Below are 115,343 nucleotides of genomic sequence, written 5' to 3' on the forward strand. Positions count from 1 at the left end.
AGATGAACACCGATTCCGGAAAAATCGGCAAAGTGTTCACCATGGGCCGGAATGCGTGTTCACGTTGGATCGGATTGGGTGTTCACGATGCGCCGGAATAGCTGTTCGACTTCGGCCGGAATATGCACCTTGCTGATTCAGGGGCTTTTTTGACTTTGTGATAGGTTGATTTAGCCATTTGAAGAATTGACTGAACCTGATCGTTTGTACAACCCCAGCGTTCAAGGATGCGTATTGCCACGACCAGTCCAGTGCCTATAGCTTTAGGAGATGGTGCTTTATGTGCACTTGATATCATGGGTTTGTACCTAGAGATATTTGCTGATCATGTCCTATAGTGGACAAATAGTTGCCACTTGTCTACAAATAGACTTTTATCATGCCTATACATTTGGCTTTTTTAGGGAAAAAAGTCGAATTACTGTGGTAGAAAATGGCAATATCGCTTTGCAATCTTCTAGCGATTCCAGTTCCGGTGCTGTTTTGGGCTTCTGGACCGGCTTGTCACGGGACGGAGAACACTTTACGCGGGTTGCCAACGATAGTTTTTTAACACTGCGTTTCAGATGACACGGAGCTTTGAACACCCTCATACGAATTCACAGACTGAAATGATTTTGGCGTTTTAAACTGATCGCTGTATATCGGTTTCACACTGTTTTTTACGAATACACTCATAGCGACGCCAAGGTCGCGGTGCCCCTCTTTGGAGAATTTGCACCAATAACGCCAGCAAGAAAATAGCGAAGCCAAGCACCGAAAGTGTCAAAAAGATTCCTGCATCTCCATCCTCAAACCAAAGAAAACTTAGATAAGAAGCTATAGCAAAGACAACAACTAACCATAGGGTTTGTTGTAATAGCTCGTCTGTGAAGTGAACTTTAATCCCAATGCTAATCCTGCAATTTGGGCACTTTCCAGCGCTGGTGTACCTCCTCACCTTCACTCTTCTGAACAGTTTGATAACAACCCTGCTCCACAGTAATCGCCACCTTAAATTTACTTCACAATTTGGGCAGTGATAGTTCATTTCTTATCCTAATGTAGTGGGGTCCTTGCCGGTGTGTTTTTGTTGACAAACCTTACCAAACTGGTTTGTAGATATATTTCTTTGCCACGTACAACCATGGTATTACTAAAGCATCTAAAACTACACCCAGACCGTTTGCAAACGCCAGGTCTTTTGCTGCACCCTCAAGCAGACCTTGCTGCCACAAGGGTAAGCCTACGCCCAGTAGCCAAACCAGCTTGTATAAAAGCTGCAACAAAAGAAGTGGCAACATTTTTAATGGGTATAAAAACCCCACTAATGCCAGTAAAGACAATGCAGCCCAAAAGCTTACAGCTACCCCGTAGAATGGCTCCCATGTCTCCGTCGGGATTATGATCTCTTGCCAGGCACTTGGCGCCAAACCGATAAATGTAAGAAGAAACACGATTCGCATTCCATAAAGCCTTACCCTTCCTACTTCATTTTCCATATCTACCTCGAACGTGGTCTTTCAACTAAGTATCCTTCACTTTGGGCAGAGGAGCGCAATCGATTTCCCGTCTAAATAGTTTTTTAGGTATTTCCCAAACCCATAGAAGTGGCTATTTAAGGCGTTCCAATTGACCTTTGCGCTTTACAATATTTTTGTAATCCCACTGTATATTGCGAGACTCGACCAGCCACTTTTTTAGTAGCCTGATGTCAACTTGCTCGACCGATGTATATCTTGCTTCTGCAGCCTTAAAGCTTCCTTCTTTTTTTAGACCATTGGTCTTAAACGATTGACCACTCCAAAATAGCAAGCGGACACAATTTTTCAGCTTACTGTACCCGACTATGGGATTACCTTCTAAAAACCAAACTGGGTGAGCGTGCCAAACTTTATTATCTGCCTCGGGTAGTCCACGTTCTATTTCCTCAGCCAGCAGCTCACAGACTTCCCGATCAGATTCGGCTTGCTTTTCATTGTATTTCTTTGAATCAGGGTGCACGTTTCTACCTCCGGTATCAAGAGTCAGGGTTGGGTGGTACCCGGCACCAAGTTGTCTGATTTTGACGAAATCGGACACGGGTGTTGTTCAGTCTGCCGCAGCAAAATGCGCCATATGGTCTGCGTGTGCTTTCACGAAGGTCGGGCGGGTTGTGGCGCGTGCAACGTATTCACGACAGTTTTGATATTCCGCTAACCCGTCGAACCGATTGACCAGGCGCAGTACATCCGCCATGAGAATGTCGGCAATAGAAAAGGACCCGGCCAGCCATTCACGTCCAGCCAACACTTGCTCCATGTGCTGGAGCCGGGCCTTGAGGAATGCATCCAGGCCCTTCCGTCCCGGCGTGTTTTCAGTGTCACCGGAGAACATGAAAATAGACCAGGGCAGGCTCGCCATCTCGACGGAATTGAGCGCCGCGAATAACCATTTGATAACCTCGTTGCGACCTCGGGGATCGGACGGTAGTAGCGCGTCACCGCGCTCGCCCAAATAAAGCAGGATCGCGCCGCTCTCGAAGATGGAGATATCGCCATCGGTGAGCCATGGCACTTGGCCAAAGGGTTGATGTGAGAAATGCTCTGCGCCCCGATTTCCAAATGGTGTTTTCTCGACACGATAGGGTAACCCGGCCTCTTCAAGGGCCCAGCGCACACGTATATCCCGTACATAGCCCCGCGGTATTTCGGGGACCCAATCGAAGGTCGTGAGAGTCAGATCGCTCATTGAGTGCCTCCTTTTACTAATGACATTATTTAGGTGTTGTTATGGTACAGCGATATAAAAAGGGTTGCCGGTTTAACAACCCTTGCGTCCCGGTGCTAATACTCAAGCGGGCGCATTATCCTAGCGGATAAGCTGGATAAACAGCCCATTGAGGTCCCGCATATGATATGGGGAGAGCCGGCTGGATACCAGCCTTTACCTCATTAGAGGTTGCTCTGCACACCATTTATCAACCGAAATATAGTAGGTTGTAAATTGCCTGAATATGGCAACTTTCCTGTCACTATGACGGCGGCAAAAAAGCACCCTTGCCGCCCGTACTGTATGTTATAAATACCTTCTTACTTTTCAAAAAAATTAAGACCGAACTTAAATATCAGTTGCATCTTTTAACCGGGGTATTCTGAGGATAGCTCTCGTTATTTCTTTAGCTCTGGTATGAATGATAGCTGAGTGAAGTAAACTGTCACGGGAATTCTATTTGAGTTATTATGCGCCACGCGGCAAGAAGACGAGAAACAGGAAGGTACTATGAGTGCGCTTGTATATTATGTAGCTGCCAGCTTAGATGGCTTTATTGCCCACGAAGATGGTTCGTTCGACGGCTTTCAATGGGACGACGAAGTAGTATCAGATTTCTTGGCTGATGTTGAAAATTTTGGAACCGTTTTAATGGGAAGGAAAACTTACGAAGTTGGGTTGAAAGAAGGAAAAACCAGCCCCTATCCGACAATGCGCCAAATACTATTCTCCCGGACAATGGAGAGCAGTCCGGATGAAGCTGTCGAGTTAGTGCAAGGGGATATCGCGCACTTTGTCAGAGAACTAAAAGCGGAAGCAAGTCACCCAATATGGCTCTGCGGCGGCGCAGATATAGCGACTACACTCCTGCAAGCAGGCTTGATTGACAGTGTTGTAGTCAAACTCAATCCTGTGTTGTTCGGTTCAGGCGTTCCGCTAGTCTCAGTAATTAGTGAGCAAGTAGGGCTCAACCTCAAAAAGGCTAAGCAATACAAGTGTGGAATTGTTTTCCTTACGTACAGTACAAATACAGAAAATGAAGCATAACAAGGTATCCCTGTACGCAGCATTTCTCCATTCCGGAAGTCCCTGGCTGCTTCTGCTACCTGAGTTGCGCCTTAAAGGTGAGAATTTATGAAATTAGAACTTAAAGTAATTGTAGCAACTACTATTTTTCTTGTGTCCAGTAATGCACTGTCTGTAAACGGATGGTCGGGACCACATAAAGTTCAAATGATCGATACTTTAGATGTTGCTCAAGGATACAAGTCCTATATTACTCTTGAGGGCTTTGTTAACCCAGGCTGCAATGAAAACAGAATTTTATTGCAATCTTCTGATCCGGATCACTACAAAGAAATGAGCGCCTTAATACTTGCAGCGTTCCATGCCGGCACAAAGGTTGATATTTATCTTAGCTCTAGTTGTGGAGGACAAAGAGTTCGTGCGACGAGACAAGCACAACATACCAATTTAGCATCGCACCAGCACGTTGGCGCTGGACCTCCTTTCTGGCGCTTTGCGCTTACACTACGGCTGCAAATGGCGGCGCTGCATTGACACTAGGAGATAGTTTTGAAAAGACAAATAGTTTTTACGTTATTAATGCTTACCGTATGGAGTTCAGTAAATGCTGCTCAGTGGTCTGGCGAGGTAAAAATCCTTTCAATTTATCCTTCATCAGATCACAATGTGGTGCCATAACGAAAGTGGTCAAAGCGACGCAAAAAACGCACGCTTACTGCCAGTTTCGGGTTTTAGAGGGAGTGCTTAAGAAGCGATTACTCCTTTTAATGATGCTGATGCCCGCTTTTAAATGTCTTGCTCAACCAGATGAGTGGATATGCAGAATCGATTTTGAAAGCCAATGCACTGTATCCAAGGGGTGTGATGCGCTTGGATCTAAAGACGACGGAAATACAAAGCCAGTCGTCGCAGAGTTCGATGCTACCGGCAAATTTTCGTTGTGCATGTACTCAGGATGTTATGAAGGAGAAGGTACCGTACATACGACAGAGCCATTTCTCTCTATTTCAAAAATTAAAGCGAAATGGACGGGAACAGGCGAACACGATACAAATGTTTTTATTGTACTCGATAGGGAAGAAAAGCTTGGTATGTTTAAGGCGGCTAGCTTTATTCAGCCCATAATTTGTGGAGAAATAGCTAATGAGTAACAAATTAATAATTCCAGCCAGCAGGACCTCCGTTCCGGACTTTCAGTCCTCCACCACAGTAGCTGTTAACTGAGTGAGCATCGTGCAATGATGGAGCCTGTCTATAGAGTTGAGGACAAAGGAGCTAACCCCGTTGAGGGATATATCGCATATGACTTTCCCAAGCTCCTATGGAATCTAGGGATGATCACTTCAGCAGTGGTTTTTGCTCCCTTGACCTTCAGCGCAGCCTCTTTTGTTCTTTTCTTGGTCCTAACCTATGTTTTACTACTCATAGGTCATAGTGCGGGCATGCATCGTATGATGATTCACCGGACTTATGAGTGCCACCCGATTGTAGAAAAACTCTTAATCTATATAGGTGTTCTGGTTGGAATGTCAGGCCCTTACGGGATTATAAAGATTCATGACTTAAGGGACTGGGCACAGAGAAACGAAAAATGCCATGACTTCTTCTCCCACAAACGTAGCTACTTTGTGGATATCTGGTGGCAACTTACATCCAAGTTCATGTTTAGGTATCCACCCAGCGTAAATATCGAGGCTAAATATAGCACCGATCACTTTTACCAATGGCTTGAGTCTACTTGGAGATTTCATCAAGTAGGCCTTGCTGCTGTCCTCTATTTTTTTGGCGGTTGGGCATTTGTAGTATGGGGTGTTTTTGTGCGGGTGTCTGTGAGCATTGTTGGCCATTGGTCTGTTACTTATTTTTGTCATAATCCTGGTCCTGGAATTTGGCGCGTTAAAAATACTGCGGTTCAGGCGTCAAACATTCCAGGTCTTGGCGTGATTACCTATGGTGAATGCTGGCATAATAATCATCACGCGTTTCCGGAGTCTGCACGAATCGGTATTGAGCCTGGGCAATGCGATCCCGCATGGCGTTTCATTGAGTGTTTGTCTTTTTTCGGTTTGGCGAAAAATATAGGCAAACCACGGGATTTAGAGTTAAGAGATGACCTGCAGAAAATCAGTTAACAAAGCCAGCCAGAAGGGCAAAAAAGCTGCCACTTCGCTCTGGTTTTTCGACCCTGCTGGCGGCACTGTGCTTTTAGGGAGATTTTAATTTGAAATTTTTAGCTCTTTTGCGTGGCATTAACGTAGGAGGTAAAAATATTATCTCGAAAGAGGAGTTATATCAGTTATTTACAGATCTAGGCTTTGAAAATGTTCGAACATATATCCAAAGCGGCAATATTCTTTTCCGAAGTGGAAAGAAAAGCTCAAAGGAATTAGCAAAAAATATTGAAAAGGCGTTGTCAACACGTTTTTCCTATACTGCGCGCGCAGTGGTTCTGTCTTATGAGCAATACAAATCTGCCGTAGAGTCAGCACCGGAAAACTGGGGCAGCGATAACCAATATAAACACAACGCGCTATTTTTGCTCGGCGATGTCACGCCGAAGAAATTATCTACTGGACTACCTTCACAGAAGCCAGGGATAGAGACCATCGCGCTTGGTAAAAATGTAATCTTTTGGTCTGTGTCAAAAAAGAGCCTCACTAAAACATCGTATATGAAGTTGGCCAAGTTGCAGGTTTATCAAGAAGTAACAATTAGAAATCACAATACAGTCTTTAAATTGTTGCAGTTGTTTGATGAAGTATAGAAAAAGCATAATGAGTTGCTTAAGTTCGTTGCGAGCCTTCAGCTCTCCTCGGGGGCTGCCTGCACCACGTTTCCGCTACCCCAAACCACGACTTCAAACAAACCAAAAAGCAGGGAAATGGGAATGAAGAGAATTTTATATTTTTGTTTATTGAGTATTTTATGTGCTCGCAGTGTTGCGGATACCATTATCACCTTGATACCAGAGTTGTCGCTAAACTCCGACGGCAAAGCCATTATTGTAAATGCTGAGCCGTACTGTAGCGATGCAACCTATATTTATATTGATACGACTACAGATACCGGTAAAACTATGTATTCAATGGCCTTGTCTGCCTACGCCGCCAATAAGGAAATCCATTTTCAAACAGGGTGTACTTGCGGCACAAGCTGTTCGAGCAATCCACAAGTACAGGTATTCAAAATGTGCTCCAAATTGACAGGTTCTCTATGTCGTTAATAAATTTCCTGGCGAGGCCTCGATCATCGTACCGACCTTACCGCTTTTTACGGGCCAGCCGAACCACCGGTCCGGCTGCAGTTTAGCGTTGCGTTATGCGCCAGCCAATCCTGCGCAGTAAGCGATTGACACTGCAACCGGCGAAGTCAAACGATGTTATCCCACTTCAAGCGCTATGGTCCCAGCCGGAAGTGCGGCGTTTTTTGTTCGACGACAGGGATGTATCGTTTGAGTTGGCAGAATCCGTACTCGGCTCCGCCCTTGCGTGTGCGCCATCAGGGTACGGGCTATGGCTGGTTTACCTCGAGAACCAGCCTGAAATACTCGGCTGCGTTGGCTTGATGCCTGCAACGACAGCTGCCGAGTATGAGTCCGGACTTGCGGGGCTGCTGGAGCCAGTAGTTGCGCTTGCAGCGGTGCACTGGCACAAAGGCTATGCTCAGGAGGCTCTCTCCGAAGTTTTGACTTACGCCTTCGACAGATTGCAGCAGCCTTGCTTATGCGCTGTAAACGATGTCCCCAATGTGGCTTCTGAGCGTATGCTTAAGAAACTTGGGTTCGATATCCTTAGCGAAGTTCAGGGCCCTAAATACCGCCTCCGGACTTATCAGCTGCCACATAGTAGCTGGATGGTTTTGAACCACGCATAAATAACGAGGCGCTCATTCAAAAGCTACCCGTTGTCTTAACTCGAGGCTGACTCAGATTTTTTAGTTACCTTACGAGTAGGCGCTAAACCCTACGCCTTGCTGATTTGGGGTACAATTCTTAAGGTTGACACCTAAAAGACGTTTATTTGATAACCCCCAAAGTCTCATCCAAAGACTGCGACAACTTCGCTATCAGTTCATCAATCTGCTCGCGGGTGATAATCAACGGCGGACACATAGCCAGGCTGGTACCGGCCACCGGCCGTACCAGCAAACCGTTTTCCTGGCACTGCAGCGCCGCCCGGTTGATCACATCGGGGCCGTCAAACGGTTTTGCGGATGCTTTGTCGGCCACCAGCTCCACCGCCCCGATCAAACCCTTGCCGCGCACCTCTCCAACCAGCGGATGCTCGGCCAGCTCGGCCAACCGGTTTTGCAAATAAGCGCCGGTGGTCGCGGCGTGTTCAAACAGTTTGTCGCGTTGGTAAATTTCCAGTACCTTTCCAGCTACGGCGCAGGCAACCGGATGTCCGGAGTAAGTATAGCCGTGCCCGAAAACACCGACCTTTGTACTTTGCTCCACCATAGCCTCGTACATATCGCCCCGAATCAAAGCCGCACTGATCGGGTAATAGGCCGACGATAACTGCTTGGCAAAACTCATCATATCGGGCCGCTCGATATGCATACTGTTGCAACCGAAGTCGCTGCCGGTGCGGCCGAAGCCGGTAATGACTTCATCCGCCCAAAACAGAATATCGTATTTGTCGAGAATGGCCCGCACCTTCTCGTAGTAACCCGGCGGCGGCACGATCACGCCGCTGGCACCGGTAATTGGTTCGGCGATAAACGCCGCAATCGTAGCGGGGCCTTCGCGCAGGATAAGCTGCTCCAGGTTGTGAGTGATGCGATCGACAAAAGCGGTTTCGCTTTCACCCTCCAGGCGACCGCGATAGTAGTGCGGGTGATCGGTGCGCAAAATGCCCAGCGCCTCCACCGGCGGATCGAAAAAACTGATATTGACCGGCAGGCTGGTAAGGGAGCCCGCGGCGACGGTAACACCGTGGTAGGCCCGTTCGCGGGTGATGATTTTGCGTTTTTCCGGTTTGCCGATGGCGTTGAAATAATAGCGCAACAGCTTGATTTGGGTATCGTTGGCGTCGGAGCCGGAGTTGCCGAAGAAAACCCTGGCGTTGTCCATAGGTACCATCTGCGCCAGGGTGTCGGACAATTGCATGCCGGCCTCGTGGGTCTTGCCGCCAAACATATGACAGAACGACAGTTTCCGTGTCTGTGTCGCTATGGTTTCAATCAGCTCCTCATTGCCGTAGCCGAGGGAGGTACACCACAGGCCCGCCAGTCCCTCGAGATACTGTTTGCCGCTTTTGTCGTAAACGTAAGCCCCTTCGCCGCGGTCGATGACCAGCTGCTCGGTGGCTTTCAGGTTGGTGATGGGGTAGATAATGGAGGACATAATTGAGCTGCCGGTGGTTGGGCCAATATCAGGATTCTAATCTGTCTCGCAGGTCGAGCTTGTGCAGGCCGCGCCTGTCTGCATCATACTAGAGATTGTTTTTATCACCGCAACCGATATATTTACGCCATAATGGTGATAAAAACTAACCATTTGTGGAGACCTGATCCATGTTACTACCCCGGCGGCAACTCCCTCTGAATGCCCTGCGGGCCTTTGAGACCGCGGCCCGGCACAGCAATCTGCGCAGCGCTGCCCGGGAACTGGGCGTTACCCACGGCGCCGTCAGCCGTCAGGTACGGCAATTGGAGGGGCGGCTGGGGGTGACACTGTTCGAACGCAGCCACAACCGCTTGTCGCTGACGTCGGCGGGTCAGCGGTTGATGCAAACCGTGGGCGAGGCGTTTGACCAGATAGCCAGAAGCACCTTGTACCTGGACCCGGACTCCATGGCCGGCAGTCTGGTGATCGGCTCCACCCCCAGTATCACCCTGGGCTGGCTGCTGCGGGTAATCGGTGAGTTTCACGGCAAATACCCCGAGGTACAACTGGAGCTGCGCAATATCACCCCCGAGGAAAAAAACCTGCCGGCCGCGCTGGATGTCGCCATTTGCTACGGCTTGCCGGAGGCGGGTCCACGGGCGGTATCGGTGCTATTCACCGAGCAGTACTTCCCGGTCTGTAGTCCCGCCCTGATTAGCAGCGGTGAACCGCTGCGGCGGCCTCAGGACTTATTGAAGTATCCACTGCTGGACGATCAGCACAATCACTGGACCCGCTGGTTTGAACATCTGGGGGCGAGCACCCCGAATCCGGTCAAGCGCCTGTTCGTGCAGGAGAGCTACCAGGTGATCAGCGCTGTGCGAGAGGGCTACGGCGTCGGCCTGGTGGATCGCATCGAGGTGGCCCGCGACCTGCGCCAGGGCAACCTGGTTGCCCTGTTCGAGGATCGGGTAGCTGCCCCGCACAGCCATTACCTGGTGCACGACCCGGAGCCGCAGTTGACCCTGCGGGCACGGGTGTTTGTGGAGTTTCTGCACCAGTCGCTGCAGGTATTACTCGCCTAGGGACGATAGTCTGTAACATCTGCGCAGCTCAAGCGTATATGAAAGTAATATGAGCTTGATATTCCGACAGCTGGTCAATCGCCACCAGGACCAGGTCTTTTCGCTGGCGCTGTATATCCTCGGCGACCGTGTAGAGGCCGAAGACGTGGTGCAGGAGACCTATATAAAACTCTGGGAAAACCTCGATCGGGTAGACAGTGACAAGGCAAGGTTCTGGTCTACGAGATTGGCGATAACGCCAACAGCGCCTTAAAAGTGGTGGATCGGGTGACGGAGACCCTGCGCGGTGATCAATGGCAGCCGACTGTCAGTGTTAACGAAGCCAGAGAAAAAGTGCGGATTTTTGTTAAGCAGACTGACGGTTTAGTGGACGGTTTGGTGGTTATGGTGGTGGGTGAGGCCGACAAACACCACGGCGACACTGGTAACGAAGCTGTGTTTGTTAACATTGTGGGTGAAATCGATCCTGCAGAGCTGGGTAGGATCACCAAGAAGCTCAATATAGATGTGGATGTGTGACAGGTAGCAGCGGCTAAAAATCGGTTTTTCGAGAAGACCGGCGGCCTTTGCGATATCGAAGGCCGCCGGTTGTGTTTTGCCCGGGAATCAGTGCACCCAGTGAAAGCGCCGCGCTTTGGCTTCCAGTGCTTTTTGCGTGGCTGCCGGCATGGCGTTGATATCCAGGCGATGGAAAAACAGCGGCTCGATCCTGCGGTTGCCGCTGGCTACTTCGTTCATGTTGGTGACATCGTAGAGGCGCCCGTTGATCATCGTGTGGCTGATCATCTCACTCTGGCGCAGATCGTCCAGCGGGTTGCCGGAAATGATGGCGATATCCGCCAGTTTCCCCACTTCCAGAGAGCCGATATCGCGATCCATACCCAGGGCCTTGGCGCCGTCGGCGGTGGCGCCGCGCAGCGCTTCCCAGGGTGTAAAGCCGCCCTGTTGCATCATCCACATTTCCCAATGGGCCGCCAGGCCCTCGCGCTGGCCGTGGGCGCCGATCAACACCCGCACGCCGGCATCGCGCAGGGTTTTTGCGTACTTCGCCACTTCGATATGGTTGTAGTGATCGTCCGGCGCCTTCTCCCGCCGAATCGAGGCCGGTTCGATAATATAGCGCGGCGCGTAACGCATCAGGCGTTCGTTTTCCCAGACATTGGTGCGGTCATACCAGAAACGCTCGCCGCTGAGGCCGCCGTAAGCGACGACGAACGTGGGATTGTAGGCGGTGTCGGTCTGGCTCCACATCTGGGTCATATCTTTGTAACCCCGCGCCACATTCAGCGAGTGCTCAAGGGTGGTGTGGCCGTCAAACATCATGGTCATGTTTTGATAGAGTTTGCCGCCGCCCTCCGGCACCACCATCAGCCCCAGTTCACGGCCGGCTTTAATAACCTGCTGGCGCTGGTCGCGGCGCGGCTGGTTGTAGCTCTTTACTGATACCGCGCCCATGTCTTTCAAGCGCTGCAGGTGAAATTTTGCATCTTCATAGCTGTCGATAATAGCGGTGTAAGTAGGGAACTTTGCGCCGTAGAGAATGGTGCCGGTGGAGAAAATACGCGGTCCCAGTATTTTACCGGCGCGCTGCATTTCCCCGGCCGCGAAGACCTCGGCGCTGTCATTGGAGGGATCGTGAATGGTGGTGACACCGAAGGCCAGGCTCGACAGGTTGATCCAGTTCTGGCGGGGAATAATCTGCTCGTTGCCCTGGGAGCCGTGGGCGTGGGCATCGATCAATCCGGGAACCAGCGTTTTGCCGCTGACATCGACAATCTCCACAGTATCGGGAATCTCGACATCACCGCGTTTGCCGACACCGGCGATACGATTGCCCCGCACCAGGACCACACCGTTCTCTATGACTTCCTGCATGTTGTCCGCATTGCGCATGGTGACGACGCGGCCCCCCACCAGGGCGATCACCGATTCGGGTTTGTCGGCGCTTTCGACAAACGCCAGATCGATACCCTCTGACACTGGCTCCGGCAATTCTTTCGGCGCCCCCTCCAAAAACGCGAAGGCGTCCTTTAGATCCCGGGTGAACAATCGCGATGCGTGAGACCAGTGCAGCTTATCGCTGTTGCCCGACCAGTGCAGGTACTGGCCGGCGCGGCTGGACACCCGGGTTACCGGCACCCAATCGGATTTGTGGCTGATATCTTCCTGCTTGCCGGTAAACGTGAACGGCGCTACATAGGCGTTGTACTGATAAGTAAAAGCAACCCATTTGCCGTCCGGTGACAATTTGAATTCGGTGACTTTATCGCCCTTGAGGAGTTTGCGCTCATCCTCGCCGCTCAGGTTGACGCTGATCAGTTCCCGTTTGGTGTTAAACGATTCGGGGACAAAGCCAGTGTAGTAAATACGGTCGTTTTCTTTACCGAAATGCGGATTGACGCCGGACTTCAGTACCCGCTCCATCGAACCGCCACCGGCGTTGGCCAGATAGATACCCGGCTCCATGGACCACTCGGGCGACGTCAGGTAGCCGCCGGTAATGCGGCGAAATACCACTTGGCGACCATCGGGTGAGAAGCGCGGCTCGATAAAGTGACCGGGCTCCGTGGTGATGGCTTTACCGTTGCCGCCGCGGGCGTTTACCACCCGTACTGAGCCCAAGGTTGTATCGTTCCAGGTGGTGTAGACGATTTTCCTGCCGTCGCGGGAAAAGCTGGGGTAGAACTCGTCGTGTTCGTTTTGGCTGGTCAGGCGTTTGACTTTGCCGGAGCGGGTATCGCGCAGGTACAGTTTTCCCAGCGCCTGGTACACGATGCGATCGCCGGCAGGGGAGAGGCTGGCCCAGCGAATCATTTTGACGGGAAATTTATCGGCGCCGACGTCTACCGGAAAGCGCACCGCCTGTTGGACCTGTTTTTGCAGTTTAGCGCGAAAGGGAATCGGCGTGAGGTTTTTGCGCTGTACATCCAAGCGGTGAAACTTGCCGGCGGTCCAAAAGACGATGGCTTTGCCGTCGGGGGTCCAGTCAAAGCGCGTATAGTTGCCCTCCGAGCCGAAGGTCTCCTGGTTGTCTCTTTCCATTTCGGTATACAGGCGGCGATCCACGCCCGATTTCAGGTCTTTGACATAGAGCACGGTCTTGGTGTCTTCGCGCTTGAGATAAGCCATGGATCGACCGTCGGGGGAGGGAGTCGGCATGATCGCGCCGCCGCTGCCGCCGATATAGACTTCTTCCTCGCCGGCCACCAGGTCGTGGCGAATAATGTTAAAGATTTCCCGGGTGGCGTTTTTGTTGTATTGCCAGACTCTGCCTGGGGTCACATCCTTGGCGTAATAGAGGTAGCGACCGTCGGGCGAAAAGGCCGGATCGGTAATGTTCTTCTGGGTGAATTCGCCGTGCTCGCGGGCCTTGACCTCGATACCGCTGCCGCCGGCTACATGGTACATCCAGATCTCGCCGGCGGGGATCGAACGGGACGACATAAACCCTTTGGTTACCGCAATATACTGGCCGTCCGGACTCCAGGCCGGGGTGTGAATCAGGGCGGTTTTTGCTTTGGATATCTGGCGCGGATTGCGGCCGTCGGCGTCCATGATCCACAAATTCATGGCGCCGTCGCGGTCGCTCAAAAACGCCAGTTTGCGGCCGTCGGGGCTGAACACCGGCTGCATATGCCAGGCGAAGTCGCTGACCAGCGGCGTGGCCGTGCCGCCCTCGATGGGCAGGGTGAAGATATCGCCGAGCATGTCGAACACCAGGGTTTTGCCGTCGGGGCTGATATCGAGATTCGACCAGGTGCTCTCATCGGTGTCGATGGTGATCGACCGCATCTCCCCCCCGGGTTCGGCGACCGACCAGCGGGGCTTCTGGTCCGCGTTCTCCTCTTTGGGCGTTTCAGCGTTGATGGCAGTAGGGGACAGGCTTATCACCGCGGCGAGGGCGGTGGCAACCAGGGTATTGTTCATCGGCATTACCTCGGGAAAATCGTCGGGGCAGACAGGCGCGCGCGGCCGCCTCCGTGGCTGGTGTTTGGACTAATGATGAGAACTAACAAACAGGACGATTGAAACCGCGCTCACCTTATTTTTTAAAGGCAGGCTCGGGTTCTGTGGCTTTGTGGGCCGGTTCCATTGCCGCCATTTGTCCCTCGATCCACGCTTTTACCGTTTCGGTGATCTCGCGACTGCTGCGGCCGCTGGTGGGGATGGGATCGCCAATGACGACGGTCACCGTGCCGGGATACTTGCGAATACCGAGTTTCGGCCAGCACTCGCCGGCATTATGGGCCACCGGAATCACCGGGACACCGGCGGCGCAGGCAATATCGGCGCCACTGCGGGCGTAGTTACCGGTTTGGCCCGGCGGGATGCGGGTACCCTCGGGAAATACCAGGACGTTGTTACCCTCGGCCAGGCGCTGCTGGCACAGGGCTTTGACCTTTTTCAGCGCTTGGATCGGGCTGCCGCGGTCAATCGGCACCGGCCGCAGCACGGCCAGACCCCAGCCGAAAAACGGGATGCGCAGCAGCTCGCGTTTTAAGATGGTGCTCACCGGCCCGAAGTAGTATTGCAGAAACATGGTTTCCCAGGTGCTCTGGTGCTTGGACAGCACCACATAGGGCCCGGTGTGCCAGTGATTGCCGATAATCCGGTAGCGTATCCCGCAGCAGGCGCTGGCCCACCACACCACAAACCGGTTCCAGATCATTACGATAGCGTAGCGCCGCCGGTAGGGCAGCGGCCAGATCAGCACGCTGATAATGCCGGCAATGGCGCCGGTGGCCAGCCACAGGGTGACAAACAGGTAAGAGCGCAGTAGTTGCATAATCGTCGCCGGCTAGCCCTTGGCGGGTGCCAGGAGTGATATGTCTGCAACTTCCAGGAAGAGCTGCCGCAACTGCTCCAGCAGTGCCAGGCGATTGTCCCGCAGTTGCGGGTCCTCCGCCATCACCATCACCTGATCGAAGAACCGGTCCACCGGATCGCGCAGATCGGCCAGGCTTTCCAACGCCTCGGTATAGCGGCCGTTGGCGAACAGCGGCGCTACGATGTCACCCTTTTGTGCCAGCGCCGCGGCGAGGGCCTGCTCCGCGTCTTCCTGTAACAGGTTGCTCTGCAGCCGGCGGCTGCCGCCGGCGCCCTGTTTGGTGAGGATATTAGAGACCCGTTTGTTGGCGGCGGCCAGGGCCTCGGCCTCGGGTAACTGGCGAAAGCGATCGACCGCCCGCACCCGGTTGTCGATATCCAGGGGCACAGTCAGGCGTTTTGCGCTAACCGCCAGGAAGACCTCGGCGGGAATCTGCGCTTCTTCATACCAGGCGCGAAAGCGCTCCAGCATATAGTCCAGGGCGGTGCTGGTGGTGCTATCCGGGTCCTCGATATTGTCGCCGTAGCCGAGGGCGGCCTGGTGCAGCAATTGCGCCAGGTCCAGGTTCAGTTGTTTTTCCACCAGCAGTCGCAGTACCGCCAGGCTGGCGCGACGCAGGCCGAATGGGTCTTTGGAGCCGGTGGGTTTCTGACCGATGCCGAAAATACCCGCTAAAGTGTCGATGCGATCGGCCAGGGCCAGCACTGTGCCGGTTGTGGTGGCCGGCAGCCCGTCGCCGGCGAACTTGGGCAGGTACTGCTCTTTAAGGGCCAGGGCCACGGCTTCAGGCTCGCCGTCGTTGAGGGCGTAGTAGTAACCGGCCACTCCCTGCATTTTATCGAACTCGCCTACCATGTCGGTGACCAGATCGGCTTTGCACAGTTGCGCCGCGCGTCGCGCCAGGGCGACATCAGCGTCGATCTGCTCGGCTATGGCGGCGGCCAGGGTCTCGATTCTCTCGGTTTTGTCGTACAGGGAACCGAGGCGGGCCTGGAAAACGATGGGTTGCAGGCGTTCGCGTCGTTGTTCCAGGGTGGTTTTCTTATCGGTATCGAAAAAGAAGGCGGCATCGGCCAGGCGCGGTCGAATCACCCTTTCATTGCCGTCGATCACTTGGGCGGGGTCGCGACTTTCGATATTGGCTACCGCGATAAAGTAGGGCAGTAGTTGATCTTCGGCATCCACCAGGTGAAAGTATTTTTGGTGTTCTTTCATGGATGCGATCAGCGCCTCGGGTGGCACCTCCAGAAAACGCTGTTCGAATTGCCCGGTCAGTGCCTGGGGCCACTCTACCAGTGCCGTTACCTCATCCAGCAGCGCTGCGTCTATAACCGCCGTGCCGCCCACCTGTGTCGCTGCGGCCTCCACCTGCTGGCGAATCAAGGCCTGCCGCTCGGTAAAGTCTACCAGTACCCGCCCCGGTGAGCGCAATTGTTCGACGTAATCATCGGGTTTGGCAATAGTCAGGGCCTGATCGCAGTGGAAACGATGGCCGCGGCTGTCGCGACCGGCCTTTAGTCCCAGCGCCTCAGCGTTTACTACTTGATCACCCATCAGCATCAGCAGCCAGTGGACCGGGCGCACGAATTCGGTGCGGTGGGCACCCCAGCGCATGCGCTTGGCAATGGGCAGGGCGGCCAGGGCTGCCTCGACGATGGGGCCCACCAGTGCCATTGCCGCCTCGCCGCCGGCGCTGGCTCGGTGCACAAGTTTGTCCGCTTTGCCGTCGTTTTCCACCACCAGATTCGCTGCATCGATACCGTTTTTGCGGGCGAATGCCTCCGCCGCTTTGGTGACCTTGCCGTCCGTATCGAATGCCACCTTGGCCGGTGGCCCCCAGACCAACACCTCCTTTTGCGGGGTTTGCTGCGCCAGTCTTTCCACCCTCACCGCCAGGCGTCTCGGGGTGGCGTAGCTGTGGGCGCGGGTGTAGGTCAGCCCGGCGTCGGCGAGGCCGGTTTCGATGCCCCTGGTAAAGGCACCGGCCAGGGTTTTGAGTGTCTTGGGAGGTAGTTCCTCGGTGCCGATTTCCACCAGGAAGTCGTTGCTTGTGACTACATTATTATTATCCACGGCTCACTTGTCTCCCTCTGCGGCTGTCAACTCTTGGCGCAGTGCTTCGCTGGCCAGGGGAAAGCCGAGTTTTTGGCGCGCATCGTAATAAGCCTGCGCCACGTCGCGGGCCAGCTTGCGCACGCGCAGGATAAAGCGCTGGCGTTCGGTAACCGAAATGGCGTGGCGGGCATCCAACAGATTGAATGCGTGGGATGCCTTCATCACCATTTCGTAGGCGGGCAGCGGCAGGCTGCTTTTAATCAGGCGCTCGCTTTCACTTTCACAGACATCGAAGGTGCGGAATAGAAAATCCACGTCCGCCTGCTCAAAGTTATAGTGGGACATCTCCACCTCGTTTTGGTGGAATACGTCGCCGTAGGTGACTTTTTCGCCGTTGGGGCCGAGGGTCCAGGTCAGGTCAAAAATGGAGTCCACGCCCTGGAGATACATGGCTATACGTTCCAGCCCGTAGGTGATCTCGCCCGTCACCGGGTAGCACTCCAGGCCGCCGACCTGTTGAAAGTAGGTGAACTGGGTGACTTCCATGCCGTTAAGCCATACCTCCCAGCCGAGACCCCAGGCGCCCAGGGTGGGGGATTCCCAGTTGTCTTCCACGAAGCGGATATCGTGGATGCTTGGGTCCACTCCCAGTTGGCGCAGTGAATCGAGATACAGGGTCTGGATGGCGTCCGGGGAGGGTTTTAACACGACTTGGAACTGATAGTAGTGTTGCAGGCGATTGGGGTTCTCGCCGTAGCGGCCGTCAGTGGGGCGGCGGCAGGGTTGTACATAGGCGCTGTTCCAGGTTTCCGGGCCGATGGCGCGCAGAAATGTGGCCGGGTGGAAGGTGCCGGCGCCCACTTCCATATCCAGTGGCTGCAGAATGACACAGCCGTGCTGTGCCCAGTACTGCTGCAGGGCCAGGATCAGGCCCTGGAAAGTCCCCGCGTCGGGTTGAATGGTTTGTGACACCCTGTTAGTCGCCTCCGGCGTGGTTGGAGCCCGCCTGCATGGCCCGGCCTGTGAACAAAGGGCGCAATTATAGCGCCTGGCCCAGGTCAGCACCACAATCCTGGGCAGGGTTGCGGAGGTGGCCTTGGTGGCCTGAAATGGACGTTTAGTTGCCGGATAAATTCCGTTAAGCTGCGAGTCCTTTCGGTACTGTTTCAGTGTTATTGTTCCGGCTCAGTACAATTGTCCCGGTGTTACCAGGTACAAGCGGCGTTTTATGACAACTATCAAGGGTGTGTTGGCAAAATTCCTGTTGTGGCTGACGGCTTTACTGCCCCTGGCGGTGAATCGGGCGCTGGGATCGCTGCTCGGCCGCGTCAATTATCGGCTGAATACCCAAATGCGGAAAGTGACCGAGGAGAACCTGCGCCTGTGCTTTCCTGATCTCGATGATTCGGCGCGGCGCGAACTTGCCTGCCGCAGCTTGATTGAGACGGGTAAGACCCTTACGGAGGCCGGCGCCATTTGGCACAGGCGTTACGATTGGTTGCAGCGGCGTGTCTTGTCGGTGACGGGGGCCCGGTTTTTGCGTGATGCCATTGCGCTGCAGCGGGGGGTTATAGTGCTGGTACCGCACCTGGGCAATTGGGAAGTGGTGGGGCTGCACCTGTCGGAGTATACCGCGGTGACGTCGCTTTATCAGCCGCCGAAGTTACCGCTGTTGGAAGCTGTGATTCGTCGCGGTCGGCAGCAGTGTGGTGCCACCTTGGTGCCTACTAATCGCAGTGGTGTCAGTGCAGTTTTAAAGGTGTTGCGCCGTGGTGGTGTTACGGCGATTCTGCCGGATCAGGTGCCGGATAGATCCAGTGGTGGGGAGTTTGCCGAGTTTTTTGGTGTGCCGGCGTTGACCATGACGTTGGTCAACAATCTGCTTGGGCGGATTGGGTGTCGGGTGCTTATGGCCTATGCCAAGCGTGTGCCTGGTGGTTTTGACATAGTTTTTCAGCCGGCTCATGAGGATATTTACAGCAGTGATGATTGCATTGCGTTGACAGGTTTGAACCGCAGTGTGGAGCAGTGTGTGAGGGAGATTCCCAGCCAGTATCAATGGGAGTACAAACGCTTCAAAAAACGCCCGCCCAACGAACCCCGGCTCTATCGATTTAAAAACTAATAATTGAGACACCCATATTTAATAGTCGCAAGACATTCATCTTACGATCATGGGTTGGCCAAAATAACAATTGAGACACCCATCTTAAGATCATGGACTGGCCTAACAGTTGAGGAGACAATCAAAGGACAATCAAGACACCCGCCTTACGACTATGGATTAGCAGCTGAAAAGGAACAGAGCGATAATCAGCAAGTTAAAGTGAGAGAGGCACTAAAATCACAAATATGTGGGCGAGCTTTAGGGGGCGTGCGGAGAGTTTGGCCTAGTTACGACTTCTTATTAACATACCGCTAATGCTACTGTAGCGATATTCACAGTGGAAAGTGGCATGTTGGATTAACTGAACAGCAATTGACAGGCCCTCACTCCGGGGGTACGTTGATATCCCAGTTGGTCGGTCGCTTTTTTTAGAGCGTAGATACTGCCGACCAGCCCCTTTAAGCGGCTCTCAAATCGGGTTGCCAGGTAAAGCCAGTGGGTAGGAGCGATATCGAGTCTCGCGAGTATTGGAGGAAAAGTATCAGAGATAAAACCCTTTTTGTCCGCCCGAATACTATGGCCAGTCCAGTCAACAAGAGCCAGATAGTCCGCTAGCTGGTAAGGCAAGCCTTTGGACTTCGGTTCCCGAAAATTTCCCCCAAATGGCAGTAGAGTGCTAGGCTGAGTTGACTGTTGACCTGTTTTTACAGCATCTATTCGAAGCTTGACCGATGTGTGTTTAGACGTCTCGGGTGTTGTTGCTGTTTTTGCCCGGATGGGATTTAGATCTACATAGACCATACAAGCGGTGAGTGCCTTTTCATCTAGCAAGGCCTGTGCGGTGAAACGGGACTCCCAAAACCTTCCGGTGCAGTTGTCCTCTTTGTTTGCTGCTCGGGCTATGGCTTCATTGAGCGTGCGCATAAACCAACTGATATTGCTCAAACGCTGTCGCCAGAGCCCAAGCCGGTGTTCCACGGCCTCCATCTCGAGATCAGACAGCGGTTCCTTATCGAGATACTTTCGGGTTAGCAAAGTTCCCCGATAGAGTTGATGCCAACGCTCACAGACCTCTCGATTGCTCCATTGCGATGCCGCAGCTGTGTCGACATGCAAGACGAGATGATAGTGGTTGGACATGATCGCATAGGCACAAATGTCAATGGCAAAGACTTGGCCGAGGAGCAGTAAGCGCTCTTCAATCCAGCCTCTTCGGTGTTCATAGGATTGCCCGGTGTGTGAGTCTTGGCCACAAAGAAAGGCGCGTCTGACGCAGCGAGAGGTGCAGTGATAGTAAGGAGTGATATCGAGCGATATGATCTGCTTCCTTGGTTTTGGCATGTTGATCGTCCGTAATCAATTAACTGTGCTTTTATACAGTTAATAGGTGTGGCTGTCAATACTTATCGTGGGTGTCTTGTTTAGAATACCTATGGTGGGTGTCTTGTTTAAAATGCCTAAGATAGAAAGTAATTCAAAAAGTCAATTATGGATGCTGAAGATTGGAAAGGTAAGTGCCTGGATTGGGAGTTATCGTGGGTGTCCAGGTTAGAAAGATGGGTGTCTACATTAGAGGATCATGGGTGTCTGAATTGGAGGTGGAGAGAGGTTATCATGGGTGTCTGGATTGGACTTTCATGGGTGTCTGGATTGGAGGGTCTCTGGACTAGAGGTTTTAGCTGCTGGGCCGGCTAGGGCCGCCAGAAAGCAGGAGTGAACAACACCAGCAGCGTAAACACCTCCAGTCGGCCCAACAGCATGGCGAAGCACAACACCCACTTGGCCGTGGCGTTAAGGTCTCCGTAGTGAGCCGCTACCTGACCCAGGCCGGGACCGAGATTGTTGATGCAGGCGCCGACGGCAGAGAACGCGGTAACAAAATCCAGCCCAGTGGCCAACAACATCAAAAACATCACCATAAATGCAATGACATAGACCGAAAAAAATCCCCACACCGCCTCCACCACGCGATCAGAAACAGACTTGCGACCAATCTTGATGGGTATTACCGCATTCGGGTGAATCAATCGGTGAATTTCCCGCAACCCCTGCTTACAAATCAACAACACCCGAATCACCTTCATACCGCCCCCCGTGGAGCCGGCACAACCACCCATAAAAGCAAACAAAAACAACATAAAAGGCAGGAATGTAGGCCAAGCACTGAAGTCAGCCGTGCCAAACCCGGTAGTGGTCAGCAAAGATATCAACTCGAAACTGCCCTGCAGTGCACTTTGGCCAATAGAGTAGGTGCCGGTGAGCGCCAGGTAAACGCTGGTAACTGCAGCACCCAACAAGATGCAGGATGCATAAAAACGAAACTCCGGATCGACAAGGTAATGCCGGATACTGCGGTCCTGCCAACCAAAAAAATGCAGCCCGAAGTTCACCCCGGAAAGCACCATAAACACCATGCAAACCAGCATGATAGTGGCACTGTCAAAGTGCCCGATACTGGCGTCATAGGTGGAAAAACCGCCAATGGCAACGGTGGAAAACGCATGACAGATAGCATCGAATAAACTCATGCCCGCCAGCCAGTAAGCACTTCCACAAGCCAGGGTGAGCCCGAGATAAATAAAGAACAACGCCTTCGCCGTCTCGGTAATACGTGGCGTCAACTTGGTATCCTTAATCGGTCCCGGCGTCTCCGCCCGATACAGTTGCATGCCGCCAATACCGAGCATCGGCAGTATCGCCACCGCAATAACGATAATACCAATCCCTCCCAACCACTGTAGCTGCTGGCGATAATAGAGAATGGCCTTGGGCAGCGAATCCAGACCGGTAATCACCGTGGCGCCGGTGGTGGTGAGACCGGAAAGTGATTCAAAGGCGGCATTGACAAAGGATAAACCAGGGCTGTGAGAAAACATAAACGGCAACGAACCGAACAGCCCCAACACCGACCAGAACAGCGCCGTAATCAAAAAGCCGTCCCGGGTGCGCAGATCCTGCCTGCTGTTGTAAACCGGCAGCCACAACACCAGCCCGGTGGCAAAGGTAATGGCAAACGAGGTCAGAAAGGCGATATGAGTCTGATCCGCAAACCACAGCGATACCAGCATCGGCGGTATCAGCGTCAGGCTGAACAGCATCAGCAGAATGCCCAACACGCGAAAGATGACGGAAAAATGCATGTGCGCCCGTTAAAAAAAAGTAAAGCCGACCTGGAACAGCCGCTCGATATCGCGGGTGTGCTTTTTGTTGATCAGAAACACAATCACATGATCGCCGGTCTCCACCACCACGTCGTCATGGGCGATGATCACGTCGCTGCCCTGGGGGGTCTCACGCACGATCGCGCCAATATTGGCGCCGTCCGGCAGGTCGATCTCCTCGATCGTTTTGCCCACCACCTTGGAGGAGCGCTGATCGCCGTGGGCGATCACTTCGATGGCCTCGGCCGCACCGCGGCGCAGTGAGTGCACGTTGACCATATCACCACGCCTGACGTGAGTCAGCAGGCTGCCGATAGTGGTCTGCTGCGGCGATATCGCGATGTCGATCTCCCCTCCCTGCACCAAATCCACATAAGCGGGATTGTTGATCAGCGTCATGACCTTGCGCGCACCGAGGCGCTTGGCCAGCATAGAGGACATCACGTTTGCTTCGTCGTCGTTGGTGAGCGCCAGAAACACATCGGTGTCCTCGATGTTTTCCTCCAGCAACAGGTCCTGGTCCGAGGCGCTGCCATGCAATACCACACAGCGCTCAAGTTGCTCCGACAGGTATTTGCAGCGCTCGCCGCTGTACTCCATCAACTTGACCGAGTAGCGCGACTCCAGCTCCCGTGTCAGACGCAGACCGATATTGCCGCCACCGGCGATAATGATGCGTTTGTAAGGTCGCTCGAGGCGGCGCAGTTCACTCATCACCGCGCGAATATCGGATTTCGCCGCAATAAAAAACACCTCGTCGTCGACTTCGATAACCGTCGAGCCCTCCGGGGTGATAGCGCGGTCGCGCCGGTAAATGGCGGCCACGCGCGTGTCCACTGAAGGCATATGCTGGCGCAGAAAGCGCAATTCCTGACCCACCAGCGGTCCGCCGTAGTAGGCTTTTACCGCGACCAGCTGCACCTTGCCCTCGGCGAAATCCAGCACCTGCAGTGCGCCGGGATGCTCTATCAGGCGAAAGATGTAACCGGACACCAACTTTTCCGGACTGATCAATACATCGATGGGAATCGACTCGTCCCGAAACAGCCGCGGCTCCGACAGGTAGGCGGTCGAGCGTATCCTGGCGATCTTGGTCGGCGTGCTGAACAGACTGTGGGCAATCTGGCAGGCGACCATATTGATCTCGTCGTTATTGGTGACCGCGATCAACATATCGGCGTCTTCGATACCGGCCTGAATCAGTACTCCCGGGTGCGAGCCCTCCCCCGCAACCACGCCGATATCGATACGGTCGCGCAGCTCGCGCAGGCGCTTCTCCTTACTGTCGACGACAGTAATATCGTTGGCTTCACTGGCGAGGTTTTCCGCCAGGGTTCCCCCCACCTGGCCGGCGCCTAAAATGATAATCTTCATGGTCGTAGCGGACCTTAACGCATCTGGTTATTGTTGTAGACCAGTTTTTTCGGCCGCGCCGGCTTTTTGCAGCCGCGCGTAGTAGAACCCGTCGTGGCCCGCAGCTCGAGGCAGCAACTGGCGACCGAACGGCTGGGCCAGACCCCAGGGTGCATCGATAACGTGGTGACGGGCGCAGCTACAAGCGGATAAAAACTGTTCAATCACCTCGGTATTTTCCGCCGGCATGATCGAACAGGTTGCATAAACCAGCATCCCCCCGGGTGCCAGCAGCGGCCACAGTGCCTGCAGCAGCCGCAGTTGCAATTGCGCAAGCTTAGCAATATCGGCGCTGTTGCGCAGTAATTTGATATCCGGGTGCCTGCGGATAACCCCGGTGGCAGAGCAGGGCGCGTCCAACAGGATGCGATCGAACGGCGGTCCTTGCCACCATTGTTGTGGTTGGGTAGCGTCGCCGCAGATCAGTTCGGCCTGCAACTGCAGGCGTTCGAGATTGTCGCTTACGCGCTGCAGGCGCCGGGCTTCCAGGTCCACACCTACCAGGTGTTCGAGTGCCGGTTCCCGCTCCAGGATATGGCCGGTTTTGCCGCCCGGCGCACAGCAGGCATCCAGTACCCGCTGGCCGGGTTGCAGCAGCAGTAGGCCGGCCGCCAGTTGCGCCGCCTCGTCCTGCACGCTGACCTGCCCGGCCTGAAAGCCCGGCAGTTCATTGACATCTAAGGCCCGTGCCAGGGTTACGCCGCTGTCGCTAAACGGTGTGGGGGTGCAGGCGATGTCTGCATCGCGCAGTTGCTGCTGCAGTTGCGACACAGTAACTCGACGGGTGTTGGCGCGCAGGGTAAACGGCGGATGGTCGTTGTTGGCGGTAAAGATCGCAGCCGCCTGCTGTGGCCAGGCCGCATCGATGGCGTCGATCATCCAGGCGGGGTGAGCCAGGCGGTATTCGGGGTCGTCTGCCAGAGCGGCCATCAAGGCATCGCGTTCGCGCTGAAAACGGCGCAACACCCCGTTGACCAATTTGCTGGCCCAGTCCTTCTTGAGTTGTCGGGTAGCGTTGACACTGGCGCTGATGGCGGCGTGATCCGGGACCCGTGTGTAAATCAACTGGTACAGGCCAATAATCAGGGCGGCCTTGATATCGCTGTCTTTTGCTTTCAGCGGCCGCACCAGGAGCTGCGCCAACAGGCGCTGGAGCTGCGGGTACCAGCGGGCACTGCCGTAGCACAGCTCCTGCACCAGGCCCGCGTTCCTGGTTTCCACCTGATTCACGGCGACCGGCAACACGCTGGCGAGGGAGCGCCCCTGGCGGATGACTTTGGCCAGAGCGCTGGCGGCAGCGGCGCGCGGCTCCATCGGTCAGATTAGCTGCTTGCCGGGAGCGAACAAGTCGGCGTAACCGTTGAGCACCTGAGCTGCGGCAAGCGCTTTTTTACCCGGCAGTTGCAGCCGGGTGAGGCGCAGCGCCTGTTCGCCGCAGGCGACCAGAATGCCCTCTTCGCCAGCGCTCAAGATGGTGCCGGGCAGCGCCTGGTGTGCCGCCTCTACCGGCTGAGCGGCGTGGATACGCAGGCGTTCGGCACCTATCTGCGTATGGCAAATCGGGAACGGGTAAAACGCGCGAATACGCCGATCCAGCTCGTAGGCGGGACGCCGCCAGTCGAGCGCCGCCTCCTCTTTGGTGATCTTGTTGGCGTAACAGGCGAGGCGCTCATCCTGGGCTTCACCGCTGACAGCGCCGCGGCTCAGCAGCGCCAGGGTCTCCATCAATGCCGGTGTGCCCAGCGTAATCAGCCGGTCGTGAAGACTGGCGGCAGTGTCGTCCTCATTGATCGGGCAGGCGGCTTTTAAGAGCATATTGCCGGTATCCAGCCCCGCGTCCATTTGCATGATGGTAATGCCGGTTTCGCTGTCGCCGGCTTCCAGGGCCCGCTGGATTGGCGCCGCGCCGCGCCAGCGCGGCAACAGTGAGGCGTGCACATTGATGCAACCGAGGCGGGGCGTCTCCAGCACCGCCGGCGGCAGCAACAGGCCGTAGGCCACCACTACCAGGATATCGGCCGCCAGCGCCCGCAGCTCCTGCTGGGCGGCGGCTGTTTTGAGCGTGGCGGGTTGGTAGACCGGTAGCTGCTCGGCCTCGGCCAGTTGTTTGACCGGGCCGATGCGCAGCTTTTTGCCGCGTCCGGCGGGGCGATCCGGCCGGGTATAGACCGCCAGCACCTGGTGGTGGCTGGCGACAATGGCCCGCAGGTGGCAGGCGGCAAACTCCGGTGTGCCGGCGAAGACAATACGTAGGGATTGGGTCATCAGGTCGGTTCAGGCCCGCAGTCGCTGTTGCTTTTCCAGCTTTTTGCGAATGCGCTGGCGCTTGATCTGCGACAGGTAGTCGACAAACAGCTTGCCATCCAGATGGTCCTTTTCATGCTGAATACACACCGCCAGCAAGCCGTCGGGTTCGAGCGTAAAAGATTCACCGTTGCGGTCGAGGGCGGTAATGCGGACATGCTGCGGGCGCTCTACTGTCTCGTAGTATCCCGGCACCGACAGGCAACCTTCATCGTACTCGTGCAACTGCTGGTCCAGTACCTCTATTTCCGGATTGATAAATACCAGCGGTTGATTCTTATCCTCGGAGATATCGATAACCACAATTTGCTGGTGTACATTCACCTGGGTTGCCGCCAGGCCGATACCCGGTGCGGCATACATGGTTTCGAACATATCGTCGATCAATGTCCGCACTTTGTCGTCTACCTCAACCACTTTTTTGGCCTTGGTGCGCAGGCGCGGATCGGGAAATTCAAGAATATCTAATATAGCCATGACTAGGGTAAACCGGGCCTTTGTGACAAACTTCTAGTAAAAAGGTAACAACCGCTGCTAACATTATGATCGCACAGCAATTAAGAGGCTGATGCAGGGGTCTCCCCGTAGCCTCTTTGTACGCCCTGCAAACGGAACCAGCACAGGTTCTCCGGGCTATTATAACGGTTATAAGCCCGCGGGCCGAATACAACAGGACCGGTTTCTATGAAAAAAACACTAATAGGCCTGCTCACAGTCGCATTTTTGGCGGTCTCCGCCTGGGCCCAGGAGGCGCGCTTAAAGCCCGACCACCCGGATCGCTACACGGTCGTAAAGGGCGATACGCTGTGGGATATATCGGACAAGTTTTTGCAAAACCCTTGGATGTGGCCGGAAATCTGGCACGTCAATCCCCAAATATCCAACCCGCACCTGATCTACCCCGGCGATACTATCGCCCTGATCTATATCGACGGCAGGCCTTTACTGACAGTGGAGCGGGGTCCCAAACAGTTCAAAATGAGCCCGGGCGACACCAAATTGTCGCCCTCGATTCACGTCCTGCCCCTGGGAGACGCGATTCCCGCCATTCCCCTGGATGAGATCGATAACTTTCTCTCCCGCAGCCGTATTCTCGATGCCGGTCAGTTGGAGGCCGCACCCCACGTGATTGCCGCCGAGGGCGGCCGGCTGGTGGTGGGGGCCGGTGACTTTCTCTATGCCCGTGGCGAGTTTGCCGACGATGTGCCGGTCTACGGAGTCTACCGCCAGGGGGACGTCTATGTGGACCCCGAAACCGAGGAGGTGCTCGGTTATCAGGCGATGGATATCGGCACCGCCAAATACCGCACCCTGGAGGAGGATATTGCCACCCTGACCGTTACCCGCACTACGCAGGAGATTCGTATCCGGGATCGGTTGTTGCCGCATGAAGAGCGCTCCATCGAGTCCACTTTTTTCCCATCGCCGCCGGAGTCAGATATCGAGGGTGTGATTATGGCGGTGGAGGGCGGCGTCAGCCAGGTGGGTAAGCTCGATGTGGTGATATTGAACCGCGGTGACCGCGAGGGCCTGAAGGTGGGTAACGTGCTGGCGGTCTACAAACATGGCGTTCGCGTCAGGGATCGGGTGCGTGGTGATACCGTAACCCTTCCCGATGAACGGGCTGGGCTGCTGATGGTCTTTCGCACTTTCGATAAGATGAGCTTCGGGTTGATTCTGGAGTCCGATCAACCGCTGTCGGTCAGCGATAAAGTGCGCAAACCCTAGCATGGCGACAGGCTGCGATAACAGCGCAGGCAACAGTGGCTATCGCCCGAATCTACTCAGGCACGCCTGCAATCCGGGCGAAACAGTATCAAGGCGCAGTGAAGCATTGTTGACAGGTTCAAGGCCTGTTAACAGTGCTCGAGTGGTAGCTGCTGGGCTGGCTTTGCCTCCCATCGGTGTTGATCGCCCAAGTTGGCGCCCTTTGCGTCGGGGGGTCGCTTCATTAAGTTTGGTGTCTTTTCAGGTGTAACGGAGTCCGCGCAACCAGTGCCAGCAGGCCCTGGCAGAGCCCCGTAACAGGCAATGGAATTGCTGAGCCTTGACAGCCAACTGGCACCCGGCGCGATAATGGGCTGCTGGTAAAGGATTGTTTTTACATTTATTCAGGGACGAATAGTATGGATATTGTCACTCGGGCCGCGCTTACCCTGCTGCGGCTGCCTCAGGTCGGTAGCGCCCGCTACTGGCAATTAGTTGAACGATTCGGTTCGCCGGTTGCGGTCTTGGAGGCACCGAGCGCCGCGCTGGAGCCTTTGGTCGGCGCAGCGGCGCTGGCGCAGTTGGCGGCTTATAAGCGCTGCGCCGCCAGCAGTGAGCTGGGGGCCCGGGTGGATCGGGACCTGGCCAAAATCGGCCGCTTGGACGCAACCGTGCTCACTGCCCATTCTACCCAATACCCGCCGTTGCTACGGGAAATTCACCGACCGCCACCGGTTCTCTACGTCAAGGGTGATGTGGGCTGCCTGGCGTTGCCGCAGCTTGCCGTGGTTGGCAGTCGCAGCCCTTCACCCGGCGGCGTGGACAATGCTCGGGAGTTTGCCCGCTACCTGGCCGCCTCAGGTTTTGCCATTACCAGCGGCCTCGCGCTGGGGGTGGATGCCGCGGCCCATGCCGGCGCGCTGGCGGCGGCCGGCACCACCCTGGCTGTGCTCGGCACCGGTATCGATCTCGTCTACCCGCGCCGCCACCGAACCCTGGCCGAGTCGATCATCGATCACGGCGGCGCCCTGGTCAGTGAGTTTCCCCCGGGAACACCGCCTGATGCCGCCAATTTCCCCCGCCGCAACCGCATTATCAGCGGACTCAGCCTGGGCGTGCTGGTAGTCGAGGCGACGGTCAAGAGTGGATCGCTGATCACTGCTCGGCTCGGATTGCAGCAAAATCGGGAGGTCTTCGCGATCCCCGGCTCGATACACAACCCGGCCAGCCGCGGTTGCCATGCCTTGATCCGCGATGGCGCCACCCTGGTGGAGCAGGCCACCGATATTGTAGAACACCTGCGCGGCCTGCTGGCCTTTCAGCAGCAACAGGTGCCCCCATCTGTAACTGCTTCCATGGTTGAGGAGCCCACTGCACAAGCGCACACAGTGCTCCGCGCAATGGGCTTTGACCCGGTTACCGTGGACGACCTGGCAGCCCGTACGGGAATGTCTGCGAGCGAAGTAACCGCGAACTTACTGTCTCTGGAGTTGGAAGGCTATATTGAGCAGACTGTGCTGGGCTACCAGCGCTCCAGATAGCGGGGGTCAAGTAAAGCGCTGACCTGAAACAGGCCCTCTTCGTTTTTTATGCTATTGATAGTGACGCCCGGATTGGCAGTGCCATTCGTCACGCCCGTATCTTTGACAGAAAATCAAAGGTCACCAGAGGGCCGCTTGGTGCGCGGTTTCGCTTGAGTACAATGCCGACATGAGATAAGTTTTCCCGGATTCTTATGCCATCGATAATCCGGCCGGCCCGTAAGCCTGAGGAACAAACCCCAGGTACAAACCGGGTCGCCGTGTCGGTGGGTTTCATGCCAATTTGTCAATACCGGCTGTGTTTCTACCTGTATGGAAAAACCTCAGAACCCTGCGGTGGATTGGTCGCGCCACCCGAGAATACTCAGGACCGCCGTTGTGCTGCGCAGCGGCGGCGTTGTTGCCTATCCTACCGAGGCGGTGTGGGGGCTCGGTTGTGCGCCGGCCCAGGAGGCGGCGGTACGGCGCCTCCTGGCGTTAAAACAGCGCAGTCCCGACAAGGGATTGATCCTGGTGGCCGCGGATATCGGGCAACTGGAGCCCTATTTGGAGGGACTGTCCACCGGGCAGCGCCAAACCCTGGCCGATACCTGGCCGGGTCCGGTCACCTGGCTGGTCCCCGCCAACGGCCGTGCCGGTAGCTGGATTACCGGCCAGTTCGATACCCTGGCCGTGAGGGTCACCAATCATCCCCTGGTGCAGGGTCTGTGCCGGGCGTTCGATGGCCCGCTGGTCTCCACCTCCGCGAATCCCCAGGGCAGACCCCCGGCCCGGACCGCGCTGGCGGTGCGTCGCTATTTCGGCCAGCAGCTCGATTACATCACCCCGGGGCAGGTCGGTGGGCGAGCCAATCCCTCGGAAATACGTCATCTGGTTTCCGGACAGATCGCCCGACCGGGCTGAGCCGCTGGTGGGCGTGCCGGGGCCGGTTTAGAATAGCCTCCTTAAAATTTTCAGTGCAGAGATCGAGTATGGGTGCGCCGGAGCCGGATAAAGCGGCAGTAAAACACTATTTGCTGCAATTGCAGGACGATATTTGCCAGGGTTTGGCAGCTGAAGACGGCGACGGCCGGTTTGTCGAGGACACCTGGAAGCGGGAGGCCGGCGGCGGTGGGCGCTCGCGGGTGATGGTCGAGGGCGCGGTCATCGAAAAAGGCGGCGTTAACTTTTCCCATGTATTCGGCGAGCAGATGCCGGACTCCGCCACCGCTCATCGCCCGGAGCTGGCGGGCCGCGGCTTTGAGGCCATGGGCGTGTCGCTGGTGATTCATCCTCACAATCCCTATGTGCCCACCAGTCACGCCAATGTGCGGTTTTTTATCGCCGAGAAGGCCGGCGAAGCACCGGTCTGGTGGTTTGGCGGCGGCTACGATCTGACGCCCTACTACGGTAATCGCGACGATTGCGTGGCCTGGCACAGGACTGCGCAACAGGCCTGCGAGCCCTTCGGTGAGTCGATTTATCCGCGCTTCAAGCAATGGTGTGACAACTACTTCTTCCTCAAGCATCGCGGCGAGGCACGGGGCGTGGGTGGACTTTTCTTCGATGACTTCAACGCTCTGGGCTTTAGCCGGTGTTTTGACTTGATGCGCGCTGTGGGCGACAGTTATCTAAAGGCCTATCGGCCCATTATGGCGCGCCGTAAAGACACGCCGTTCGGCGAGCGGGAGCGCCGGTTTCAGCTCTACCGGCGCGGTCGCTATGTGGAATTCAATCTGGTTTATGATCGGGGCACGCTGTTTGGATTGCAAACCGGCGGCCGCACCGAGTCTATCCTGATGTCGCTGCCGCCACTGGTGCGCTGGGAGTACGACTGGCAGCCGCAGCCGGGCAGCCCCGAAGCCGAGTTAACACAGACGTTCCTGCCGCCGCAGGAATGGGTGTAGCGCCGTGGCCGATAAAAGCGATCAGTACGCAGTGTTCGGCAACCCGATCGCCCACTCCAAGTCGCCGCAAATCCACCAGTGGTTTGCCCGCCAAACCCGGCAGTCGATCACCTATACCAGACAGCGGGTCGAAGAGGGGCAGTTTGAGAGCGCGGCAGCCCGGTTTTTTTGCGACGGCGGCCGCGGGCTGAACATTACGGCGCCGCTCAAACTCAATGCCTTTACCTATGCCGACCGGGTAACCGAACGGGCCGAGCGCGCCGGTGCGGTTAATACACTGGCCTTGCAGGACGATGGCAGCGTACTGGGGGACAACACCGATGGTGTCGGTATGGTGACGGATATCACCGCCAACCTGGGTTGGGATGTCAGCGCTAAGCGCGTGCTGATTCTCGGCGCCGGCGGTGCCGTGCGCGGCGTGTTGCAGCCGGTGCTGGAACAGGGGCCTGAGCAGCTATTGATCGCCAACCGAACGGTTGCCAAGGCATTGCAACTGTCCCGCAGCTTTCGCGATCTGGGGCGGGTGCAAGTGTGCGGTTTCGAGGATTTGGCGGACCGTCAGTTCGATTTGGTTATCAACGGCACCGCAGCCAGCCTGGCCGGCGATCTGCCACCGCTGCCCGATGATCTTTTGGCAGCAGATGCCCACTGTTACGACATGATGTACGGCGCCGCGCCGACCGTTTTTTTGCGCTGGGCCAGGGCGCGCGGTGCTGTTGGAATCGCTGACGGTTTGGGCATGCTGGTGGGGCAGGCGGCGGAGTCGTTCTATCTATGGCGCGGTGTCAGGCCCGACACTGCGCCAGTAATCCAGTTACTGCGGCAGGAGTTGACCGGCTGAGGGTGTCCTTAGTTTGCGGTAAGCTGGGCGGTGATCCAGGCAAGCAGGTCCTCGTAAACTTGTTGCCGATTGGTTTCATTGAAAATCTCATGGCGCGCCTGCGGATAGAGCTTTAGTGTCACCTGCTGCAGGCCGGCTTTGTTGAGGGTATTTTTTAGCAGCGTCAGGCGTCCGCCTGCACTCACCGGGTCCCGCTCACCGCCGATGATGAAAACCGGCAACTGCGCGGGAATTTTTTTCAGGTTTTGCACCCGCGTGATCTCGATCAGTCCCGCCATCAGATCGACCCACAATTGGTTGGTGCTCAACTGGCCGCAGAGGGGATCATTGATATATTTGTCAACTTGTTGCGGGTCCCGTGACAACCAGTCGAAGTTGGTGCGGTTGGGTTTAAAGGCTTTATTGAAAGCGCCGAATGACAAGAGGTTGATCAATTTGCTGCGCCCGTCGATGCCCTGGCGCCAGGATTCTAACCGGGCGATCAACCGCAGCAGCCTGAACAGCGCGGGGGTGCCGAAGTTGGAGCCCGATAAAATACAGCCGGCCAGTCCGTTGTTGTCGCCGCGTATCAGGTAGGCCTGGCTGACGTAGCTGCCCATACTGTGACCAAGCAGAAACACCGCTTGCGAAGGGAACACCTGTCCGATGTGGCGTTGCACCCGGCCGACATCGTCAACGACTTTTTGCCAGCCGCCGGTGTTGGCAAACAGGCCGATGGTGCCGGTGCCGGCGGTTCTGCCGTGCCCCCGTTGGTCGTGGGCGACCACGGTGTAGCCGTGTGTATTTAGAAACTCGGCCAGCGCACCGTAGCGGCGGCTATGCTCGGAAAGCCCGTGGACGATATGCACCACGGCCTTTGACTGGTCGTGCGGCCGCCAAGTACGCAAGAAGAGTTTGATATTGTCTTCCGAGTCAAGGTAGGTGTCTGTGTAGCTCACTGTTTACACGCTCCGTACGGGATCGATATATAGTGCGTGTACCCTTGGCGGAAAGCAAACGCTAACGCCACCGGCGGCGGTGTCCCGGGGGATGCCTGTGCGAGTCGGTTTTGGTCCCGGCAGGTGCCGGCGCCGCATACTTGCGCGGGCAGGTGTATCCACCGCAAGTCTTCCGGAAACTTTGCCGGCGGCGCGCCGATGCAGAGGTCTTCGGGCCGGGTTTACAGGGTGTGTCTAACTTGTGTTTCTGAAAACCTTCCGGTGGGGCGGTAAACTCACATGGCCTTTCTGCCATGAGTGCCGGACCTGACACTGCCTCGCTTTATGGGGCAGACACCTTTTGATCTTTTGACAAGTATCGGCGAGGCACAGTGTTTTAACCTACCCAACAAGATGTGACCCTGTTGCCGGGCTGTTTGCTCAACTTCCATGGTAGTCCTCGCGCATTGAAACAGGGGAGTTCAAAACATTATGTTTAACTGAATTTTTCCGCGGCATGAGTTGTGAAGCATCAGTGGGCCGCCAGTTGCGACGGCAGGCTGAAGGTAAACGCGGTGCCGCGGTCGGGCGCGCTTTTTACTTGGATCGGCGTGTGATGGAGGTCGAGAATGCGCTTGACGATGGCCAGACCGAGACCGGTGCCGGTGTCCTTGGCACCGAGTCGACTTCCGCGGTAAAAGCGATCGAAAATTTTCGGGATATCGTGGGAGGTGATACCGCAGCCCGAATCGGTAATATGCACGCTAACCTGTTGGTCGTCTTCCTCCAGGAGTACTTTAACCCAGCCGCCCCTGGGGGTGTAGCGCAGGGCGTTCTCGATCAGGTTTTCCAGCACCCGCTGTATCATGGCTATATCGGCGTAGACGCAAAATTCCCCGCTGGGTGGCAATACGCTGAGGCGTATATTGCGACGGGATGCCTGATAGGTGAAGTCCTGGGCCAGGTCCTGCAGCAGTTCCAGTAGGTGAAACTGCTCGATCTTCGGCTGCAGGGAGTTGCTGTCGAGGCGCGACAATTCAAACAGCTCGGCAATCAGTTTGCGCAGGCGCTTGCCGTGTCGCAGCGCTTTTTTGAGATAGGTCAGTTTTTCACTGTCGTTGAGGCTATCGTGTTTGATAATGACCGTTTCGAGATATCCCTGCACGGATACCAGAGGCGTGCGCAGGTCGTGGGAGATATTGGTGATTAACTCGCGGCGGTTGCGGTCCAGTTCCTTGAGCGCGGTGTACTGGTGATTGATGCGGGTGGCCATGGCCTTGAACGCCAGCATCAGGGCATTTATCTCGTCACTGTGTCGGGCATTGCTCAGCGGCGGGTTGAAAGGTTCGGAGAAATCTCCGCGCTGAAACACTTCCACGTAGCGGGTGAGGCGGCGCAGGCGGCGGGTCAGCAGGTGAAAAATGGCAATGCCGGCTAAAAACCCAAACACCACGGCGACGACTATGGCGGTGGAACTGATCGTCAGTACGTAGCTGTCCTGAACCGAAACTGACAGATTGTCGTAGAACTTGCCGCCCAAAATGGTGTAGAGATAACCTTGTAGCTGACCTTGCTCGACGATCGGGGCGGCGGAGAAAACTTTCTGCTTGTCGGGGTTGCGCGGGTCCTGTCCCAACAGCGGCAGGTCGGCGCTGCCGCTGATAAACGCCACAATCGGTGCGAGCTGGACCGTGTCCACCTGCACTGACGCCTCCGGCAGGGCGTGTCCCAATACTTTGCCCGTGGGGTCCAGCAGATAGATTTCGGTGGTGGGGTTGATCACCATGGCGTAGTGGGCCAGGTCTTTGAGTGCTGCCAGGTTGGGTTGGCCGTTTTGCATCAGCGGTTGGTCGGCGGCGATATGTTCGGCGATGTCCAGGTTGAGTCTTTGGGTCAGTTCTTGATGGTACATATCGGTGGCGTAGCGCCCGATACTGAATGCCGTCAAGCCGATGATGCAAAACAGCACGAACAGCACGGCGGACAGTTTGGCCAGCAGTGTGTGGGCCCAGTGCAGGTCGCCGGTGGCGGCGCTCGGTGTTCCCATCGTCATGAGGTCGTCACCATTTTGTAACCCACGCCCCAAACAGTGACGATATAGCCCGGGTGGATCTTTGAGCGCAGGCGGTTGATGTGGGAATTGACGGTGTGTTCGTAACCTTCATGGCCGTAGCCCCAGACCGTATCGAGCAGTTCCGAGCGGCGGAACACTTTGTTGGGGTGCTTGGCGAAATGCAGCAGCAGATCGAATTCCTTGGCGGTGAGCTCCACCGTTTCGCCCGCCTGGCTGACATTGCGGCTGCTGGTATCGATGCTGAGGTCGGCGATTTTGATAACGTCTTTGGCACGGCCGGCCCGGTGCAGATTGCCGAATGCCGAAGCGCGTCGCATTAGGGCCTTTACCCGGGCTATCAGTTCGACCACGCTGAATGGCTTTGACATATAGTCGTCTGCACCTATCTCCAGGCCCAACACCCGGTCCAGTTCGGTGGTTTTGGCGGTCAGCATCAGGATCGGCAGATACTGGTTTTCCGTGCGCAGGCGGCGGCAGATTTCCAAACCGTCGATGCCGGGCAGGCGGATATCCAGCACCAACAGGTCCCAGGGTTCCGCCATGGCGCGCGCCAGGCCCGCCTCGCCATCGCTCTCGTGAACGATTTCCGAGTAAACGTCTCCCAGGTGCAGGCACAGCAGTTCGGCGATATCGGCTTCGTCTTCAATGACCAGAATACGGGCTTCGGTATGGGGCTGGTTCATAATCTGGCGTCGGTGGTTTGGATCAATAAAATCAATGGAGTCACTGCAGGGCTAAAAGTTCGATGTTGTGTGGGCGGTGGCAAGGCGACTGTCGTGCGTGTCCCGATAGTGTCCTTCCAGTCATGAGTGTCCTGTTACGGCCCTTTTTAGAGATACTTCCTGTGGGTGTCTTGGTTGCGATCTCCAGCTATGGCTGTCCTGTTTATGGTTCTGTTTATGGTTTCTTAATGTGGGTGTCCTGATAGCCCCCTCTAAGGTGCCTGTCCTACTAGGCTCTACTAGGCTCTTTCCGGGCTTGCCACGGGTATTTACCATGACTGTCCTGTTAACGAGTCCTGTGGGTATTTACCATGACTGTCCTGTTAACTACGCCATGACTGTCCTGTTAACTGCTCATGTGGGTGTCCTGGCTAAGTGCCTCTAATGTGGGTGTCCTGACTACACCTCTGATGTGGTTACTAATGTGGGTGTCCTGACTACACTGACTACATCCCAACTCTGACTAAGCCTCTTGACTACGCCGCCCTCATTGCATCACCAGCATGGCCGAAAATGCGAGAGCTTATTGTTTACTGTCGGGGCTTGGGAGTTATCACGAAAGTATCACGGGGAGGTAAAATTATTCTCAACTGGCCGGCACTTCGGGTTTAGGCGAGCAGACTTTGCTCATAAGAGGCAATGATTTCCCGGGCGCTGTCGAAAGTGTTTTCCGACACTAAAACCGCCAGGGTGCCGGCCATCGGCAGCTCACCCAGGCCGCCCTGCAAGTATTCACCCTGGATTACACATTCGATACCCTGTTGAGCCAGCATGCCGCGAATCAGGTGGGCCTCGATAGTGTTTTGGGGGTGGTAGACCGGCTTCATTGGACGGGCGTCTCGCTGGCTGTCGGGCTTTGTTTTGATAAACAAAGTAGTGCTTAGGCCGTGGGTATGTCAAATGCTGCGGTTACCGCCACCAACTTCTATGCCGGCGGTGGCGCTCAAAAGGCGTTTTAACATGCCGCTTTATCGATAAAGCTGATCCGCGCCATAGCTCAGCTCCAGACTTTTGCGCTCGCTCGCTTTGAGCCCTTTTACCACCAGTCCATAGGAGCGATCAATCATACGTTCCACTTCGCCGGCGGGAATCTCGCGACCCAGAATGACGGTGTTCCAGTGGCGTTTATTCATATGGTACCCCGGTATGACCGAGGCGAAGATATCTCTAAGCGCCAGGGCCTCTTCGGGATCACATTTCAAGTTCATGCGCGCGTGACCGTCTTGTTCCGCCAGGGTTGCAAACATTTTGTTTTTTACCTTGTAGACGGCGGCCTGCGGGCCAAATGGATAGTCCTCCACGGCCTCGGGCTTACCGAGCAGATAGGTTCTCGCGATTTGGTAATCCATAGTTACGCTCGTCCCCGTTAACGGTCAGTTTGTACCGGCTTTAGTCGGTATTCTCCACTTCCTGTTTTTCCCGCAGATACTCATCATAAGTCTGCTGGTGTCGCGCTAGGCAATCCTGGATTTGCGACTCGGGTAAAAGCTGACATTCGCGACGCTGCCCCGCCTGCAGGCTCTCGTATACCTGGCGATTACTGCAGGCCCACAGACACAGCAATGTAAGGGTGAGGCAAAAGAACTTACTAACTTTCATCGATATCCTCCCGGTAACCCAGAATATCCCCGGGCTGGCAGTTTAGAGTGGCACATATTTTATCCAGCGTAGCAAAACGCACCCCTTTTACCTTGCCGGATTTTAGCAGGGACAGGTTCTGCTCCGTAATGCCTATGGCCTGGGCCAGTTGTTTTGACTTGACTTTGCGCCGCGCCAGCATCACGTCCAGGTTAACGACAATAGTCACGTGAGCCCCCTTTACCGTTGAAGGCCATGGGCAGGCTGGACAAACTGATGGCTTTCAGACCCGGAGTCCGCCGCTCACTCCGCCATCCTGAGCCACTGAGACACGCCGGCAACACCCCAGATACACCGCCGCCCACTCTTCTGCACTTCGAGGTCAGGCGCACCAGTGCTCGAATAAAAGCGCTGATTAACAAATCATGCATTGCATTTTTTTCATGTCAGTGGTTATATTGCAGCAATAAATTACTGTAAAACGATAATAATCCTAAAAGAATGAGTAGTTAAACGCAAGAGAAATACTAGAGAAATGCAAGAGAAACACGACCGGAGAAACAAGCGGACACGTCGACGGGAACGCTGGTCGACAGCCAGTCTTAGCAGCAACCAAGCAGGAGGAAGTTATGAAAACACCAATGACCCATGTAGCCAGATGCGTCGGTATTACCTTAATACTGGCCGGGGCAGGTCCGGCTGGTGCCTTTACCACCCAGGAATTTCTCGCATTATGTGGTGATGCCAAGGAAACCTGCGCCAGCCGCCCCGCGGTGCAATTCTATCTGGGGGGCGCTCTGGATGCCCTGGCAGTGGTGAATGACGCAGCCAAAGAGCAAGATCAGCCCATTTACTGCGTGCCCGAACAGGCGTTGTTCGATATGGGTAAGATCGTGGCCCATGTGGTCAGCGTCAGCCGGCGTTTTGAAAATAAAAATGCCATGACCGGCGTCATCGACTATCTGCGCACCTATGGCGGGTGCCGGCCGGCCCAACGCCCGCAAGGGTGAGTCCTGAAAGGGACGATAATTATGGGTTGCGCAGGTACTCGTCTTTCAACTTCACGTAATTGGCGGCGGAATAGGTGAAAAACTCTCGCTCCCGCGCCGTCAGCGACCTGATTATTTTAGCGGGGCTGCCCATATAAAGGTGCCCGCTTTGCAGTCGCTTGCCCGGTGGCACCAGGGTGCCCGCCCCCAGAACCACATCGTCTTCCACAATGGCGCCGTCCATGACGATGGTGCCTATGCCCACCAGCACCCGACTGCCGATGGCGCACCCGTGCAGAGTGGCCGAGTGGCCAACGGTGACGTCATCGCCGATTTCCAGGGGCCAGCCGTCGGGGTTGAAGGGCCCGGCGTGGGTAATATGTAATACCGAAGTGTCCTGGATGCTGGTGCGGCAACCGATGCGGATGCGATGCATATCGCCGCGCACCACGGCATAGGGCCACACTGAAGAGTCCTGTCCGATTTCCACATCGCCGATCACTAAAGCGGTGGTATCTACAAAGACGCCGTCGGCGAGTTTGGGGGTATGATTTTTATGGGAGCGAATCGAGGAATGGATAGTCATGATAACCGTAAAATGATGGAAAAGCTGGGCGCAGGGTAGCACAAAAATCTGTATCGGTAGAGTCGACCATACCGGCGTGCAGGCAGTGCCTGGGGCTAAAGAGCAGTGATTTTTTTTGCGGTGCGAATAACATCCGGGTCGAATACCACACCGAGTCCCGGCTCTTTAGGAATATCCACATAGCCTTTTTTTGGTTGCAACGACGTACTGGCCGATGTGATCGGTACCTGATCTTTGTTGCCTTTGAATTCTTGATAAGGACCGATATTGGGTACGCAGGAAGCGAACTGTAACATGTACAGAAAGCCTAGCGCTTTACCGGAAATGTGCGGTGTGCAATCGATACCCGCCGAGGCCGCCATACGCCACTTTGATCGAACGGATCAAGCCGTCGAAGAACAGCAAGTCAGGTTGCACAACGGAGAGGACGTCGTGATCCATCAACCACATAAACCGGCGCATACTCGTCTCCACTTCACCGCCGGCTATGGGAATTTGTAAGTGATCGGCAACCACCTGGCGCACCGCTGAGGCCGGCACCGGCGAGTGCGACGACAGAGCCTTAATAAACGTCCGCCTCCCGGGTATACGCTTTCTCCTTGGGCAGTTCGGTGTCAGTCGGGGCGGCGCTCTTATAAACGCTCAACTTTCGGACACTCTCTAAAAAGAGCCCGTTACACCAATCTGCACCGTGCGGCCAAAGTCCTCCACTTGCTCGAACCAGGGTTGGGCCAACCCGGGGAAGAAGCGTATACGTTCCTCTTCGTTGATATTGATGATATCGGTGTAGACGGTGAAATTGTCGTTGATATTGTAACGGATGCCGAGATCCATATAGGTCGCCTCTCTCAGGCTGGTATCCAACTCCGGTGTGCTGGCACCGGCGACGCGGAAAAATACGTCATCCTGGTAAGAGGCTGACATCCTGACTGACATATTGTCGTTTTCCCAGCCGACACTCAGATTGCCCACGTTGTCGGCCTGGCCCACCAATGGCAGCTTGCGGCCCGGACGCAGGTCGCCGTAGTCTGCTTCGCTGTCGACAGTGGTCCAGGCGCCGGAGACAAAAAAGCCGTTGGAGAAGGTCTGCGAATACGAAAGCTCGAGGCCTGATATTTCCGCGTCGCCGGCATTGAGCGATACGTCGGTGGCCGCGTTAAAGCCACCGTCTATCGTGTTATTTTCGTTAAATTCGAAACCGGCAATCCTGACATCCTCACCGAACAAATCCGTCTTCACAAAAAAGTCGTCTATCTCCTTGCGGAAGTAGCCGGCCTGGAGCACGGTATCCTCATTGGGATACCAGGTAAGGTAAATATCCAATTGATTGGAGCGGGCCGGGTCCAGCTCAGCGTTACCCGGGGCCGACAGGGTGCGGCTAAAGGTACCGTCGCCGACGTCTGGCTCTGAGTCCAGTTCGTTTTCATCGGTGGAAATATTGCCGCCGGGCGCCACATCGTCGAAGTCCGGTCGCTGTACGGCTGAGGTCAACGCAAAACGCATGATTAGCTGATCGCTCGGTTCCCAGCGCAGCATCAATCGGGGTAACACATCGGTGTAGTCGGTCTTGCGGCCATCGACGGCGACTTCGAGACTGGTATCCACCAGGTCGGGGACACCGCTCATATCTTGGGCGTCAATCAACTCGTTAAACAGGCCCGCGCCGCTATCGAAGTCGGTCTGCTCGACACGCAGACCGCCGACAAAACGCAAAGTGTCGGAGAAGTTATAGGTTCCCTGTAAATAGAGCGCGTTGACATCTTCCGACATATCAAAGTTGTTGGTCAGGCTCTCGTTGGCCAGCGCGGTTTGCTCCAAAAAAGTGCGGTTGCGTTCAAACAGGCTGTTTAGTTGGTTGATATTGGGCATGAAGCCCAGCCCGGCCGGGCTGCCGCTGAAGTCGCCAATATTTACCAGGTCCACGCCAAGGTCGGCCAAGTCGCCCAGGTTATCGCCGATAATACCCGAGTTCTCTACCTCATCGACGATATTTTCTTCTATATTGGTGCGCGTGCGATCGCGAAATGTTGTCTTCAATCCGAACTTAAGGGCATTGCCGTCAGCAAATTCCCGTTCGAGGTTAAACTGGAATGACAGAATCTCATCTTCATTGACATCCTTGGTGACAGTGAAGGCCTGTAGCGAATAATCACCCGGGTCGAATGGGTCGTCTTCTCCCGCCACCGGGGTTACCTCGGTAATGCGGCCACCACTGGTGCCGCCTTGATAACCGACAATAATGTCGCGGGCACGCCACCTTGGTCGAAACGCGAATTTGTCGTCGCCATCGCGGGTTTTGGACAAACCGGCGCGGTAGTCGACAGTCCAGTTGTCGATACGGTTGACACCCCCGATAGAAAAGACCTCTGTGGTTTCGGTGTTGGAGGTGAAACGAATATCCTTTCTGATATCCGCATCGTCGAGTGTGCCGGTAAAGCGCCCGACTGCCAGCACCTCATCGGTGTCGGTGAGAAGACCCTCATCACCGATGCGGCCGCCGAGATCGTAGCGGTTGCGCCAGCGCACGGTTTCCTGTTCCGTTTCCGCATCGGTTATGCGCAGGTAATACTCGCTGTTGTCATTGGGGCGAAAGTCCAGGTTAAAGGTTACTGCCTGGCGCTCGCGCAGATTGGTGCGAAACACGTCCTCCAATCGGTCCGGTATCAGAAACACCGCATCGCCCGGCTCTGGCACCACGACATTGCCCGCGTCATCGAGTGCAGCGCCGGTAAAGACGTCCTCCGGAGAGGTGTTGAACTGGGTGCGACCGATGTCGCGGTCCTGGGTGGTGGCGGAGACTGCCAGCCCCAATTCGCCGCCGCCGATCTCGAAAATGTCCGTATAAGTGGCGGTGCCCTTAATATTGTTTTCTTTCAAAATAGATTGCTCGGAGGCCTCCAGCCGAAAGCGGAACGAGCGGCCACCGCGATCGAAAGCAGACAGCGTTTTCAGGCTGATGGTTGCGCCGACTGCGTCTCCCTCCATCTCCGGTGTTGGGGTCTTGGTGACTTCCAGCGATTCGAGGATGTCGGAGGAGATGGTGTCGAGGCGCACGCTGCGGCTGGTGCCGCCGGCGTCGGTATCGCCGCCCTCGCCGCCGCCGACTTTGACGCCATCGATCTCGACGTTGGTAAACTCTGCGCGCAGGCCTCTCACTGTGGCAAATCGTCCTTCGCCGGCGTCGCGTTCGATATTGACACCCGGCAGGCGCTGTAGCGATTCGGCGATGTTCTGATCGGGAAATTGACCGATAGCATCGGAGGCGACGACGGTTTTCAGTTCATCGGCGATCCGTTCTTTATTCCGTGCTGACATCAAGCCGGCGCGGTTGCCGATGATCATGACTTCCTCGAGTTCGAGCCAGTCGGCCTGCAAAGTGATATCGCGGACCACCTGCTCATCGCCCATTATAGTGACGGAGAGTTGCTTGGGAGCCGCGCCGAAATAGTCGATGGTCAGTGTGTAGGTTCCGCTTGGCACGTTGTTGAAGCGGTAGCGGCCATCGCTGGCGGACGTGGCTTTGCGGCCCAACTCCTCCAGTTGCACTATGGCGCCTTCGAACGGCAGGTTATCGTCTTCGGTGGTGACACGGCCGACCAGAGTACCTGTGGTGTCGGTTTGGGCAAGCGCCGGCAACTGCCACAACAGCAAGATTACCAAGAAAGGAAGTACGGCGTATTTATCTCTCCAAACGGCAAAAGTTTTCATCGCTTTTTTACCCCTGAGTTGGGTTTTTTATGGTATTTCTGTTAATGCCTCCAACATTGCCTCCAATGGCCTGGCAATCCACTTCATTCTATTCTATATGACCAAATATGTTGAGCTACATGACCAATATAACGGCAAGGTTTAGGCTTGTCAAAGCCTTCAAGGGGTGATCTCAGAGAGTGAAAGAGGCGACTGCCGAGCTTTAACGAACAATTTAAATATATGATAAATATGGATAATCTATGCTTTCAGTACAACTGGTGTTCATAGGGAGGGTTTGGATGCTGCCCTTGCCTATGTGTTGGGGTCAGAAAATCCATTGCTAAAGATAGAAAAAAGTGCGCCATTGGTAAGGTGGCTTCAGCCTTACCAATTAGTGCTACAGTTTGTCCGTTTTAGTTTCTAGGTTGTGGTAGCCCGGTCACTGGTTTGTAGCCGACCGGCAAACCCTGATATCACCCTTATCATCTGACATCCAACCCCCTATCTGGACACCCACGTTTGCCGCTCTATCCCCCGTTGCCAGAGCATTCATCAACCCCCTTATCTGGACACCCACGTTATCCGGACACCCATATTATCGGCACTGTTATCTGGACACCCATACATATCTTCTATGGTGCTCCGCTCCTTACTTGGCCTCTTATAATTTTTGACCCTTTGATGAGGCCACTATTTAGACAGCCATGATTTTCCCTATTTAGACAGCCATGATTTTCCACCCGGCCATTCTGCTACTTGGACACCCACAGATATCAGCCTACCTAACAGGACAGCCATAACTCCTCACCCAGCCAGAGTCGGCTGCCCGGATGGCAATACCCGGACACCTATGTATCATTACGTGAACATCCACTATTCCTTGACTAGACATCTAAATAGCCAGAAGTCTTCGTACCTAACCGGATAGCCGCTAATAACCAGACACCCATTTAAGAGATCATTGTTAACCATGAGTAACCCGTTGTTGGAATTCCATACACTGCCACCTTTTCGCCGTATAGAACCCACCCATGTCGTCCCGGCTATCGAGAAGCTGATAGCAGACAATCTTGAGGAGCTCGAGACGCTGTTAAGTAACCCGGACCAGCCGAACTGGGAGAACCTGGTGGCGCCGCTGGAGGCGGCGGACGATCGATTGAACCGGAACTGGTCCCCCGTCAGCCACATAAATGCCGTGGTGAATAGCGAAGCACTGCGAAAGGCCTACAACCACTGTGTCGTAGTTCTGACCGACTATCACACCAAGCTGGGGCAGCACCAGGGTTTGTACGATGCCTACCGGCAACTTGCCGCCGGCGAGGACTACCCCCACTTGAATAACGCCCAGCGCAAAACGATCGACAACGCCCTGCGTGACTTTAAACTCGCCGGCGTAGCTCTGCCGGCGTCCAAAAAGCAGCGCTTCAGCACTATCAAGAGCCGACTATCAGCACTCTCCAGTCAATTTGCCGACAATGTGTTGGACGCCACCCAGGCCTGGTACAAACAGGTTGTCGAAGTCGATCAGCTGGCCGGCTTGCCCGAGACGGCGCTGGCCGCCGCCCGTCAGGCGGCTGCCGGCAAGTCGCTGCCGGGCTATGTGATCACACTGGAGATGCCCGCTTACATCGCGGTTATGACCCACGCAGACAACCGTGAACTGCGCCGCGAAGTGTACACCGCTTACGTAACCCGTGCCTCCGATCTCGGTGTAACTGCCGACGGCGAATCGACTCCACAGTGGGACAATGCCCCACTGATCGCCGAAACCCTCTCATTGCGGCACGAGTTGGCACAGCTGCTGGGCTTTGGCAACTATGCCGAGTACTCGCTGGCGAAAAAAATGGCTCAGTCTCCCGCTCAGGTGGTGGGTTTTTTAGAAAAACTGGCTGAAAAATCCCATGCTTATGCAGTGGCTGAGCATCAGGAACTAGAGGCTTTTGCACTGGCGCGCGACGGCATCGAGCAGCTCGAGGCATGGGATGTGACCTACTACGGGGAAAAGCTGAGACAGGAAAAATACGCCGTTTCACAAGAGGAACTGCGACCTTATTTTCCAGCGGAGAAAGTCATTGAAGGCATGTTTACGGTGGTGCAAAGGCTGTTCGCCATAGATATTGAAAAACAAACCGAAGTCGATGTGTGGCATCCCGATGTACGTTTCTACCGGGTGGCCCGCGCCGGCGAGACTCTGGCTTATTTTTATCTCGACTTATTTGCCCGCGAAAACAAGCGCGGCGGCGCCTGGATGGACGAGTGCCGGGTTCGCCGCCAGACTGTCGCCGGATTGCAATTGCCGGTGGCATACCTCACCTGTAACTTTACGCCGCCGCTGGAAGACGTTCCCTCGCTGTTGACCCACAATGAAGTGACCACGCTGTTTCACGAATTTGGCCACGGCCTGCATCATATGTTGACACAAGTCGACTGCGCGCCGGTCAGCGGCATCAATGGCGTGGCTTGGGATGCGGTGGAGCTGCCGAGCCAGTTTCTCGAGAATTGGTGCTGGGAAAAGTCTGTGGTTCCACTAATCTCCGGCCATCACCAAACCGGTGAACACCTGCCGCAACACCTGCTGGAAAAAATGCTGGCGGCAAAGAATTTCCAGGCCGGTATGATAATGGTACGCCAGTTGGAGTTTGCGCTGTTTGATTTTCGTCTGCATCTCGATTACGACCCCGGCGCTCCCGGCGAGCCGCAAACTATTCTGGATGAGGTGCGCCGCCAGGTGGCCGTGGTGAAGGCGCCGCCGTTCAACCGCTTCCAAAACAGCTTCAGCCATGTATTTGCCGGGGGTTATGCCGCCGGTTACTACAGCTATAAATGGGCAGAAGTGCTCTCCAGCGATGCGTTTTCGCTGTTTGAGCAGCAAGGGGTATTTGATCGAGCGACGGGGGAGCGCTTTCTGCACGAGATTTTGGCGTGCGGCGGCGCTGAAGATGCCATGCAGCTGTTTATTAACTTTCGCGGCCGTGAACCGCAGTTGGATGCGCTGTTGCGTCACAGCGGCATGACCTGACAGCCGCTATGGGTAAATATACAGGATCGCCAATGGCACTGTTGTGCCATTGGCGCCTAGCGGCTTGGTGCTTGTCCCAGATAAAAACGTCGCGCCTGTCCCATGTAAAAATCTCGCGCCATCGATCAGTGGATGTTTTGCGATTGATATCATGTGAAGCCGCAGTTTTTACAGAAAACGTAATTAACTTGTTCACAACTATGCGATAAAAATTGCCGCTTGAGCGCCGATTTTTGATGGCGTTTATAGTGCTGTATTATGCATCCATGAAGATCATAGCTGCTCTACAGAGAACCTAATCATTGTGCTCGCAGCTGTGCGATTATAGTAGCCGTCTGAGCACCGATTTTTTGATGGAGTTTACAATGTTGTGTTACGCCTTCGTGAAGGTCACAATTGCTTTACAGAAAACCTAATCATTGTGCTCGCAGCTGTGCGATTATAGTAGCCGCCTGAGCACCGATTTTTTGATGGCGTTTACAATGTTGTGTTACGCCCTCGTGAAGGTCACAATTGCTTTACAGAAAACCTAATCATTGTGCTCGCAGCTGTGCGATTATAGTAGCCGCCTGAGCACCGATTTTTTGATGGCGTTTACAATGTTGTGTTACGCCTTCGTGAAGGTCACAGTTGCTTTACAGAAAACTTAATCATTTTTCTCGCAGTTGTGTGATTAAAATAGCCGCCTGAGCACCGATTTTTGATGGTGTATATAATGTTGTATTGTGCACCTGTGAAGGCCGCAGTTGCTGTACAGAAAACTTAAGGGTTTTGTTCGCAGCTATGCGATTAAAATAGTTGCCTGAACGCCGAGCTCTTTGATAATTTCCACAATGTTGTACTATACATCGGTGCAGGCACTTTAAATCCTCCAATCAAATCTGGCGTAAATCGTCGTTACTCTGACATCAACTGACCTCGCCCGGTATCCCCTGCGCCCAAGGGTAATATTTCACAACAACGGTATGATATTTATTACAGCACCTGGCGTCGCCAACGCGTAATTTGTGGGTATGAGTTCCTAAATCGCGAATCGCGGGAACAGTGCCGATTCCCGACAGGTTACCCGACCTCTTCGGGCGCAATGGAGCAGGACGGCACGAGGTCTGAGCAGGGTGTATGCCAATGGAAGTGCCGCGAATCTACCTCCTGGGAAACCTGGAGTTGCGCCGGGGGCAGCGGCGTCTGCCGGACCCGCCCAGCGAGTCCGCTAAATGGCTCCTGGCGGCTGTACTGTTGGCGCAGGGTGGGTTTCTGCACCGTTATCGACTGAGTGCGGAGTTCTGGCCGCAGTTATCGGCGGCCGCCGCGCGGTCGGCGTTTGATCGGGAGTACTGGCGGCTGCGGGAGTACTGCCGTTCTATCGGTCTCAACCCCGATGATTTCTTTTGCAGTGACAGCAACCTGATCGGCCTGGGTGTTAAGGCTCGCCACTGGCTCGATGTGGGCCAGCTCAGGCAGGCCCTGGCAGATACCGCTACCGTGGCTGCGGAGTTGGCCGGCGACGACCTGGTAGCCGCGGCCGCCGCTGCGGTGGCGCTGTATCGCGGTGACCTGTTGCAGCGCTGCTGCGACCCCTGGTGTGTTGCGCAACGCCAGTCACTGCAGATGGGCTTGTTGCACCTGCTGGAATTTTTGATGCGTGCGGCAATGGCCCGGGGTCAGTGGCGCACCGCGCTCGCCCGCGGGCGCCAGGTATTGGCCCGGGATGCCCGGCGTTCCTATATCTATGCTGAACTGGCGCAATGCCAGGCTGCCCTCGACTCGCGGCCGACTCTGGTCGCGGGGCATGCAGCTTAAGGCGGTCCCACCCGCCATCAACGTTTCACCCCTCCTGTTGTTCTTACCGCCGCTGACAGCGGCGGCTTTTTTTTGTCGGCAAAAAAGCATGATCGGGCTATAATTTTCAGTCATTCTGACTAAATTGGATGGCGGGCATGCTCTATCCCAGCCCTGCAGCCGCAGGATGACGTCAGTGGTGAATGTGGCAATGAATGGTGAGAGGTTATGACTTTCAGTAAGCAACCCCGGTTCCTGGCCGGGGCCGTCTGCCCCCGTTGTGCTGCGCAAGACAAACTCCAGGTTTATAACCAGGATGGGCGGGATATGCGCGAATGCGTCGCCTGCGGTTTTAAGGAGCAGATGAATTTTCAACCGGCAGTGCGGGAGCTGGGTACCCGGGTGAACCAGACCGAGGCGAGTATCGAGGCTGAAACCCAGGTGTTGACGTTTTCCCCGGCGGATCAAAAAAAGGATTGATTACCTGCCTTGCTGGGCCCGCCGGCTGTGAAATAGCATCTAGTGACTCAACCTTTGTTGCTTTTGGCCACTAAAGCTGAGGTTGATTGACAAGTCCTTTGCCAGGCAGGGCCAGCGCGCCAACTCTTCCGACCAACCCCGGGATTGGTGAATGTCCACGTAGGCGCGAAATGCCTTGTCTTCAAATACTTTTTCTTTATTCATCAACACTTCGACCGAGTATTGAACGACGTGATCCAGTTCGTTGGCAAAAGGCTCGCCGATCAAATAGTGGACAATGATATTGGAACGAGTCATGTCCATGGGTGCCAGCGGAATCCCACAGCGGCCGATAAAACGGTCGTTGACCTCCTCCATCAGCCGGTGCGCGAGATAAGCTTCATCGAGCATGGCGCCGAGTTCGGTATGTTCGGCGATCAGGTTTGGCGGCTGTATGAAAAAGTCCGCGGCGATATCCAACAGCGTTTGTGCATAGGCATAGATACCGGCTTCTCTGGTCAAATCAGTAATGGCTTCGATGAAGACGGGAACATGCTCGATGTAACTCTCCACGAATTGCACCAGCGCCTCGACCGCATCCTGTTTCGGCAGTTCGATCGCGTTGTGCATTGACGCCACGGCATGACGCAGCGACTTTGCCAGCCGGCCACTGGTTTTTTCCTGCTGGCGCGCGAGCGCTATGGCGTTGCGGATAGTGGTGAGTTGATCGCGCATGGTGTTGGCTGGTGGTTGACCCCACTTTTCAAAGTAAACCATAACCCGGGAAAAACAAAGGCGGGTGTAATAACGTCTTTTTATATTATTGACTATTTCTATACATAGTGGGCGATTCTATATACACGGGCTAAACCGGGCGGAGAAATAATTGTAAATGTTTGTTAAAAGCTGTCCGGGATCAAGGCGCCGGCGTGGCGGAGATGGAAAACCACGAGCGTGTGCGGGTGAGGTAGACGAACAATACCCCCATCGTCAAGCCGCGCGCGCCGTTAAAACACAAAAACGCCAGCCACAACCCGTGGTTGGCCCACGCCTGGCTGAGCCACCACACCGGGATGAACACCGCCAAGCAGGCAAACAGCATACTGTTTTGCATAGCGCCGGTCTGGCCGGCACCGATAAATATGCCGTCGAGCATATAGCTCCAGACGCTGACTAGCGGCAACAGAAGCAACCAGGTGTAGTAACGGTTCAGGGTCTGAATGATGCTGTCGATATCGCTGAACAGGCGGATGAGCGGATGTTCAAAAACATAAAACACGCCGGTAAAGCCCAGGGCAATAATCAATGACCAGAGGGTCGCTGACTTGCATACGCCCATAAATACCGCGAGGTTTTTCTCGCCGGTAGCCTTGCCCACCAGCGCCTCGGCGGCGTGGGCAAAACCGTCCAACCCGTGAGAAACCAGCAGCAGCAACTGCATCATAATGGCGTTGGCCGCCAGAAACTGGTTGCCCATGCGCGCGCCTTGCGCCGTAAAAAATGCAAACGTAAACAACAGGCAGGCAGTGCGCACGAACAACTGCCGGTTGACCCGCAGCAGGTCCCAATAGGAGGCCGGCACCACTAAATCGCGCAGGTCCACCGGTGCCGACAGCTTCACAAGATGCCGCCGGGCACACCACAGTGCCAGCCCCAGACCGCAGTAATCGGCGATGGCGGTGGCCGCGGCGGCACCGTCGCTCTGCCAGCCGAAGCCCATGATGAAAATGAAGTCGAGCACGATATTGATGCTGTTGGTGGCCACCACGACCAGCAGCGGCACCTTGGTATTCTGGCGGCCGATAAACCAACCCATAAGGGCGAAATTTGCCAGTGCCGCCGGCGCGCTGAACAGGCGAATCTGGCAGTAGCTGCGGGCCAGCTCGGCAGCCCCGGCAGCGGGGTCGATCCAGCCAACGGCGAGGGGAATGACAAGGGGTTGCAATGCGATCAACATCACGCCGAGACTCAGGGCCATGACCAGGCTGACCAGCAGCAGCCGTACACAGGCGCGGTCGTCGCCGCGCCCGACCGCCTGTGCCACCAGACTGGTGGTGCCCATGCGCAGGAAACCAAAACCCCACAACAAAAACGTTATAATGGCGGAACCGGCGGCTACCGCAGCCAGAAATACAGCGCTGTCTAGGTGGCCGAGGATTGCAGTGTCTACAATGCCTAGTAGTGGCACCGAGATATTGCTCAGAATCATCGGCCAGGCCAGTGCCAAAACCGCCCGGTTGGGGAGTGTGTTTTTCATGGCGTCGAGACGTCGAATCCGTATTGGAAAATGCCGTTAAAACGGCGACTAAAACACCTATTAAAACAAAGGCTTAACCCAAGAGGTATGCAGCGGTGGCAGTAACAAATTCATTGACTTTTGCAGTTCATTGTGGCCAGCTATGCTCCGTTATGCTTGCGACAATTTGCCGCGGTTTGTTGGTTATAACGCCTGTAAGACAATGTTTTGCCGGTATCCCGCTTAAATTTTGAGCAGGTCGCACTGGTTATATCCAGTGTGAGCGGTATTCTTGTGCTGGAAATTTGTCTGTCAGCTTCGCACAAAGCCCGCGAAAAGTATAAAAACACAGGTGTAACCTGTCTCTGGCGCGCCCGGCATGGGCGGCGGTCGTAGAGTGTCAGGTCGCAGAGTCAGTAGAAAGTCAGTAGAAAGTCAGTTAGAGAATCAGTAGAGAGTCACTAGAAGGTCAATCGACGATCAATCGAGAGAGAACCGAGAACCAACTGAAAGTCAACCGAGAGTCAATCGGAAGGTCTCGAAGCAGATTTCCCGAGAGTAAAAAAACATAATTAGCACATGGAGACGATAGGCGATGTTGAATAGAGCAAAACGGCTGTTCGCCTTACTGCTTGGCCCCGCTGTACTGATTTCGATAAGTGGTCAGTCGCTGGCGGAAGAAGTAGAGCGTTGGGGGCTCAATATGCCCCGCGGGGTGACGCCGGTGAGTCGCGAAGTCTACGATCTGCATATGCTGATCTTCTGGATTTGCGTGGTTATCGGCATCCTGGTGTTTGGGGTCATGTTTTATTCCATGATAGTGCACCGCAAATCCAGGGGTGTAAAACCGGCTAATTTTCACGAAAGTACCAAGTTGGAGATTCTCTGGACTGCCGTACCTTTCCTGATTCTGATGGGCATGGCCTGGCCCGCCACCAATACCCTGATCAAAATATATGATACCTCCGAGTCAGAGGTGGATATCCTGATTACCGGCTACCAGTGGAAATGGAAATACGAATACGTCAATCAGGATGTCAGCTTTTTCAGCAACCTCAGTACACCGGTCGAGCAGATTCGCAACCTGGCACCGAAGGACGAGGAATACCTGCTCGAGGTGGATGAGCCGGTGGTGATTCCGATTAACAAGAAAGTGCGTTTCCTGATTACCGCCAACGACGTTATCCACGCCTGGTGGGTGCCGGACCTGGCGGTAAAAAAAGACGCCATTCCGGGCTATATCAACGAAACCTGGACCTATGTGGAGGAGCCCGGGGTTTACCGCGGCCAGTGTGCCGAGTTATGTGGCAAGGACCACGGCTTTATGCCGATCGTGGTCGAAGCGCTGCCCGAGGCTGAATATGAGCAGTGGCTGGCCGGCAAGCGCCAGGAGGCGGCCAAACTGCGCGAGCTGACCAATCAGACCTTCAGCTTCGATGAACTCTACGAGAAGGGCGAGCAGGTCTACCTGGCGGCGTGTGCCGCCTGCCACCAGGCCAACGGCCAGGGCGTGCCGCCGACCTTCCCGGCCATCGCCGGCAGCGCTTACGCCACCGGCCCGATTGCCAACCATCTCAGCATAATCGTCAACGGCAGCCCCACCAACCCGGCCATGCGCGCTTTTGACGGCGAGCTGAGCGAGGTGGATATCGCCGCGGTGGTGACCTATCAGCGCAATGCGTTCAATAACAATATGGGGGACAGCGTTCAGCCCATTGATATTCTAAAATTCAAGCAAGGTCAGTAGAGGAGGTAGGCAATGGCACACGGTCCCGCAACAGGCTTAAGCCGGTGGATGTTTACCACCAATCACAAAGACATAGGAACCATGTACCTGTGGTTCAGTTTCGCCATGTTCCTGCTTGGCGGCGTATTTGCCCTGGTAATACGCGCCGAACTGTTTGAGCCCGGCCTGCAGATTGTCGAGCCGAATTTCTTTAACCAGATGACCACCATGCACGGCCTGATCATGGTGTTCGGGGCGGTGATGCCCGCGTTTGTCGGGCTCGCCAACTGGATGATCCCGATGATGATCGGCGCGCCGGATATGGCGTTGCCCCGCATGAATAACTGGAGCTTCTGGATTCTACCCTTCGCTTTCGCGATGCTCACCGCCACACTGTTTATGGAAGGCGGCGCCCCTAACTTCGGCTGGACGTTTTATGCGCCACTGTCCACCACTTACGCGCCGCCGAGCGTCACCTTCTTTATCTTTGCCGTCCATATCATGGGCGCCAGTTCCATTATGGGGTCGATCAATATCATCGCCACCATTTTGAATATGCGCGCACCGGGCATGACGCTGATGAAGATGCCGCTGTTCGTGTGGACCTGGTTGATTACCGCCTACCTGCTGATCGCCGTGATGCCGGTGCTGGCCGGGGTGGTCACCATGATGCTGATGGATATCCACTTTGGCACCAGCTTCTTCGATGCCGCCGGCGGCGGTGACCCGGTGCTGTTTCAGCATATATTCTGGTTCTTCGGGCACCCCGAAGTCTACATCATGATTCTGCCGGCGTTTGGTGTGGTCAGTGCCATTATCCCCACCTTCGCCCGCAAACCGCTGTTCGGTTACGCCTCGATGGTCTACGCCACCGCCTCCATCGCCTTTCTCAGCTTTATTGTCTGGGCCCACCATATGTTCACCGTGGGTATGCCACTGGCCGGTGAATTGTTCTTTATGTACGCGACCATGTTGATTGCGGTGCCCACCGGGGTGAAGGTGTTCAATTGGGTGACCACCATGTTCAAGGGTGCGATGACCTTTGAAACGCCGATGTTGTTTTCCATCGCCTTCGTAATCCTGTTTACTATAGGCGGTTTCTCCGGCCTGATGCTGGCCATCGCGCCGGCGGATTTCCAGTATCACGACACCTACTTTGTGGTGGCGCATTTCCACTATGTGCTGGTGCCCGGTGCGATCTTCTCCATTACCGCCGCGGTGTACTACTGGCTGCCGAAGTGGTGCGGCAATATGTACAACGAAACCATGGGCAAGACGCATTTCTGGTTGGCGTTCCTGGGCCTTAACCTGACGTTCTTCCCCATGCACTTTGTCGGCCTGGCGGGCATGCCGCGGCGAATTCCGGACTACTCCCTGCAGTTTGCCGATTTCAATATGATCGCCAGTTGCGGCGCCTTCCTGTTTGGCGCCGCGCAGATACTGTTTTTGTTTAACGTAATCGCCACTATCCGCGGCGGCAAAAAAGCGACCGCCGAAGTGTGGGAAAATCCGGAAGGCCTGGAGTGGACGGTTGCCTCTCCGGCCCCTTATCACACGTTCAGCGTGCCGCCGGACGTGAAATAAATCGAGGCATTGATCGTGAAAAACCTCTTGCCGATCGACCCCACCACCCGTGTCAGTTTAAAACTGGCCGGCGTAGTGGTGGGTATGTTTGCTTTTGCCGTGTGGGTAATGCCGCCCCTGTACGACCTGTTTTGCGAAGTGACCGGCCTCAACGGTAAGACCGGCGGCCAGTACGAGGCGGTGGAAGTCAAAGTGGATACCAGCCGCACGGTCACTGTGCAGTTTGTCGTCACTAAAAATGAGAGCATGCCCTGGGAATTTAAACCCAAAGTCGGCAGCATCAAAGTACACCCCGGTGAAGAAGTGGAAATGAGTTATATGGCCCGCAATCTCACCGGCACCGGTATGGTGGCCCAGGCGATCCCGAGTGTGGTGCCTTTTAAAGCGGCGCAGTATTTCCACAAAACCGAATGTTTTTGTTTTAATCAACAACCGTTGCAGGGCGGCGACAGCGCCGATCTACCCCTGCGGTTTATTGTCGATCAGGATGTGCCGAAGCAGGTGCATACGATCACCCTGTCCTACACGCTGTTCGATGTGACCGAGCAGAAGCGGGACCTTTTGGCCGGCCTGGCCGGCGCTGCTGCCGGGCCCTGAGCGGTGGTGGTGAGGTTTGGCGGTTGCGAGTGGTATCAATGCTTTACAGCCAAGGCTTCGTAGCTGAGGTTTCATAGTTAACGTCGTATAAACAACGTGTATAAATAAAAAGTCTGCAATGATAATTAAGAATTAGACGGGGAATGAAAGATGGCAAGTGAAGGCACCTATTACGTACCTGAGCAGAGTAAGCTACCGATTCTGGCTTCGCTCGGGTTGTTCCTGACCGTATTTGGCGCTGCCAGTTGGTTGAACGGTAATGACAGTGGGCCTACAGTGTTCTTCTGTGGTGGCGTGCTGTTCGCCTATGTGCTGTGGGTCTGGTTCTCGACGGTCATTAGCGAGAACATGGCCGGGCTCAACGACGCCCAGCTAAAGCGTTCCTACGTGTGGGGTATGGGCTGGTTTATCTTCTCCGAAGTGATGTTTTTTGCCGCGTTTTTTGGCGCGCTCTGGTATGTACGCAACCTGGCCCTGCCCTGGCTCGGCGGTGAGGGGGACGGCGCGGCCACCAACGAATTTCTCTGGAAAGGCTTTGAGAATACCTGGCCGCTGATGACCACACCGGACATGGCCGTCAACGGCGATGCCGCCAGAGTGACGGGGCCGGAGCAAAGCATGAGCTTCTCCCAGGTGGACTCCATCTGGACCTGGCTGCCGTTTTGGAACACGGTGATCCTGTTGACCTCGAGTGTTACCGTGCATTTTGCCCATACCGCGCTGAAAAACGCCAAGCGCAGCGCCTTCAATAGCTGGTTGGGGTTGACGGTATTGCTGGGTATTATCTTCCTGGTGTTGCAGGTGTGGGAGTATATCCACGCCTATAACGACCTGGGCCTGACGCTGCAGTCCGGTATCTACGGCACCACGTTTTTTATGCTGACAGGTTTCCATGGCGCCCACGTAACCCTGGGCACCTTTATGCTACTGGTGATGTTTCTGCGCTCGGTCCTTAAGGGTCACTTCAAGCACGACGACTGTTTTGGTTTTGAGTCCGCCAGTTGGTATTGGCACTTTGTCGATGTGGTCTGGGTGGGTCTGTTTATTTTCATTTATATTCTTGGTTGACGGCGTCGGGTTCGGTGGTATCGGGGGCGCTGTTGGTGGCGGGGCCCCGATCCCAGGGGGCCTGGCTGCCCAACTGGCCGGTGTAGATGCCGTAGAAAATACTGAGCATCAGCAGGGCGGCCAGGGTGATGCGGATGCCCAGGGCGTAGAGCGTGCGCCGCGACTGTGACCCCATATCTTTCAGTAAAAACACCAGCGCGCTGCTCAAACTGGCGAGGATAGCCAGAAACAGCACCACGATAATAATTTTCAGCCACATAATCCTGTTGAGTTCCCGCGAGATTTACATGCCAGTTGTATTGTTATGAGAGTTCCCGGTCGCACACAGTTTACGCTTGAGTTCAACTGGAAGATCACCCTGGTGACGGTGCTTTTCCTGCCGGTGCTGATTGGTCTGGGCTTTTGGCAACTCGACCGGGCGGAAGAGAAGCGCCAGATTATCGGGGCGTTCGAGCAGCGCCTGAACCTGCCCCCGGTCGATGTCGACACCCAGGACGATGCTTACGCGCTGCAAAGTCACCAAGCGGTTACTCTAACAGGCAGTTTCAACCAACAGCAATGGTTTCTTTTGGACAATCGCGTGCGCCGCGGCCAGGCGGGGTTCGAGGTGCTGGTGCCTTTTTACACCAGTGAGGGCAAATGGATCATCGTCAACCGCGGCTGGGTCAAGGCCAATGCACTGCGCACCGATCTGCCCGAAGTGGAGTTTCCCGCGGGAGAGGTCACTATCAGGGGGCGCTTACGGTTGGTGCAGGGCGACCTGGTGTTGAGCGACGATGTGGCGGAGGGCGACGGCTGGCCGCGGATCGTGCAGACCGAACGGGTGCTGATACTGAATCGGCTGCTGGAGGATTTCGACCATACACTCTGGCGTTTCAGCGTGCGTATCGACGCCGACGATCCGGCCGCCCTGGAGGCGGGCTGGCCGCTGATCAACACCTCGCCGGCCAAACATATCGGTTATGCCGTGCAGTGGTTTGCGCTGGCGGCGGCGCTGTTGGTGTTGCTGGTATTCGCCAATACCAATCTTTGGGCGGTGCTGTCCAGCCGTGGCGGCAAAACCACCGCCGACCAGGCATAGGGGGGATGACCTTGGCTAAATCGCAGCAGGCTAAATCACCGATGTCCGATGCGCCGGGGTCGACGGCCCCGCCGACTGCCGGTCGCTGGCAGGGCTGGCTGATCATCGGTCTGCTGGTGGCGGGCATGGTACTGGCTTACTTGGTCTTCCCGCGCACCGCCGAGGACCGTCGCCAACTGCTATCGCTGCTGGGGACCAGCAACAAGGGTGAGCTGATGGTGCCGCCGCGGCAAATTCAGGATGTCTCGCTGCAATATGCCGACGGCCGGCCCTGGCAACTGGCCGAGCAGGCCGGCCGCTGGCGTCTGGTGCTGCCGGTAGCGGGGGATTGCAGCGACGGCAACTGCGCGCACCTGCTGTACACCGCGCGCCAGGTCCACACCCGCCTGGCGGAAAAATCCCCCCGGGTCGAGCGCCTGCTGGTGAATGTGGGACCACCGTTTAGCGACGCTTTCCAGCGCCGGTTGCGTGACGAGTATCCGGGTATGAAGCTGCTGCGCGCAGAGCCGGGAGCCCTGGCAGCCCTGTTAGCCGAGGGTGCGGTTAACCCCGGTGAGCGCCTGTATATAATGGACCCGGCCGGCTTTGTGATGATGGCCTATGGGCGCGAGCATCCCGGGGGGGATATGCTGACGGATATCAAGCGCCTGCTGAAATACTCGCGCGAGAACTAGTGCGCGACTGGCTATTCATACCGGCCATTCATTCCGATAACCAAAGACCAAGATTTTTATGCAAACCAAGCCTTTATCCGGATATCGACTGGTACTCCTGGCCATTGTCTGCGCAGCGCTGGTGGTGGTGTTGGGCGCTTTTACCCGCCTGGTACACGCCGGCCTCGGTTGTCCAGACTGGCCCACCTGTTACGGTCATCTGTGGATTCCCACCAGCGCCGCCGATATCGAAGCTGCCAACTTGAAGTTTGCCGACACCCCGGTGGAAACCGATAAGACCTGGCCAGAGCAGCTCCACCGGGCATTTGCCTCCTCCCTGGGGCTGCTGTGCCTGGCACTGGTGGTGGTGGCCGTCAGGCGCCTCTATCGCGAGGGCCTGCAACCGCGCGCCGCCGGTGGCTGGGTGTCGATGGCGGTGTTGCTGGCTTTTCTGGTGGTGGCGACGGTGATTCGCGCCCTGGCCGGCGATGCTGTGGATGTCTATTTATGGCCATTGCTGGCGCTCTATTTTTTAAATATCGCCAGAGTCGGGTGGCAGTATCCGGGTCACGGTCCCCTCAAGCTGCCGTTTTTAATTGGCGGTCTGGTGATATTACAGGGTCTGTTCGGTATGTGGACCGTCACGTTAAAGCTGTGGCCCCAGGTGGTGACGGCGCATCTGCTGGGCGGCTTTACTACCCTCGGTCTGTTGTGGTTGCTGGCGCAGCGCCTGGGGCGCTACCACTGGGCGCTCGGTGGTGGCGTGTTTACGGCGCTCAAGGGCCTGCGGGGTTTAGCGCTGGCTGCCATGGCAGTGGTGTTTATGCAAATTGCCCTGGGGGGCTGGACCAGTGCCAACTATGCCGCCCTGGCCTGTCCGGATCTGCCCACCTGCCAGGGTTACTGGTGGCCGCCGGCGGACTTTACCCGGGGCTTCGATCTGGCCCAGCATGTGGGTCCCAATTACCTGGGCGGTCTGCTGGACAACGAAGCCAGGGTGGCCATTCACATGAGCCACAGGCTCGGCGCGGTGACGGTTTTGTTGGTACTGTCGCTGCTGATCTGGCGCCTGTGGCGTCTGCAGGAGCCCCGGGTTCGCGTAATGGCCGGGGTTATCGGCGGAATATTGGCACTGCAAATTCTTTTGGGCCTCAGCAATATCATATGGGCGTTGCCTTTATCGGTGGCGGTTGCCCATAATGGGGGCGGCGCGCTGCTGCTGCTGGCCCTGGTGACGCTCAACCACCGTATTTTTACCGCCAGCACCGAGCCCGAACCGGGCGCGGTAGTTGAGCCTGCTAACGAGGAGAGATCGGGCTGATGGCCAAAATCGATTCGGATTCCCTGCCGGTACAACCGGCCACCTGGCGCGACTACTACCAACTGTGCAAGCCCGGCGTGGTCGCGCTGATGATTCTCACATCGCTGATCGGCATGTTGCTGGCCACTCCGGGTATTGTGCCCCTCGATATCCTGATTATCGGCAATCTGGGGATCGCCCTGTGCGCCGGTTCCGCCGCAGCGATCAATCACCTGGTGGACCGGCATGTCGACCAGAAAATGGCGCGCACGTTCAACCGGCCGGTGGCCAGGGGACGGGTGGAGCCGATGCAGGCGGCGTTTTTTGCGCTGGTGATCGGTGTGTTGGGTATGGCGCTGTTGATCGTGTTCGTCAATTCGCTTACCGCCTGGTTGACGCTCGCATCGCTGCTCGGTTACGCCGTGGTTTACACGCTGTTTCTAAAGCGCGCCACACCGCAGAATATCGTGATCGGCGGTATCGCCGGCGCGGCGCCGCCGCTGTTGGGGTGGACCGCGGTGACCGGCGAAATCCACGGTCACGGGCTGTTGCTGGTGTTGATTATTTTTGCCTGGACGCCGCCGCATTTTTGGGCCCTGGCCGTGCACCGCAAAGACGAGTATGCCAATGCGGATATTCCCATGTTGCCGGTGACCCACGGTGTGCACTACACCAAGGTTCATATTCTGCTGTATACCCTGATCCTGATTGCGGTAACATTATTGCCGTTTGCCACCGGCATGCTCAACTGGCTGTACCTGCTGGGCGCCGTGGTGCTGGGGGCGGGCTTTCTCTATTGGGCGCTGGTGTTGCTGTTCGGCAGCCAACCCAATGCCGGTATGGATACCTTCAGGTACTCCATCGTTTACCTGATGGCATTGTTTGTCATTATGCTGTTGGACCACTACCTGTTACCTGTGACTCAACCCTTCGACCTGGGCTGATAAAATGACAGATTCGAGTGTGATTACCGCCGCCGCCGATACCCGCAGCCTGGAGGAGGGCCGCCGGCGGGGTGTGCGTTTTACCGTGGTGATACTGGTGGCTTTTATCGCCACCGTGCTGGGCCTGTTTTACAATAAATTCACCTCGCCGAGAGTGCTGTCGGCGACGGATTTGCGTGTCAACGGCGCTTTCGAGTTTGACAAGCCGCGCATCTTTAAAGACTTTCAACTGACCGACCACCGCGGCCAGGCGTTTTCCCTCGCCAACCTCCAGGACAAATGGACACTGATGTTTTTCGGTTTTACCTATTGTCCGGATATCTGTCCCACCACCATGGCGACGCTCAACGAGCTGGTAGGCACTCTCGATGAAAAGATTCTCGACAATACCCAGGTGGTGTTGGTATCGGTGGACCCGGCGCGGGATACCGTAGATAAACTGGCGCAGTATGTCCCTTACTTCAATGAGGACTTTATCGGCCTGACCGGCGAATTCTTGCAGATCAAACGCCTCGCCACCCAGCTCAATATCGCCTTTAACAAGGTCACGCTCGAGGATACCTACACGGTGGACCACAGTGCCAACGTGGTGCTGATCAATCCCAAAGGCCATTACCATGGTTTTTTCAAACCGCCCCTGGATATTGCGCGCCTGAAGCTCACCTATCAATCGATGGTAACGGCTTTCTAAGCGCCTGCGCTCAGGTCGCCGGTTCGGAATACGGTAGTCTCGCAGCACTGTGAAGCGTTTTTTGAGGTTCGCGCCGATAAATAAAACCGCAGTGCCCTGGACTCAGGCGAGAAAACCCTCGGCGCTACCCCGTTACGATAGCGCTGTCCGGCCCGGTGCCTCCCCGGCCCGGATATTGAAAAAGATCGCATAGAGCACCGGCACCACCACCAGCGTCAGCGCGGTGGCAAAGCTCAGCCCGAATACCAGAACCACCGCCATCGACTGGAAGAAGGCGTCGAAAAACAGCGGCACCACACCCAGTACCGTGGTCAGGGCGCCCATCATCACCGGGCGAACCCGACTGGCTGCCGCCTCCACCACGGCCTGGTAGCGCGGCTTGCCCTCGTTGATTTCGAGATCCGTCTGGTCCACAAGCACAATGGCGTTCTTGATCAGCAGGCCAGACAGCGACAATATTCCCAGGATGCCCATAAACTCGAGTGGGAACTGTGTGATCACCAATCCCACCACCACGCCGATCAGCGCCAGTGGCACCACCAGCCAGATCACCAGCGGCTGGCGCACTTTGCCAAATAGAACAAATACGATAAGCACCATTGCCAGCAGGCCCAGCGGCAGGGTCGAGGCGAGGTTGTCATTGGCTTCCTTCGAGTCGCCGTATTCGCCGTCCCACTCCAGTGTGTAGCCATCCGGCAGAGGTATTGCCTCGATGGCCGGGCGGATGCGGCCGTGCAGTTGCGACGCCAGTTCATCGGGATAGGGATCGGATTGCGCCTTGATGGTCCAGACCCGGTCTTCACGCCGCAGCCGGCCGTCGCGCCAGATCGTTTTGAAGCCGTCGGTTACCTGGCCGATAGGAACGGTTTTGCCGGTGCTGGAACTCAGCACCTGGACGTTTTCGATATCGCTGACGCCGACCCGCTCCGCTGCCGGCGCCCGGGCAATTATAGGCAAGAGGTCATTGTCCTCCCGATAGACGCCCACCGAGCGGCCGGAAAAATTGGTCTGCAAGGCAGCCGCCAGATCTTCCCGGGAGACACCGGCCCGGCGCCCGCTGGTCTCTGAGTATACCGGCTCGATCACGCTTACCGGCTGGCGCCAGTTGTCCTTGATCGACAGCGCCCCGCCGTCTTTGATCATGATCGCCTTGGCCTGCTCGGCGAGTTGGCGCAATACCTTGGGATTAGGGCCTTTGAACGTTGCCTCGATTTTCGAACCGCCGCCGGGACCGAGGACAAAACGCCATACCTTGGCCTGCGCATCGGGGTAATTATCGTCTATGTGGCTTTGGATTTGCGGCATCAGCTTATCGATCTGCCGGTAGTCGTCCACCCGGGCGAGAATCTGTGCGTAGGCGCCGTTCGGCGATTCCGGCGGGTAAACCAGCATATAACGCAGCCCGCCGCCGCCAACCGACGTCTTGATCGTGTTGATGCCGTCAAGCTGCCCCACGAAGTCCTCCACCCGTTCGATATCCTGCTGCGTGCGGTGGATGTCAGTGCCCTCGGGCAGCCAGAAATCCACCACTATCTGCGGTGTGGTTGAGGTCGGGAAGAAACCGGACTTTACGAACTGGAAACCCCACAACGATGCCAGGAACACGCCGACGACCACCGCAACGGTCACCACCCGCCGGTTCAATGCGCCGCGCAACAATCCTTTGTAACTGCGGTAAAACGCATTGTCCGCTTGGGCATCACCCGTCGCCTCAGGCGGTGCCTTAAACAGCCAATAGCAAAACAGCGGCGTTAAGGTCACGGCAAACACCCAACTGTACAGCAGCGAAATCAGCACCACCCAAAACAGGTGGCCGGTGTACTCCGCGGTATCCCCCGGCGCAAAGCCGATCGGTGCGAAGGCGATAATGCCCACCAGGGTGCCGCCCAATAGTGGCCATTGGGTTTGACTGACGATTTTTTTGGCGATATCGAGTTTATCCAGGCCGCGTTTTACGCCCACCAAAATCCCCTCGGTGACGACAATCGCATTGTCGACCATCATCCCCAAGGCGATAATCAACGCGCCGAGAGAAATACGGTGCATCGGGATATTGACCAGATTCATGGTCGCGAGTGTGGCAAAAATGGTTAACAACAAAATCCCACCGATCACTATGGCGGATTTCAGCCCCATAAACAGGAACAATGTGACGATGACAATCACCAGCGCGGCGATTACATTTAACAAAAAATCCTGCACCGAGGCATCGACGACCTTGCCTTGGTGATAGTACTCCTGCACCTCAATACCGACGGGCCGGCGGCTGACCGAATCGGCAATTTTCATATCGACGGCGCGCCCGATTTTAGCGATGTTACTACCCAATACCCCCGCTACCCCGAGGGCGATAGCCGGTTGCCGGTTAAAGCGGAACAGCTTCTGCGGCGGTGTCTGATAGCCGCGCCAGACGTGGGCGATATCCCTGAGGTAGGTAATACGACCTTGTTCGGAAGTCGACACCAGCAGGTTTTGTATCGCCGCCACCGAATCGATAGCGCCGGACGGATCGATGATAATGCGCCGATCGTCGATAATGACATCGCCGGCGGCCACCACGGCATTCTGCTGTGCCAGGGTGTCGTAAATCGAGGAGATCGACACACCCAGTGCCGCCGCGTTTTCGCGGGATATCTCCACAAAAATCGCCTCCTGCAACTCACCGCCCAGGCTGACTTTCCCAACCCCGTCCACCTGCAGCAGCTCGCTTTGTAACTGCTTGGCATAGCGGCGCAACTCGGCCGGCGTATAGCCGGCGCCGGTGATCAGGTAGTAAATACCGTAAACATCGCCAAAGTCATCGTTGACTATCGATGTCTCCGCCCCCGGCGGTAACGATTGTTGGGCGTCGGTTACTTTGTTGCGCAGTTTGGTCCAGATCAACTGCAGGTCTGCTTTGGAGGGCGAGAACTCGTACTTGATCTCGACGGTGATTTCGGACACGCCAGCGGCGGAGACCGACTCAATCTTCTTGACTTCCTGCATCTGCTGAATCGCCCGCTCCAGGGGCTCGCTGACCTCCTCGGCCACTTCCAGCGGGCTGGCGCCGGGATACCGGGTGATCACCAGCGCCTGGCGGATGGTGAATTCCGGGTCTTCGAAACGGGGCATATGCTGGTAGGCGGACCAGCCGCCCATGGCGGTGAGAAGAATAACGATAACACTAAGTACTTTATTCCTGATGGTAAATTCAGCGAGATTCATAGGGGCTGTCCTGGCGTTTTTAGTCGCTGTTCTGTTTTTCGGATCCGCGTTGTTGGGTCCGGGCCGTTAGGTCCGGGTGCGCTTTGCGGCTGCGGCTAATCGGTCCAGGCGCGCACGGTCATACCTTCGGCGAGATAAGCTGCGCCCGCGCCGACAATGGTCTCTCCCGGCATCAGGCCCTTTGTGACCGTAACCGTCTCACCAATGCCCTGTTTCAGGGTCACCTCGCGTCTGGCGACGGTCATGGTTTCGCTGTTGAGCACCCACACGTAGTTTGCATCGCCTTCACTCATTACCGCCGGCAGTGGCACGGCTACCCGGTGTCCTTCGCCGCCGGCATTTCTGAGCGTTCTGGACAGTTCCACCGTTGCATTCATACCGGGCAAGATAAGCAGATCTTCCGGCGGCTTGAAGGTAAAGGTGACCGCGTAGGTTTGTGAGGTGGCGTCGGCCACCAGTGACGCTTCCTCAAACATTGCCTCAATCCGTGTCCCCGGTGCTGCTTCCAGCGTGACGTAGGCGATACCGGTATCCTCCTGGGCGGGTACCTGGGAGACAATGCGGGCGGGCAGATTAATTGTCACCTCCAGGCTTTCTACCGCCATCAGTCTGGCTACCAGTTGGCCGGCCTGGATGGTCTGCAGGCGCTGGACCGGTATTTGTGCCAGGGTGCCGGCAAAAGGCGCCTCTATAACGGTGTCGCCAAGGGCTTTTTCAGCGATCTCCAGGTTGGCTTTGGCAATATCGCGCTCCGACAGGCGCTGGTCGAGCATACTCTTGGCCACGGCGCCCTGTTTAGACAGGCGCAAGACTCGCTGGTACTCTTTCTCGGCGTTGTCATACTGGGCTTTGGCCGACGCCGCCTGGTTGCGAAAATCCCGCTGGTCAAGTTTCGCAATCAGTGCGCCTGCTTCGACTTCCTGGGCCTCTTTAACCGGCAGTTCCTGCAGCAGGCCACTCACCTGGAAACTCAAGTCAGTGATCTGATCCGCATCGATTACCCCCGGGAAGCGGGCCGTTTCCTGTCCGCTGGCGCCGGCAAGGGTAATCAGTTTAACCGGACGGACCTGCGCCTCCCGGGACTGCTCTGCCTCTTTGGCACCGCAGGCCATTAGCAGCACCGATGGTGCCACCAGCAAAGCCCAATACAGGAATTTACGCTTTAGCATGTGTGGGTCCTCTATGTACTATCTTACGAGGTAACGTCATTTCGGCGGGTCTGATCGACCACGCTAAATTTATGATTAAAGCTTCGATGACCGAATCGCAGCGGGTATTGTAGTTTGCAACTGATTAAATTACACACTGTTTTTTTGAGGGATTAGTTTGTTGAATCGCTCACCCAACGCTGCCGAAGGTTCTGGTCGTCGCATCGGTTAACTCTCCGGGATCGGTGTGGTGGTCACTTTGGTGCAGGCGTAAGGGGCAGCCGTGCCTGGCCTTATTGGTGACCGCGCAGCCAATCGGTGCGCAGGGGAGTACCAGTCGGCTCTGACACCACTGCGGGTGCCAAAGAAGCAGTTCGAACTACTCTAGAACCAGTTTGCGAGTAGCCAGGGGCTGCGGGCGTCGTGTCAGCCATATTTCCGGTTTCAAATTTTTTACGCGACCATTCGCCAGCAGGAAAACGTCCAGTCGTTTAGTTGCCCAGGAGCGATCCAATGGAATGTAGTAAGTGTAATTGCCGGTAACGGGCTTTATCTGAAGTTCCCAGGTGTTGGCGGGATAGGCCGGTGCCCGGTCCGCCGCTCCGACTGCCCGACCGTCAACCCGCATCCCGGCATAAACGCTTTCATTGCCGACTTCCCCCGGTACCGTCACGGCGAGGTAAGCGGCCGGCGCGATTTCATTTAACACGATGGTCTTGTGCCACGCCTGCGAAAAATCCATGTTTTGAAAATGGCCAAACAAATTGGACGCCCGCCAATGACTGCGAGGCAGGACTCGATTGTTGCGCACGGCGCTGACTTCGGATAACCAGGCCGGCGCTTCCGCCATGCGCAGGTAGCGAACGGGGAAACCCTTCGACGGCATGGCTATCTTCATGGTGGGAGCGGCAACAAAACGCACCTCGGTCCAGCTCTTTAGATCTTCGGATACTTCTGCAATGATACCCTCGCCAACTTTCAAGGGTTGTATCGAGGCTTCGTCACGGCTTTCGAGAATCAGGGAATCGATATTTTCTACCGTGCCCATATCCAGACGCAACGCACCGCCGTTCACTGTTGCATCGGGGTCGACATTCCATAGGTAGGACCAGCGCTGCATGCGGAAAAACGCAGTCCGGGAATCGCCGTCGAACAGGTTGCGATCCCAGACGCCTCGCTTGATAAACGTCGGCTGTTGGAAAAATGCCTCTCTGGCGGCGTTTACCGCCGCTATATTACTGGGGCCGGATCGCTGCAGCGCACGGACTTCCAGCGCATTGTTGTCACTGGAGAAGACACTGGTTTCATACAGCGACTCGGCATCCGCAGGGAGGGCAGTACGCCGGAGGCGGCCGAGACGGCGGTGGGTGGCTTCGTTTAGGGTGGTGCCCGGAAAAACCACTTCCCTCTCGTTCCCCTGCAACAGCTCGCCGGCATCGAGGCCGTCGAGCTGCGCCGATTTGAAACCACGGGTCCCGGTGAGCGAGACTCTGGCAACTTCACCGGGATTACCGGTCAGTAAAATTTCCACCGGTTGGCCGCTTACATGCTTTACCACGTCGTAGTCTGTACCGAGAACCGCCAAGTCCCGGTTTGTCGTCACCCGCACCAAAGCGCTGCGAAAGGGCGCAACAGTAACGGGGACTTTCGCACCGTAAGAAAATTCCCCGACCACCCGTTCGCCCGGGTGCAGCCGGCGCACCTCATAGCTCGATGCCGGCGCCGGCCGCTCCAAACCGATTTCGTCGGACAGCCTGAGTGTGTAGGTAACCGGTTGCCAGGAAAGATTGCGCAGGGTCAGCAGACGCGTCTGCCCATCGCCCCGGGCCACCGCAAAGGGACCGTAGCGGCGCTGCGGCAGGACTTTCCCGTGCACCAGTATGTCGCGGTACTTTCTTGCCAGGTTAAAGAGACGGGCAAGTTTCGGGTACTCGTCATCCCTTAACAACCAGGGGTTGCAGTAAATCTGTGGTGACAAGATAAGTGCGCGATTGAACGCCTGCAGCACCAGTTCGTCGTCCCAATAGTCGAGAGATGCCGAGAAGCAGACGCCGTGATCCTCGGTGAGCCGCGACAGGTTTGGGGGTAACCCGCGTGCCAGAGCGGCGGCACGATGGTGGGGCGCCGGCTGCTGGTTGGCCAGATGCACATCGATATAGGTTTCCTGCCCTTCCCAGAGAAAGGTGGTGGCATGAGGTGTCCCGACTTCGCCGAGGTTTAAACGGTGATTCAGCAGAATAAGGTCGGGGGCGACCTGGCGACACAGTGTCATCATACGTGCAAACGCCTGTTGTTTTTCATCCCGCAATTGTCCTGCCACGGAATCGAATTTAAACAGCGCAAAATTGTAGCGGTCACACAGCTCCACCATCATTCGAATACGCTCGTGTTCTTGTGCAGGCGTGTTGCCAAAACCGTCGGGGCCGCCCCAGACCCCGAGACGAATGCCCAGTTCCTTCGCCTTTCGATAGACGGGGTCAAAGCCGTTTGGGAAGTGCTGTCGAAACCTCTCCGAGGCCGTCGAGCCGTACCAGCGTTTGCCGTCGATAGTGCCGGCATCGAAGGCGTAGATATCCAGTTGCAGTCCATATTCCTGTTTTAGCCAGGCGAAAAAAGCCAGGTTTTCCAGGGTCTGGGCTGCAGTTGCACCCTCGTTGGTATTGTTAATCCAGGAAAAATATTGAGCTTTCGCCGGTGTCTGCTCGCCGGCACCGGCGTAGACCGGCGCCGCGCTCGCAGCCCCGACCGTGTTGTCTGCGACTTCTGTCTCTGTCGCTTTGGCTATTGCGGGTAAAGCGGCGCCCAGGTACAGACCTGCCAGAACGCCGCGCGACCACATCTTGCCAGGTTTACTGCGAGCGCGCACCTCAGAGCGCACTGAAGTCATAGCCGATACTGAGACGCAGAGAGCGGCCTAAAATCGGTCGGCCGTTGGGCGAGGCCGGGTTGCGGGGATCGCCCTCGGTGATACCGTCGGAATCGCTGACGTTGTCCATATGGAGTTGGAAAAAGATACCGGATTCAGCTTGTAACTGTAAACCTAAATCATACTTCTCGTAACTCGGCAAGTCGACTTCATTGTCCAGGTCCCCGAAGCGATCATCGACAAAGGTTGCTGCGGCGTAGAGCGTTCCGTTAAATTCACCGACGGTAAAGTCGTAGCTCGGCTCCAGGCGAAACTGAAAGTCGGGTTGGCGCAACACGGTATTGCCGACATTCGAGGCTATGGTCGATTCGGTGACCTCGGTATCCTGCACCACGCCGCTCAGTGTCACTCTCACCGGACCGAACTCCGTCACGGCATCAATTTCCAGGCCCATCGCCTCGGTTTCGAAGGCCGATGCCGTCGCATTGCCGCCGACAACACTGTCGAACGAATCGTTGGTGTTAAAAAATGCGGTGGCGAACACATCGAACCTTTCAGAGCCGTACTTGACGCCGAGTTCGTACTGGTCGATATCGTTGACTTCCAATTGATTTTCACGAACATTGTCAAAGCTCGGAAACAGGAAACCTTTTGAGTAGCGTGCAAATATACCGGTGTTGTCGTTGACATCCCAGTTGACACCGGCCGTATACGCGATTTGGTCATCCTCGATCTTGGTGTTTATATCGCGGGTACCGTCCGGGAAGCCCTCGCCATCGTTGCTGGTGTCTGCTGAGTAGGTGATCTCGATTTCCTCCCAGCGGATGCCGAGGTCCACGCGCCAGTCGTCGTTGACCTGCCAGGAGTCCGCCAGGTAGAACGCGGTGGTGCGGGCGTCGCCAACGGCGGCTAGACCGAATCCGAAACCGGCATCGCCGCCGGCTGCGGCGATATCGTCGGGCGTTATGGCAGGATCGAGAAAGTCACCGTTTGCCGTGTTGTGTACCGCTACCGGGTTACCCAGGGACCAGAAGTCGTCGACGGAAAAGTCTGACTGGTACAGGCCGAAAGTGACATCATGCTGATCTGCAAAGGTTTTGCTCAGGCTCAAGTCGTTGACGAACGACCTGATCTCCTTGAGGACCACCCAGTGGCCATAGGTTTGAACAAAGTCGTCGTCCGCCAGGGTTTCGCCGCCCTGAGTGGTGACCGGCCCGGCGATTTGGGCGCTCAGTGCCGAAGCCCGGATGGCGCTGCCGGCCGGTACGAAACCGAATGTATTGGCGTCGCCGGTGGTGAGGCCGAGCCGGTCGCGCAATACCCAGCCGTCGCCGAACTCAAACTCGATATCGGCACCGGAGACCGAACCGTCCCAGCCGCGACCGCGGGCAAAATCAAAAACCCGGGTATCGCCGTTGGCGTTTATCTGAATTTCCCGCTGGCGGGTGGCGTTGCCGAGCTGTGAAAACTCGCCTTCGTCGAGACCGGCGTTCAGCGAAAACGGCAGGTACCACTGGCCGTGGTCGTCAGTGACGCGGGTAAATACGTTGATCACGCCACGGTCGAATTCCCGGGTCAGGTTGATAGTGAACTGCTCGCCTTTTTCAGAGGTAAACTCAGCGTCGCGAATACCGGGTGACTGCTGCACATAGCCGCCGATCATATAATAAGTATCCTCGGCGAGCTTGCCGCTCAGCACGCCATCGAAGCGCCGTAAATCATAGTCGGATGTCGTGTACTTGATGCGCCCCTCGGTTTCCTCACCGCCTCGCTTTAGATTGAAGTTTACCGTAAGGCCCGGCTCTCCCTTGCCGAACACCGCGCCGGGTCCGCCGCGCAGGCCTTCAACAGATGCAATGGTCTCGTCGATACGGAAAATGGACGACTGCTCAAAGAACGACAGCGACTCGGTGCCGTAAATTGGCGCGCCGTTGATGGTGAGGGTGACAAACGGGGCATCGCCGCCGCCGGGCAGGCCGCGCACATCAATGTTGGCGCCGGCCACACCACCGGAACTCTCGGCCCAGACGCCGGGTATCGACTTGAACAGGTCGGCGGTGCTCTTCGGTGCAAAGCGTTCGATTTGTTCGGGGTTCAGGGTACTCACGGCGAAAGAGACATCCTGCTTGTTAATGCCTGCACCGCCGGCGGTTCCCACCACGATCACTTCGTCGATGGTCTCGTTCGAGCCACTTTGCTGGGCAATGGCTGCGGCCAGGGGGTTGAGGGTTGCAAGGGTCAATAGGCAGGTTACTGCGCTGTGTCTGGTGGGGGTGATGGGGGCTTTCACTGGTTTCTCTCCTCTCTACTCGCCTACTTTGATGGGCTTGGTATCAGGCTGACCGGCTCGGTTCCGGGCGAGGCCGTTAGATTATGGATGGCACAAAAACCGTCTTTTTATCGAGTCTAATACACGCTGAAATGCATTTCAATGGTATATTGAAATGCATTTCAGTGGTCTTTTACAAGCTTTTTCTGTTGTATTGTTGCAAGGAATGATTTGTACGCCAGGCCGGAAGTGTAATTCGGCCTCCAACGCCAGATGGCCGTTACAACGGCTGCGATCGAAGCTACACTGTCGCCAGATCGAGCAGGAGCAAACAGTGTCACTCAAGCAAACCATCACCATGGGCGATATCGCCGCCCTCGCCAAGGTCTCCAAACCGACCGTGTCCAGGGCTCTCAACGACAGCCCGCTGGTGAACCCCGAGACTAAAAAGCATGTGTTGTCTATCGCGCGCCAGTATGGTTACGCCGTCAACCGCAATGCCCAGAAATTGCGCCACAAAAACACCGATACCATCGGCGTGTCGATAGATTTTGGCTCGCATCGTGAGAACCATATTTCCGATCCCTTTATTCTGGAGTTGCTGGCGGGGGTCTCGGAGGCGCTGGGTAACCTGAACCAGGATTTACTGCTCTGTGCGCCAAGGCATAACGACACCGACTCGCTGTACCATATCTATTCGTCCCGCGGCGCTGATGGTTTTATTTTTCTCGGCCAGGGGCACCGGATGGATATGCTCGATGAATTTGCCTCCACCGGCGCCCCGTTTGTGGTGTGGGGCGCGCCGACAAAAAATACCGACTATTGTGTGGTCGGCAGTGACAACCTGGCCGGCGGACAGATGGCGGGCCGTTATTTTCTGGAACGGGGAAGACGCAATTTTCTCTTTATCGGGGATATATCCCACAGCGAAATTTATTGGCGTTACAAGGGATTGCAGCAAGCTGTCGAGGAGAGTGGAGCGCCGGTTGCGCTCAACCATATCGCGTTGAACAACTTTTCCTATGAATCCGCTTTCGATGCCGCCGATGGCTACCTCAACACCGCCGACTCGCGACCGGATGCGGTATTGGCTTACAGCGACACGGCGGCAATGGCCTTTATTCGCCTGCTGGCCGATCGGGGGCTGAAAGTACCCGAAGATGTTTCCGTGGTGGGTTACAACGATATCCCCGCGGCCAGTTACTTCAGCCCCCGCATTACCACTGTTCGACAGGACACTTATCAGGCCGGCAAGCTGCTGGTGAGCAAACTCATGCAGATTTTGGACAATGAGAATCCAAAATCCGGGACCATTAAGACAGAGCTGATTGTCAGGGATACCTGAGTGTCTGTGTTTTCCGAAACAGATGAAACAGATGGGACGCCTGCAACTTAGCAACTTAGTGGGTGCATTCCAGTTCTGGCTTGTTATCGAGTAAGCTAATTTTTAGTCGCTTAAGTTGCTAAGTTGCTAAGTTGCTAAGTTGCAGGCGTCCCGAATGGCACTGCCTTAAGCAACTATGTGCCAATTGACCGGTCTGGCCCTGGCTGAAGCCTTCAGAAACACGTTGTGAACCCGTCCCTGGGAACTTCACGACAGCATCCCTGCTGTCGAGAGTTTCTGAAGGCTTCAGCCAGGGCCAGACCTCCCTCCAGTACGCTTAACCGTGTCCGATGAGCCTGGAGCGGCGATCGACAAACTGAGGCAAGTACGCTTAAGGCAGTGCCATTCCAGGCGTCCCCAATGGCATGGAAAGGCCTCTTGGGCTGCTGCGAAAGTTGCTCCACTGACCGGCACTATCCTTCATTTCCCGCTCTGGTGCTCTCGCTTGCTGTCTCCAGGGGAGTTTGATGTCTACGCCTTTGAGTGATTGACCATTAATGTAGACTATCTCCGATATCTATTGTTGCGATCAATTTTGTTTTAAACCAATATGCATATTTGAAATATAAAATTAATAAAATCTTAACTAAAACTATATTCATAGTTAATAAGACACCCTGAATAATAGTTGGCGCGCCAATAAACCTCTGAGTTTTATACGAGAAGCCAACGCTATGAAAACCAACTACTGCCATCTGATTATCTACCGAACGCTGCTTGTCCTGGCGGCCGCCGTCCTGCTAAGCGCGTGCAATTCAAGTGATAAGGGCAATACGCGGCAGGCACCGGCGCCGACAGACCCGGGGGCTTCAAACCCCCCCGTCGCCACTTTTACTGTGGGCCTGCTGCCGGATACACAGGGGGGTACCGATACTGATGGGCAGGCACATGTATCCATGCACCCGATGTCCGAGTTGTTGAAGCACCAGGCCGAAGCCGGCGTGGATATGGTGCTGGCCCTCGGCGATCTGACCGATAAAGGTTCGACGGTTGAATTTGCCGAGTGGCGCTCGGTAGCCGATCAATACGCAGAAAGCGGTATCGAGTTTTTGCCGGTGATGGGCAATCATGAAACCAGCTACGCCTATACCTATGAGTGGATTAAAAATATGCGGGATTTCATTCCAGAGGATGCCACGCATATGCCCGGCTATGAGTGGGTAAACTACTATGTGGTGCGCGAAAATGTGCTGATAGTCGGCCTGGCCTACTATAATCTGCCGGTGGCGTTTGAGTGGATCAAAGATGTAGTGGCGCTGCATGAAGAAAAAGTCGAGCATATTGTCGTTGCCAGTCACGACGGTTTGATCGGGGCAAAATACGGGCAGACCCGCGAGCAAATTGTCGACGGCACCAAAGACGACAGTCGGGTCTCAGACGTTCAACCTAAAATCCGCGAGTTTTTTGCCGCACGCGATGTGATCTATGTGCAGGGGCATGAACATCAATATCAGCGCTCGCTGATAAGTGCCAAAACCGCTTTGACCACCTATCCGTCGGGCCATACCCCCCAGGGCGGCAACTACCGCATGGATGTCTATACCCAGATTATGGCCGGCAATGCGTCCTACAAAGGTTATGAGTTTCGCTATGGTGAGCGCGACCTGGTGCAGCTTATTGTCGCGCAGAAGAATGCGACCAAAAGCAACGGTTCGACGCATTACGACGTAAACTCTTCGCTGTTGAGGTTTACCGGCAAACGGGTAGATTATGAGTCTTATTTTTCCGAGCATACGGCGTCCAGTAACGCCCCTGAGGAAGCGTTTGCGGCCGACTGGAAGCTGCTGGACAAGTTCTCCCGCACCACCGATCGCTGTGATACGGTGGTGTACGCCAATTCCATTCTGCCGGAGACCCGTCCGGTCATGGTGTTGCAGCCGGAATATATCACTAACGACTGCCTGGGCGCAGACGGCTCCTATGCCAGCCTGGCGGGCGGCATGAACAATACATTCAACCGCACAGATACGCGCACGCGGGATATGGGTTATCTTCCGGGCTTCAGTCGCGCCGAGACGCTTAACGATCTGGTGCGCCTGAATTATCAGTGGCTCTATCAGCTGCATCAGCGCTGGTCCCCCAATTTGAACAGCGCCGCCCGGGTCGTGCCCGACTATCCCACCGATATCCTGGTCGTGCCCGAAACCACCGTCGATTTAAAGGAGCATGTGACTCTGAGTTGGTTGCCAAAACAGGCTACGGCCTCAGATATTCTTATTGTCAGCGGCACCCAGAATCAGACCGGCATCTATCAGGATGACTACGGTGTGCCCAAAGATATTGAGACTGATTCCGGTTTGGCCCTGTCGCAGTCCGACGGCACTGAAAAGCAACCGGTCGCGCTGCCGGAAACGGCGACTAAAACTTGGGATATCAGCAATGCCGTAGCAGATGCTTACGCGCTTGTTTTTACCGGCCCTGAAAGTCTGGACAGCGCTACGGTAACGCTTGCGCAAAAGGACGGTGACCAGTGGCAACCCCTTTCCCCCGCTGATTGTATTGTGGACGCGCCCTGGTCGAAAGCGTTTCTGGAGACCTCGCCGGCGCGCGCAGCGGGTTGTGAAGCGCATCCGCTGGTCGGTCTCGATAAGGCGTTCGGCAATCGCTGGTGGGCAGTTTTGAATCGGGATATAGAGGTGGCGTTGGTTGCTCGCTAAGGCGAGTAGGGGGTTGTCAGGATTCGTCACCACAGCAACTGGGTTGTGGTGACCTGGCCGGTTGCTCGAGGGGCGGTACTGCCTACCGCGAGCAACCACTGAAGTACTACTTCTCTACACTTCCCAAAGTTCCCCAAAACCTGTATAAACAAATACGCTGCAGTGAGAGTCGAATGTGGCGACTGTTTGCAAGATCGATGCGTATGGTGCTGGTTTTATCGAATCGTGTCGATTTTGTCTATATAGCGGTTGCTTGCTGAGTTCTTTGCTGCCATTAGCACAGGGCTTTGTCTAAGGCTTTGATGTAAAGGGAATTTTCTGCTCCTCGCCAAGCTTCCGGCACTATATTCCCGCTGATCTATCGTCCCGTTGATCTATCGAAGTATACGTCTGCTCCAGGCCCTTAGCGTAATTAACAGGTACACGTTTTCGTAGAGGATTCAATGAGAAAAATGATTCTTGTGCTGTCACTGCTTTGGTCCGTCAATGGGATTGCGGCGGGATACACACCTTGGGCAGTTCCCACCCAAATTGAATATGTCCACGGTGGTATTCTGGTGTCGGGCTCATTTGGCGATATTAATGGATGTGGTGAGAGTGATTTGATTTATATCAGTCCCTCCCCCAATGATCCGGAGGTTTTCAGAACCATGACATCGTTGATCCTGGTCGCGTTTACCTCAAAGAAAGAAGTGCGTTTCTTCACTCGTGAATGTATCGGTGTCAATATGCACTGGTCTGGTACGCCGATCAATGCTGCCCATAACAGCGGCTTCTATATCAGGTGAAGTGCCAGTCCAGAGGCAGATCCGTCAATAGGTGCCTGAAGCGAGTGTCACCAGAGTCAGTGCCTGCGAATAAGAACGGTGGGCTTTGAAATTGCCGGCATGCTTCTATGTCTTAGAAAGGTTTGGGCACGATAACCCTGAGAGGAGTGGCGTATTCCCGCCGGTTTCGGTATTGACCATTTTGGCAAATACATAGCGATGAAATGCATATGCACTTATTGATTTTTCTGATACTAGTGCTTCTTGTGATTCTCTTTTTTTCGAGAACGCAATTCTATGATAAAGATAAAGCGCTTGAGCGCAAACTGCTGAAAATGTGCAACGGCGATCGGGCGTTACTGCAAAGGCTACTGGATCATGAGACCAAAGCCAAACCTGGAATCGACAGGCTTGACGCCGTAAGAGCGGCGGTACGCCGCCTGAAAAGGGACAGGAAATAGCCGAGCCGCTTTAGTAGCGCCGGTCCATTAGCTATAGCGCCATTTATGGCTCGCCCAGCTACATCCGGCAGCGATAAAACAACTGCTATGTCATGGCGCGCCTGGACTTGTCTGTCGGTGTAATTCTGTGTTATAGGTTGTGTCGCAGGCTGCGAGCAACTCGTGGTTGTAGTTCGGGAAGTGTCATTATGGATTTCGCACAGATCGCCAGTTTTTCTCTAGTGGCCTTATTGCTCGTCGTATCGCCGGGTCCGAATGGTGTGCTGATTGCAAAAACAGTGCCGACTTCCGGCAGGGCCGCGGGCTTTGCCAACGTAGCCGGCTTTCTCGTCGCCTTTTATATACATGGAGCCTTATCCATACTGGGCCTATCGGTTATCTTGATGCAGTCAGCGCAGGCGTTTTTGCTTGTCAAAATTATCGGCGCGCTCTACTTGATCTGGATTGGTGTCAAGGCTTTGCTAAGCGCCTGGCAGGGCGACAATACGACCAGATCGACTGTGCCGACCAAGCCGAAGAGATCGTTGTCAAAGGCCTTTGTTGAAGGGTTTTTGACGAATGCGCTGAACCCGAAGGTATCCATGTTCTACATGGCTGCTTTCCCTCAGTTTATCCCGGTTGAAGAGGGCGCCATGATGAACGCCCTGCTGTTGGTTTCTATTCACTCGCTGATGAATATGATTTGGTTTGCATCCCTGGTGATACTTTTCTCCCGGCTTGTGGCGACAGTGAGGAGCGGTTGGTTCCAAAGAGTCTTCAAAGGAATTACGGGGGCGATATTTATCGGTTTTGGCGTCAAGCTCGCGACTTTAAAGGCCAACTAACCTGAGGGGCTGTGAATGACCGCGGGCCTCTTTGAAACGTTTTGGTTAGATTGCAATCGGACAAGTGATTGTGTGAGAGTGGAAGTATTGACAGTGTAGCGGGTGCTTGCCCGGGCGAAAGGTTAATATGGATTGGCCACCCTCGAGGAGATTGAACGATGAACTATAAAGGTGGTTGTCTTTGCGGCGCCCTTCGTTACCAGGCTGAGCGAGTTCCGGTGACGACAGGCTATTGTCACTGTTCCCTGTGCCGAAGGTCTACCGGTGCCCCGGTGGTGGCTTTTGCCTCGTTTCCGATAGACGGCTTTACCTATACCCGCGGTACTCCCAGCATCTATCGCTCATCACCGACGGGGCGCCGTGAGTTTTGTAATCAGTGCGGCACGCAGATCGCCTACAGAGACCTCGATGATCCGGAGACGGTGGATGTCAATTCAGGTACCCTCGATAATATTGAGCATGTCGAGCCCACCCATCATATCTTTACGGCGGACGGTGTGAGGTGGCTGAATTTGGGGGATCACCTGCCGAGGTATCCGCAGGGCGAGCCCGGCAAAGACTGATCGATGGTCGGATAAGATCACCGGCGGTGTGCGGTTTGTTATGAGTATAAAAAAAGCGATAGCAGCCTGGGACGGCAAATCGGCGCAGGATATCGGTGCAATCTATCAGAGCTATGGTCGGGCACCCTCGTTTATTCGTGAGGTGCTGCTGCTTCTGGGCGGGGAGTCGTCGCAGCAGGGTGCCAGTTGGTTACTGAAGAGGTTTTTCGAGGATGGTCGGGAGTTAGACGCCGCCACTGTCAATAAAATCTACGGTTTGCTGCCTAAGTTGGTCGACTGGCAGACGAAGCTGCATATTTTGCAGTGCATACCTTATATGCCTATCGAAAAACGCCAAGCCAAGCGATTGCAGCGATTTTTACAGCAGTGCCTGACCGGCGATAACAAGTTCGTCAGGGCCTGGGCGTATAACGGGTTCTATGAACTTGCGGTGCAACACCACGAGTATGAGGCCCAGGCCCGCGAGTTTTTTGCCATGGCTATGAAAGACGAAGCCGCTTCAGTAAAGGCGAGAATCCGCAATCTGCTGAAAAGGGGTTTTTGAAAAGCCGGGTCTCGGCGATCAACAAGCTTGTATCACCGGTGCTAAAGCAAAGACTTACCCCCAGTACTCTTAAGCAAGACCGATACGACTGGAGCGGGGATCGATAAATTGATTTAAGCCTCCTTTAGCGCCAGGAATAGGCACCTGAAGCGAGTGCCATTCACACTTGACTAAACAGTGCCATCGCTAATCCGCAATCACCGAATCAAAACACTATCCCTATGCCGGTTGCCTGCGCAGCAGCGTCAACAGAAACAAGCCGCCGGCACTGAGCACCACCGAGGGGCCCGCCGGGGTATCCCAGTAGAAAGAGGCGGCCAGGCCCGTCATAACGGCGACACAACCCAGCAGGCTGGCGCCAACGGCCATCTGCTCCGGTGTCCGGGTCAGGCGGCGGCTGGCGGCGGCGGGAATAATCAGCAGTGCGGTGATCAACAACACCCCCACTACTTTCATGGCGATAGCGATCACCAGCGCCATCAGCAGCATCAGCGCCGTGCGCACCAGGTTCACAGGAATCCCCTCCACCTGCGCCAGTTCCTCGTGGACGGTAATGGCGAGCAGCGGCCGCCACAACAGGATTAACACCAGCAGTACCAGCGCGCTGACGGTGAAAATGGTGATAACGTCGGCGCGACTGGCGGTCAGCAGATCGCCGAACAAATACGCCATCAGATCGACCCGGGTATCGCCAAACAGACTGACACAGATCAGGCCCAGGGCGAGCGTGGAGTGGGACAGAATACCGAGCAGGGTATCCGTGGCGATAAAACGGTTTTGCTGCAGTAACACCAGGATCAATGCCAGCAACAGGCACACCAGCGCCACGGCGATATTCAAATTGATGGCCAGCAGCAAACCTAACGCGACACCCAGCAGTGCCGAGTGGGCCAGTGTGTCTCCAAAGTAAGCCATGCGCCGCCACACGGCAAAAGATCCCAAGGGGCCGGCCACCAGCGCCACCCCGATACCGGCCAGCAACGCGTACCACAGGAAATCAGGCATGCTCGCGATCTCCGTCGCTCTCGACCACGTCGCCGTGGATATCGTGAGAGTGGTCGTGGTGGTGGGTATACACCGCGATACCGGGCCGCGTATCGCGGCCGAACAATTCGAGATAAGCCGGGTGGCTGGTAACCGCCTCCGGGTGACCCTGGCAGCAGACGTGCTGGTTCAGGCATACCACGGTGTCGGTGGCGGCCATCACCAGGTGCAGATCGTGGGATACCATCAGCACGCCGCATTGCAACTGGTCCCGCAACTGCGACAGGGTGGAATAAAATTCCGCCTGACCGGAGACATCCACGCCCTGCACCGGCTCGTCCAGCACCAGCAACTGGGGCCGGCGCAAAATTGCCCGGGCCAGCAGCACGCGCTGGGTTTCGCCGCCGGACAGGCCGCGCATGGGGCTGTCGAGCAGATGGCCGACGCCCACCTGTTGCAGGGCGGTGTCAATCGCCTTCGAGTCGGCCCGCGCGAGGGCCAAAAACCGTTTTACCGAGAGCGGCAGGCTGGGGTCGATATGGATTTGCTGGGGCATATAACCGATCCGCAACCCGGCCTGACGCCAGACCTCGCCACGCTCGGCCCGGATCAGTCCCAGCACCAGCCGCACCAGTGTGGTTTTTCCGGCACCATTGGGGCCGATCAAAGTGACTATCTCCCCGCGCTTGAGTTGTAAATCCGCGTTCTGCAAAATAGCCCGTCCACTGCGCAGCACCGATACGGCCCTGGCATCCACCAACAGTTCAGGCATCGGCATGCTTCCGGCAAGCGGGGCAGCGCCCGACGATTTCCACCGACTGGCTGCTGATGGCAAATCCGGCGGCCGTAGCTGCAGCCTCTATGGCGGGACTGAGATACTGAGTGGGACACTCGGCGGCGATACCGCAATCCAGACAAATCAGGAAGTAGTTGTGATGGTGATGTCCCGGATCGGGGCAGCCGATATAGGCGTTCAGGGAATCGATGCGATGGATCAAGCGGTGTTCGAGCAGAAATTCCAGGGCCCGATAAACTGTTGGCGGCGCTACCCGCCGAGTGTCAGCAGCGGCGAGCATATCGATCAGGGTGTAGGCCCCCAACGGTTTGTGGCTCTGCCACACCAGGGCCAGTACCTGCCGTCGCAGGGGGGTTAGCTTGACCGCTTTGGCCTGGCAGATTTTGGCGGCGGTGGTGATCGCGCCTTCAATACAGCTTTGGTGATCGTGCCGGCGGCAGGCTAGGGGCAGTGTTTCGGACGGGGTTGCAGACATAGTATAGATGGCTCCGTTTTAGACTATGTTATTATATAACGTTTTTTATTAGGCGATATCCGCTGTGGTGATGTTGATGCGGCAAGTTTTGATTCTTCTGACCTTCTGGACCCTGACGGTGGTCACTGGCGGCGCCCGCGCCGAAATCCCGGGCGATTTGCGGGTCCTGGTTTCCATTCAGCCGCTGGCGGCGCTCACCCGGGCCATCCTCGGTGATCTGGGGCAGGTGGATACCCTCCTGCCGCTGTCGGCTTCTCCCCATCACTTTGCGTTGCGAACCTCCGATCTGCGCCGCCTGCGTCAGGCCCATTTAGTCGTATGGATGGGACCGGCATTGGAGCGGCCGCTGCAGAAACCGCTGGCCGCCCGGGGCAAGGATGTAGTGCTGACCCTCGTCGATCTGGAGGGCCTGCACTGGCCTGCCGTGGCGGCGCGCGGTGGTGGTCACCACAGCGGTGATCGTGACCCGCATATCTGGTTGGCACCGCGCAACGGTATTGTCATCACCGAAGCGATAGCTGCGCACCTGATCCGGTTGCGGCCCGACGCCGAGGCGGCATTGCGGCGTCGGGCCGACGGCCTGATCGATGAGCTGGTTCGCCTTGACCAGCGGGTGCGCGAGCGCTTGGCCGCTGTGCGAGACCGGGGCTTTATTACCTATCACGACGGTTACGGACATTTTGTGCAGGCCTATGATCTGCAACAACTGGGTTATGTCACCAAGGTGCCGGATCGCCGCCCGGGAGCCAGGCATCTGGCTGCCATGGAGCAACTCGCCGCTGGCTGCCTGCTGGTGGACTCCGCCTACCAGCACGGCCACGCCGCCGCCATTGCCGCCCGTTGGGGGTTGGCGCTGGTGCCTTTGGAGCCCTTTGGGCGCGAGCGGGATACCTATCCGCAGTTACTCGATCGGCTGGCGGAAAACTTTTATGTCTGCCTTAACATGGCGTCCAAAACCCCTGATGGGGACGGCAATGGGTAGGAATCAGGTGGGGAAATAAAAAGCCCTGCACTGGTATAAGAAAAAGGGAGGAGAGATTGCCAGTGCAGGGAAGAGCGATGAATCTGTGCAGATTATTTCTGCAGTGAAGTTTCAATCATGGCAGCGATGCGCTGCTCCAGTTGCAAATTCACTTTCAATTGAGACTGTTCTGTCTTCTGGTCTAACTCCTTAATGTTCTGCTTACTTGCGTGTGCATTACTTAGTTGAGCAGCCCAGCTGACGCTGGTACCTGTCTCAGCCACTACCGCGGTCATGGTGGGAACCTCGATGGCTGAATAATGGGTACCAACTTGCTCCGCCATGGCGCTTTGAGCGATCAAGGCTAGAGTGAACAGAAAACCAAGCTTTTTCATAATGCGGCCCTCCGTTTAGGCTGGTTGATCCCGACTTACCGGCCTTGGTACCGGTAAATCTCTTGTTCGTACAGTTTTGGAGTGGGCGATAAAACCCTGTTGAAACTTAACGATTCACAATCTTTGGCAAGTCATTTTGATGCTGTTTGATTGTGTTACGCATGGTAACAACAGTGCCTAGATTACACCAGCTTTTTTTCAGAATTATTGCAAAAAAGGTTTAATTTTCGGCAGTTTAGCCGTTTTTCCTCGAAATCCTTGCGGGAATTGTGAATCGGTTCACAAGGTAACACATGGGTAACATGGGGATAATCGGTAATAACCCCTGGAAATTTCATCTTTGTGAAGAAGTTTCGCTTGGTTATAACCAGGTGATGTCAGTGACGCGCCGGACAGCCGGGCTCACCGTGAATTTGGTGTATGCTTGCGGCTTCGATTTTTTCAGGACGTGTTGCAGGCTCTATGACCCAAAAACAACCCCCACTCGTGCTCGTCGATGGCTCCTCCTATCTCTACCGGGCTTTTCACGCACTGCCGCCGCTGACTAACTCCAAGGGCGCTCCCACCGGTGCGGTGAAGGGCGTGATCAATATGGTCCGGCGCCTGCGCAAGGACTACCCGGACAGCCATGCGGCGGTTATCTTTGATGCCAAAGGCAAGACCTTTCGCGACGATATCTACAGCGATTACAAGGCCAACCGGCCACCCATGCCCGATGACCTGCGCAGTCAGGTGCAACCGATCCACGATATTATCCGCGCGATGGGCCTGCCGTTGCTGATTGTCGAGGGGGTCGAGGCCGACGATGTCATCGGCACCCTCGCCCACAACGCCACGGAGCAGGGGCTGGATGTGCTGGTGTCGACGGGAGACAAGGACATGGCACAGCTGGTCAACCGCCATGTGACCCTGGTTAACACCATGAATGACACCACTCTCGATACCGCGGGGGTGGAGGAAAAATTCGGCATCGCACCGAATCTGATTATCGACTTCCTCGCCCTGATGGGGGACAAGGTAGACAATATTCCCGGCGTACCCGGTGTCGGGGAAAAGACCGCCCTGGCACTGTTGCAGAACCTTGGGGGGCTGGACAGCATTTACAGCAATCTGGAAAAGATCCCCGAGCTGACCTTTCGCGGCGCCAAATCGATGCCGGCCAAGCTCGAGGCCCATCGCGAGCAGGCCTATCTGTCATATCGCCTGGCGACCATCAAAACCGATGTCGACCTGGATGTGGGCCCGGCGGACCTGCGCCAAACGACGCCGCAAAAGCAGCAGTTGCTGGAACTGTTCAAGGAACTGGAGTTCAAGACCTGGATTGCTGAGCTGGAGGATGAAGCCGGCCCCGGCGCCGCCGCGGCGGCGGCCGATACACCGCCCGCCGAGTACGACACCGTGTTGACCGAGGCCGAGCTGGACCGCTGGATCGACACCCTGCGCGAGGCGGAGGTGTTCGCCTTCGACACCGAGACCACCAGTCTCGACTATATGCAGGCGCAAATTGTGGGTGTCTCGTTTGCGGTGGAACCGGGGCGTGCGGCCTATGTGCCCTGTGGCCACGATTACCTGGACGCGCCCGAGCAGCTGAGCCGCGAGCAGGTGCTCGAGAAGCTGCGGCCGCTGTTGGAGGACCCGCAGCAGGCCAAGGTGGGACAGAACCTGAAATACGATCGCAGTGTCCTGGCCAACCACGATGTCGATCTGCGCGGCATCGCATTCGACACCATGCTCGAATCCTACGTGCTCGACAGCACCGCCACCCGTCACGATATGGACAGCCTGGCGTTGAAGTACCTGGATCACCAGACCATCCACTATGAGGACATTGCCGGCAAAGGCGCCAAGCAACTCACCTTCAACCAGATAGCATTGGAACAGGCCGCGCCCTATGCCGCCGAGGACGCCGATATCACCCTGCGTCTGCACCGTACCCTGTGGCCGCAATTAGCGGCGGTGGCGCCACTGAAGCGAGTATTTACTGACATCGAGATTCCACTGGTTCCCGTCCTTTCCAGAATCGAGCGGCGGGGGGCGCTGGTGGATGCCGGCCTGCTGGGTGAACAGAGCCGGCAATTGGGCGCACGCCTGGAGGCGCTGGAGCGGGAGGCCCACGATATGGCCGGCGAGGCGTTCAACCTCAGTTCGCCCAAACAGCTCGGCGCTGTCCTGTTCGAAAAACTCAAGCTGCCGGTGCTCAAAAAGACCCCCAAAGGTGCCCCCTCCACAGCGGAGGAGGTCCTGCAGGAGCTGGCGCTGGATTACCCGTTGCCGAAAGTATTGATGGAGTACCGCGGCCTGTCGAAACTGAAAACCACCTACACCGACAAACTGCCGCTGATGATTAATCCCGCCACCGGCCGTATCCACACCTCATACCACCAGGCGGTAGCGGCCACCGGGCGCCTGTCGTCGACCGACCCCAACCTGCAGAACATCCCCATTCGCACCGAGGAGGGGCGCCGTATCCGGCAGGCGTTTGTGGCGCAGCCGGGGTACAAGATAGTCGCAGCGGATTATTCGCAGATCGAGCTGCGCATCATGGCACACCTGTCGCGGGACGAGGGCCTGTTGGATGCCTTTAGCCAGGGTTTGGACGTGCACCGGGCTACTGCGGCGGAGGTCTTCGGCGTGGTGGTGGATGCGGTGACGGCGGAACAGCGGCGCAGTGCCAAAGCCATAAATTTTGGCCTTATCTACGGCATGTCCGCTTTCGGCCTCGGCCGGCAACTGCATTTGGGGCGCAAGCAGGCGCAGGAATACATCGACCGTTATTTCGAGCGCTATCCGGGGGTGCAGGCTTATATGGATAATATCCGTGCGGCGGCGGCCAGCGACGGTTTTGTCGAAACTCTGATGGGCCGGCGCCTGCATTTACCGGAGATCAACGCCCGCAACGGCATGCGCCGCCAGGCCGCCGAGCGCACTGCTATCAACGCGCCCATGCAGGGCACCGCCGCCGATATCATCAAAACGGCGATGATCGCCGTCGACCAGTGGCTGGAGGGCGGCGCCGCTGACGCCCGCATGATTATGCAGGTACACGATGAACTGGTGCTGGAGGTGGCGGAGGCCGAGGTCGAGGCAGTTTGTGAGGCCGTGTGCTCGCGGATGGCACAGGCCGCCAGTCTGGACATACCGCTGGTGGTGGAAGCCGGCATCGGCGACAACTGGGATCAGGCCCATTGAGCAGTGTCTGCGCTCGGCACGAAAAACTGACGCTTAAAACTACAAAGCATTAAAAAAATATATTTTTAAATGATTTGGAACTTTGCCGGGGAGGCCCAGTCAGAACAATTAACATGTCTTGCTCTCCCTTGAAAATGGCGTAAATCGCCACGCTTAGCTTCTCCAAGCATCAGCAAAGCGGCCCTAACTACTTCTGTTAGGGCTTTTTTTTGCGCCGCGATTGGTGCCGGTTCAGGTCTGAGGAACCCACAGGCGGAACTGACGTCTAACCAAACTGCGGCCCTTAGAGGTGAGCCGCTGACGAACTGACTGACCGGTACTTTGCCCCAAGGGTGCCGGCCTTTGACCCGGTAGTTTCCCCAAGACTGCCGGGTTTTTTTATACACCGGGGTTCCGGTTTTTCCGGGTTTTGCTCGCCATGTTTTGCCTTCCAGTGCTTTGATCAGAGAAGATTTTCACGTCGGCTGCACTGAGGTCTCGATCCGGGGGGGGCGCCTAGCCTATGGCCTTTTGGGACCTTCGCCAGCAGGGATGCTGGCGTAGAGTCTACAGGGATGTATTCACGACGTGTCCCGAAAGGCCATAGGCTAGGCGCCCCCCCCGGATCGAGACCGGGTCAGCTAAGGACACCTAAGCCCGTTTCGGGTGAACATCTTTATTTGTTGAAGCACTAGGTTTCGTCCTCTAGCCCCTACTTCTCTAAGTCGTGCCTTAGCCAGTTTGTAAGTGTTTGCTTCAGGGTGTCGATCCCGGTTTTCTTCAGTGCTGAGAACGTCTGCACACTCACCAGGTCATCGACCCGGGCCTCCTGCAGGTGCCGGCGCACCGCCTGCAGTGTATTGGCGGCGGGGCCTCTTTTCAGCTTGTCCGCCTTGGTGAGCAGAATATGCACCGGCATTTCGCCGGCCACCGCCCAGTTGATCATGGTGGTGTCGAACGCCTGCAGCGGGCGGCGGATATCCATCACCAGTACCAGCCCTCTCAAGCACTTGCGCTGCTGCAGATACTCCGACAGGTCCTGTTCCCAGCGGCGCTTCATCGCCAGTGGCACCTTGGCGTAGCCGTAGCCGGGCAGGTCCACCAGGCGCTGGGTATCGGAGAGTGCAAAAAAATTGAGCAACTGGGTGCGGCCCGGCGTTTTGCTGGTCCGGGCCAGCTTGGTGTTATTGGTCAGGGCATTGATGGCGCTGGATTTGCCGGCGTTGGAGCGGCCGGCAAAGGCGACCTCGGCGCCGGTCTCCGGCGGGCATTTGCGGATGTCGGGTGCACTCAGGGTAAAGCGGGCCCGGTTGAAGTCGATGGCAATGGCCGGGTCGGAGGCGGTGTCAGAGGGGTGGCTGGTCATGGGGTCCGGTAAAAATAGTGTGTTATCAGATCGTTAGTATATAATGTCGCGGCTTTGCCGGTCGCACCCGAATGCCCGCGCGCGACGATTGGGCGGCCCGCGCAATAGCCTGCCATAATTGAAAAACTATCTATCGACTCCAGGTCAGACCCGGCCCGATCGAGAAGCGGGTCTACAAGCTATCAGGTGATTACGGATTAGCCAATGAAAAGAGTATTAAAATACGCGTTGATAAGTTTAAGCCTGGCGGCTTTCGCCCAGGGCGCTGCCGCCGGAGATGCCGCGGCGGGAGAAAGCAAGGCGGGCACCTGTGTCGCCTGTCACGGCAGCGACGGCAACAGCCCCGCGCCCAACTTCCCCAAACTGGCTGGTCTGGGCGAGAAGTACCTGTATAAGCAACTGCGTGATATCAAAAGCGGTGCCCGCCCGGTGGTTGAAATGACGGGGCTGTTGGATAATATGTCCGAGCAGGACCTGCGCGATATCGCGGCTTTTTATGACGGCAACGCCATGCAGTTGGCCGGCGCCAAAGACATCAAGGTGCGGCTGGGTTCCGGTGTCGAGACCGACGGTCTGAAATTGGGCGCTCAGGTCTACCGGGCCGGCAACCTGGAAACCGGCGTGCCCGCCTGTACCGGCTGCCACTCTCCCACCGGTATGGGCAATGACCCGGCCGGCTACCCGCGCCTCGGCGGCCAGTATGCCGACTATATCGCCAAGCAACTGCGCGCCTTTCGCGGTGGCGAGCGCACCAATGACGGCGACCAGCAAACCATGCGCCAGGTCGCAGAACATATGACCGATGCGGAAATAACCGCGGTAGCCAACTATATAGCCGGTCTGAATTGAAACTTTGCCCGCCGTCGGCGGGTCTCTAGTTCTAGCATTGCATCCCCCGGAATTTGAGATAAGCGTTTAAGACAGACTTGTGAACTTGGAGTGAATATATGCGTAGCCTAGTGTTATTGCTCGGTTTTATCGTACCCCTACTCGCCTGTGCCCAGGAGGCTCCCAGCAAGTACCAGGAGGGTAAGCACTATATCGCTATCGATGAGCCGGTGCGGACCACCGATCCCACCAGGATCGAGGTGACCGAGGTGTTCTGGTACGGCTGTAGCCACTGCTTTATGTTTGAACCGAAGTTGAAAGAGTGGCTCAAGACCCAGTCAGACGATGTCAAATTCGTTGCGACGCCGGCTATGTGGAACCGCAATATGGAGGTCCACGCGCGGGCTTTCTATACCGCCAAAGCCCTGGGTGTATTGGACAAGGTGCACGAGCCGCTGTTTCGGGCGCTGAATATTGAGAAGAAAAGACTGCTGAACGCCGATGAAGTCGGCGAGCTGTTTGCCGCGCACGGAGTCGACAGAGAGACATTTGACAAGACATTTGAGTCTTTCGGGGTCAACAGCCAAGTCAAGCAGGCTGTCGCCCGAACTCGCGGCTACCAGATCACCGGCACACCGGAAATGGTGGTCAACGGCCAGTACCGGGTCAGTGCCCGCAATGCCGGCGGCCACGATGAAATGCTGAAAGTCGTTGACTATTTGATCGACAAGTTGCGCGCCCAGCGCAGTTAAACGCCCGCCGGGCCCGCTCGAGGCCCGCTCCAGCTCCCGTTCGCGCCGGTATTGATCATCTGTATCAATACCGGTGTCTATAATTGCCTAAACAGCAGCGCGAGCTTAACCCCATGGCTGAACCCGGTGTCAATCCCTGGCGTGACAAATATCTGCGCGCCCTCGAACAACAGGATCGCTACCAGCAACAGGCTGGCCAGCAGCGCGAGCTGCTGACCCGGGCCCTGGCGCGTGTCAGCCTCAGCGCCGACGGCCTGGATAAAGAGCTGGACCGGGTGTTGAAGGGATTGCGCGATGCGCTGCGCCATCAGGTGCCGCAAGCCCAACTACAGCGGTGTCTGGTGCTGGTGGACGACGGCGTCAAAACCTTCGAAACCCAGCGCCGCCAGCGTACTGTGCAGACGGTCAAAGCGCTGGCCCAACTCAGCAAACAATTACAGGGCCTGGCGCTGCCGGCACCGCTGAAGCGCGAACTCAAACAGTTCAGCGGCGGTCTGAAGGCACGCCTGGGTCACCTGCAGGAACTGCCGCCGGCCCTGCAGCAACTGTCTCGCTTACAGGCCGACGCCCTTGCAGCCCTGACCGCCGCGGCACCGCCGAAACCCGGTCTGTGGCAGCGCCTGCGCAGTAGCGGCCCGGCACCCGTGGTGGAAGCCGATGAAGTCGACGAGGGTGAAGTACTCGAGTCGGCTGCGTCCCCCACCCCCGATCCCGCCGGCGCCGCCGACCCTGGCGTTGTCGGCAGAGTCATCGAAGGAGAGTTCGAAGACTTGCCGGAAAACGACTCGCAAGCCCGGTCGGCCGCCGCCGGCGTTGAGGCCGGCGAGGAAACGCGAGGTGTATTTGAACGCCCTCGACACGAACCCGCCTTCTCGCGCATTTCCGACAGAGTGACTGCCGTATTGACGGAGCTGCTCGACAACGTCGAACCCGTGCCCTGCGTGCAGCAGAAAGTCGCCAATGCCAGGCAGCGCATCGATCGCGGCCTCAATTGGTACGAGTTGGTCCCGACCCTGGAAGACGTGCGGGATCTGGTGATGCAGGCCTATCTCGCCGCCAATCAGACGTTCGAGGACTATCTGCAAGCGCTGGATGCGGACCTGTTGGCGGTCTGTGAGGCCCTGGGCATCGCCGTCGACGCCGAGCAGCGGCTGCACCGGGCTGCCGCCGACCTGCAAGACGATGTGCGCGACCAGGTCGCCACGCTGAGCACCTCGCTGACCCAGGCCGGCGACATGGATGCGCTCAAAGCCCAGGTAAACGCCCATGTGCTGTCGATCCAGGCGGCTCTCGACCAGTTCCAAGCGCGCGAGCAGGACCGCCCGCAGGCGCCGGAGCCGCCGCTGGCGGAGCAGTTGAAGGCGTTGATACAGCGTCTCGAAACCGTGGAGACCCAGGCGCAGCAACACAAACAGGACTTTGAGGAACAGCGCCGCCGGGCGCTGCAGGACCCCCTTACAGAGCTGCCTAACCGTGAAGCCTACAATGAAAGGGCTCATATGGAGTTCCAGCGCTGGCGGCGTTACCGCAATCCCCTGAGTCTGGCAGTATGCGATATCGACCGCTTCAAGGTGATCAACGATACCTATGGTCACCAGGCCGGCGATCGGGTGCTCAAGGTGTTGAGCCGGGCACTGGCCAAGCGGCTGCGCGAAGTCGACTTTATCGCCCGCTACGGCGGTGAGGAGTTTGTGGTGCTGCTGCCGGAGACCGGCGCCGCGGATGCCCACCTGCTGCTGGACAAAATTCGCGCCGCCATTGCCCAGACGCCGTTTCGTTTCAAAGAGCAGCCGGTGGAGGTCACCCTCTCCATAGGGGTGGAAGAATTTCGCGATGACGACAGCGTGGAATCCGTGTTTGCACGGGCCGACCGCCTGCTTTATCGAGCCAAGGAGGAGGGGCGCAATCTGTGCCTGGTGGAAGTGCCGGCGGGTTAGGACGCGTCACGCATTTGGGATACCCAAACCACGCTCCTCGCGCGCATCACCGGATTAGCGCTCTTTCGGCCCAACAGAGCCAGCTGAATGCGTGTCAACAGGCCCTAGTGTCGTCCAGGTGGCGCTCTAACCGGGCTGCTGCAAATGCCGCTCAATGCACGCCAGTAACAGACTCTCATCGAGCGGCTTGGTGAGCAGGTCCGTCACACCGGCGCTCAGGATGGCCTCGTGTTCCCCCTTAATGGCGTGGGCGGTCAGAGCGATAATGGGCAGCTTCTGAAACCCGTCCATGGCGCGGATATGCGTGGTGGCCTGTTTGCCGTCCATGCCCGGCAGCGAAATATCCATCAGGACGATATCGAACGGGGTTTCGAGCAACTTGCGAATGCCCTCCTCGGCACAGGCGGCGGGGGTGACCTGGTAGCCCTCGTCCTCCAGAATCCAGGTAACTAACTGACAATTGTCCGGGTTGTCTTCGACGATAAGTATACTGGCGGTCATGGGTGGGCTGCGCCTGGATGACAAGGATTTTCTCAAGTTTAGGAGGATTTGCGGACTTCTGCCGGGGACTGCCGTGACGGTTCCCCGGCGCTCATCCTAACAGACGCCTATTGTTTGCCGAAAAAAAATCCGGTAAAAAGCGCGTAAGATATAACAAAAAGACCGGATAATCGGGCTTACCGCTGATGCCGCTTTTGCCGGGCCGGGATAATCGGCCAACGGCGCACTTGGAAAGTATTACCTGTTAGGGATAGGACGGAATCAGATGGTATCGCCGCTACTCAACGCACCCGCCACAAGTATCAAGCTCGAGTTGCTGCGCCTGCTGGCCAGGCAGGATGTGCTGGGGCCGATTCCGGTATTTATCTCTATGGGCATTATTGCCGCCTTTGTCGCCGGCAAGCTGTCGCCCTGGTACTGGGGTGCCTGGCTCGCCTGGGTGGCCCTGGTGCTGGTGGGGCGTTCGCTGCTGCTGGCCCGCTTGCCGGAGATGGATTATCTCAGCGAGAAACTGCGACTGCGGATTGCAGTCATGCTGAGCGCCCTCAACGGTGTCTCCCACGGCATCTCACTGCTGTTTTTTCCGCTGCTGACCGATATGCAGCAGGCGGTGGTGTCGATGATATTGATGGGCATCAGTTCTATCTCGGTGGTGACCGCCGCCGGCTATATGCCGATCTCGATTGCCTATATCGCACCGACGCTGATGCCCATGGCGCTGCTGTGGGCCTTTAACCCCAATGTCGAAGGCTGGATCGGCGTCTCCATCGCCGTGATGACTCTGTTTTTCTGTCCGGTAATGGTGGTGTTGGCCGGCAGCAGTTTTAAAATGTTTCAGGAGTCGTTTGAAATCCGTAAACGACAGGTGGCCTTGAATCTGCAACTGCAGGAAGCGCTCGACCAGGCCGAGGCGGCGAGCCGGGCGAAAACGCGATTTCTCGCCTCCGCCAGCCACGATCTGCGCCAGCCCATTCACGCGCTGTCACTGTTTTGCGGCGCCCTGGCTAAACGGCCTCTGGACGACGCCAGTCGCGAAATTGCCAAGCACATGGATATCTCGCTGCAGGCGCTGGCCTCGCAGTTGGACTCGCTGCTGGATATCTCCAAGCTTGATGCCGGTGTGGTACAGGTCAACGACCAGGTCTTTAACCTGCGCCTGCTGGCGGAGCGCCTGCAGGAAGAGTTTATGCCGGCGGCGCGCAGCAAGGGGCTGAGCGTGTGGCTGGATTGTCCGGTCGATGCCCATGTCAAAACCGATGAGGTATTACTTGAACGCATTGCGCGCAACCTGTTGTCAAACGCCATAAAATACACGGAGATCGGCAAGGTGGAGCTGGCGCTGGAAATCGAAGCCGGCAACGCCATCCTGACTATCGCCGATACCGGCCGCGGTATTCCTGAAGCCGAACAGGTACGGGTGTTCGAAGAATTCTACCAGTTGGATAATCCCGAGCGGGATCGCTCCAAGGGCCTGGGGTTGGGGCTGGCGATCGTCAGGCGTCTGGTGGACCTGCTCACTGTGCAGTTCGATATGGAGTCTACCGCCGGCGGCGGCACTGTGATCAGCCTGACCATGCCGGTGGTTGAGCCTGTGTCGTGCCGGAAATCGGAACAAGCCGCTGCGACCTTGAGCTGGGAGCATCTGTGCGCCCTGGTAGTGGACGATGAAGTTGAAGTGGGCCTGGGGATGAAAGCCCTGCTGGAAAGTATGCACTGCCGGGTATTGCTGGCGGACGGCACCGAGGCGGCACTGGCGGCGATAAACCGCGTGCGGCCTGATATCATACTGGTAGATTTTCGCCTGCGCGGCACTGACAACGGCATCACCACCGTGCGTGAAGCTCGCAAGGTGCTGCCGGGTATTCCCGCTATCCTGATCAGCGGAGATACAGCGCCGGACCGGCTCCGCGAAGCGGAGGAGGCGGGCATTGAGTTACTGCATAAGCCGGTGCTGGCCGGTGAACTGGAACAGGCCATCGCCCACGCTTGTGGATTGACTGAGCACGAAAATAGGGTTGTGGCCAAGAGGGAACATAAATAATCCGGGGTTTGGATTGGCCCGATAATGCACCGCGGGTTTCGGGCTGCCGGAACTCAGGTGTTTAATATCACTCTGATAAATGGGGAGGGTGGGTTGTTGTGAAGTCGATCCCGGCGCTGACAACGCGGGCAAACTCGTTGTTCCGGTGTCACCTGTAAACTATACAGACTATCCACAGACTAAAAAAGCCATCCATAAACTGTAAAAAGTAGGACTACTATGAACCAATACAACGAAGAGGCGGCACCACCCAGGTTGCCCGGCCCGGCGGTCTACATCGCTGCGGGGATGCTGGTGGTGTTGCTGGTGGGGGTGGGCTTTTACTTCTGGTCCAGCCAGCGTGACCGGGAATCCGAGATCCTCGATACCACTGCGGTAGCGCCGCCGGTGGATACCGCACCCGAGCCGCAAGTCGAGCTTGACTCGCAGCAGGAGACACCGCCGCCGCCCAGCTTTGCCGAGCAGGCCGAAGCCGAGGCGCAGGCGGAACCCCCGGTGGAACTGCCACCGCTAAACAACAGCGACGAGCGGGCGCGGGAATTAGCCGCCGGTCTGTCCCCGAATCTGCCGGACTGGCTGGTGCCCGATGAATTGATTCGCAAATTTGTGCTGGCCGTCAATGTCACCAGTCGCGGTGAGTTATCGCGCAAGTACCCACCCATAGTGCCGCCGAAGCAGGCATTCGTTGCCACCAAGGTTACCGGCAATACCTTTACCATGCCCGCCGCAAGCTACCGGCGCTACGATCCCTATGTAGCGCTACTGGGGGCGATTAACATGCAGGATGTCGCCGTGCTTTACCGCCAGTACTATCCGCTGTTACAGGCGGCGCACGAAGAACTTGCGCAAACCAAGGCGGGTTTCCATGCAACACTGCTGCGGGCGATAGACAATTTGTTGACGGCCCCTGAGATCGACGGTGAACTGCCGCTGGTGAGGACCAGTGTGTTGTATCAGTACGCCGATCCGGATTTGGAAAAACTGCCGGCCACCCACAAATTACTGCTGCGGATGGGTGCGGAGAATACCCGTGAGCTCAAACGCGCACTGCGCGAGTTGAGAACAGCACTGACTCCCTAGGCGCCAAGACTCAAACGCGCATAGCGCAAGCGGAGGAAAGCGCCGGGACTGCAATACAAGCGGCGAAGGCCCTTACACACAGATAAAAAAACCTGTAGCATGGACCGGACATGCAGTCAGGCCCAAGCGCAGGGATGCGGTTGCAAGTGTGGCCCGATTCCCGGCTCCGGTTTTTCAGGCTGTATGGACACACTTTCGGGCGCTTGGCACACAGATGTGTGCCAGAGGTAGCGCCACCCATTCAGACAAGGATGTCTAAAATGCAAAAACTCTCTTTCAGATACCCCTTAACACAGAATATTGCCGCCGGTGTGATTGTTGCGGCAGTGCACCTCGCCTGGTCTGTCGAGGCCGGCGCCGTTATCTACCGTTGGACCGACGCGGACGGCAAACTACACCTGAGCGACGAAAAACCCCGGCACCAGGACTATGGGACGGTAGCGGAAAGTGATTTGCCCCCTGTGCACATGACCCCGGCACCGGTTGTCCGCCCGGCTGAAAAGCCGACGTCCAAGCCGGTAAAGAAGAAAAAAACTGTGCGAAAAAAAACGCTTGACTGCACGCGCTACGAGAAAAAACTGGCCACCATCAAACGCAAACTCTGGTCCGGTTACAAGGAGCCGGGCGGCAATAAATTGCGCGCCCAGCGGCGTGAGTACCGGGCGCTGTTGAGAAACTGCAAAAAGAATTTGTGAGTACCCGGTGCGGGCGCGGCTGCCTCCGGGCGGCGCCCGCTACCTTGACGGTAGGGCAAGTATCCTGCGGTCGGTATTCGGGATCAATCCGGCGCACGGCATCCTCTTGCCCAGGCAATCAGTCTGGCGCTGGGAGGCTTTTGCGCACTGGATAGAATTTTAGACTCATTATCTTCGCGCCAACTGGTTAGTTCGACATCTCGACAATATCCGGGCTAGTGAATCGCGACGGCGTCCAGGCGGGCGAGCTTGTCCGGGTTGCGCACGATATAGATAGCGGTGACCTGGCCAACCGGGTCGTAGGCAAAGGAGATAACGGCGGTAACCGCTTCATCGCGTTTCAGCACGGCGCCGCGGGCGCCGTTGATATCGATCCACTGCCACTGGAGATCGGCCCAGTAGTTGCGCAGACGTTGTGAGACGAAAGCCATAACGCCGGTCTTGCCGTGAATGCTATCGCGTATGGCCGCCACCTTGCCGCCACCGTCGGCGGTGAGCTGTACATCGCTCGCCAGCATGGCACTGAGCCGGCCGGTGCTGCCTTCGGTAATGGCAACTTCAAACGCCGCCAGCAACTCGCTCTGGCGCACCAGTGGTGTCAAATGGCGGGCCTGGTCCCGGCCGATACGGGTTCTGGCCCTGGAGACCAGCTTGCGGCAGGCCGCCTCTTGTATCTCCAGGGTCGCAGCCACTTCGACATAGGGGTGGTCGAATACCTCGTGCAGCAGGTAAGCCGCTCTTTCCTTCGGCGTCAGCCGTTCGAGCATCAGCAGAAAGCCCGTCGTCAGCGACCCGGCAAGGTCCAGCTTGGCTTCCGCTTCGTTGTCGATGGCCGTGTGTATCGGTTCCGGCAGCCAGCTGCCCACATAGTTGACCCGCGCGCGGTGGGTGGCGCGCAGCAGGTCGAGACAGCGGCGGGTGCAGGTGGTGGTCAACCAGGCGCGGGTGTTCTCGACCAGGGTGCGATCGGTGTTGGCCCATTTCAGGAAGGTGTCTTGCACGGCATCCTCGGCGTCCGCCCGTGAACCCAGGATGCGATAGGCCAGGCCCAGCAGATGCGGCCGGGCCTGCTCGAAGCGCTGGGTGTCGTTGGCATCAACCATTTCAGTGCCTCGAAATATTGATACGGTTCCAGAGATTGATCATAGCTACCGTAGCGGTGAGTATACCGATCTCCGGCTCGGAAAAATGGTTCCGCAGGCGCGCCCGCAGTGCGCCCAGATCGACGCCGGCGTCGAGGCTGGTCAGGGCTTCGGTCCAGGCCAGGGCCGCCTGTTCCGGCTCGGTGAAGTCGCCGACCTGATCCCAGACGATGACCCGATCCAGGCGCTCGTCGGTCTCGCCGTCCCGGCGCGCCTCGCGGATATGCATTTTGATACAGAAACCGCAGCGATTGATCTGTGAGGCCCGCAATTGCACCAGGTGATGTATGGTGCGGTCGAAGCCGTGGGTATCCATAGTGTCGTGAATGCCGGCCAGGGACTGGAGGACATCGGGGACTACCTGCTCGTACTTTACTGCTGTAGTGTCACTCATGAGGCGTTTTCCTTTATCTCGTTACATCGAACTTACAATCCAGTGACGATTGGAGAACGCCATTTGTGACCGGAGACTGTTTACAACGGCTCGTTTTTTTCCAACTGTTCGATGATCGGCAGGAATCCCATATCGTACATCTGCGTCATCATTTGCAGTACATCTTTGTCGGTTTTTTCGATACTGCCACCTCTTACAGGCGGTGCGGGATCATACTCCATATCCAGCATGACGCCCTGGGTGTATTTCTCGCCCCATATGTCATTGACGATGGCCAACGACATATCCATGCCGGCGGTGACACCGGCGGATGTCCAGTATTTGCCATCCCGGGTAAAGCGTTCGCCGGTAAAGTCGACGCCATATCTCGTTAACATCTGCTCGGCCCGATACCAGTTGGTCGTTGCCTTGCGGCCTTTGAGCAAGCCTGTCCCGGCGAGAATCCAGCCGCCGCTGCAAACGCTGGCGGTATAGGTGGTCGTTTTGTCGATTTTGCGAATCCAGTCGTGGAGTTCACGGTTGTAGACATTTTTCAGCGTTTCGGCAAAACCACCGGGAATCACCAGGATGTCCAGCGCCTCAACCCGATCGATAGTCGTGTCGGGAACCAGTTCCACTCCTATCACGGTTTTGATATGGCCGGGCTTGGTACTGATGAGTTGGGTTTTAGCGCCCATAATCTGGCCGAGCACATAGCGTGGACCTGTGACATCGAGAATGTTAACGCCGTCGTAAACCAGGATACCGATGGATTTGATGATTGTTTTTGGCGTACCGACAACGGCTTGCATAGCCGCGACGTGGGCATCACGTGGGGCCGGCGGTTGCGAGGCTGACACGTCTTTCGCCTCCGGCACCCCGGCTGCGGTATCGACCGCCAGCGCCAGCATAAATAACAGAACAGGCACTGCCCGAGTGATCAATGAGTGATGTTTCATGTTTGTATCACCTATCTGAGATTGTCTAAAAATAACGATCTAAAATTCAGCACGCACAGATAAATAAGCCGCTCGCGGCTGGCCGGGGCGGACAAATTCGTCATTAAAATACTGGTAGGGGGTGAAATAATCCTCGTCCAATAAATTGACTATCTTCAGAGCCAGACTCACTTGGCTGCCGAGCTGATACTCTGCCTGTAAATCGACCACGGAGTAACTGTCCGACTCCAGTCGATTGGCATCCGTCAACGGCGCCTCGCCGGCATAGGTGACGCCGGCTCCTACCCCAAAGCCTTGCAGAACGCCGTCGACAAAACGGTAGCGGGCGGCAATCCGGCCGCTGGTTTCCGGGACGCGCGCAAGGGAATTGCCAACTTCGAATTGCGCGCCGAAAGATTCGATGGACTTGGTAACTTCCGCATCGGTATAGGCGAGATTGGCCAGCAGTGAAAAGCTTGGATCGGGTTCCCAGATCATATCGACTTCCACCCCCCGGCTTTCCAGTTCGCCGCCTTGAATAGAAAACCCTCGATTGTCGGGATCTGATGTCGGCACGTTGTCCCTGGTGATCTGGTAGGCGGCAAGGGTGCCGGATAAACCGCCAGCGCCGGTATTGAATTTAATACCCAGCTCATAGGCCTCAGAGCCTTCAAGTTGGGGTGGGCGGCTGTTGGCGCCGAAAAACAGAGGCAGCCGCGAGCCGGTGGCGAAGCCGGCGAACAGCGACAACTTGTCAGACAGGCTGTAGGAAACGCCCACTCTAGGGTCCACTTCCCTGAGAGTTTCATCGGCGCTGGGACCGAACCCCTGGTCTTCAACGATCTCATAGTGGCTGTAACGGGCGCTCAGCATAATATGAACCCGCTCGGCCAGGGTGATGTGATCCTGAATATACAGCGCGGCGGTTGCGTATTCGTTATTACCGGTAAAAATACAGCACGCTAAAGCGGGGTCGAAACGCAATGTGTTCTCGCCCGCGGCGTAGTCGAGGGTGCCGACCACATTGCGCGCGGTAAATGAGCCCTCGTACTCAGTCTCATCGAGCGTCATACCTATCAGGAAATTGTGTTCCGCCACACCCCAGGCGAGCTTTGCGGTAACACTGGCATCAACCGTGATTTCTTCAGTATCCACTAACAGACCGCCTGCCGTGTACTCGCCGACGGTTGCGGGTGTACCGGGCGGTGCGCCCGCCGGTGGGCGCAGTACGAGTGGAAGGAGCCAGGTCGCCCACTCGTCGAAGTGGTTGTCAAAATAACGGATGTGGACGTTGCCCGCCCAGGTATCGTTAAAGGTGTGATTCAGGGTGAGATGGACAGATTGATTTTCGATCTCGGTTGGCGGTGCATCCGTTGCGCCGGGAAATTGAAACGCGTCAACGCCGGGCAGGCCGGCAACGGCGCCCGGTAAACCGGTGTACTCCAGTTGCTCAATTTTGGTGTAGAAGCTGCGCAGGATAAGGTCGGTCTTATTGCTCAGTTGCGCAGCGAACGATGGATAAACGGCCACCCGCTCGATATTGCCGTTGTCGATAAAGTCGTCCGACTGCTGCCGCTCGGCGGCAATGCGCAGGCCCATGGTTTCCGTCAGCGGCTGGTTGATATCCAACTGCACCGCGCCGTGGGCGTCGCTGCCTGCCGCGAGCCCGATCTCGTAACGCGCTTCGGGTTTCGGTGTTTTGGTCACCACATTGATCAGACCGCCGACGGGGGCGCCGGTACCGCCGCCGTACAACACCGATGTGGGACCCTTGGCTACTTCGATGCGTTCGACGCCAACCAGGCTCGATGGATCGATGACCGCGGTATCGCCGTAGCCGAGCAGGCCGTCGACAAAGATTTCCGCCTCGAAACCCCGCATCAGTGGGTTGGCGAGCACGGTTTCGGCGGGGTTGTTGGGTACTACACCGGAGACGTTGTAGAGCATCTCGGAGAGGGTTAAACCCTGCTGCTCCCTGATGAGGTCTTCGGTAAGTATCTGTATTGACTGGGATAAATCAATCAGGGGGACATCTGTTTTGGCAACAGTGGCGTGTTCGGCGGCATAGATTGTCGACCTGTCGCCAATGACGGTCATATTTTCGATACGCCAACTGGAGGCATCTTTCTCAGCAGCCGTTAAAGCCGGTGGTAAAACGCCGGTAGATAATACTGACGTTATGAACGTTATGCTTTGCAGATGGCCCATTGGCGTCGCCTCGCCGTGAAAAGGCGCATAAGCTAGCATTAACCCGGTAAGGCGGGAATGCGGTAGATTGCCGCAGCTGTTTTCGAGATGGGAACGTTTACGGGTATGAAGCCCTGGTAAACGGCTTGAACCTTCCTTATTTACATATCAGTATAAGAAAGATCGTTTTAGTGGAAAAAGACATAAAAAGATACATTTTTATAATATATCCTTAGTTTCTATGCTATTTTTGTTTCGTTTATTTCGTTTGTGCTAGTATCCCTCCGTATCCTCCAAGAGCACGAGTAGTCCCTAAACGCTGAGGTCCGCCATGCCCGTTCAAAAAATAGTCCACCTACCTACGCCAGCAGAGGTGGAGCAAGCGAAAGTATCGAGTCGCACCCTCTCAAAGTATACGAATGTCGAGAGGGTCCAACTCTCGCTGCGAGGATGCAACGGTGAGTCCGATGACTTGGTGCTGCCTGGACATGTGTTGCAAATACTTCTGGATGTGCTGTCTGAGATGTCTAAGGGTAATGCCGTCAGCCTAATTCCTCACCATCAAGAGTTGAGTACCCAGGAGGCTGCGAGCCTGTTGAATGTAAGTCGTCCGTTCTTGGTTGGTTTGCTTGAGAAAGGCGAGATTCCTTTTCGGAAAGTGGGTGCTCATAGGAGAGTGCTGCTCAATGATGTACTGGCTTATAAAGAGCGTTGTGATTGCCAACGTGCTGAAGTGCTGGATGAACTGACTGCGTTCTCTCAGGAAAACGACTTGGGGTATTGAGTCAGTGGCGAAGTTTTCGGTAGTTTATGACGCTAATGTATTATATCCCGCTCCGTTGCGGGATTTGCTTATGCGCCTGGCGCTAACCGATTTGTTTAAAGCGCACTGGACCGACGCCATTCACGAAGAGTGGATTGCGGCCCTACTGCGCCAGGGCAAACACACCCGAGAAAAGCTGGAGCATGTTAAAGCGTTGACGGATGCTCATATTCGAGATGCCAAAGTTTATGGTTATGAGGACCTGATAGATAGTTTTAACCTCCCCGACCCTGATGATCACCACGTGTTGGCGGCAGCAATTCGCTGCAGTGCCGATGCAATCGTGACTTTTAATAAAAAGGACTTTCCAGAAGGGACATTATCTCCTTACAGCATTGATATTATTCATCCCGATGATTTTATCTATTATCAAATTGATATGGCGCCTGCAATCTGTTGTAAGGCTATACGCGCTCAACGCCTGGCACTAAAAAATCCGGTAATCGCGGTGGATGATTTTCTTGGAACCCTGCAAAAGCAGCAATTACCCCAAACGGTCTCCAAGCTAAAAGAGTTTGTTGAGTTTCTTTAATCTGGTGCTAAACAAGTGTGTCTCGTGACATTCATACTTTTGTCGGCTCAATCCTTGCGGCGGGCGCACGACTAAATGTCGAAACATAAAAAAGAACGCGGAAAAAGGCTTTAATCACCAAAAACTACCTTACTATTCAAGTGCTTAGGTAATAATTCGGGTCAAAGAAGCAAAATGGCGCACCCGGAGAGATTCGAACTCCCGACCAAGTGGTTCGAAGCCACCTACTCTATCCAGCTGAGCTACGGGTGCGTTGGGGGCGGCCATACTAATAGGTGGGGTGAAGCTGGTCAAGCGCTTCCGCGGGTGGGCGATCGGGAATTGGCGCAGACGCCGCTGCCGGTGGATTATATTATCGCGGTGGAAAACGATAATTGTTTACGCCAGTTGCCGGCGTTGCCCGACACCATTGCCGTTCTGAGTGCGGGACTAAGTCTCAGTTGGATGCAGGCGCCTTGGTTGAGAGAGAAAACCGTTGCGTATTGGGGAGATATGAACACTTGGGGCATGCAAATGCTGGCATGGGCCCGCTCCTGGCAGCCGCAGGTCACGCCGCCAAGCTTTGCTTGGTGGCTGGCAATCCGGACCAGGGGCATTCGCAGAATGGCCCGCCCGAGAGGATTCGAACCTCTGACCTTTGCCTCCGGAGGGCAACGCTCTATCCAGCTGAGCTACGGGCGGGTAGCGGTGAGTTCCAAATGTGTGCCAGCGCCATCCGGCTGCAACAGCAGTGGTCAGCTCTGCCCACTGCCAATGCCCTGCTTACTCGGCCGACACTGAGCCGCAATGATACTTATCTCTACTGCAGGAGTCCATGCTCGCTACAGCTTAAATAACCGCCGCGCAGTCCCACAGCGAAACGCCACAAAGTCCGACAGCAACCGGTCTAATTCTCGGGCACTGCTGACGCCAACTGAGCTGGCTTGCTGCCACTGAGATACCTGCCGAAAAGTCATCCCCCGATATGGATCAACGAGAGAGAAACGCCGTCACGGCCTGAAGGAACGCATCGCGTCCCCTTTCACCGCGGTCGAGGTGCACATGATGTGTCGCGTTAGGGATCGTAATCGCCTCCACCTCGGCGGCGTTGATAAGATGGTTTTGCAGCATGATCATGTCTTCCGGTCGACTCCAGAAGTCGTTCTCGGAACGGATAATCAGAACACGTCCCGTAATAGACGCTGCGTCCCAAAGCTGGCGGCCCAGGGCAAGGTAGAAAGAGTCCTCCATCGCGCCTGAAGGCGCGCGAAAAGAAGGCGGGTTACGGCGCTGCGCGGTAGGGTCCGAAGCGAGCGCGGCTTGCTGGTAGGCCGCGGCGACCTCCGGGTCACGCCATGCAGTCTTATCCTCTACGGGAATTGCGCGATCCCAGGACGGCAGGAGGGAGTCCGCAGTGTTCAGGCGGTAGGTGCCGAAGCGTTCTGTGTTGAAGCGGTTGGGATCGTTGGGGTCGGACATGAAAGTGCCGCGTCCCAGGTGTTCGTGACCTTCATGGGCGCCATAGAGCGCGTTGTAGATAACGACATGATTGACAGCATCCGGGTAGAGGCTTGCGTACATGCCTGCCCAATGCCCGCCTGTGGCCCAGCCGAGCAACGCCACCTCTGACGCGGCTGTCCGTTCCTTCGTCGCCCCCACCACAGCGTGAATATCACGAACCACCTCGTTGGAGTTCACCAGAGGCGCGCCTTGTCGAGCTCCGTCTTGGCCGATACGTGTCGACCCGCCATAGCCGCGCGCATCCATGACAAAGACACGATGCCCGGCTCGCGCCAAGTCGGCGGCGAGTGAACCGCCGTCGACCGGCAGGTCGAACGAGGCCACCCCCGGCACCCGAGCGCCATGGAGGAGGATGACGGGTGGCTTGCCTGCGGCAGCTTGGGCGTCGCTCACCTCGCGGACTTGAAGCTGAATGCCCGGCTCACTTTGGACGTTGAAATCATGACGCTTGATCTCCGCCAGAACAGCACTCATACCAAGTGCCGTAGCAATCGCCGCGACCGAGAGCAATATCTTCATTTTAGGGCTCCTTCATAGTCGAGTTGCAGCAGCGCGCCTGATGCCGGCGCGGCTCCGAGGTCAGCCGCACTCAGGCCAATTCTCGCTGTGGTGACGAACAGATGCCGCCTGTCTTCGGAGAATGCTGAACTTGTGGGCCGCGGAACCGGCAGCCTGATCCTGCGCTCTACCTTGCCGTCTGGGTCTATGCGCAGGATGGCGTAACCGTCGAAGAGGACGCTGAGCAGGAAGCCATCAGCGTCGATGGTCAGGCCGTCCGGCTTTCCTACGGCCGGGTCGATGCTGAAGAACAGTCGCCGGTGACTGAGTTCGCCGGACTCTGGATCGAAATCGTAGGCGTAGATCTCACCCTTGTGCGAATCCGTGAAATAGAAGGTCAGTCCGTCGCGGCTCCATTCGAGGCCATTGGGCAAGTCAAAGCCTTCGTCACAAACATGCCAGGCTCCGTCAGGATCATAGCGGTAGAGAATACCGCTTTCCTTTCGCCGCACAGTGTTCATGAGTCCGGTGAATAGCCGACCTTTGCGATCGTACTTTCCGTCATTGAATCGAAAGCTCGGGCCCGCATGCGGAGCCCGCGCGAAGGCCTCGGCCTTGCCTTCCGGCATCAGCCGGGCGAGATCGCATCCAAGCCCAAGTGTAAGTGCGCCTGATGGATCCTCCGCAAGCGCCCCGACAACTTCCGGAAGGTCCAGTGTCTCGTTACGCCCCGCTGCTGGATCGTAAGCGTGCAGCTTGCGACCCGTGATATCGATCCAGAGCAGCCGTTTGTGTTTCGCACTCCATACCGGGCTCTCCCCGATGGTAGCGTCGATCTCGACCGCTTTGCTAATGTCGGGCGTGACGGTTTTCATCCCCTGGGCTCCGCAACGGCAGGGCCGATGCGATCCCAGCCGGCCGCGACCGCTTCCGGACTGTCGGCCGTCACGGCTCGCAGATCGCGTGGGTAGTCGACGCCCTCCGCTTCGCGCGCCTTCAGCGCATGAAACTGTCCGTTGCTTGCGCGCAGCACCCAGGCGCTGGCGCGGCAGGCCTCCGACACCAGAAAGGCCGCGCCAGGTGCGACCGCATCGCAGCACAGCTCGTCAGGCTCGCCGTCGACGCCCCACATTCGCGTCTTGGCGACCGGAGAGATGGCGTTGACAAGGATGCCGTGGGGCTCGCCTTCGTGTGCGAGTATATTGACGACCCCGATCGTCGCCATCTTGGCCGCGGCATAGGCTGTGAGACCAGCCTGTGCATATTGAGGATAGAGTGCGCGACAGGAGGTGGTCAGAAGAACACGGCCGTAACCCTGCGCTTTCATGGTCGGCCATATCGATTGCGCCAGCCACAGGGGCGTCTCCACACCGAGAGCCATCATCCGGGCCAGAAAATCCGGCTCCAGCTCTTCGATCGTCTGATAGCCGACCCAGCCGGCATTGTGGATGAGGATGTCGAGGCGTCCATGGGTAGACAGGGCGTCCTCGATCAACGCGCCGCAGCCGCTCCGGGTTTCGATCGAGCCACTTGCGGCGCTGGCCTCAAAGCCCTGCGCACGCAGTCGTTCCGCGGCGGCTCTCGCAACGGAGGAGTCGTGACCCGCGCCATTAGTATCGGCGCCGATATCGTGAATGACGACCCGTGCACCACGTTGGGCGAGAAGTTTGGCGTAAGCAAAACCAAGGCCGCGACCGGCCCCGGTCACTATGGCGACGCGATTGTCGAAACGGATCAATTTCATCTCCTCATCAAACTGAGGAGGAGCTTATGCCCTATGTTTTGATCCGTCCAATACCATCTAATAGGCCCTACGATATGCAAAAACTATCGTGAGGCTATTTCTAGAAAGTTCTGTCCAACCGTGCCTGGCGCTTCATCGCGATGACAAAGGAATAGAGTGAAGCTTGAACCCTCGATCGTGAGAGGCCGATAGACAATCTCTCCCGCGCGGAACCCGGTCATACTGGCCGGCACGACCGAGACGCCGATCTCGATAGCGACCAAGGCGAGAACGCCGTGTATCTGGTGGGCCTCTTGGACCACCTGCGGTACGAACCCCTCAGCCGCGCAGAGCTGGACGACCTGGGTGTGGAAACCGCGACCTTCCGCTGCCGGCCACATGACGAAGGGCTCGTCCGCCACGTCGGACAGAGTCACATCCGCCTTGCCCGCAAGCTTATGCGCCGCCGGCAAAGCGATGGCGAAACAATCCTCATCGAATGGGATCATGTTGAGTCCGGCTGCGTCCGGGAGCGGAGGGACGAGCACGGCGACGTCGCTCGTCCCTTCGCGCAACGCCATGACTTGAGCGGCGGTCGTTGCTTCCTTGAGTTCAAGTCGGACATTGGGAAAGCTGCGCCGGAAAGCGCGCACCGTCGTTGCCAGGCGGCCATACATCGCGCTGCCGACATAGCTCACTCGGAGGGTTCCGACCCTCCCGGCCGCCGCATCCCGAGCAGCGGCGACGGCTAAGTCCGCCTGTTCAACAGTCAACCGCGCATGCACGAGCAGAGCCTTTCCGGCAGGCGTCAATCGAATGATTCGGTTGCCGCGTTCCAGCAGTTCGGCGCCGATCTCGTCTTCCAGCCGTCGGACAGTTGCCGTTAGCGGTGGTTGAGACATATTGAGCCGCTTTGCTGCGCGATGGAAATGAAGCTCCTCGGCAACGGCGATGAAATGTCGGAGCTGTCTCAGGTCAATCACTGGTTCCGTCAATCCTTCATCATATCTCTTCACGTTCTATCCAGCTGAGCTGCGGGTGAGTGGCGGTAAGTCGCAACTGCACGCCAGCGCCGTCCGACCGCCCTCGCCGGTCAGCGCTGGACACTGCCAGTGTTAACTTGCCCGGTCGGTGCTGAACCGCAACAATACTGATCTCCACCTGCCGGCGTCCATGTTCGCTACAGCTTAAATACCCGCCGCGCATTCCCACAGAGAAACGCCTCGCGCTGGGTATCGGCCAGGTCCAGTCCGTCCAGGCCGGCGAGGCACTGGGTGGGTGTCAACATGGGCCAGTTGGTGCCGAACATCACCCGCTTGCGGCCGGGGCCCTTGAGAAAGGCCACAAAGTCCGGTGGCAACCGGTGCAGGGCATAGGCTGAAGTGTCGACATGAAAATTGGGAAACTTGACCGTCAGGGAAACCAACTCGTCGACCCAGGGAAAGCCCACATGGCCCCCCACCACCACAAGTTCCGGGAACTCCAGCAGCACGTCCTCCAGGTAGGGAATCGGGCGTCCGGTTTCCGAGCGCCGCAGTGGGCCGGTGTGGCCGATCTGGGTGCAGAAAGGCACCCCGGCGTCGATACAGGCGGCGTAGATCGGGTAGTAGCGCCGATCGTTCGGCGGCAGGTCCCACAGCCAGGGTACCACTCGTACTCCGACAAAGCGCTCGCCGTCCACCCACCTGCGGATGTCCCGCACCGCCTGCATGGGGTTGTGCAGGTCGACCGAGGCGAGTCCTCGAAAACGCTCAGGCGCTGCGTCTATCTGGTCACTCACCTCTTGGTTGGTTATCAGCGCCCCATCGGGTCCGTGCCAGGCCGACAGCAGCGCCAGGTCGATACCGGCGGCATCCATCGCCTGCAGGGTCGAGGCGGGCGTGGGCAGCATGTCGTCTTCATTCTGCCCGGTCCAGCGCAGCAGAGTTGCCAGCCAGGGCGCCTTGGCCATGCGCGGTGTTACGATTTGCGCCCATACGTCAATCGTGTTCATTGTGATGACGGTCTCCGTTTGCAGGCGATCGCGTGGGGTCGCGATGCCGGAAAGCCAACTCTAGCGCTTAGCGGATAAGATTAATACCGGAACGCCGGTATCGTTTTGACTGCGACGCCTGCAAAGCTGCCGCTGTGGGTGTGCCGAAATTTGCGTTCGCGATTGCGCGTCTTTGCCGGTGGTGACTGCCAGCGTTACTGCGCCGATTTCCCCCTTCCTGCTGCCAGGGTCTATGCTTAACCGTGAGCCCGGTGCTTCGCCATATGGCGCCAGGGTCGCGTGGTTTGCGAGATTCGTGAGCGCAGTAGAGCGGCGGCGCCACACCATCGCGCGTCTGACAAGGCATGGCTCCCATTGGTCGTACGGCTTGGGTGGCATCGGTGGAGCGCCGGGCTGTACTTACCGGGGTAAGACCGGTCTGATTCAGGCTGCTATGGTTCAATGCCGCTTGAGTTCAGCTCAGCTTGGGTCCAGCCCGGTCTCGGGGCCAGGCAAACCCGGGCGCAAGGCTAACTTTGTCGCGCTGCGAATTATCGCTATAATGCCGCCTCGGCAAAATCGGTCCCCTGAGTTTGGTTACAGCTGGCGGGCCATCTGCATTAACCTCCCCAGACGCCATGGGCCAATAACGCCAAGGGCTGAGAGCATTAAGAGGAAACCATCGTGAGCCAACTGAAAAATATTGTCAGCCTGCTGGGTGCAGCCGGTCTGGGGCTGGTGCTTGTGGCCGCCGCCTACGCTGCGGATCGCACTGAATCCCTGAAGGAGCGGATCAAGCCCTCAGGTGAATTGTGTATGGCGGGCGATGACTGTGCCGGCGCCGTGGTGGCTGCCGCCCCCGCCGGGCCGCGCTCCGGTGCGCAGGTGTACGATACCTCGTGTACCACCTGTCACGCCGTCGGCGTGTCCGGTGCGCCCAAGCTGGGCGCACCTGAGGATTGGACGGCGCGGCTGGATAAAGGGTTGGATACCCTCTACGCCAACGCCATCAACGGTATCAACGCCATGCCGGCCAAGGGGCTGTGTATGGACTGCTCCGATGACGAGATCAAAGCCTCGGTGGATTACATGTTGGAAAACAGCAAGTAAAGACTCACAACTCCCAGCGGGCAAGGATTGTGGCGGGCTTGCGACTCAGTCAAACATATTCAGCAGCCCGCTGAGGGTCGCCTCGCCCTTTTGCTGATTCTGCTCTGGGGAGTGCTGGCCAAAGCCCTCCCACTCCACTTCCTCTTCCGGCAGTTCCTCCAGAAAGCGGCTGGGCGAGGTCTCGATGACCTCGCCGAACTGCTTGCGCTTACCCGCCAGCGTCAGGGTCAAAGTGCGCTGGGCGCGGGTTATACCCACATAGGTGAGGCGCCGTTCCTCCTCGATATTGTCCTCTTCGATACTGCTGCGATGGGGCAGCAACTCCTCTTCCATGCCGACGATAAAGACGTGGGGAAACTCCAGGCCTTTGGAGGCGTGCAGGGTCATTAACTGCACCTGGTCGGACAGGTCCTCCTCCTCCTGGCGCTCGAGCAGGTCGCGCAACACCAGCTTGGCGATAGCCGCCTCCAGCTGACTGTCGTCGGCGCTGTCCTCGTCGCCGCGCTGCTCCAGCATCTTGCGGATGGATTCCACCAGGTACCAGACATTTTCCATGCGTCTTTCCGCCACCTTGGCGCTGCTGGCGTTCTGGTGTAACCAGCCCTCGTAATCGATATCCTCCACCATTTCCCTTATCGCCTGCACCGCGCAGCCCTGCCGAGCCCGGGTGCCGATACCCCGCAGCCAGGCGGTAAACCGCTGCAGCCGCTCGACACCTTTTTGCGGAATCTGGCTCTGAATGCCTATTTCCCCGCAGGCATCGAACAAGCTGATATGGCGTTCGGTGGCATAGCGGCCAAGCGCCTCCAGCGTGCTGGTGCCGATCTGGCGGCGCGGGGTATTGATGACGCGCAAAAACGCATTGTCGTCGTCCGAATTTACCACCAGGCGCAGGTAGGCCATGATGTCCTTGATCTCGGTACGGGCAAAAAACGAGGTGCCGCCGCTGATGTTGTAGGGAATCTGGTGCTGTTGCAGTTTCAGCTCCAGCAGGCGCGACTGGTGATTGCCGCGGTAGAGCACCGCGAAGTCGCGAAATTTGATCTGCCGGTTCAGGCGCTGGGTCAGTATCTCGGTGGCGACCCGTTCCGCCTCGCCGTCCTCATTGGGGCAGCGGACAACCCGGATCGGTTCGCCAAACGCCATCTCGCTCCAGAGAGTTTTCTCGAACTCGTGGGGGTTATGGGCGATCAGGTGATTGGCGGTCTTCAGCACCCGCTGAGTGGAGCGGTAGTTCTGTTCCAGTTTGATAACATTGAGGTTCGGGAAGTCGTGCCGCAGCAGCGACAGGTTTTCCGGGCGGGCGCCGCGCCAGGCGTAGATCGACTGGTCATCGTCGCCCACCACCGTCAGTGCGCCGCGCGGCCCGATCAACTGTTTCACCAGCAGGTACTGGCTGGAGTTGGTGTCCTGGTATTCGTCGACCAGCAGGTAGCGAATTTTGCGCTGCCAGCGCTCCAGTACCTCCGGATTGTCCTGGAACAATTGCACCGGCGTTAAAATCAGGTCGTCGAAGTCCACCGCATTATAGGCTTTCAGGGCCTGGTTGTAGCGCTGGTAGATCAGGGCTATGGCTTCCTCGCCGCGGCTGGCAGCCCGGCTGGCGGCCCCCGCCGGGGTGGTGAGGTCGTTTTTCCAGTTGGATATCTGGTGCCGCACCCGGTCGAGGTGGTCGGTATCCAGGTCGCCGTCCTTCAGCATCAGCTCTTTCAGCAGGCTGCGGGCGTCCTCGGCGTCGAATATGGAAAACCCCGGCTTGAAGCCGAGCTGTTTGTATTCGCGGCGGATGATAGTGAGACCCAGATTGTGAAAGGTTGAGACGGTCAGGCCCTTGGCGCCCTGGCGGTTGACCAGGCCGGTAACCCGCTCGCGCATTTCCCGGGAGGCCTTGTTGGTAAAGGTGACCGCCGCAATGTGTCGCGCCGCCAGGCCGCACGCCTCAATCAGGTAGGCGATCTTGCGGGTGATGACACTGGTTTTGCCGCTGCCGGCGCCGGCCAGTACCAGGCAGGGGCCGTCGATGTAGCGCACGGCTTCGCGCTGTCGGGGGTTGAGTTGGGTCACGTCGTCTACTCATGTCGGCTACTCAGGTCGGCTACTACAGACGGTTATTGGCAGAATCTTGCGGGCCATAGAAATAGCGGGTCCGCTGAGGTGCAGTCGGGCCGGCGGCGATCAGGCGTTGTAGTAGCCCGGCATTGTAGCAACCCGGCATTGTGATTCAACGTCTACCGATTCACAGCGCCGGACAAATACAGGCAGGCGGAGCTGTGAAATATTTACCTTGGCCCGGCTAAATTGGAATTGCTACAGTTTCAGTGCTAAACGTAAGACATGATTATGGCAACGGGTGCCAGCAGGCAGTCGTACTTCGTTGTGAACTTTTCACCTGGTAATTGTGGCAGGAGGTCTGACACCCTTGCGTCACGGCGCGCACTGTCATGGATACCACAATAAAAATCTTATTCATCAATAACGAACACGCGGAGTATCTGCTGGTGGGCGACCTGCTGCGGCAGGTGCGTCATACGGACTATCGGCTGACCTGGTGCGATCGGCTCGAGTACGCCATGGATGAACTGATGACCGATCAGTACGACGTGGTGCTGCTCGATTATCACTGGGGCAACGGCAATGGCCGCGACCTGCTGGAGGGTGCCCGCACCATGGGTTGCCAGGTGCCGATCCTGGTGATGACCGATGAGATGGAGGCGGAACTCGACCGGCAGATTATCCGCACCGGTGCCTCTGACTACCTGGTCAAGGGCAGTATCGACTCGCAACTGCTGGAGCGCACCCTGCGCTATGCGATCGAGCGCAAGGCGGCGGAGTTGAAACTGGCCAGGCTCGCGCACTACGACATCCTTACCAACGTGCCCAATCGCATCTTGTTCCGCGACCGTCTCGAACACGCACTGCAACTGGCGGAGCGGGGCCAGCGGCCGTTTACCCTGATGTATATGGACCTCGATGACTTTAAGCTGGTTAACGACAGCTATGGTCACGATGTCGGCGATGCCCTGATTCGCGCCTGCGCCGAGCGACTCAGTACCTGTATGCGCAAGAGCGATTCCGTGGCCCGTATCGGCGGCGACGAATTCACCATTCTATTGGAGGCCACCGCCTCCACCACCAGCATCGTTCATATCGCGCAGAAGATAGTGACCGAGATTACCCGGCCCTATTATTTGAGCGGCCAGCAGGTAACCATCGGTTGCAGCCTGGGCATCGCGGTGTACCCGGATGCCGGCCGCGACGCCGACACGTTGCAAAAGCATGCGGATATGGCCATGTATCAGGCGAAGCAGGAGGAGGGCAGCACCTACCGGTTTTTCACCGAAGTGATGAATGAGCAGGCGCGCCGGCAATTGGTTTTGGAAGGCGAGTTGCGGCAGGCGTTGAGCGAGGGTGAATTTGTACTTCACTACCAGCCCCGGATCGATATCGGCAGCGGTAATATGGTGGCGTTGGAGGCGCTGATCCGCTGGTGCCATCCACAGCGGGGGCTGTTGATGCCGGAGGCGTTTCTCGCCACCGCGGAGAGCTCCGGGCTGATTGTTGATATCGGCTATTGGGTGGTGCAGCAGGCCTGTGAGGATTTACGGCGGCTGCGTGCGCTGCAGTCGCCGGCGTTGAATGTGGCGGTGAACCTGTCGCTGCGGCAGTTTACCGACAACAGCCTGGTTACCCGTATCGCCGGCATTCTGGCTGAGACGGGAGTAGACAGCCGCCACCTGGAATTCGAACTCACCGAAACCACGGTGATGGCAAACCTCGACCGGGTCAGTTTGTGTATCCGCGCCCTGGCGCAGATGGGGGTGAATTTTGCTTTGGATGACTTCGGTACCGGGGTTTCGTCGTTTGTTCACCTGCAGCGCATACCCTTGTCCACACTGAAAATTGACCGGCAGTTTATCGATAACATCGACAGCAACGCCAACGACCGCCGTCTGGTGCGGTCCATGATCGCGTTTGCCCACAGTATGGAAAAAAACGTGGTGGCGGTCGGGGTGGAATCAAAGGCCCAACTGAGTTTTTTGCGCCAGTGCCGCTGCGATCAGGTGCAGGGTTTTCATCTTTGTGAGCCTGTGGCGTTTGATGAGTTGGATCGGGTGTTGGCATTGAGAGCCAGTGGTTAACAGTCATTATGGTAAATGTTTGGGGTCAGACCTGAATGGCACTTGGTTAAGCAAAACTGTGCTAATTGACCGGCCTGCCTCTGGAGAGGGCTTTCAGAAACACGTCGTGAACCCGTCCCTGGGGACTTCTCTACAGCATCCCTGCTGTCGAGAGTTTCTGAAAGCCCTCTCCAGAGGCAGACCTACCCGCAGTATTCTTAAGCAAGACCAATACGACTGGGACAGAGATCGGTAAATGGGTGCAAGGTCTCTTAACCAAGTGCCATTCGGGTCAGACCTGAATGGCACTTAGTTAAGTAAAACTGTGCCAGTTGATCGGTCACCGCTCCAGCCACATCGATCTCGATTAATTGTACTGGAGGTAGGTCTGGCCCTGGCTGAAGCCTTCAGAAACTCTCGACAGCAGGGATGCTGTCGTGAAGCTCCCAGGGACGGGTCCACAGCGTGTTTCTGAAGGCTTCAGCCAGGGCCAGACCGGTCAATTAGCACAGTTTTGCTTAAGAAAGTGGGATTCATGTCAGAGTGAAATTAAATAATGTCCAGTGATGGCGGCTCCGGCAGCACCACCATAACCCGCCTAACCCTTCCGGTTTAATCCGTGATAGGTGATTGCCTCGGCCAGGTGCGGTGTCTTCATAACGTCCTCCCCGCCCAGATCGGCAATGGTGCGCGCCACTTTCAGAATGCGATGGTAAACCCGCGCAGAGAAGCCGAGTTTGTTCATGGCCCGATCCAGCAGTTGCTGCTGTTGTCGATCCAACCGGCACAGCTTTTCCACCTCCCGGTTATTCAGTTGCGCATTGGTTTTTTGCTGGCGCTTTATCTGTAGCGATCGACATTGGAAGACCCGTTCGCTCACGACGGCGGTTGTCTCACCGCTATGGGTCGATTGCAATTCACTGTACCGCAACTGTAAAACCGGCACCTGCAAATCGATCCGGTCCAGCAGGGGGCCGGAGAGCTTATCCCGGTAGCGGCGCAACTGATCCGGCGTGCAACTGCAGCGGCCGTCGTTCGCACCTTGATAACCGCAGGGGCAGGGATTCATAGCGGCAATCAACTGGAAGTCGGCCGGAAAGCGCACCTGCGCGCGGGCCCGGGAAATACATATCTCGCCGGACTCCAGCGGCTCGCGCAACACTTCGAGCACCTGGCGCTGGAACTCGGGCAGTTCGTCCAGAAATAGCACCCCCTTGTGGGCCAGGGAGATTTCACCGGGCTTTGGCTGGCTGCCGCCGCCGACCAGGGCCACCGCCGAGGCAGTGTGGTGGGGCGATTGAAATGGCCGCCGCAGCCAGCAGCCGGCGACATCGGCCCCGGCTACCGAATGCACGGCCGCCACCGCCAGCGCCTCGTCGTCGTCGAGGGGCGGCAGCAACCCGGGCAGGCGACTGGCGAGCATGGTTTTGCCGGTGCCGGGCGGACCGTAAAACAGCAGGTTGTGGCCGCCGGCGGCGGCGATTTCCAGTGCGCGTTTGGCCTGCACCTGGCCTTTTACATCGCTTAAGTCCGGGTAATCCGACGTTGTGGATAGCACTGCGGGTTCCGCCCGGGGCAGGGGTTCGCGGGCGCGCAGGTGGGCGCAGACCCGTAGCAGATTGGTGGCAGTAAATACCTGGGTATCGGCACAAAGAGCAGCTTCGGCACCATTGGCCCGGGGCAGCACCAGCATTCTGCCGGCTTTTCCACAGGCGATAGCGCCGGGCAGGCACCCGCGCACGCTGCGCAGGTCGCCGGACAGTGCCAGTTCTCCCAGAAATTCGTAGTCCCGCACTTTCTTGCCGGGCAGTTGATCCGAGGCAATCAAAATACCCAGGGCGATGGCCAGGTCATAGCGACCGCCCTGTTTGGGCAGATCCGCCGGCGCCAGGTTGATAATGATGCGCCGGGCCGGGAAGTCAAAATGGCTGTTGAGCAGTGCACAGCGCACCCGTTCTTTGCTCTCTTTGACGGCCGTTTCGGGCAGGCCGACGATGGAAAGCCCGGGCAGGCCGTTGGAGAGATGGGTTTCCACGGTAACCAGTGGGGCGTCGATGCCGATTTGGGCGCGACTGTAAACGATAGCGAGCGACATAAGCCTTCCTTAGCTTGAAAACAAGAGCTTGAAAAAACAGCTTCCCTGAAAAAACGATCGCGATCCGGCTGTGGCTTCGGGACGCGACTGCGGCCTGTAGTGTAATCCAAATCACGCCCTTTGTTGTAGAGCCCAGCCAACCGCACTCACCCGCCGGCCTGCGGTCTGGGCATGGAGTGCGGTGCCGGCATCACTTCTGTTCCGGCGCCGGCAGCGACGCGATTGTCGCGCTCAGTGTCGTTACCTCTTTCTCCAGTTGCTCTACTTTTTCCCGCGTGCGCAACAGCACTGCGGCCTGCGCATCGAATTCCTCCCTGGTAACCAGGTTCAGTCGGCCCAGTGCCGACTGCAGCAACGCTTGCAGTTCTTTTTGGGGCAGTACGCCACCACGTTGCACCAGGGCCTCGCTCAAGTCCTCGGCGAGATGCTTAAACAGTTGCTTGGGCAGTGGGGGAAACATGACAAAGCCTTTCATCGACGGACTGGGCGAACAATTTTAACGCAATTGGCGCACTTTGTCGGCCGCGCCAGCGCCATGCACCATTTTTGCTCCCGCACCAGCGCGGTGCCGTTGTGGCTGCGCAATTGTGGTGCGCCGGTAGCTCGGTAGCTTCACGTGAGGCGCTCCCAGGTGACCTCGTTTTTCTTTAACTCGTTGTTTTATAAAGCCTAAAGAGAGTTGGCCCGGTCTGTGCTAAATGACATCTACCTTTGACTCAGACAAAGACCGTGCGGGTGTAACAATAACGGAAAACGGCATGGGCAAGGGCTCACAGAGAATCTACTTAGGAGGAAGACAATGAAAAAACTAACTCAACTGGCAGCCGGCATTGCCCTCGTTTCTGGTGCCGCGGTTTCCCAGGCGGTCGAGATCACCGGCAATGTCACCCTGGCCACCGACTATGTGTTCCGCGGTGTTTCCCAGACCAACGAAAAAGGCGCGATTCAAGGTGGTTTTGACGCGGACTTCGGCAATGGTTTTTACCTGGGCACCTGGGCTTCGAATGTAGACTTTGGTTCCGAGGTGACCACCGAGATGGATTTCTACGGCGGCTATGGGTTTGAGCTGTCCGAAAATGTAGCTTTGGATTTCTCCTACATTTACTTCATGTATCCCGGTGATGAAGCAGCATTGAACTACCAGGAGTTTGTGGTTGGTCTGAGTGCTTATGACTTTGAATTCAGCGTAGTTTATTCCGATGAATACTTCGGCGACGGTGGTCCCGATGCTTTTGTTCTCAGTGCGGGCTACTCTTTTTCGCTCAGCGAAGCCACCAGTCTCGATCTGCACGTGGGCTTGACCGAGGCCGATGATGAGGTCGTTGAGGGTGAAGACAATTACATCGATTACTCCATCGGTGTAACCCACAGTGTGGCTGACCTCGACCTGGGCCTGACCTGGTACGGCACTGATATCGACGACTTTGATAACGCCGATGACCGTATTGTTTTTTCGATCTCTAAAAGTCTTTAACGAGTTTTAGAAAAGAGTCGGTAAGGGTTTTAAAAAAGACTTTAACGGCTTACAAAAAAGACTTTAACGGCTTATAAAAAACAGCCCTTAACGGTTTTTAAAAAAAGAACCCTTAATTTTCCCGCACTCCGGTGCGGGCTATAGCAATCCACTAAGGAGTGCATCATGAAACTCGTAACAGCGGTGATCAAGCCATTTAAATTAGATGCTGTGCGCGAATCTTTATCGGAGATAGGTGTACAAGGTATCACTGTCACCGAGGTAAAGGGCTTTGGCCGGCAAAAAGGTCACACTGAACTTTACCGCGGTGCGGAATACGTTGTGGACTTTTTGCCGAAAACACAAATAGAAGTCGCCATCAGTGAGACGCAAGTCGAGAGCGTTGTTGAAGCGATCAGCAAAGCGGCGCACAGCGGAAAAATCGGTGACGGCAAAATTTTCGTTTCCACACTTGAACAAGTTATTCGTATTCGCACCGGCGAGACCGGCGAAGACGCATTATAAAAAAGCTTTTTATTTCCTGGGAGATCTGCTATGGAAAACCAAATTTTCGAATTGCAGTACGCCATAGATACGTTTTACTTTTTGATCTGCGGCGCACTGGTAATGTGGATGGCGGCGGGGTTCGCGATGTTGGAAAGCGGGCTGGTGCGCGCTAAAAACACCACCGAAATCCTGACCAAGAATGTGGCGCTGTTTGCCGTTGCCTGCACCATGTATATGATTTGCGGTTACCACTTCATGTATGACGGCGGCTACTTCCTGTCCGGGGTCACTACCGTGGCCGGTATGGATGACGGGGCTATCGCCCAGGTGCTGGCGGACTCGGCGGAAAACGGTTTTGACGGCGATTCCGTCTACTCCGGTGCCTCCGACTTTTTCTTCCAGGTGGTATTCGTGGCCACGGCCATGTCGATCGTCTCCGGCGCGGTGGCGGAGCGGATGAAGCTGTGGGCGTTCCTGGCATTTGCCGTGGTCATGACCGGTGTTATCTATCCTGTCGAGGGCGGCTGGACCTGGGGTGGTAAAGAGGTGCCGTTGTTCGGCGCGCTCAACTACAGTGACTACGCCGGTTCCGGTATTGTCCATATGGCCGGTGCCGCCGCCGCCCTGGCAGGGGTTATCCTGCTCGGCGCCCGCAAAGGTAAATACGGTCCCAACGGTGAGGTAAATGCCATTCCCGGTGCTAATCTGCCGCTGGCCACACTCGGTATGTTTATCCTGTGGATGGGGTGGTTTGGTTTCAACGGTGGTTCTACGTTGAAACTCGGCGGTGTGGCTGTGGCCAACGAAGTCGCCAACGTCTTTTTGAACACCAACGCGGCGGCGGCCGGCGGTCTGATTGCGGCGCTGGCCGTGGCCCGCATTATTTTCGGCAAGGCCGATCTGACCATGGCGTTAAACGGTGCCCTGGCCGGTCTGGTGGCGATTACCGCCGAGCCGGCGGACCCCTCGCCCCTGGCGGCGACGCTGATTGGTGCGGTGGGTGGCATCATTGTGGTATTCAGCATCCTGGCACTGGACAAGTTGAAGATCGACGATCCGGTCGGCGCCATCTCCGTGCACGGTGTGGTGGGTTTCTTCGGTGTCATGGTAGTGCCGATTACCGATGGTGATGCGTCTTTCCTCGGTCAGCTTGGCGGCGCCGCGGTGATCTTCTGCTGGGTCTTTGTCACCAGCCTGATTGTCTGGGCTGTGCTGAAGGCGGCGATGGGTATTCGCGTCACCGAAGAGGAGGAATTCGACGGTGTCGATCTGGCCGAATGTGGTATGGAAGCTTACCCTGAGTTCACTACCAAATAAGCGTTTGGCGGCGGGCCGGCTGCGATACCGGCCCCGGTCTCCCGCCCGCCGCCACCGGGCGGGAGCTTTCGTTTACACCCTTGCGCCAGGTCAATTCGCCGGGATGATTTTACCGGTTTTTGCGTGTATGGTATGCCCTCGACAGCGTCACAGTCCGCTACGGATTGTCCTCCGGTGGGGCAAAGATTGAGAAAAAAATTGCGTTTGAGAGTCAAGTTGAAGCGTAATTTAAACGTAACACAGGTGGCGCAAGACCCATTATAAGGAAGCATCTGATGAAATTGATCACGGCTGTAATCAAACCGTTCAAACTCGATGACGTGCGCACCGCTCTGTCAGAGGTGGGTGTGCAGGGTATGACCGTTACCGAAGTCAAGGGCTTCGGCCGGCAAAAGGGGCATACCGAGCTGTATCGCGGCGCGGAGTATGTGGTGGATTTTCTCCCCAAAGTGAAGTTGGAGCTGGCGGTGGATGACGGCATGGTTGAGCAGGCTGTCGAGGCGATCACCAAGTCGGCGCAGACGGGCAAAATCGGTGACGGCAAAATCTTTATTACCGCCATTGAAGAAATTATCCGTATCCGCACCGGCGAGACCGGCAGCGACGCCGTGTGAGCATTCCCGCACTGGCGGGAATGACCGGGTAAAGTCCACCGGGTCTGGCAGACCGGCTTCGCAAGGCCA

Annotated in this window: 103 protein-coding genes, 2 tRNA genes and 1 pseudogene; 53 read left to right on the forward strand and 53 right to left on the reverse strand. The window is 56.6% G+C overall.

The genetic code is table 11. The features are described from left to right. Positions 1–82 precede the first annotated feature (82 nt). The 4 genes from FKG94_RS29600 to FKG94_RS20260 all read right to left on the reverse strand — a co-directional run bounded on the left by FKG94_RS29600 (position 83) and on the right by FKG94_RS20260 (position 2,709). Positions 83–298 carry an antitoxin Xre-like helix-turn-helix domain-containing protein gene (locus FKG94_RS29600; RefSeq protein ID WP_425460058.1) on the reverse strand — a complete coding sequence of 72 codons (216 nt, stop codon included), beginning with the start codon at positions 296–298 and terminating at the stop codon, positions 83–85. 784 nt (positions 299–1,082) lie between these two features. Further along, positions 1,083–1,481 (reverse strand): hypothetical protein, encoded by a 399-nt coding sequence (locus FKG94_RS20250; RefSeq protein WP_142928766.1) that lies wholly within the window; start codon positions 1,479–1,481, stop codon positions 1,083–1,085. A 112-nt stretch (positions 1,482–1,593) separates the two neighbouring features. Then, positions 1,594–1,983 carry a DUF1801 domain-containing protein gene (locus FKG94_RS20255; RefSeq protein ID WP_142928767.1) on the reverse strand — a complete coding sequence of 130 codons (390 nt, stop codon included), beginning with the start codon at positions 1,981–1,983 and terminating at the stop codon, positions 1,594–1,596. An 87-nt stretch (positions 1,984–2,070) separates the two neighbouring features. Further along, positions 2,071–2,709 (reverse strand): glutathione S-transferase family protein, encoded by a 639-nt coding sequence (locus tag FKG94_RS20260; protein WP_142928768.1) that lies wholly within the window; start codon positions 2,707–2,709, stop codon positions 2,071–2,073. A gap of 531 nt (positions 2,710–3,240) precedes the next feature. Here FKG94_RS20260 and FKG94_RS20265 point away from each other — a divergent pair. The 7 genes from FKG94_RS20265 (at position 3,241) to FKG94_RS20295 (ending at position 7,629) form a co-directional block, all read left to right on the forward strand. Next, positions 3,241–3,777 (forward strand): dihydrofolate reductase family protein, encoded by a 537-nt coding sequence (locus FKG94_RS20265; RefSeq protein WP_142928769.1) that lies wholly within the window; start codon positions 3,241–3,243, stop codon positions 3,775–3,777. An 87-nt stretch (positions 3,778–3,864) separates the two neighbouring features. Then, positions 3,865–4,290, forward strand: coding sequence for a hypothetical protein (locus FKG94_RS20270; RefSeq protein ID WP_142928770.1), 426 nt, complete (start codon positions 3,865–3,867; stop codon positions 4,288–4,290). Continuing rightward, positions 4,287–4,907 (forward strand): hypothetical protein, encoded by a 621-nt coding sequence (locus tag FKG94_RS20275; RefSeq protein WP_142928771.1) that lies wholly within the window; start codon positions 4,287–4,289, stop codon positions 4,905–4,907. Before FKG94_RS20270 ends, FKG94_RS20275 begins: the two co-directional genes overlap by 4 nt. Positions 4,908–4,994: 87 nt before the next feature. Continuing rightward, the gene (locus FKG94_RS20280; RefSeq protein WP_142928772.1) at positions 4,995–5,888 is read left to right on the forward strand and encodes an acyl-CoA desaturase; all 894 of its coding nucleotides are present in this window, start codon (positions 4,995–4,997) and stop codon (positions 5,886–5,888) included. 89 nt (positions 5,889–5,977) lie between these two features. Beyond that, positions 5,978–6,520: a DUF1697 domain-containing protein gene (locus FKG94_RS20285; protein ID WP_142928773.1), complete on the forward strand. Its 543-nt coding sequence runs from the start codon at positions 5,978–5,980 to the stop codon at positions 6,518–6,520. 123 nt (positions 6,521–6,643) lie between these two features. After that, positions 6,644–6,979 carry a hypothetical protein gene (locus tag FKG94_RS20290; protein WP_142928774.1) on the forward strand — a complete coding sequence of 112 codons (336 nt, stop codon included), beginning with the start codon at positions 6,644–6,646 and terminating at the stop codon, positions 6,977–6,979. Between the two features lie 95 nt (positions 6,980–7,074). Next, positions 7,075–7,629, forward strand: a complete 555-nt coding sequence (locus FKG94_RS20295; RefSeq protein ID WP_142928775.1) for a GNAT family N-acetyltransferase — start codon at positions 7,075–7,077, stop codon at positions 7,627–7,629. Between the two features lie 142 nt (positions 7,630–7,771). Here FKG94_RS20295 and FKG94_RS20300 read toward each other — a convergent pair whose 3' ends face one another. After that, positions 7,772–9,103 carry an aminotransferase gene (locus FKG94_RS20300; protein WP_142928776.1) on the reverse strand — a complete coding sequence of 444 codons (1,332 nt, stop codon included), beginning with the start codon at positions 9,101–9,103 and terminating at the stop codon, positions 7,772–7,774. A gap of 170 nt (positions 9,104–9,273) precedes the next feature. On the opposite strand from FKG94_RS20300, the gene FKG94_RS20305 reads away from it, so the two are divergent. From FKG94_RS20305 to FKG94_RS20315, 3 genes are read left to right on the forward strand one after another with little or no spacing between them, the layout of a single operon-like run. Then, the gene (locus FKG94_RS20305) at positions 9,274–10,170 is read left to right on the forward strand and encodes a LysR substrate-binding domain-containing protein (protein WP_142928777.1); all 897 of its coding nucleotides are present in this window, start codon (positions 9,274–9,276) and stop codon (positions 10,168–10,170) included. Between the two features lie 49 nt (positions 10,171–10,219). Further along, positions 10,220–10,423, forward strand: a complete 204-nt coding sequence (locus FKG94_RS20310) for an RNA polymerase sigma factor (RefSeq protein ID WP_142928778.1) — start codon at positions 10,220–10,222, stop codon at positions 10,421–10,423. Between the two features lie 14 nt (positions 10,424–10,437). After that, positions 10,438–10,689 carry a DUF4252 domain-containing protein gene (locus FKG94_RS20315; protein ID WP_246125286.1) on the forward strand — a complete coding sequence of 84 codons (252 nt, stop codon included), beginning with the start codon at positions 10,438–10,440 and terminating at the stop codon, positions 10,687–10,689. Between the two features lie 87 nt (positions 10,690–10,776). Here the strand turns inward: FKG94_RS20315 and FKG94_RS20320 are convergent, their stop codons facing one another. From FKG94_RS20320 to glyQ, 4 genes are all read right to left on the reverse strand, one after another. Continuing rightward, positions 10,777–14,097: an amidohydrolase family protein gene (locus FKG94_RS20320; protein WP_142928780.1), complete on the reverse strand. Its 3,321-nt coding sequence runs from the start codon at positions 14,095–14,097 to the stop codon at positions 10,777–10,779. A 115-nt stretch (positions 14,098–14,212) separates the two neighbouring features. Further along, a complete protein-coding gene (locus tag FKG94_RS20325; RefSeq protein ID WP_142928781.1) occupies positions 14,213–14,956 on the reverse strand; it encodes a lysophospholipid acyltransferase family protein in 744 nt (247 codons plus the stop codon). A 12-nt stretch (positions 14,957–14,968) separates the two neighbouring features. After that, positions 14,969–17,071: a glycine--tRNA ligase subunit beta gene (glyS, locus tag FKG94_RS20330; RefSeq protein ID WP_142928782.1), complete on the reverse strand. Its 2,103-nt coding sequence runs from the start codon at positions 17,069–17,071 to the stop codon at positions 14,969–14,971. Between the two features lie 3 nt (positions 17,072–17,074). After that, positions 17,075–18,025, reverse strand: coding sequence for a glycine--tRNA ligase subunit alpha (gene glyQ, locus FKG94_RS20335; RefSeq protein ID WP_246125288.1), 951 nt, complete (start codon positions 18,023–18,025; stop codon positions 17,075–17,077). Positions 18,026–18,281: 256 nt separating this feature from the next. Here glyQ and FKG94_RS20340 point away from each other — a divergent pair, with 256 nt between their 5' ends. Beyond that, positions 18,282–19,178: a lysophospholipid acyltransferase family protein gene (locus tag FKG94_RS20340; protein WP_142928783.1), complete on the forward strand. Its 897-nt coding sequence runs from the start codon at positions 18,282–18,284 to the stop codon at positions 19,176–19,178. Positions 19,179–19,517: 339 nt separating this feature from the next. Here FKG94_RS20340 and FKG94_RS20345 read toward each other — a convergent pair whose 3' ends face one another. The 6 genes from FKG94_RS20345 to def form a co-directional block, all read right to left on the reverse strand. Continuing rightward, positions 19,518–20,501, reverse strand: a complete 984-nt coding sequence (locus tag FKG94_RS20345; RefSeq protein ID WP_142928784.1) for a transposase — start codon at positions 20,499–20,501, stop codon at positions 19,518–19,520. 350 nt (positions 20,502–20,851) lie between these two features. Next, positions 20,852–22,300, reverse strand: a complete 1,449-nt coding sequence (locus tag FKG94_RS20350) for a TrkH family potassium uptake protein (RefSeq protein ID WP_142928785.1) — start codon at positions 22,298–22,300, stop codon at positions 20,852–20,854. 9 nt (positions 22,301–22,309) lie between these two features. Beyond that, positions 22,310–23,695, reverse strand: a complete 1,386-nt coding sequence (gene trkA / locus FKG94_RS20355) for a Trk system potassium transporter TrkA (protein ID WP_142928786.1) — start codon at positions 23,693–23,695, stop codon at positions 22,310–22,312. Positions 23,696–23,722: 27 nt separating this feature from the next. Next, entirely contained in the window at positions 23,723–25,048 is a 1,326-nt protein-coding gene (gene rsmB / locus FKG94_RS20360) for a 16S rRNA (cytosine(967)-C(5))-methyltransferase RsmB (RefSeq protein WP_142928787.1), read from the reverse strand. 3 nt (positions 25,049–25,051) lie between these two features. Beyond that, on the reverse strand, positions 25,052–26,002 hold the full coding sequence (gene fmt, locus FKG94_RS20365) for a methionyl-tRNA formyltransferase (RefSeq protein WP_425460060.1): 951 nt from the start codon (positions 26,000–26,002) through the stop codon (positions 25,052–25,054). Positions 26,003–26,008: 6 nt separating this feature from the next. Further along, on the reverse strand, positions 26,009–26,515 hold the full coding sequence (gene def / locus FKG94_RS20370; protein WP_142928789.1) for a peptide deformylase: 507 nt from the start codon (positions 26,513–26,515) through the stop codon (positions 26,009–26,011). Between the two features lie 207 nt (positions 26,516–26,722). Between def and FKG94_RS20375 the strand changes: the two genes are divergently transcribed. The 5 genes from FKG94_RS20375 to aroE all read left to right on the forward strand — a co-directional run bounded on the left by FKG94_RS20375 (position 26,723) and on the right by aroE (position 32,013). Further along, complete coding sequence (locus tag FKG94_RS20375; RefSeq protein ID WP_142928790.1) at positions 26,723–27,766, forward strand: LysM peptidoglycan-binding domain-containing protein; 1,044 nt, start codon at positions 26,723–26,725, stop codon at positions 27,764–27,766. 398 nt (positions 27,767–28,164) lie between these two features. Further along, on the forward strand, positions 28,165–29,286 hold the full coding sequence (gene dprA / locus FKG94_RS20380; protein WP_142928791.1) for a DNA-processing protein DprA: 1,122 nt from the start codon (positions 28,165–28,167) through the stop codon (positions 29,284–29,286). 312 nt (positions 29,287–29,598) lie between these two features. Beyond that, positions 29,599–30,189 (forward strand): L-threonylcarbamoyladenylate synthase type 1 TsaC, encoded by a 591-nt coding sequence (gene tsaC / locus FKG94_RS20385; RefSeq protein ID WP_142928792.1) that lies wholly within the window; start codon positions 29,599–29,601, stop codon positions 30,187–30,189. Positions 30,190–30,257: 68 nt separating this feature from the next. Further along, positions 30,258–31,172, forward strand: coding sequence for an oxygen-dependent coproporphyrinogen oxidase (gene hemF, locus FKG94_RS20390; protein WP_142928793.1), 915 nt, complete (start codon positions 30,258–30,260; stop codon positions 31,170–31,172). 4 nt (positions 31,173–31,176) lie between these two features. Further along, positions 31,177–32,013: a shikimate dehydrogenase gene (aroE, locus tag FKG94_RS20395; protein WP_142928794.1), complete on the forward strand. Its 837-nt coding sequence runs from the start codon at positions 31,177–31,179 to the stop codon at positions 32,011–32,013. Between the two features lie 8 nt (positions 32,014–32,021). Here aroE and FKG94_RS20400 read toward each other — a convergent pair whose 3' ends face one another. The 7 genes from FKG94_RS20400 to FKG94_RS20430 form a co-directional block, all read right to left on the reverse strand. Continuing rightward, positions 32,022–32,951: an alpha/beta hydrolase gene (locus FKG94_RS20400; RefSeq protein WP_142928795.1), complete on the reverse strand. Its 930-nt coding sequence runs from the start codon at positions 32,949–32,951 to the stop codon at positions 32,022–32,024. 511 nt (positions 32,952–33,462) lie between these two features. Next, entirely contained in the window at positions 33,463–34,983 is a 1,521-nt protein-coding gene (locus tag FKG94_RS20405; protein ID WP_142928796.1) for a sensor histidine kinase, read from the reverse strand. Further along, on the reverse strand, positions 34,980–35,687 hold the full coding sequence (locus FKG94_RS20410; protein ID WP_142928797.1) for a response regulator transcription factor: 708 nt from the start codon (positions 35,685–35,687) through the stop codon (positions 34,980–34,982). The genes FKG94_RS20405 and FKG94_RS20410 overlap by 4 nt, the downstream gene beginning before the upstream one ends. Positions 35,688–36,334: 647 nt before the next feature. Further along, positions 36,335–36,553: a putative signal transducing protein gene (locus FKG94_RS20415; protein WP_142928798.1), complete on the reverse strand. Its 219-nt coding sequence runs from the start codon at positions 36,551–36,553 to the stop codon at positions 36,335–36,337. A 141-nt stretch (positions 36,554–36,694) separates the two neighbouring features. Then, complete coding sequence (locus tag FKG94_RS20420) at positions 36,695–37,075, reverse strand: MmcQ/YjbR family DNA-binding protein (RefSeq protein ID WP_142928799.1); 381 nt, start codon at positions 37,073–37,075, stop codon at positions 36,695–36,697. A gap of 40 nt (positions 37,076–37,115) precedes the next feature. After that, positions 37,116–37,325 carry a hypothetical protein gene (locus tag FKG94_RS20425; RefSeq protein WP_142928800.1) on the reverse strand — a complete coding sequence of 70 codons (210 nt, stop codon included), beginning with the start codon at positions 37,323–37,325 and terminating at the stop codon, positions 37,116–37,118. Then, complete coding sequence (locus FKG94_RS20430; protein ID WP_142928801.1) at positions 37,315–37,533, reverse strand: helix-turn-helix domain-containing protein; 219 nt, start codon at positions 37,531–37,533, stop codon at positions 37,315–37,317. The genes FKG94_RS20425 and FKG94_RS20430 overlap by 11 nt, the downstream gene beginning before the upstream one ends. A 400-nt stretch (positions 37,534–37,933) precedes the next feature. Between FKG94_RS20430 and FKG94_RS20435 the strand changes: the two genes are divergently transcribed. Then, positions 37,934–38,314, forward strand: a complete 381-nt coding sequence (locus FKG94_RS20435; RefSeq protein WP_142928802.1) for a hypothetical protein — start codon at positions 37,934–37,936, stop codon at positions 38,312–38,314. Positions 38,315–38,333: 19 nt separating this feature from the next. On the opposite strand, the gene FKG94_RS20440 is transcribed toward FKG94_RS20435, so the two are convergent. The 4 genes from FKG94_RS20440 to FKG94_RS20455 form a co-directional block, all read right to left on the reverse strand. Continuing rightward, on the reverse strand, positions 38,334–38,879 hold the full coding sequence (locus FKG94_RS20440) for a gamma carbonic anhydrase family protein (protein WP_142928803.1): 546 nt from the start codon (positions 38,877–38,879) through the stop codon (positions 38,334–38,336). A gap of 95 nt (positions 38,880–38,974) precedes the next feature. Next, the gene (locus FKG94_RS20445; protein WP_142928804.1) at positions 38,975–39,241 is read right to left on the reverse strand and encodes an enolase C-terminal domain-like protein; all 267 of its coding nucleotides are present in this window, start codon (positions 39,239–39,241) and stop codon (positions 38,975–38,977) included. After that, positions 39,195–39,419: an enolase C-terminal domain-like protein gene (locus FKG94_RS20450; protein WP_179957738.1), complete on the reverse strand. Its 225-nt coding sequence runs from the start codon at positions 39,417–39,419 to the stop codon at positions 39,195–39,197. Before FKG94_RS20450 ends, FKG94_RS20445 begins: the two co-directional genes overlap by 47 nt. A gap of 120 nt (positions 39,420–39,539) precedes the next feature. Next, positions 39,540–42,587, reverse strand: coding sequence for a TonB-dependent receptor (locus FKG94_RS20455; RefSeq protein ID WP_142928805.1), 3,048 nt, complete (start codon positions 42,585–42,587; stop codon positions 39,540–39,542). A 952-nt stretch (positions 42,588–43,539) separates the two neighbouring features. On the opposite strand from FKG94_RS20455, the gene prlC reads away from it, so the two are divergent. From prlC to FKG94_RS20470, 3 genes are all read left to right on the forward strand, one after another. Then, complete coding sequence (gene prlC, locus FKG94_RS20460) at positions 43,540–45,588, forward strand: oligopeptidase A (protein ID WP_142928806.1); 2,049 nt, start codon at positions 43,540–43,542, stop codon at positions 45,586–45,588. A 1,125-nt stretch (positions 45,589–46,713) separates the two neighbouring features. After that, the gene (locus FKG94_RS20465) at positions 46,714–47,388 is read left to right on the forward strand and encodes an AfsR/SARP family transcriptional regulator (RefSeq protein WP_179957739.1); all 675 of its coding nucleotides are present in this window, start codon (positions 46,714–46,716) and stop codon (positions 47,386–47,388) included. Positions 47,389–47,595: 207 nt separating this feature from the next. After that, on the forward strand, positions 47,596–47,847 hold the full coding sequence (locus FKG94_RS20470; protein ID WP_142928808.1) for a YheV family putative zinc ribbon protein: 252 nt from the start codon (positions 47,596–47,598) through the stop codon (positions 47,845–47,847). 39 nt (positions 47,848–47,886) lie between these two features. On the opposite strand, the gene FKG94_RS20475 is transcribed toward FKG94_RS20470, so the two are convergent. Then, the gene (locus FKG94_RS20475) at positions 47,887–48,561 is read right to left on the reverse strand and encodes a hypothetical protein (RefSeq protein ID WP_142928809.1); all 675 of its coding nucleotides are present in this window, start codon (positions 48,559–48,561) and stop codon (positions 47,887–47,889) included. A 181-nt stretch (positions 48,562–48,742) separates the two neighbouring features. After that, positions 48,743–50,083 carry an MATE family efflux transporter gene (locus tag FKG94_RS20480; protein WP_142928810.1) on the reverse strand — a complete coding sequence of 447 codons (1,341 nt, stop codon included), beginning with the start codon at positions 50,081–50,083 and terminating at the stop codon, positions 48,743–48,745. A gap of 574 nt (positions 50,084–50,657) precedes the next feature. On the opposite strand from FKG94_RS20480, the gene coxB reads away from it, so the two are divergent. The 4 genes from coxB (at position 50,658) to FKG94_RS20500 (ending at position 55,037) form a co-directional block, all read left to right on the forward strand. Then, positions 50,658–51,809, forward strand: a complete 1,152-nt coding sequence (coxB, locus tag FKG94_RS20485; protein ID WP_142928811.1) for a cytochrome c oxidase subunit II — start codon at positions 50,658–50,660, stop codon at positions 51,807–51,809. 12 nt (positions 51,810–51,821) lie between these two features. Continuing rightward, positions 51,822–53,372: a cytochrome c oxidase subunit I gene (gene ctaD / locus FKG94_RS20490; RefSeq protein WP_142928812.1), complete on the forward strand. Its 1,551-nt coding sequence runs from the start codon at positions 51,822–51,824 to the stop codon at positions 53,370–53,372. A gap of 15 nt (positions 53,373–53,387) precedes the next feature. Continuing rightward, on the forward strand, positions 53,388–53,969 hold the full coding sequence (locus FKG94_RS20495) for a cytochrome c oxidase assembly protein (protein WP_281284268.1): 582 nt from the start codon (positions 53,388–53,390) through the stop codon (positions 53,967–53,969). A gap of 150 nt (positions 53,970–54,119) precedes the next feature. Further along, positions 54,120–55,037 (forward strand): cytochrome c oxidase subunit 3, encoded by a 918-nt coding sequence (locus tag FKG94_RS20500; protein ID WP_142928813.1) that lies wholly within the window; start codon positions 54,120–54,122, stop codon positions 55,035–55,037. On the opposite strand, the gene FKG94_RS20505 is transcribed toward FKG94_RS20500, so the two are convergent. Next, positions 55,018–55,296, reverse strand: coding sequence for a DUF2909 domain-containing protein (locus FKG94_RS20505; protein ID WP_142928814.1), 279 nt, complete (start codon positions 55,294–55,296; stop codon positions 55,018–55,020). The two genes, FKG94_RS20500 and FKG94_RS20505, sit on opposite strands and share 20 nt — an antisense overlap. 45 nt (positions 55,297–55,341) lie before the next feature. Between FKG94_RS20505 and FKG94_RS20510 the strand changes: the two genes are divergently transcribed. Genes FKG94_RS20510 through FKG94_RS20530 form a run of 5 tightly spaced genes read left to right on the forward strand, consistent with a single transcriptional unit; the run spans position 55,342 to position 59,706 of the window. Continuing rightward, positions 55,342–56,118 (forward strand): SURF1 family protein, encoded by a 777-nt coding sequence (locus FKG94_RS20510; protein WP_142928815.1) that lies wholly within the window; start codon positions 55,342–55,344, stop codon positions 56,116–56,118. An 11-nt stretch (positions 56,119–56,129) separates the two neighbouring features. Continuing rightward, positions 56,130–56,792, forward strand: coding sequence for a thioredoxin domain-containing protein (locus tag FKG94_RS20515; RefSeq protein WP_142928816.1), 663 nt, complete (start codon positions 56,130–56,132; stop codon positions 56,790–56,792). Between the two features lie 58 nt (positions 56,793–56,850). Further along, complete coding sequence (locus FKG94_RS20520) at positions 56,851–58,092, forward strand: COX15/CtaA family protein (protein WP_142928817.1); 1,242 nt, start codon at positions 56,851–56,853, stop codon at positions 58,090–58,092. Next, positions 58,092–59,015, forward strand: coding sequence for a heme o synthase (cyoE, locus tag FKG94_RS20525; RefSeq protein ID WP_142928818.1), 924 nt, complete (start codon positions 58,092–58,094; stop codon positions 59,013–59,015). The genes FKG94_RS20520 and cyoE overlap by 1 nt, the downstream gene beginning before the upstream one ends. A 4-nt stretch (positions 59,016–59,019) precedes the next feature. Continuing rightward, entirely contained in the window at positions 59,020–59,706 is a 687-nt protein-coding gene (locus FKG94_RS20530) for an SCO family protein (protein WP_142928819.1), read from the forward strand. A 132-nt stretch (positions 59,707–59,838) separates the two neighbouring features. Here FKG94_RS20530 and FKG94_RS20535 read toward each other — a convergent pair whose 3' ends face one another. The 4 genes from FKG94_RS20535 to FKG94_RS20550 form a co-directional block, all read right to left on the reverse strand. Then, positions 59,839–62,910: an efflux RND transporter permease subunit gene (locus FKG94_RS20535; protein ID WP_142928820.1), complete on the reverse strand. Its 3,072-nt coding sequence runs from the start codon at positions 62,908–62,910 to the stop codon at positions 59,839–59,841. 95 nt (positions 62,911–63,005) lie between these two features. Further along, on the reverse strand, positions 63,006–64,079 hold the full coding sequence (locus FKG94_RS20540; RefSeq protein ID WP_142928821.1) for an efflux RND transporter periplasmic adaptor subunit: 1,074 nt from the start codon (positions 64,077–64,079) through the stop codon (positions 63,006–63,008). Between the two features lie 358 nt (positions 64,080–64,437). After that, positions 64,438–66,945 carry a discoidin domain-containing protein gene (locus tag FKG94_RS20545; RefSeq protein WP_142928822.1) on the reverse strand — a complete coding sequence of 836 codons (2,508 nt, stop codon included), beginning with the start codon at positions 66,943–66,945 and terminating at the stop codon, positions 64,438–64,440. Next, the gene (locus FKG94_RS20550) at positions 66,926–69,214 is read right to left on the reverse strand and encodes a TonB-dependent siderophore receptor (protein WP_142928823.1); all 2,289 of its coding nucleotides are present in this window, start codon (positions 69,212–69,214) and stop codon (positions 66,926–66,928) included. Before FKG94_RS20550 ends, FKG94_RS20545 begins: the two co-directional genes overlap by 20 nt. A 313-nt stretch (positions 69,215–69,527) precedes the next feature. Between FKG94_RS20550 and FKG94_RS20555 the strand changes: the two genes are divergently transcribed. The 7 genes from FKG94_RS20555 to FKG94_RS20585 all read left to right on the forward strand — a co-directional run bounded on the left by FKG94_RS20555 (position 69,528) and on the right by FKG94_RS20585 (position 76,393). Next, entirely contained in the window at positions 69,528–70,538 is a 1,011-nt protein-coding gene (locus tag FKG94_RS20555) for a LacI family DNA-binding transcriptional regulator (RefSeq protein ID WP_218943590.1), read from the forward strand. 713 nt (positions 70,539–71,251) lie between these two features. Beyond that, complete coding sequence (locus FKG94_RS20560; RefSeq protein ID WP_142928824.1) at positions 71,252–73,234, forward strand: metallophosphoesterase family protein; 1,983 nt, start codon at positions 71,252–71,254, stop codon at positions 73,232–73,234. Between the two features lie 443 nt (positions 73,235–73,677). Then, on the forward strand, positions 73,678–74,022 hold the full coding sequence (locus FKG94_RS20565; RefSeq protein ID WP_142928825.1) for a hypothetical protein: 345 nt from the start codon (positions 73,678–73,680) through the stop codon (positions 74,020–74,022). Between the two features lie 209 nt (positions 74,023–74,231). After that, positions 74,232–74,462, forward strand: coding sequence for a hypothetical protein (locus FKG94_RS20570; RefSeq protein ID WP_142928826.1), 231 nt, complete (start codon positions 74,232–74,234; stop codon positions 74,460–74,462). Positions 74,463–74,650: 188 nt separating this feature from the next. Then, on the forward strand, positions 74,651–75,286 hold the full coding sequence (locus FKG94_RS20575) for a LysE family translocator (RefSeq protein WP_142928827.1): 636 nt from the start codon (positions 74,651–74,653) through the stop codon (positions 75,284–75,286). A gap of 158 nt (positions 75,287–75,444) precedes the next feature. Beyond that, complete coding sequence (locus FKG94_RS20580) at positions 75,445–75,849, forward strand: GFA family protein (RefSeq protein ID WP_142928828.1); 405 nt, start codon at positions 75,445–75,447, stop codon at positions 75,847–75,849. A 40-nt stretch (positions 75,850–75,889) separates the two neighbouring features. Further along, positions 75,890–76,393: a hypothetical protein gene (locus tag FKG94_RS20585; RefSeq protein WP_142928829.1), complete on the forward strand. Its 504-nt coding sequence runs from the start codon at positions 75,890–75,892 to the stop codon at positions 76,391–76,393. A 219-nt stretch (positions 76,394–76,612) separates the two neighbouring features. Here the strand turns inward: FKG94_RS20585 and znuB are convergent, their stop codons facing one another. From znuB to FKG94_RS20600, 3 genes are read right to left on the reverse strand one after another with little or no spacing between them, the layout of a single operon-like run. Then, the gene (gene znuB, locus FKG94_RS20590; protein ID WP_142928830.1) at positions 76,613–77,398 is read right to left on the reverse strand and encodes a zinc ABC transporter permease subunit ZnuB; all 786 of its coding nucleotides are present in this window, start codon (positions 77,396–77,398) and stop codon (positions 76,613–76,615) included. Further along, positions 77,391–78,149 carry a zinc ABC transporter ATP-binding protein ZnuC gene (gene znuC, locus FKG94_RS20595; protein WP_142928831.1) on the reverse strand — a complete coding sequence of 253 codons (759 nt, stop codon included), beginning with the start codon at positions 78,147–78,149 and terminating at the stop codon, positions 77,391–77,393. The genes znuB and znuC overlap by 8 nt, the downstream gene beginning before the upstream one ends. Further along, positions 78,142–78,648, reverse strand: a complete 507-nt coding sequence (locus FKG94_RS20600) for a Fur family transcriptional regulator (protein ID WP_142928832.1) — start codon at positions 78,646–78,648, stop codon at positions 78,142–78,144. The genes znuC and FKG94_RS20600 overlap by 8 nt, the downstream gene beginning before the upstream one ends. Positions 78,649–78,724: 76 nt before the next feature. Between FKG94_RS20600 and FKG94_RS20605 the strand changes: the two genes are divergently transcribed. Next, positions 78,725–79,630 (forward strand): metal ABC transporter solute-binding protein, Zn/Mn family, encoded by a 906-nt coding sequence (locus tag FKG94_RS20605; protein ID WP_179957740.1) that lies wholly within the window; start codon positions 78,725–78,727, stop codon positions 79,628–79,630. Positions 79,631–79,722: 92 nt separating this feature from the next. On the opposite strand, the gene FKG94_RS20610 is transcribed toward FKG94_RS20605, so the two are convergent. Continuing rightward, positions 79,723–80,004 carry a hypothetical protein gene (locus FKG94_RS20610; RefSeq protein ID WP_142928834.1) on the reverse strand — a complete coding sequence of 94 codons (282 nt, stop codon included), beginning with the start codon at positions 80,002–80,004 and terminating at the stop codon, positions 79,723–79,725. A gap of 462 nt (positions 80,005–80,466) precedes the next feature. Here FKG94_RS20610 and polA point away from each other — a divergent pair, with 462 nt between their 5' ends. Further along, positions 80,467–83,193, forward strand: coding sequence for a DNA polymerase I (polA, locus tag FKG94_RS20615; RefSeq protein ID WP_142928835.1), 2,727 nt, complete (start codon positions 80,467–80,469; stop codon positions 83,191–83,193). A 691-nt stretch (positions 83,194–83,884) separates the two neighbouring features. On the opposite strand, the gene yihA is transcribed toward polA, so the two are convergent. Then, complete coding sequence (gene yihA, locus FKG94_RS20620) at positions 83,885–84,538, reverse strand: ribosome biogenesis GTP-binding protein YihA/YsxC (protein ID WP_142928836.1); 654 nt, start codon at positions 84,536–84,538, stop codon at positions 83,885–83,887. A gap of 204 nt (positions 84,539–84,742) precedes the next feature. On the opposite strand from yihA, the gene FKG94_RS20625 reads away from it, so the two are divergent. From FKG94_RS20625 to FKG94_RS20635, 3 genes are all read left to right on the forward strand, one after another. Then, a complete protein-coding gene (locus tag FKG94_RS20625) occupies positions 84,743–85,387 on the forward strand; it encodes a c-type cytochrome (RefSeq protein ID WP_142928837.1) in 645 nt (214 codons plus the stop codon). A 98-nt stretch (positions 85,388–85,485) separates the two neighbouring features. Continuing rightward, complete coding sequence (locus tag FKG94_RS20630; protein WP_142928838.1) at positions 85,486–86,118, forward strand: thiol:disulfide interchange protein DsbA/DsbL; 633 nt, start codon at positions 85,486–85,488, stop codon at positions 86,116–86,118. A gap of 83 nt (positions 86,119–86,201) precedes the next feature. Continuing rightward, positions 86,202–88,055: a GGDEF domain-containing protein gene (locus FKG94_RS20635; RefSeq protein ID WP_142928839.1), complete on the forward strand. Its 1,854-nt coding sequence runs from the start codon at positions 86,202–86,204 to the stop codon at positions 88,053–88,055. Positions 88,056–88,181: 126 nt separating this feature from the next. Here the strand turns inward: FKG94_RS20635 and FKG94_RS20640 are convergent, their stop codons facing one another. Continuing rightward, on the reverse strand, positions 88,182–88,556 hold the full coding sequence (locus tag FKG94_RS20640; protein WP_142928840.1) for a response regulator: 375 nt from the start codon (positions 88,554–88,556) through the stop codon (positions 88,182–88,184). Between the two features lie 265 nt (positions 88,557–88,821). Between FKG94_RS20640 and FKG94_RS20645 the strand changes: the two genes are divergently transcribed. From FKG94_RS20645 to FKG94_RS20655, 3 genes are all read left to right on the forward strand, one after another. Continuing rightward, positions 88,822–90,597, forward strand: coding sequence for an ATP-binding response regulator (locus FKG94_RS20645; protein WP_142928841.1), 1,776 nt, complete (start codon positions 88,822–88,824; stop codon positions 90,595–90,597). A 219-nt stretch (positions 90,598–90,816) separates the two neighbouring features. Further along, positions 90,817–91,677, forward strand: coding sequence for a DUF3014 domain-containing protein (locus FKG94_RS20650; RefSeq protein WP_142928842.1), 861 nt, complete (start codon positions 90,817–90,819; stop codon positions 91,675–91,677). A 260-nt stretch (positions 91,678–91,937) separates the two neighbouring features. Then, entirely contained in the window at positions 91,938–92,372 is a 435-nt protein-coding gene (locus tag FKG94_RS20655; protein WP_179957741.1) for a DUF4124 domain-containing protein, read from the forward strand. A gap of 215 nt (positions 92,373–92,587) precedes the next feature. Here the strand turns inward: FKG94_RS20655 and sigJ are convergent, their stop codons facing one another. From sigJ to FKG94_RS20675, 4 genes are all read right to left on the reverse strand, one after another. Further along, positions 92,588–93,475 carry an RNA polymerase sigma factor SigJ gene (gene sigJ, locus FKG94_RS20660; RefSeq protein WP_142928844.1) on the reverse strand — a complete coding sequence of 296 codons (888 nt, stop codon included), beginning with the start codon at positions 93,473–93,475 and terminating at the stop codon, positions 92,588–92,590. Position 93,476: 1 nt separating this feature from the next. Further along, positions 93,477–93,908: a carboxymuconolactone decarboxylase family protein gene (locus FKG94_RS20665; RefSeq protein ID WP_142928845.1), complete on the reverse strand. Its 432-nt coding sequence runs from the start codon at positions 93,906–93,908 to the stop codon at positions 93,477–93,479. A gap of 80 nt (positions 93,909–93,988) precedes the next feature. Next, positions 93,989–94,846: a DJ-1/PfpI family protein gene (locus FKG94_RS20670; RefSeq protein WP_142928846.1), complete on the reverse strand. Its 858-nt coding sequence runs from the start codon at positions 94,844–94,846 to the stop codon at positions 93,989–93,991. 39 nt (positions 94,847–94,885) lie between these two features. After that, a complete protein-coding gene (locus FKG94_RS20675; RefSeq protein WP_179957742.1) occupies positions 94,886–96,922 on the reverse strand; it encodes a TonB-dependent siderophore receptor in 2,037 nt (678 codons plus the stop codon). Between the two features lie 421 nt (positions 96,923–97,343). Here FKG94_RS20675 and FKG94_RS20680 point away from each other — a divergent pair, with 421 nt between their 5' ends. Both FKG94_RS20680 and FKG94_RS20685 read left to right on the forward strand, forming a co-directional pair. Beyond that, positions 97,344–97,796, forward strand: coding sequence for a helix-turn-helix domain-containing protein (locus FKG94_RS20680; protein ID WP_142928848.1), 453 nt, complete (start codon positions 97,344–97,346; stop codon positions 97,794–97,796). A gap of 4 nt (positions 97,797–97,800) precedes the next feature. After that, a complete protein-coding gene (locus FKG94_RS20685; protein WP_142928849.1) occupies positions 97,801–98,367 on the forward strand; it encodes a PIN domain-containing protein in 567 nt (188 codons plus the stop codon). Between the two features lie 175 nt (positions 98,368–98,542). Here FKG94_RS20685 and FKG94_RS20690 read toward each other — a convergent pair. Beyond that, positions 98,543–98,619 (reverse strand) — tRNA-Arg (locus tag FKG94_RS20690). A gap of 54 nt (positions 98,620–98,673) precedes the next feature. On the opposite strand from FKG94_RS20690, the pseudogene FKG94_RS29605 reads away from it, so the two are divergent. Then, a pseudogene (locus tag FKG94_RS29605) lies at positions 98,674–98,910 on the forward strand (Wadjet anti-phage system protein JetD domain-containing protein); the annotation flags it as partial. 61 nt (positions 98,911–98,971) lie between these two features. Here FKG94_RS29605 and FKG94_RS20700 read toward each other — a convergent pair. The 6 genes from FKG94_RS20700 to FKG94_RS20725 all read right to left on the reverse strand — a co-directional run bounded on the left by FKG94_RS20700 (position 98,972) and on the right by FKG94_RS20725 (position 104,081). Then, positions 98,972–99,048 (reverse strand) — tRNA-Arg (locus FKG94_RS20700). 288 nt (positions 99,049–99,336) lie between these two features. Next, positions 99,337–100,386: an alpha/beta hydrolase gene (locus FKG94_RS20705; protein ID WP_142928850.1), complete on the reverse strand. Its 1,050-nt coding sequence runs from the start codon at positions 100,384–100,386 to the stop codon at positions 99,337–99,339. Next, positions 100,383–101,240 (reverse strand): SMP-30/gluconolactonase/LRE family protein, encoded by an 858-nt coding sequence (locus FKG94_RS20710; RefSeq protein WP_142928851.1) that lies wholly within the window; start codon positions 101,238–101,240, stop codon positions 100,383–100,385. The genes FKG94_RS20705 and FKG94_RS20710 overlap by 4 nt, the downstream gene beginning before the upstream one ends. Beyond that, positions 101,237–102,103: an SDR family NAD(P)-dependent oxidoreductase gene (locus FKG94_RS20715; protein WP_142928852.1), complete on the reverse strand. Its 867-nt coding sequence runs from the start codon at positions 102,101–102,103 to the stop codon at positions 101,237–101,239. The genes FKG94_RS20710 and FKG94_RS20715 overlap by 4 nt, the downstream gene beginning before the upstream one ends. An 89-nt stretch (positions 102,104–102,192) precedes the next feature. Next, positions 102,193–103,071: a LysR family transcriptional regulator gene (locus FKG94_RS20720; RefSeq protein ID WP_142928853.1), complete on the reverse strand. Its 879-nt coding sequence runs from the start codon at positions 103,069–103,071 to the stop codon at positions 102,193–102,195. 197 nt (positions 103,072–103,268) lie between these two features. Then, on the reverse strand, positions 103,269–104,081 hold the full coding sequence (locus tag FKG94_RS20725) for an amidohydrolase family protein (protein ID WP_142928854.1): 813 nt from the start codon (positions 104,079–104,081) through the stop codon (positions 103,269–103,271). Between the two features lie 663 nt (positions 104,082–104,744). Here FKG94_RS20725 and FKG94_RS20730 point away from each other — a divergent pair. Then, positions 104,745–105,170 carry a c-type cytochrome gene (locus FKG94_RS20730; RefSeq protein ID WP_218943592.1) on the forward strand — a complete coding sequence of 142 codons (426 nt, stop codon included), beginning with the start codon at positions 104,745–104,747 and terminating at the stop codon, positions 105,168–105,170. 45 nt (positions 105,171–105,215) lie between these two features. On the opposite strand, the gene rep is transcribed toward FKG94_RS20730, so the two are convergent. After that, on the reverse strand, positions 105,216–107,234 hold the full coding sequence (gene rep / locus FKG94_RS20735) for a DNA helicase Rep (protein ID WP_142928855.1): 2,019 nt from the start codon (positions 107,232–107,234) through the stop codon (positions 105,216–105,218). Positions 107,235–107,611: 377 nt separating this feature from the next. Between rep and FKG94_RS20740 the strand changes: the two genes are divergently transcribed. Next, a complete protein-coding gene (locus FKG94_RS20740) occupies positions 107,612–109,309 on the forward strand; it encodes an EAL domain-containing protein (RefSeq protein WP_142928856.1) in 1,698 nt (565 codons plus the stop codon). Between the two features lie 577 nt (positions 109,310–109,886). Here FKG94_RS20740 and FKG94_RS20745 read toward each other — a convergent pair. Together FKG94_RS20745 and FKG94_RS20750 are read right to left on the reverse strand one after the other, a co-directional pair. Continuing rightward, entirely contained in the window at positions 109,887–111,383 is a 1,497-nt protein-coding gene (locus FKG94_RS20745) for a YifB family Mg chelatase-like AAA ATPase (RefSeq protein ID WP_142928857.1), read from the reverse strand. A gap of 190 nt (positions 111,384–111,573) precedes the next feature. Further along, positions 111,574–111,843, reverse strand: a complete 270-nt coding sequence (locus FKG94_RS20750; RefSeq protein ID WP_142928858.1) for an accessory factor UbiK family protein — start codon at positions 111,841–111,843, stop codon at positions 111,574–111,576. A gap of 339 nt (positions 111,844–112,182) precedes the next feature. Here FKG94_RS20750 and FKG94_RS20755 point away from each other — a divergent pair, with 339 nt between their 5' ends. The 4 genes from FKG94_RS20755 to FKG94_RS20770 all read left to right on the forward strand — a co-directional run bounded on the left by FKG94_RS20755 (position 112,183) and on the right by FKG94_RS20770 (position 115,274). Further along, positions 112,183–112,857, forward strand: a complete 675-nt coding sequence (locus FKG94_RS20755) for a TorF family putative porin (protein WP_142928859.1) — start codon at positions 112,183–112,185, stop codon at positions 112,855–112,857. A gap of 165 nt (positions 112,858–113,022) precedes the next feature. Beyond that, the gene (gene glnK, locus FKG94_RS20760; protein ID WP_142928860.1) at positions 113,023–113,361 is read left to right on the forward strand and encodes a P-II family nitrogen regulator; all 339 of its coding nucleotides are present in this window, start codon (positions 113,023–113,025) and stop codon (positions 113,359–113,361) included. 30 nt (positions 113,362–113,391) lie between these two features. Next, positions 113,392–114,660, forward strand: a complete 1,269-nt coding sequence (locus FKG94_RS20765) for an ammonium transporter (RefSeq protein WP_142928861.1) — start codon at positions 113,392–113,394, stop codon at positions 114,658–114,660. A 275-nt stretch (positions 114,661–114,935) separates the two neighbouring features. Next, positions 114,936–115,274 (forward strand): P-II family nitrogen regulator, encoded by a 339-nt coding sequence (locus tag FKG94_RS20770; RefSeq protein ID WP_142928862.1) that lies wholly within the window; start codon positions 114,936–114,938, stop codon positions 115,272–115,274. The last annotated feature ends 69 nt before the right edge of the window (positions 115,275–115,343 follow it).

It is taken from the genome of Exilibacterium tricleocarpae, assembly GCF_007004655.1.
GTDB classification, from domain to species: domain Bacteria; phylum Pseudomonadota; class Gammaproteobacteria; order Pseudomonadales; family Cellvibrionaceae; genus Exilibacterium; species Exilibacterium tricleocarpae.

Bases quoted from the DNA above. Each gene is read 5' to 3' on its own strand.
- trkA (WP_142928786.1), bottom strand. From the start codon at position 23,695: ATGAAGATTATCATTTTAGGCGCCGGCCAGGTGGGGGGAACCCTGGCG.
- FKG94_RS20650 (WP_142928842.1), top strand. From the start codon at position 90,817: ATGAACCAATACAACGAAGAGGCGGCACCACCCAGGTTGCCCGGCCCG.
- FKG94_RS20545 (WP_142928822.1), bottom strand. From the start codon at position 66,945: ATGACTTCAGTGCGCTCTGAGGTGCGCGCTCGCAGTAAACCTGGCAAG.
- FKG94_RS20575 (WP_142928827.1), top strand. From the start codon at position 74,651: ATGGATTTCGCACAGATCGCCAGTTTTTCTCTAGTGGCCTTATTGCTC.
- FKG94_RS20630 (WP_142928838.1), top strand. From the start codon at position 85,486: ATGCGTAGCCTAGTGTTATTGCTCGGTTTTATCGTACCCCTACTCGCC.
- FKG94_RS20665 (WP_142928845.1), bottom strand. From the start codon at position 93,908: ATGAGTGACACTACAGCAGTAAAGTACGAGCAGGTAGTCCCCGATGTC.
- polA (WP_142928835.1), top strand. From the start codon at position 80,467: ATGACCCAAAAACAACCCCCACTCGTGCTCGTCGATGGCTCCTCCTAT.
- FKG94_RS20745 (WP_142928857.1), bottom strand. From the start codon at position 111,383: ATGTCGCTCGCTATCGTTTACAGTCGCGCCCAAATCGGCATCGACGCC.
- prlC (WP_142928806.1), top strand. From the start codon at position 43,540: ATGAGTAACCCGTTGTTGGAATTCCATACACTGCCACCTTTTCGCCGT.
- FKG94_RS20725 (WP_142928854.1), bottom strand. From the start codon at position 104,081: ATGAACACGATTGACGTATGGGCGCAAATCGTAACACCGCGCATGGCC.
- FKG94_RS20250 (WP_142928766.1), bottom strand. From the start codon at position 1,481: ATGGAAAATGAAGTAGGAAGGGTAAGGCTTTATGGAATGCGAATCGTG.
- cyoE (WP_142928818.1), top strand. From the start codon at position 58,092: ATGGCCAAAATCGATTCGGATTCCCTGCCGGTACAACCGGCCACCTGG.
- znuC (WP_142928831.1), bottom strand. From the start codon at position 78,149: ATGCCTGAACTGTTGGTGGATGCCAGGGCCGTATCGGTGCTGCGCAGT.
- FKG94_RS20770 (WP_142928862.1), top strand. From the start codon at position 114,936: ATGAAATTGATCACGGCTGTAATCAAACCGTTCAAACTCGATGACGTG.
- FKG94_RS20305 (WP_142928777.1), top strand. From the start codon at position 9,274: ATGTTACTACCCCGGCGGCAACTCCCTCTGAATGCCCTGCGGGCCTTT.
- FKG94_RS20295 (WP_142928775.1), top strand. From the start codon at position 7,075: ATGCGCCAGCCAATCCTGCGCAGTAAGCGATTGACACTGCAACCGGCG.
- FKG94_RS20530 (WP_142928819.1), top strand. From the start codon at position 59,020: ATGACAGATTCGAGTGTGATTACCGCCGCCGCCGATACCCGCAGCCTG.
- FKG94_RS20500 (WP_142928813.1), top strand. From the start codon at position 54,120: ATGGCAAGTGAAGGCACCTATTACGTACCTGAGCAGAGTAAGCTACCG.
- FKG94_RS20675 (WP_179957742.1), bottom strand. From the start codon at position 96,922: ATGACCGTCATTGGCGACAGGTCGACAATCTATGCCGCCGAACACGCC.
- FKG94_RS20505 (WP_142928814.1), bottom strand. From the start codon at position 55,296: ATGTGGCTGAAAATTATTATCGTGGTGCTGTTTCTGGCTATCCTCGCC.
- FKG94_RS20445 (WP_142928804.1), bottom strand. From the start codon at position 39,241: ATGGCGGCCTCGGCGGGTATCGATTGCACACCGCACATTTCCGGTAAA.
- FKG94_RS20540 (WP_142928821.1), bottom strand. From the start codon at position 64,079: ATGCTAAAGCGTAAATTCCTGTATTGGGCTTTGCTGGTGGCACCATCG.
- FKG94_RS20340 (WP_142928783.1), top strand. From the start codon at position 18,282: ATGACAACTATCAAGGGTGTGTTGGCAAAATTCCTGTTGTGGCTGACG.
- FKG94_RS20425 (WP_142928800.1), bottom strand. From the start codon at position 37,325: ATGAAAGTTAGTAAGTTCTTTTGCCTCACCCTTACATTGCTGTGTCTG.
- sigJ (WP_142928844.1), bottom strand. From the start codon at position 93,475: ATGGTTGATGCCAACGACACCCAGCGCTTCGAGCAGGCCCGGCCGCAT.
- FKG94_RS20270 (WP_142928770.1), top strand. From the start codon at position 3,865: ATGAAATTAGAACTTAAAGTAATTGTAGCAACTACTATTTTTCTTGTG.
- FKG94_RS20765 (WP_142928861.1), top strand. From the start codon at position 113,392: ATGGAAAACCAAATTTTCGAATTGCAGTACGCCATAGATACGTTTTAC.
- FKG94_RS20465 (WP_179957739.1), top strand. From the start codon at position 46,714: ATGGAAGTGCCGCGAATCTACCTCCTGGGAAACCTGGAGTTGCGCCGG.
- FKG94_RS20565 (WP_142928825.1), top strand. From the start codon at position 73,678: ATGAGAAAAATGATTCTTGTGCTGTCACTGCTTTGGTCCGTCAATGGG.
- FKG94_RS20520 (WP_142928817.1), top strand. From the start codon at position 56,851: ATGCAAACCAAGCCTTTATCCGGATATCGACTGGTACTCCTGGCCATT.
- FKG94_RS20310 (WP_142928778.1), top strand. From the start codon at position 10,220: ATGAGCTTGATATTCCGACAGCTGGTCAATCGCCACCAGGACCAGGTC.
- FKG94_RS20740 (WP_142928856.1), top strand. From the start codon at position 107,612: ATGGATACCACAATAAAAATCTTATTCATCAATAACGAACACGCGGAG.
- dprA (WP_142928791.1), top strand. From the start codon at position 28,165: ATGGATATTGTCACTCGGGCCGCGCTTACCCTGCTGCGGCTGCCTCAG.
- FKG94_RS20580 (WP_142928828.1), top strand. From the start codon at position 75,445: ATGAACTATAAAGGTGGTTGTCTTTGCGGCGCCCTTCGTTACCAGGCT.
- FKG94_RS20410 (WP_142928797.1), bottom strand. From the start codon at position 35,687: ATGAACCAGCCCCATACCGAAGCCCGTATTCTGGTCATTGAAGACGAA.
- FKG94_RS20405 (WP_142928796.1), bottom strand. From the start codon at position 34,983: ATGACGATGGGAACACCGAGCGCCGCCACCGGCGACCTGCACTGGGCC.
- FKG94_RS20750 (WP_142928858.1), bottom strand. From the start codon at position 111,843: ATGTTTCCCCCACTGCCCAAGCAACTGTTTAAGCATCTCGCCGAGGAC.
- FKG94_RS20640 (WP_142928840.1), bottom strand. From the start codon at position 88,556: ATGACCGCCAGTATACTTATCGTCGAAGACAACCCGGACAATTGTCAG.
- FKG94_RS20435 (WP_142928802.1), top strand. From the start codon at position 37,934: ATGAAAACACCAATGACCCATGTAGCCAGATGCGTCGGTATTACCTTA.
- coxB (WP_142928811.1), top strand. From the start codon at position 50,658: ATGTTGAATAGAGCAAAACGGCTGTTCGCCTTACTGCTTGGCCCCGCT.
- FKG94_RS20470 (WP_142928808.1), top strand. From the start codon at position 47,596: ATGACTTTCAGTAAGCAACCCCGGTTCCTGGCCGGGGCCGTCTGCCCC.
- rsmB (WP_142928787.1), bottom strand. From the start codon at position 25,048: ATGGAGCCGCGCGCCGCTGCCGCCAGCGCTCTGGCCAAAGTCATCCGC.
- FKG94_RS20625 (WP_142928837.1), top strand. From the start codon at position 84,743: ATGAAAAGAGTATTAAAATACGCGTTGATAAGTTTAAGCCTGGCGGCT.
- FKG94_RS20280 (WP_142928772.1), top strand. From the start codon at position 4,995: ATGATGGAGCCTGTCTATAGAGTTGAGGACAAAGGAGCTAACCCCGTT.
- FKG94_RS20655 (WP_179957741.1), top strand. From the start codon at position 91,938: ATGCAAAAACTCTCTTTCAGATACCCCTTAACACAGAATATTGCCGCC.
- FKG94_RS20420 (WP_142928799.1), bottom strand. From the start codon at position 37,075: ATGGATTACCAAATCGCGAGAACCTATCTGCTCGGTAAGCCCGAGGCC.
- FKG94_RS20570 (WP_142928826.1), top strand. From the start codon at position 74,232: ATGCACTTATTGATTTTTCTGATACTAGTGCTTCTTGTGATTCTCTTT.
- FKG94_RS29600 (WP_425460058.1), bottom strand. From the start codon at position 298: ATGATATCAAGTGCACATAAAGCACCATCTCCTAAAGCTATAGGCACT.
- FKG94_RS20710 (WP_142928851.1), bottom strand. From the start codon at position 101,240: ATGAAAACCGTCACGCCCGACATTAGCAAAGCGGTCGAGATCGACGCT.
- FKG94_RS20440 (WP_142928803.1), bottom strand. From the start codon at position 38,879: ATGACTATCCATTCCTCGATTCGCTCCCATAAAAATCATACCCCCAAA.
- FKG94_RS20415 (WP_142928798.1), bottom strand. From the start codon at position 36,553: ATGAAGCCGGTCTACCACCCCCAAAACACTATCGAGGCCCACCTGATT.
- FKG94_RS20455 (WP_142928805.1), bottom strand. From the start codon at position 42,587: ATGAAAACTTTTGCCGTTTGGAGAGATAAATACGCCGTACTTCCTTTC.
- tsaC (WP_142928792.1), top strand. From the start codon at position 29,599: ATGGAAAAACCTCAGAACCCTGCGGTGGATTGGTCGCGCCACCCGAGA.
- FKG94_RS20320 (WP_142928780.1), bottom strand. From the start codon at position 14,097: ATGAACAATACCCTGGTTGCCACCGCCCTCGCCGCGGTGATAAGCCTG.
- FKG94_RS20600 (WP_142928832.1), bottom strand. From the start codon at position 78,648: ATGTCTGCAACCCCGTCCGAAACACTGCCCCTAGCCTGCCGCCGGCAC.
- FKG94_RS20300 (WP_142928776.1), bottom strand. From the start codon at position 9,103: ATGTCCTCCATTATCTACCCCATCACCAACCTGAAAGCCACCGAGCAG.
- glnK (WP_142928860.1), top strand. From the start codon at position 113,023: ATGAAACTCGTAACAGCGGTGATCAAGCCATTTAAATTAGATGCTGTG.
- def (WP_142928789.1), bottom strand. From the start codon at position 26,515: ATGGCTATATTAGATATTCTTGAATTTCCCGATCCGCGCCTGCGCACC.
- FKG94_RS20290 (WP_142928774.1), top strand. From the start codon at position 6,644: ATGAAGAGAATTTTATATTTTTGTTTATTGAGTATTTTATGTGCTCGC.
- ctaD (WP_142928812.1), top strand. From the start codon at position 51,822: ATGGCACACGGTCCCGCAACAGGCTTAAGCCGGTGGATGTTTACCACC.
- FKG94_RS20260 (WP_142928768.1), bottom strand. From the start codon at position 2,709: ATGAGCGATCTGACTCTCACGACCTTCGATTGGGTCCCCGAAATACCG.
- FKG94_RS20605 (WP_179957740.1), top strand. From the start codon at position 78,725: ATGCGGCAAGTTTTGATTCTTCTGACCTTCTGGACCCTGACGGTGGTC.
- FKG94_RS20325 (WP_142928781.1), bottom strand. From the start codon at position 14,956: ATGCAACTACTGCGCTCTTACCTGTTTGTCACCCTGTGGCTGGCCACC.
- FKG94_RS20755 (WP_142928859.1), top strand. From the start codon at position 112,183: ATGAAAAAACTAACTCAACTGGCAGCCGGCATTGCCCTCGTTTCTGGT.
- FKG94_RS20480 (WP_142928810.1), bottom strand. From the start codon at position 50,083: ATGAAAAACACACTCCCCAACCGGGCGGTTTTGGCACTGGCCTGGCCG.
- hemF (WP_142928793.1), top strand. From the start codon at position 30,258: ATGGGTGCGCCGGAGCCGGATAAAGCGGCAGTAAAACACTATTTGCTG.
- FKG94_RS20705 (WP_142928850.1), bottom strand. From the start codon at position 100,386: ATGAAGATATTGCTCTCGGTCGCGGCGATTGCTACGGCACTTGGTATG.
- FKG94_RS20475 (WP_142928809.1), bottom strand. From the start codon at position 48,561: ATGCGCGATCAACTCACCACTATCCGCAACGCCATAGCGCTCGCGCGC.
- FKG94_RS20345 (WP_142928784.1), bottom strand. From the start codon at position 20,501: ATGCCAAAACCAAGGAAGCAGATCATATCGCTCGATATCACTCCTTAC.
- FKG94_RS20670 (WP_142928846.1), bottom strand. From the start codon at position 94,846: ATGAAACATCACTCATTGATCACTCGGGCAGTGCCTGTTCTGTTATTT.
- FKG94_RS20610 (WP_142928834.1), bottom strand. From the start codon at position 80,004: ATGAAAAAGCTTGGTTTTCTGTTCACTCTAGCCTTGATCGCTCAAAGC.
- FKG94_RS20350 (WP_142928785.1), bottom strand. From the start codon at position 22,300: ATGCATTTTTCCGTCATCTTTCGCGTGTTGGGCATTCTGCTGATGCTG.
- FKG94_RS20680 (WP_142928848.1), top strand. From the start codon at position 97,344: ATGCCCGTTCAAAAAATAGTCCACCTACCTACGCCAGCAGAGGTGGAG.
- FKG94_RS20535 (WP_142928820.1), bottom strand. From the start codon at position 62,910: ATGAATCTCGCTGAATTTACCATCAGGAATAAAGTACTTAGTGTTATC.
- FKG94_RS20560 (WP_142928824.1), top strand. From the start codon at position 71,252: ATGAAAACCAACTACTGCCATCTGATTATCTACCGAACGCTGCTTGTC.
- FKG94_RS20645 (WP_142928841.1), top strand. From the start codon at position 88,822: ATGGTATCGCCGCTACTCAACGCACCCGCCACAAGTATCAAGCTCGAG.
- FKG94_RS20585 (WP_142928829.1), top strand. From the start codon at position 75,890: ATGAGTATAAAAAAAGCGATAGCAGCCTGGGACGGCAAATCGGCGCAG.
- FKG94_RS20510 (WP_142928815.1), top strand. From the start codon at position 55,342: ATGAGAGTTCCCGGTCGCACACAGTTTACGCTTGAGTTCAACTGGAAG.
- yihA (WP_142928836.1), bottom strand. From the start codon at position 84,538: ATGACCAGCCACCCCTCTGACACCGCCTCCGACCCGGCCATTGCCATC.
- FKG94_RS20375 (WP_142928790.1), top strand. From the start codon at position 26,723: ATGAAAAAAACACTAATAGGCCTGCTCACAGTCGCATTTTTGGCGGTC.
- FKG94_RS20265 (WP_142928769.1), top strand. From the start codon at position 3,241: ATGAGTGCGCTTGTATATTATGTAGCTGCCAGCTTAGATGGCTTTATT.
- znuB (WP_142928830.1), bottom strand. From the start codon at position 77,398: ATGCCTGATTTCCTGTGGTACGCGTTGCTGGCCGGTATCGGGGTGGCG.